Below are 112,950 nucleotides of genomic sequence, written 5' to 3'. Positions count from 1 at the left end.
CAGGCCACACCATCGAGCCTGCCGGAGCCCAACTGTCCGACCTGGACGCCCTCTACAAGCTCGCCACGACCCAAGGCATCACTCTTCCGGCAGAGATCAAGACTGCGAGTTGATGATCTGCAAGCCCTAAGGGTGGTGAGCGTCGGCCAGGGACATGGGAGCGACGCGCGGATCGTCAAGCTGATCGAGGGCGGAAGCGGCAGTGCTCTCACCCTGTACGACAGCGCCGGCCGGACCCATGCCCTGCGGATCGCGGTGCCCGGCCGCCACGCGGCCACGTCGGCCGCTCTCGCGATGGCCGTCGGCCTCGCGCTCGGTGCCGACCCCGGTGAGCTGGGCCGGGGCCTGGAGCAGTACCAGGGCATCGAGCGATCCCTGACCGTCCGGGGCCGCCAAGCCGGCATCACCGTTCTGGACTCACTTGCCCGCCACCCCGCTGAAATCGCCAATGACCTCAAAGCCGCCCGCGCCATCAGCCCCACCGGCCGGATCGTCGCGGTCTACGAGCCCTCGCATTCGTCGCGAACCGGCGCCCAGGCCAAGGCCATCGGCGCACAGCTCGCCGTCGCCGACGAGCTGATCCTCCTGCCGCCATACGGCCGACACCGCGTGGACAATCCCGGCATGCCCACCAGCAGCGACGCCGTCGCGCGCGCGGCCACCATCGCCGGCTTGGACGCCCACGTACACACGATCGAGCTGCCCGGCGACGACCTCGCCGCCGCCGGCGTCGAGCAACTGATCGCCAAACTCGCAGCCCCCGGCGACACCGTCCTCATGATCGGCACTGGCCACGTCGTCCGGCTCGGCGCCCGTCTGCCGTTCACCCTCGGGGCGCCCGGCACACCCGTCCTGCGGGCCCTCTAACCGAACCCCCACAGGCCGACACTGCCATCGACCCATGCCACCAGCGTCGAGAGCGAGCAGCATCATGACCACCCCGCCGTCGCCCCCAGCCGCCATGGACGGCCTGCTCCAGCAGGGCACTGCCCGCGTGCAGCGCGCCTTCCGCGACCTCACCGCCTCGACCATCCACTACTCCGAATACAGCCCGTACCTCATCCCCGGGCTCCTGCAAACAGAGGAGTACGCGACCGCCGTCCTGCGCCTGGTCGCTGACCATCACCAACTGCCTGACGACGTGGCCGAAGCCGTCGCCGAACGCGTGGCCCGCAGCGAGTACCTCGGAGACGTCGGCCGCACCCATCACCTGCTGCTCGGCGAGCAAGCCCTGCTCACCGGCGTCGCCGAACCACAGGTGATTCACCTTCAACTCCAGAGCCTGGAAGCCGCCTTCGACCTACCCGGACTGCGGCTCGGGATTATCCCGGCCTGGGCCCGCCTGACCGTCTACCCAAGCGACGCGTTCTCGATCCACGACGGGTCCCGTGTGGAACTGGAGAGCTACAAGGGACCGGAGACCGTCACCAGCCCGGACCTCGTCACCAGCTTCCAACGAGCGTTCGACAGCCTGGCGCGCTCCGCCGTGTACGGGCAGCCCGCCCGGGAGCTCATCGCCGCAGCAGCAGCCGCCCTGTGACTGAAACGCCCGTGGCCGAGCCAGCGCAGCCCACCCGAACACACACTCGCCTGATCGAGTGAAGCCTCAGGCGACACGCCGCCGACTGTCCGTCGGCCCTGCCAGGATCGTCGCTCCGAGCCCGCCCGAATGCCGGACGGACCGCGCCAAATCTCATGCCCTCAGGAGGTCTTATGCCGTACAGAACGGTGATCGGCGTGCACCTGGTCCTCGTGGAGGACGGCTTGGTGCTGCTCGGGCTGCGCCGCAGCGCCGCCTACGCCGACCAGACCTGGCACCTGCCGGCCGGCCACCTGGAGCGCGGCGAGAGCGTGGCTGAGGGCGCCGCCCGGGAAGCCCGCGAAGAGCTGGGTATCGGCATCGACCCGCAAGAGCTGGAGCTGGTGCAAACCCTGCACGACCTGGACGCCGACGACGGCGCGGGCCGGCTCCAGCTGTTCTTCCGGCCCACCCGGTACACCGGAGAGATCACCAACACCGAGCCGCAGAAGTGCCACGAACTGCGCTGGTGGCCGCTCGGCGCACTGCCGGAGCCGGTGGTCGGCTACACCGTCCAGGCCCTGGACGCGATCGCCCGGGACGAGCCGTTGTCGGCCAGGGGGTTCCAGGCAAGGGGATTCTAGAGGTGAGCGCGGGCACCGTGATGGGACTGCCGGTGGACGTCGAGCTGCTGCTGGACCGGGCCATCGGACCGTGGCACCTGATCGGCGTGCGCTCGCGTGACCGCAGCGGCGCCCCGTCGGTCTGGGAGGTGGGGGACAGGGCCGGGCGCCGCTGGTTCGCCAAGCGCCACTGGAACGACCTGCTCCACCGGCGCGAATGCCGGGCCTACGACGAGTTCGTGCACGCGCTCGGCCCGCGGCGCGCAACCTGGATCGCCGACCGGGACCCGGACGGCCGGCTGATCGTCACCCGCGGCCTGGACGGTCTCCCGCTGCGCCGCGCGGAGTTGAGCCCGCGGCAGACCGTGGAGGTGTTCCGGCAAGCCGGCGTCGTCGCGGCCGGCATGCACGCCCTTACCGCGGAGCCGGACCCGCAGCGGTACGCGCCGCTGTGGGCGCAGCAGCGGGCGAAGGCCCTCGACTCGGCCATGGACCTGGGTCTGTCGGCGCAGGACGTCGGGGTGCTGGCCGCCGCCTCGGCCGAGCCCCCGCCGAGCCTGCCGATGGTGCTGTGTCACGGCGACTTCAGCCCCCGCAACTGGATCATCGGACTGGGTGGTGAACTGCGGCTGTGTGTCATCGATTTCGAGCGGACGGCGATCGAGGAGGCGGCCTGCCACGACCTGATGCGGATCGTCTATCAGGTCACCGCCGGCCGGCCCGCGCTGGCCGAGGCGTTCTTCGACGGGTACGGCCGCCCGCTGACTGCAGCCGAGGAGGCGGCCTGCCGGGCGTGGGCGGCGATCGACTGCCCGTCCGCGTTGAAGTGGGCCACCGACCACCGCGACCCGGAGATCCACGGCTACGCCCGCCGCGCACTTGACCTGCTGCGCAACCAAGTGTGCCCGTCCGCGAGTTCAAGGAGGAGCGCATGAACACCATGACCAGCCGACTGACGGTCGGTGTCGTCGTCCACGACCGCGATCTGGACCGGATCGTCACCGTGCTCTATGGAGCCCGTAGTTGGAGTCCGGAGCCGATCTGGACGCTGCCCGGTGGCAAGGTCGAGCCCGGTGAGAGCGCGGATCGGGCCGCTGTGCGTGAACTCCGCGAGGAGACCGGCCTGGTCGTGGACCTGGCCGACCTGCGCCTGGACCGGGTCCTGCACGTCGCCCAGGGCGGGGACGGCCAAGGCCAGTTCGTCCACCTCCAGTTCGCCACCGACCGCTGGCAGGGCCAGCCAATCAACCGGGAACCGCACAAGCACGAGGACGTCCGCTGGTCCCCGATCGACGCCCTGCCCGCGCCGATGTTCCCCGGCACAACGGCCGCACTCACCGGCTACCTCCACAGCGGCCCGCAGTTCCTCGCCGTGAAGTGGCCCTCGCCCGGACACAGGTAGCGCACCAACACCCACCGTTGCCATCACAACGAACAGGAGCGACCGCGTGAGCACCGCCACCCCCGACGACACCGCCCCCGACAACCCTGAGGCCGACAACCCCGGATCGGAGAGCGAGCAACTGCTGTTCGGCGGCCCGATGCGCTACGACTACGGCTGGGCCAAGCACGAACTGGCCAGCGGTGACGTCACGTTCCTGGCCATCGTCCGGCAGCTGCCCGGCATGCTGCGCCTGGCCGGACGGCTGTCCTGGCGGGCGGACCGCACCGCGCTGATCACCCTGCTGACCGCCGAGCTGCTGCGCGGCCTGGCTGCGGCGGTTGGCCTGCTGGCCACCAACCGGGCGCTGCGCGCGCTGCTGTCGGCCGGCACCGTCCACCACGCGCTGCACACCGCGCTGCCGGCGATCATCGCGGCCGCGACCGTCGCCGGGTTGTCCGCACTGCTGCTGGCCGCCTCCAGCTGGGCGACCGGCCGCCTGGAGCCGGCCGTCTTCGAGCAGGCCACCGCCGACTTCCTGAGTATCGTCAGCCGCACCGAACTGGAGGCCATCGAGGACCCGGACTTCCTGTCCGCCGTAGACTCCGCCCGCTTCGGCGCGCTCTCCGTCCAGCGCCTGGTCGGCCAGGCCACCAGCGTGCTCACCTCCAGCTTCAGCCTCGTCTCCGTCGCCGGCGTGCTGTCCGTCCTGCACCCCGCGCTGCTGCCGATGCTGCTGCTGATCTGCGCGCCGCGCGGCTGGGGAGCCGTGCGCACCGCCCGACGCCGCTACGCCTCGCGCAGGGCCTGGCTGCAGCACTCGCGCGCGGCCTTGCTGCTGGCGGACATGCTGGTCCACCCCTGGTCGGCGGCCGAGCTGCGGGTCCACGCGTCGGGCCCGTTCGTGCTGCGGCACTACGTGGCCATGGCGCACGAGGCCGCGCGCGAGCAGGGACGCCTGGCCGGGGCGAAGGCCCGCACCGACGTACTCACCGCCACGCTGGCCGGCCTGGCGCTGGTGGGGGCGTACGCACTCCTCGGCTTCCTGGTGACTGGCGGCTCGATGCCGCTGGCCGTGGCCGGCACCGCGGTCCTGGCGATCCGCAGCGGATCCGCCAGCATCGGCACCCTGGTGGCCCAGGTCAACAGCCTGTACGAGGACGCGCTGTTCGTGCGGGACCTGGACACGCTGCGCCACGAGGGCGCCAAGCGGGCCATCCCCACCGGCGGCACCGAACTTCCCCAACGCCCCAAGGTCATCCGCGTCGAGGGCGTCTCCTTCACCTACACAGGCCGCGACACCCCCGCCCTCGACAAGGTCTCCCTGGAGATCCCACGGGGCAAGGTGATCGCGCTGGTGGGCGACAACGGCTCCGGCAAGAGCACCCTGGTCAACCTCCTCTCCGGCGTCTACCAACCGCACCAGGGGCGGATCATGTGGGACGACGTCGATACCGCCACCGCCGACCGCGACCAACTGTTCGCCTCGGTCGCGCTGTTCGCGCAGAACTTCCAGCGCTGGCAGTTCACCATGCTGGCCAACCTGCTCCTCGGCCGTCCCGAGCAGGCCATCGGACAGGAACAACTGGACGCCTCCGCCGACTATGCCGACCTGACCGCAGTGATCGGCGACCTGCGGCGCGGCTGGCGGACCCTCGTCTACAAGGGCTTCGAGGGCGGCGTCAACCTGTCCGGCGGGCAGTGGCAGAAAGTCGCCCTCGCCCGCACCCACCTGCGCGTCACCACCCAAGGCCCCGCAGGCCGGCTGCCGCACCTGGTCATCGTGGACGAACCCACCTCCGCCCTCGACGCCCGCGCCGAGGTCGCCGCGTTCGAACGGATCCGGGAGCTCACCGCCCTGGGCGTCACCGTCGTACTCATCACCCACCGCCTGGCCGCCACCGCCAAGGCCGATCACATCTACGTCCTCGACCAGGGCCGACTCATCGAACAGGGCACCCACGAGGAGCTGATGGCCCAGCAGCCCGCCACCCGCTACAGCCAGGCGTACCTGCTTCAGGCCAGCCAGTACGAGATCGGCACCGTCCCGCACCAAGCCGAGGACACCGACCAGCCCGCCAACGCGCTCGCGCCCTGACCACAGGCCACACCCGCCCATCTACCCGGCTCCCCGAAGGACAGCACGATTGACAGCTTCTTCAAGACCGTCATCCGCCGCTGGCCCGCCGGTCGGGAGGCCTACCACTGGCACTTCCTGCCGGACCCCGAGATCACCCGGACCGCATTGTTCGAGCCCTACCGTGAGTTGACCCACCGAGACAGCCTCATCCCCGTCCAGCCCTCCTGGTACCACGCCACAGTGCTGCACTCCGCCCCGGTCGAAGAGGTCGCGCCCGGCGAGATCTCCGCGATCGTCGAGCGCGTCGGCGCGCAGTGCGAGGCTTTCGCCCCGTTGAGCTGCTGCTGGACCGCCCCGGTGTCGGCACGGTCGCGCTGGAGTGCCCGGCCCGGCGCCCCGGCCCGCAGGCTGTGGGAGATCACCTCGCAGGCCACCGCCGAGATCACCACCGACCGGTTCCCGCGCATCCCACCGGTCTACTACCCGCACGTTTCCATCGCCTACGCCAAACCAGGACAGCGACACTCCCGAACTGGGGGCCCGATCAGACCAGTTCGCCTCCGAGATCGGCAAAAGCATCCGGCCCGCGATCCGCGCCCGGGCCACCGTCTCTAGCGTGTGGCTGGTATGGGAACGCCAACGCCCCGACCTCAACAGCTACACCTTCGAGCGCGTCCACCAGCTGCGCCTCGGCCAGTCCTGACCACCGTGGCGCCCGTGCCGCCCGGCACGGGGGCGCCCGCACCGCATGTGAGGGAGAAGTCCACGATGGAGAAGTTCACTCCGAAGTTCCAGGGCGGGCCCTGGCCCGCCGTCGGCCGCGTCCTGCACGTCTACGCCGTTCCGGACCTGCACACCGACCGTCAGCTCGCACGCCTGGTCGACCGACAAGGACCTGCTGGCCGTGCCGGGTCTGTACGCCGTCCCGCCGCTGACCGGCGGCGGCCGCGACGGCGGCAGGCGTGGTGGCCGCATCGTCGGCCTGCGCGCCGCTGGAGCAGGGAGAGTGCGGCTCCCGAACCCAGGAAAGGGAGGGAGCCGCCGGGCTGGGGGTGGTGGCTCAGGTGAAGACGGCCTGGCCGGAACCGGAGGAGTGCCCGGATTCCGTGGCCGTCCAGATCACCCGGGTCACATTGCAGCCGTCGGTGCCGTACCCATAGGTCTGCGCGAAGGTGTTGACGCTGGCCGGCGTGAAGGAGCCACAGTCGGTGTACACGACGAAGTAGACCCGCTCGTCCGTGCGCGCGTGGGAGAGATCGAAGGTGTACTCGAAGTCGCTGCTGTTGAGACCACCGTGAATCATCACGGCTGCGCCCTGGCCGGTGTCGCCCGCCCAGGACCAGCCGTCGGAGATGGCGGCCTGGGAGGTTCCGGCGGCGGCGAGCACGAGTGTGGCCGCTACCGCGGCGGTGGCGCCGATGGTACGAAGACGCATCAGATCCTCTTTCTTCGTCAAGGGGATGAGAACTCGCTGGAGGAGACGGTCAGCAGACGTGGATGACCAGGCCCTTGCAGGTGCTGGCCCTGTTGCGTGTCAGGCGACGGCTGACATCCCGTCGTACCTCAGCTGTCGTGCGGTCTTGGGATTGTCAGCCGATCGTCATGGTGGGGCCGTCCTGGCTGCCGGACTCGGTCGGCCAGATCTGCGCTTCGAAGCCGCCGGTGGAGCAGGTGCCGGACCAGGCGTCGCCGCTGTTCGAGCCGTTGTCCTGCCAGTCGTTCCAGTCGGTGTTGAACCGGTCGCCGCACGAGGACGCGACCCGGACGTAGAAGCGCTCGTCAGTACTGGTACGGGAGGCGTTGACGTCCCAGTGGATCGCAACCTGGTTGCCGTAATCGGTCATGCAGATTCGGTATGGGGCCCCGTAGCGGGAACCCGCCCAGTTGGAGCACCACTGGGTGGGGTCGGCGTGCGCCGAGGTCGCACCCAGGCATGCGAGGGCGGTGGTGGACAGGCCGAGGGCGGCCAGGCTGGTGAGGGAGCGCCGGAGATTCACGGTCAGGCCTCCACGAGGTTGCCGGAGAGGCTGCCGGCGGCGATGGCGCGTCCGGGCTTGCGGGGCTTGAGCATGGTTGCTGTCTCCTGACTGGCGGGTGTTCTGGGCACCGTCCTCGGTGTCGACAAGTGGCTGTCGTCCGGGCGGGCCGCCCTCGTGGCGGCGCGGACAACGTTGCCGTGTCCGAACCGCGTGCACCAAGAACTCCACGCAAGTCCACGCACCGCCCCTAGACTGATCAATGGGGTGTCAGGGGGATGTCGTGAATCGATTTGGGGGGGGGTTTGCCGTGCCTGATGACAGGTCTATGCCACAACCCGACAGGGTCGTTGACCTGCGGGACTTCATCGAGACGCTGGGGCGACTGCGACTGTGGGCCGGGGCGCCGTCCTACCGCACGTTGGCCAAGCGCGCAGGTCCGCTCCTGCCGGTTCCGCAGGTGGTGTCCGCTTCGACGGTGATCGACGTCTTCAAACCCCACCGCCAGCGCCTGGACTTCGACCTGGTCACGGCGATCGTCCGCGCACTGGGCGTGGACGAGCAGGCGGTCGACCGGTGGCGAGCGGCGTGCGTGCGCGTACACGCCCGGGCCAAGGGTGCAGACCCCGGTGGGGTGCTGCGGCAGTTGCCGGCGGACTTGGCGACGTTCACCGGGCGCGGTGGAGAGCTGGCGAGGCTGCTGGATGCCGGTCGGCCGGCTGGTGGTGGGGGCCCGGTGACCGTGGTGGTCTCGGCGATCGAGGGCATGGGCGGGGTCGGCAAGACCCAGTTGGCCGTGCACGCCGCCCACGCGTTGGTCCGGGCCGGGCGCTACGGCGATATGCAGTTGTACGTGAACCTTCGCGGGTTCGACCCCGATCACTCTCCGGCCGACCCGTCGGCTGTCCTGGACGCGCTGCTGCGGCAGTTGGAGGTGCCGGCGCAGCAGATCCCGGCGGGTCTGGAGGAGCGGGCTGCGATGTTCCGGGATCGGATGCACGGCAAGGAGGCGCTGCTGCTGCTCGACAACGCGGCCGGTGAGGAGCAGGTTCGTGACCTGATCCCGGCCAGTTCCACGTGCATGGTGTTGGTCACCAGTCGGCGTGCGCTGGCCGGTTTGGAGGGTGCGTCGCTGCACATGCTGGATGTGTTCGAGCCCGGTGAGGCGGTGGAGTTGCTCGCGCGGATCGCGGGGGTCGAGCGGGTGGGGTTGGAGCCGGAGGCGGCGGCGGAGATCGTCGCGCTGTGCGGGTACCTGCCGTTGGCGGTCTCGCTGGTCGCGGCTCGGCTTCGGTCCCGGCCGGTGTGGAGTCTGGCCGAGTTGGCGGGGCGCCTGCGGGCCGAGGGACTGGACACGATGGCCATCGACGGTCGCAGGCTGCGGCCGGTCCTTGAGGTGTCGTGTCGTGAGCTGCCGGATCAGGCCAGGGGTCTGCTGCGGTTATTGGGTCTGCTGCCCGCCGGCGACTTCACCGCGCCCGCGGCGGCTGCGCTGGCCGGCATTTCGCTGAAGGAGGCCCGGGCGTGTCTGGAGCTGCTTCAGGACGAGAGTCTGCTGCAGAGCGCGGCTTTCGGCCGGTTCCAGTTCCATGACCTGATCCGCCGTTACGCCGGCGAGCTCGCCGAGGCGGAAGTGGCGGCGGGCGAGCGCCGGAGCGCGATGGAACGCCTGCTTACCTGGTACCTGCAGAGCATGAAGGCCGCCGCGCTGCGCATGAACCCCGACAAGTCGACCGACTACCTGGCCGCGGTCCCGCCGTCGGCGAGCGCGCTGTCGTTCGCCGACCGCCCGGAGGCGTTCGGCTGGTGCCGGTTGGAGCACGCGAACATGGTCGCCGTCACCGAGTGGAGTAGCAGCGAGCCCCGAGCGGCGACCTGGCAGCTGCCCAGCCTGCTCTTCTCGTTCCAGACGCAGGCGGGGCACTGGTCCGAGCTGAACAGGGTCCACGACCTCGGGTTGGAGGCGGCCCGGCGCCTCGGCGACGTCCAGGCGCAGCGTCGGATGGTCTTCGGCCTGTACGGGGCGGCCCGCGGACAGCGACGGCTCCCCCAGGCCCGCGTCCTGGCCCGCCAGGCGCTCGACCTCGCGATGGCGGTCGGCGAGCCCCTCGCGATTGCGGTCAGCACGAGTCACTACGCCGACAGCTGCAATCTGACGGACGACCTCGAGTCCGCCGCCACGCTGTACCGGCGGGCGATCCCCGACCTGCGGGCCGCACCGGGGCTCCTCGCGTCCAGCCTGAACAATCTCGGATGCACGCTCCAACGCCTCGGCCGACACTCGGAAGCAACGTCGTGCTTCGAGGAGGCCATCGACACCCTGCACCGCCACCCGAAGCCCTTCGTCCTGGCCAGCGTCCTGGACAGCACGGCGCAGACCCGTGCCGCGCTCGGAGACACCGAAGGAGCCGCCCACCGGTTCCGCGAGGCGATCGAGATGCGCGAACACCTCGGCGACGAACTCGGGCGGGCCACCAGCCTGGACGGCCTGGGCGACGCCCTGGCAGCGGCAGGCCGAACCGCCGAAGCGATCCAGGCCTGGCAGCAGGCCCACACCATCCTCGAACAACGCGGAGACCCGACAGCCGACACCGTACGAGCCAAAACGAACACGGCCTGACAGCACGGCGAGCAACACCGGCTCCAGTGCCGCGAACCCCGGCCGTACCGTCGGCACGTCCGGGCACCGCCTTCGCCAGCCCGTCCGTCCGTCCGCTGCGTGCCAGGGCGTCTCGACACCAGGGAGAACAGGGACCGAGCCAGCCGAAAACGGGCCACCGGCTGCCGGACGGCGCCCTCGTCAAAGCCGAGGGCGGCGGCGGTCTGGTCCGGGAAGAGGTCTCGCCGAGCGTTACGGGCAGGCCAGTGGACGCTACGGGCACAGGGCACCTCCAGCAGACAACCCTTAGCACGTGCGGACAGGCCCGTGATCCACCACCATGGGCGTGGAGGTGGCAGGTCGCCGGTGATGAAACTGCGGGCCCATCAGATCGAGGCGGTCGACGCGATCGTGCGCGGACTCGACCCCCGGGCGAGAGAATCCCGAGAGACGGGTTGCGGGGGCAGGTCGTCGCAGCCTGCGGGACCGGGAAGGTCGCGACCGCCGCTGCGGCTGCCCGCCGACTCGTTCCGCGCCAGGGCCGAGCAGCCGGGCCTCGGCCGCCATGAGCAGACGTCGTTGACGCTCATCGAGGTGCGGGAACAACACGTCGAACTTCAGGGCGAGTTGGTCACGGGCCGATTCGGAGATGCGCATACCACGTCCACGAGCCGCCGACAGGGAAGCAACACGTTGATTCCCTACGGGCCTTAGCCATCAGTGTCCGAGGTGTTCTCGTAGGCCGTGGAGGTTACCCGAAGCCGGCGGCAAACAAGTCCGCTCAGTACGCACCAGCAATTGCCTGGAATCGTCTGATGGGCTACTGAAGGAGGAATGCAGGTGCAAAGTTGAAAGGCACAGGAAAACAGCAGCGTGCTTATTCTAGACCGGCGGTCCAGATAGGGTGACCGCCAGGCCCACCCCAGTGCCGAAGTGTTCCGCTGATTCAGCGGCAGCCACGGGTGCCCCCTCGCTGGAAGTCTGCGACCCCCGGCGGGGAACTCCGCCGGGGGCCAGTTCAGACAGTGATCACCAGTTCGATGCTCAGACGGTATTCCCGCCGGTCCAGCCTCCGGACTCGGTCGCGTAGGAGGCGAAAATCCAGTTGGCCGCCCCGTAAGGACAGTATTCCTGGCCGCTATCCGAGGTCCTCTGGTTCTCGTCGTTGAAGTTCTGGTCGTAGACGGCGTGCCAGGAGCCGCCGCAGTCCGTCTGTACGAGGAAGTACATCCGTTCGTCCGTGCTGCCGTGGGTGTCGCTCCAGCTCCAGCTGATCAACGACGCATTGTCGCTGCTGAGGCACATTTCCACGCTCGCCTTGTAAGTGGTCCCGTACCCCCGACAGCCGTCGGCGTGTGCCGCCGTGGCCCCGAAGCCGATGACGCTCACGCTGGCCAGACCGAGCGCGGCGGCGCTGGTCGCCAGGCGCTTTCCAAGTCGCATGCTGTTCCCCCCATCCTTGCTCCCGCCCGTCGGGAGCCCAGGGAGGAGTCTGTGCGGACGGGGCACCTGTACGCATCGAGTACGACACAAGAAGTGACCGTGATTCCGCTTCGCAGCCGGCTCACAGCATCATCAGCGCCTCCCCTCCCCGCGCTTCGGCCGACTGTCGGTGCCCAATGAACCTGAGCAGCGACCAGTACATCTGCACGCCCCCTCCCATCAGGCCACCTCAGCCCACCAACCGACCACCCACCGTCCCCCAGCCCGCCCAAATAACTGCACATCACAGCCCACAGGCCCGCACATCAACCTTGATCACCGGGCGCGGACAGGATGTCCGCGTCCATGACCTTCGAGTAGATGACCGGCCACTCGTCGGTCTCACACCCGTGCTCCGTCATATCCGGCCACACACCGGTCGCGATGCCGAGGTCGACCGCCCGCAGGACCTCGACCGCGACACCCTGGCGCTCCAGGATGCCGGTACCGAGATCGATCAGCCCCTGGCCGCGGGTCGCAGTGTCCAGCACCAGCTGCCACGGCCTTTCTGCCGGCTTGTGGCTCCCAGTCGAGCAGAACTCGAACGTCTCCGCCCGGCGCGTTCGGCCACCTGCCTGATCCGTCCGCCACCCGTGCCGTCTCGCTCCAGCACAATGGACCGGTAGCTCACGTCGCGACCATCGGCCATGAGCAACCTGACGGGATTGATCCTCAACTGACAGCCAACCGACTCGTCGGTTCCCCGCAGGGCCTCTGCCAGAGGCGAGACCATCTCCGCCAGATCCCATGACGAAGACCTGAAAGCGAACCGGCCGGCGCTGGGCAAGCCGGCCAGGCGGAAGACGATGCCGATGTCCGGCTTCGGGCCGACACCCGTCCTCGCCGCTGCCCTCCTCTCGGGCCAGGTGGTGCCACATCCGCAGGGCAGCGCAGATCGGCTCGCGGGCCGGATGAAGCGACCGCCATCGCAAACGTGATCGAAGCCGCGTGCTCCTCGCCTCACCATCCGCAAGGAGAGCGATTCCGGGCCATCGAGCACGATCGACAGGCTGGTCCGCTCAGTGGCTACCTGGTACTTCTCGCCCGCCGAAACCAGCCGTGACGTAGTCGGGTCGCCGAGCGAAGCTGCAATCCGTTCGGCGATGTCCCGGGTCGCAACCGTGAAGCTCCATGTGCGGCCCGCGCCTACCCCTCCGAGCTCATCATTGTTCTGGCCGTGGCGACTTGAACCGGATTGCGGCGCGCCTGCCTTCGTATCCTTGGCTTCGGTTGCGGACGTGATCGAGGCAGATGACATGGGACCTCCGCTTGCCGGTCAATGGGAGGTCCAAGCATCCAGGGAGATCCACGATTTGGTGCGGCCGCGAAATGCGGGTAGGCGACCCACGACCCACAGTTCGCAGGCCGCCCACCACGTCAGGCCGCTCGGTCGAAGCCAGCCTGGTCGACCACGGGCACCCACGGGTCGGGCTGGTCGAGCCAGTGGATCTCCACCCGGCTGGGCCCGTCGAACGTGTTGTAGCCGCGGCGGCCCTTTGTCACGACAAATCGCCGGATCACCAACCGCAGCAGATCACGGCGAAGCGGGAGATCAGCCTTCTCCCAGGCATCCCGAATCTGCGAGTCCTCGGTAAGGAAGTTGACATCCAGACGCTTCGGCGTCGCTTCGGCTACCCGCTTCTTCGCGTTCTCCAGCACCGCTCGCGCTTCTAGCTGGAGCCTCGGCAGATGCGTGTCGAACGGCGGGTCGAAGAGCCCGGATGCCTGCTGCTCCGCCAACCGCTTGATGCCGGCTTCCGCCGTCTTCAACGCTGCGATGGCGTCCGCGAGTGCAGCCGCGTTCTCCGGCTGCTGCAGGCCTGCCCACCGTTCAGCCGCGATCAACAGCAGCGGATCGTCCGGTGCGGCCACGTTCATCCGGGAGAACCAGGCTTCCGTGACGTATGCCTCAACGCAGTCGCGGTCCACACAAACCGGAGCTGGGCAGTGATCGCCCTGCACCGCCCGCCAACACCGGTAGTTGTTCGAGTCCGCCGCTGCACCGCTGTGGCAGCCGTGGCACTTCACCGCGTCAGTGAGGAGTTTCCGCACAGCCCCCTTGCGCGCGGCTTGGTCGGGTGTCATGAAGGCGAATCCAGCAGCCACCTGCCGGGCCCGGGTCAGGAGATCGTGCGGAATCGGCTCGACCCCATCCGCGAACACGCCGACGCGGTTTCCCTCACTGTCCCGGTATGCCTGAAAGCGCCCCTGCGTCGACTCGTGCCGTCGCGGGGCCACCTGCCAACCCTCGTACACGGGGTTACGAAGGATGCGGCAGATCGCATTCGCCTGCCATCCCCCTCCGCTGGGGCCCGGTATCGGATTCGGACCGGAGTTGAGCCCCTTCGCGACGGCCCGCTGCGAGAATCCGTCAGCAATGCAGCTCACGATGTGCAGCACGATCCGCCACTCCTCGGGGACGTGGTGGAGCTTTCGCGCCTTGTCAGCACGCAGGCCGTACGGCGCCATCTGTGTCCACTTGCCCCGGGCCCGGTCCGCCGCCCTGGCCGACTTGACGTTGTACGAGAGCCGCACGGAGTACTCACGTGCCTGCTCCGCACGGTCGATGATCCACCGTCGGTCCCGCTCGACCGAGCTGTCGAGCCCGTCGTAGTCGAAGATCACCCGGGCCTTGCCGAGGATCGGCCCGATGTCGTCGATGCCCTTACGGGTGAAACGGTCCAGGTATGCGCACCAGAGGGCGGGCACCTCACCGGCCAGAACCGCGGCGAGCGCCTTGTCGAACTCCGGTCGTTCGACGTCGCTCCAGGCGGAGAGGTTGTCCACCCATACGTGGCGGACGCGGTAGCCCTCGCGGGCGGCCCAAGCGCGACCACTGTCTTCCTGGGCCTGGATGGAGGTCAGGTCTCGGGGGTCTTCATGGCGAACCACGCGCGATTTGCGCAGGTAGAGGTCGACGCACGGCAGGTCGGACATCACTCGGCTTCCGTTCGGGGCGGGCCATCATGGCACGCATTTCCGGCTGACAGAGTGTTCCGCCGACCCACACCGGACCGACCAACGTGAGAATGTCCGCGTCCATGACCTTCGAGTAGATGACCGGCCACTCGTCGGTCTCCCACCCGTGCTCCGTCATGTCCGGCCACACACCGGTCGCGATGTCGAGGTCGACCGCCCGCAGGACCTCGACCGCGACGCCCTGGCGCTCCAGGATGCCGGTACTGAGGTCGATCAGTCCCTGGGTGTGGCTCCTCTCGGGAGACCGCTTGAGCGTGCAGTTGATGACGAGGGCACGCAGGTCGCCGTACGTCGCTGTCGTCTCCGTCATGGCCGTATCTCCTTCGCACGCCGCATCCGGCAGGCCGGTCCGCGGCCGGCCCACTCCGTGCCCGCCGTGCCCGCCTTGCCCACTGCCGTCCAGTTCATCAGTTCCGCATTCCCGGCACCGGACGAGCCGGGCGACACGCACGAGAACGATTCCCATGGGTACGCGCATTCGACCGATCGGATGACTTTCACACCCCACGCCGTCAGCACACCGCGCAGAAGGCCCCTGCCGGATTCCGTGTACTTACCATGATGCGCCGTGAGTGCCCTGCAAATCGGGGCTTCCGACTCCAGAAACGGCTGAGTGAATGAGATCAAGGATCCGTGGTCGGCTTCGGGCCTGGGCCACCGTCAGTGTCGCAGTCGCGGTCGTGGCGGGCACAGCTGCCGCCGCACCCGCCGAGAGCCCGCACGGCGGCCTCGGGCCCGACATCACGGCGATCATGAACAAGCCCGCGTACAAGAACGCGCAGTGGGGTCTGCTGGAGACCGACCCCGAGAGCGGGCGGGTCATCCACTCCATGTACCCCGACCAGTTCTTCATGCCGGGTTCGACCATCAAGCTGATCACCATCTCCGGTGCCTGGCACGCACTCGGCCCGGACCACCGCTTCACCACGCCGGTGAACGCGATCGGCCACCTCGACGGATCGACCCTCACCGGGAACCTGGCGCTCGTCGCCCAGGGCGACCTCACCATGGGCGGCCGGACCAAGCCGGACGGGTCGGTCGACTTCACCCCCATCGACCACACCTACGCCGCCGACATCCCGGGCGCCACCCTCACGCCGGAGGACCCGCTCGCCGGCCTCGACCAGATCGCCCAGCAGGTCCACGACTCGGGCATCACCACGGTCAACGGCGATGTCGTCATCGACTCGCGGCTGTTCACGCCCCCGCCGATCACCCCCCAGCCGACGCCCCTGATCATCAACGACAACGTCATCGACCTGCTGAGCACGCCGACCTCCCCCGGCCAGCCCGCCCAGCTGACCTGGCGCCCCCAGGTCGCGCCGTACCAGGTCACCTCCAACGTCCGGACGGTGGCCGCCGGCGGCACCACCGACATCGAGGTCACGACGTCGCCCGACGGCACGGCGATCACGCTCTCCGGCACGATCGCCGCCGACGCCCAGCCCACCCTGAAGATCTCCCAGATCCAGGACCCCAACGCCTTCGGGCGCACCGCCCTGATCGAGGCCCTGGGCCGCGCCGGGGTCACCGTCACCGCCCCGCCGACCGGGCCCAATCCGGACAACAGCACGCTGCCCGCCTCGTACGCCGGCGATCCCCAGGTGGCCGCCTTCGTCTCACCGCCGTACCGCGACTACGCCAAGCTGATCCTGAACGTCAGTCACAACCTCGGTGCCAACCTGGCCCTGTGCAACATGGCCACGAACCGCGGCAGCAAGGACTGCTTCGACGGCTTCCCGGTCATCCACGACTTCCTCGCCAACACGGCGAACGTCGACCCGACCCAGTTCCAGATGGCGGACGGCCGCGGTGACGTTCCGGTCGACCGCGTCACGCCCACCGGGCTCAACCAGCTGCTCACCTACTGGCTGCGCACCCCCGACGCGGACGCGTTCCGCACCTCACTGCCGATCCTCGGCGTGTCCGGCACGGGCGCTCTCTTCTGCACCACCGACTGCCCGGCCAAGGGCAAGGTCTTCGCCAAGCCCGGCACCATCATCGGCGGCGACCTGCTCAACCAGCAGATCGCCATCAACGCGCAGACGTACGCGGGCTACCTGCAGGCGGACGACGGCCACCTCTACACCTTCTTCATCGGCGTCAACGGCGCGGCGGCGCCGGACATCCAGGGGTTCTTCAACACCAACGACGACGTCGACGAGATCGCCGTCCTCCTCCAGCAGGAGGCCTGCGCGGAACGCGGCGCCGGCCGCGCGCAGCACAAGGCCGTCACGCCCGCGAGAAAGCCCCTCGACCTGAGCATTCACCAGTAGGGCCACCGGTACCGGGATCAACCGGCAACGAGGCTCCCAGGCGGTCGGGCGAGATGTGTCTCACGTCTCAACCGGCCGGCCTGGGAGCCTCGTTGCTCGTCCATGTGCGGTGCGGTCCGTCAGTGGCCGCCGGCGTCGATGACCTCGACGTCCGTGATGTTGCGCTCGATCTCCGCGAGCGGCAGCGAGACGCTGAGCGCCCAGTAGTAGACGACGAGCGCAAGCACGATCACGACCGCGATGTCCCACCAGAGCGGCAGGTTCTTCGTCGCGCCGGCGCCGAACTGGCCCTGCCAGGAGATCAGGCCCATCCCGACCAGGTAGACCGGCAGCCACTGGCCGGCCCGGAAGTCCATCCGCGGCGCTCCCGGCAGGTTCTTGGCCTGCGCGTACGCGGCGTAGGAGCCGAGCAGCAGGTAGCCGATCAGGATCGACAGGCCGAGCCGCCAGAGCGTGTTCCAGCCGGCCCAGTAGATCACCAGGCTGGCGATGGCGAAGGCGATCGGCGAGATGATCTCGCCGGCCGGGAGCCGGTACGGGCGGTCGGCGTCCGGCATCCGCTTGCGCAGCACGCCGAAGGCGAGCGGGGCGCCTGCGTACATCAGCACGACGGCGGAGGTGATGAAGCTGACCAGCTGCTGCCAGCTGGGGAACGGCAGGAAGCAGAGCACACCGGCGACGAAGGCGATGAGCAGGCCGAGCCACGGCACCGAGCGCCGGTCGGTGGCCTGCAGGGTGCTGGGGGCGTAGCCGTTGCGGCTCAGGCCGTAGGTGATCCGGGAGCTGGAGGTGATGTAGACCAGGCCGGTGCCGCCGGGCGAGATGATCGCGTCGATGTAGAGCAGCGAGGCCAGCCAGCCCAGCCCGATCAGCGTCGCGAGACCGGCGAACGGGCCGCTGATGCCGGTGTAGCTGAGGTTGCCCCAGCCGTGCGCGAAACTGGCGGCCGGCATCGCTGCGATGAAGACCACCTGGAGCAGGATGTAGATGATGCTGCCGAGCAGTACCGAGCCGAGGACGGCGCGCGGGATGTCCCGGCGCGGGTGGGTGCTCTCCCCCGCCCACTGGATCGCCTGCTCGAACCCGAGCAGCGCGAAGATCACGCCGCTGGTGCTGATCGCCGTCAGCACACCACGCGCGCCGAACGGCGCGAAGCCCTGCGAGGTGAAGTTACTGCCGTGGAACTCCGTGGTCGCGAAGACCAGGATGGTGAGCAGCGGAATCGCGACCTTCCACCAGGTCGCCGCGCTGTTGGTGTGCGCGAGCCAGCGGACGCCGAGGAAGTTGATCGCCACGAAGAGCGCGAGCAGCAGCGCCGCGACGAAGAATCCGGAGGTGGTCAGCGTGCCGTTCTTGTGCTGGAAGCCGTCGGCCCAGGACCAGTGCCGGGCGTAGCCGATCATCGCCTGCACCTCGATCGGGGCGATGGTGGACGCCTGGAGCCAGGTGAACCAGCCGAAGGACATGCCGGTGAAGCCGCCGAAGGCGTAGTGCGGGTAGCGCGCGGTGCCGCCGGCGACCGGGAACATGCCGCCGAGCTCGGCGTGCACCAGCGCCAGCAGCACGATGGCCACCGCGCCGATGCCCCAGGAGAGCAGGGCGGCGGGCCCGGCGGCCGTGACGGCCTTCTCGGCGCCGAACAGCCAGCCGGAGCCGATGATCGCTCCGACCGAGGCCCAGAGCAGGCCGATCAGCCCGACCTCGCGGCGCAGCGCGTGCCGCGGGCCGTTGGGCGGAGAGGTGGACAACGGGTCGGCCGATGCCATGGCGTGGTCTCTTCCAGCTGACGTGGGCCTCGCCGGGCTGACGAGGGGCAACCTGACGCTGCCGTAGATCGGACCGGGCGTCAGTACTCCACGCGGTGACGGACCCGCACCGCCACCCGTCCGGAGGAGCGCCGCTCACGCGGACGGCGGACGGGCGGTGGCAGGCGCACGGCCGGTGGCGGGCTCCTGACGCAGTGCACGGCGAACCGGTACGCGGCGGGGGTCGATCGGGTCCGATCGGCTAGGCTCGTTCGCTGGTGAGCCGGGAAGCCTGGTCGGCATCGAGTGCAGCGTCGACCATGCCCACGTGCCCTGGAGGCCCGATGCCCCCCGCCACCACCCGCGGTGCCACCACCCGCAACGCCACGTCCAGCAGCCCGGGTCCGACCGGAGAGACCGGCAGCACCGCCAACCCCGCCGCACACAAGGCCCGTTCGGCCACCGGCCCCCGGCCGCCCGGCGGCGCTGCCTGGCGGCGCGAGGCACTGCGCACCAACCTCTGGCTGGTCCCGGCCGCCGAGGCGGTGGCCGCCGTCGCGCTGTTCGGGCTGACCATCGCGGTGGACCGGGCCGCGTACGACGGCAGGATCAGGCTCTCCGACTGGCTGCTGAGCGGGACGGCCGATGCGGCGCGGCAGATCCTGACCACGGTCGCCGCCGCGATCATCACGGTCGTGGGACTCGTCTTCTCGATCACCATCGTCGTACTGACCCTCGCCTCAACCCAGTTCGGCCCCCGCATGCTGCGCAACGTGATCCGCGATCGCGGCACCCAGCTGACGCTCGGCACCTTCGTCGCGAGCTTCCTCTACACCGTCCTGGTGCTGGTCGCGGTGAGTCCCGGTGGGCACGGGGACTTCGTCCCGCACCTGTCGATCACCATCACGCTCGGGCTGACCGCGGTCGACCTCGCCGTCCTGGTCTACTTCATCCACCACATCGCCACGCTGATCCAACTCCCCCAGGTGGTGGCCTCGGTGGCGACCGATCTGGCCGGCGCGATCGAGCAGCAGGGCGGCGGCGACAGCGGTCCGCCACCGGGATACGACTGCGGGCCGGACGCCGCCGAACTGCTGCGGCTGATCGACCGGACCGGCGCGGTGATCCCCACGCCCGAGAGCGGATACCTCCAGTACCTCAAGCACGAGCAGCTGATAGCGCTCGCGGCCGAGGCCGACGCGGTGCTCCATCTCCCCTACCGGCCGGGGCACTTCCTGGTCCGCGGCCGGCCGCTGGCGGTGGTCTGGCCGGCCTCCGCGGCGCCCGCGCTGACCGGCCGGCTGGCCCGGCTGCAGGTCACCGGCCCGTACCGGACGCTCACCCAGGACGTCTCCTTCGGCGTCGACCAGCTGGTGGAGATCGCCATCCGGGCGCTCTCCCCCGCCGTCAACGACACCTTCACGGCGCTGACGTGCATCGACTGGCTGAGCGACTGCCTGTGCCGGATCACGCACGGCTGGCACCCGCGCCGGGTGCACCGCGACCGGGCCGGCCGGATCCGGGTGATCGCCGCGCAGCCCGCCTACGACCGGCTGGTGCAGCGGGCTTTCGAGAAGATCCGGCAGTCCTCGGCCGGCATGCCGGCCGTGATGATCCGCCAACTGGAGTCGCTCTGCCGGGTCCTGGAACAGACCGAGCACCCGGGGCGCCGCCAGGTGCTGCTGGACCAGGGGGCGATGATCTGGCGCGGCTGCGAGGAGTCGGTCTCGGAGCCGGCCGACCGGCGGGACGTCCAGGCGCGGTACGCCGCGCTGCTGGACCTCGGTGAGTCGCTCGACACGTCACTCGCCGAGTCGCTCGACGGGCCGTGACGCCGCGCCCGTTCAGGCCGTGCTGTACCAGTCCCAGTCGAGCCCCAGATCCGGCACCTGGCCCTCGCGCGAGGCGATGGTGATCAGCGGGCGGTCCTTCCACACCTGCGGATCGTTCTCGCGCCGGCAGAGCAGCACCCGGGCGTGGTCGGTGTTCGAGACCAGGACCAGCACCGCCTCCTTGCGCAGCGCCTCGAACACCGCCGGGTCCGGATCGGCGAGCGCCGCACGCAGCCGGGCCCGGTCGTCGAGGCGCAACCGGCCGCGGTCGCCGTAACCGAGCGGGCGGGTCTCGGCGGTGGCTCTGGCCTCGCCCCGGGAGAGCGTCATCATCGCCAGCAGGGTCGGGATCCGGCCCGGGTCGGTGACCCCCTCGCCCTGCGCGGCCCGGTAGACGGCGAGGCCGACCAGGGCGCGAACGGCGTCCAGATCGGCCCCGGCGACCCGGGGATCGTGGGAGGCGGACCAGAGCGTCAGCCCGAGCGCCCAGTGCATGGAGACGTCCAACGCGGCGGCGTTTCCCATCAGCGCGGCGTCGACCTCCCACCACCAGCGCGGATCGCCCTGCGACGCCTCGACCTCCGGTTCCAGTTCGTGCACAGCACACCTCACTCCTGGTGTGCGCACCGCGGTTCCTGTCGTGAGCTGTCGTGGTGCGCAACCCCTATCGTGCTGCGCCGCGCCGTGCGGTGTCCGGCAATCCGGCAAACCCACGATTGCGGGCTGCCGGAAGGGCGTTGACCGGTTTCTCAGGTCAGGCTCAGGACGAGCGCGGCATCAGGCTCGGCTCCGCCTCAGCCGGTCTGACCGTAGAGGCGCTCGACGTGCAGCTTCACGAGCAGCCGGCGGTCACGGACCATCACCGAGCGGAACTCGTCCCAGTTTGGGTGCTCGCCGCGGGCCGCGCGGTAGTGGTCGACGAGCTCCTCGACGGCCGCGTCGTCCGGCGCGGCGGCGACCGCCGTGAGTTCGACGGTGCCCTCGGCCACCGCCCAGGTCCAGAAGTCCTCACTCGTCACGTGCAGGCTCGCGCGCGGGTCGCGGGCGAGGTTCCTGGCCTTCGCGCGGTCGGCGGTGGTGGAGACCCGGATCAGGTCGCGCGCCGGGTCGTAGTGGTAGTTCACGTTGGACAGCTGCGGCCGTCCGTCGTGCTTCAGGGTGGCCAGCACCCCGGCGTTGCGGGCAGCGATGAGATCACGGATCGCGGCGTCGTCCGCCATGGTCCCCTCCAGGTCATGGATGGATCTGTCTGGTCTGTCACCGAACTGCTGTGCGCCTTGAACTGCTGCGCGCCTTGCTCTGTTCCCCCGCTCTGTCGCCACAGTAGCGGGCGGGGCGGGGATCGGCGGGCGGGATCGGGCCGGACGGAACGCGTCTCCCGTGGCCGGTGGCAACCATGCCGACCGGAGGCGGCGGCCGGGACTGGAGACGCCTCCCGCGATCGGAGGTGTCTGCACGGAGGACCGCTGCGCTGCCGTGATTCGCATGTGATGTCGGCGATGCGGGGTTGTTATCAGTGTGATGATCCGTCTAGTCTCCGTGCAGCTCGCTTGTAGCGGGCGCCCGAGCGCGGTACGCCGAATCCTGCCCACCGCGTCTTACGGGACCTCGACCACGACCTCGGGGCAGGAGCGGGGGACCCAGGTTCAGTGCCGACTCCCCTCGGCTAGGGGTGAAGCCGCCCAGCGGAGCGATCCGCGACGGCGGCCGGGCCACCTCCCGGTCCGAACCCGACAGCTCACCTCGAAGGCGTGCGGAGAGGTACGTTCCATGGTCTTTTCCGGTTCCGGCCGCCACCGTCGCCCGTCCCAGGCCGACCGCGCCGTCGCCGCCGCGGGCGTGGCGAGCGTCGGCCTCGCCCTGCCGCTGCTGACCGCCGCGAGCGCACACGCCGCCACGCCCACCACCTGGGACGCGGTCGCGCAGTGCGAGACCGGGGGCAACTGGAGCGCCAACGCGGGCGACGGGTTCTACGGCGGCCTGCGGATCACCCAGCGCACCTGGGACGCGAACGGCGGCGACCAGTACGCCTCCGACGCCGACCACGCGAGCCGGGGCCAGCAGATCACGGTCGCCGAGCGGATCCTGGCCGCCGAGGGGCCGAATGCCTGGGGCAGCTGCGCGACGACGGCGGGGCTGGGCCAGACCGGACCGACGACGCCGTCCCCCGCACCGAGCACTCCCACGCCGGGTACGTCCGCGCCGAGCACCCCCGCGCAGACCCCGCCGACTCAGAGCACTCCGACTCAGAGCGCCCCGACCCAGGGTGCTCCCACCCAGAGCGTCCCGACCCAGAGCAGTGCGGCCCCGAGCGCTCCCACCCAGAGCACGGCCGCGCCGAGCACTCCCACCCAGACGCTGACGAACCAGCCGCAGCAGCCCCAGAGCCAGCCGACGACGCCGCCGGCCACCGCGCCCGGCATCACCACGCCGGCTCAGCCGGCCGCCCCGGCCACGACGCCCACCCAGGCGACCACCCCGGCGGCCCCGGGCCTCCAGCCCCCCAGCGCCGCCACCACCACGCCGGCCAACACCACCACGCCGGGTACCCCCGGCACCCCCTCCGCCGGGCCGAGCACCCCCACCGCCGCACCGACGACGCCCCCGGCCACCACCACGCCGGGTACCCCCGGCACCCCCTCCGCCGGGCCGAGCACCCCCACCGCCGCACCGACGACGCCCCCGGCCACCACCACACCGGCCACGCCCAGCACCACCACGCCGGCGGCGCCCACGACCACCCCCGGCACGAGCGCCGTCCCCACCGCGCCGTCCGCCCCGGCCCCGACGCCCAGCGCGCCGACCACCTCACCGGTCCTCTCGCCGAGCATCATGCTCAACGCGTTCAGCGTGTTCGGTCCGGCGACTACCCCCGCGCCCGCCCCGGCGGTGCCGAGCTACCCGGACGCACCCGTCCCCGCGCCGACCACCGCACCGACCGCACCCGCGGCACCGGCACCGGCACCCGCGACCCCAGCGCCCGCGGCCGGTACGCCCGGCGCCTACACCGTCCAGTCCGGCGACAACCTGTACGACATCGCCAGCGCCCACCACGTCGGCAGCTGGCAGCAGCTGTACCAGGACAACCTCGGCACCGTCGGCCAGAACCCCGACCTGATCCTCCCCGGCCAGCAGCTGCACCTCTCCTGACACCGGGCCACACGCGTCGAGGTCGGTCCTTGCCAGGGCCGGCCTCGACGCCAGCGCATCGGACGATCCGTCACAATGGCCCCATGTCCCGACGCACCAACCGCTCGCCCCGGCCCCGCCCCACCACTTCAGGCTCCGGCCCCGGCCTCGTGCCGACCGCCGCCTGCCCGTGCGGCCTGCCCGCGAACTACGGCGACTGCTGCGGCCGGCTGCACCGCGGCGAGGCTCAGGCAGCGACGCCCGAGCAGCTGATGCGCTCGCGGTTCAGCGCCTTCGCCGTCCAGGACGCGCCCTACCTGCTGCGCAGCTGGCACCCGGACACCCGCCCGCCTGCCATCGACTTCTCGCCCGAGCTGCGCTGGGTGCGCCTGGAGATCCTCGGCAGCACCGACGGCGGCCCGTTCCACACCGAGGGCACGGTCGAGTTCCGCGCGCACTACCGCGAGCACGGCGAGCCCGGCGCGTTGCACGAGAACAGCCGCTTCCTGCGCCACGAGGGCGCCTGGGTCTACCTCGACGGCGTCATCAGCGAGGACTGACCGAGACCGCGCGCGCAGAGCGACCGGCCCGGAACCGAGGAGAGACGACGTGGCGCAACTGCCGCTGGACGAGCACATCCGCAGCCTCCCGCACGGCATCCTGTTCACCACCGTCCACTTCACCGACGAGAGCGGCCATCCGGTGCTGCTGAAGTCGGTCTACGACCCGGACGTCTGGCAGTTCGCCGGTGGCAACCTCGAAGCGGGCAGCGACCCGTGGGAGTGCGCGCGGCGGGAGGTGCAGGAGGAGACCGGCCTCGTGCTGCCCGCGCACCCGGTGCCGCCGCTGCTCGCGCTGCTCTTCATCGCCGAGTCGCAGCCGTGGCCGTTCAAGGTCGGCGTGGTCTTCGACGGCGGGTCGCTCTCGCCGGCTCAGCTCGCCGCGATCCGGCTCGACCCGGCCGAGCACACCGACTTCGCGGTCCGCCCGCTCACCGAGTGGCGCACCGAGCTGCGCCCGAACCGGCTCGCACTGGTCGAGGCGGTCGCCGAGGCCCGCCGCACCGGCCGCGCGAGTTACCTCACCCTGCCACTCCCGGCCCCTCGCCAGGGCGACTGACCCCCGCCCGGCGCCCGACCGCTCAGCACCTGCCCGACCGCTCCTGCCCGATCATTCGCGATGCGTCATCCGGAAGGACCCACCGTCATGCAGCTCTCCGCAGCGGACCAGCACCGGCGCGGCACCGTGTTCCGCGAACTCCACGCCGCCCCAGGCGCGTTCGTGATCCCCAACCCGTGGGACGCGGGCAGTGCCCGGCTGCTCGGCGGGCTCGGCTTCCACGCGCTGGCGACCACCAGCGCCGGGCTGGCCTTCTCGCTCGGCCGCGCGGACGGGGCGAACCTGGTCAGCCGGGAGGAGACGCTGGCGAACGCCCGCGAGATCGTCGCCGCCACCGAGCTGCCGGTCGCCGCCGACCTGGAGAACGGCTTCGGCGCGACGACCGAGGAGGTCGCGACGACGATCCGGCTCGCCGCGGCGGCCGGGCTGGTCGGCGGCTCGATCGAGGACGCCACCGGCGACCCGGCCGCGCCGATCCACTCCTTCGACACCGCGGTCGAGCGGATCGAGGCGGCCGTCGCGGCCGCCCGCTCGCTCGACTTCCCGTTCACCGTCACGGCCCGCGCCGAGAACTTCCTGCACGGCCGCCCGGACCTCGACGACACGATCCGGCGCCTGCAGGCCTTCGAGGCGGCCGGTGCCGACGTGCTCTTCGCCCCCGGCCTGCCCGACGCCGACGCGATCCGGACCGTCTGCGCCGCGGTCTCCCGCCCGGTCAACGTGCTGGCCGTCGGCGCCGCCGCCGAGCTGACCGTCACCCAGCTCGCCGAGCTCGGCGTGCGCCGGATCAGCCTGGGCTCCGCGCTCCCCCGCCTCGCCCTGGCCGCGGTCCGGCGGGCGGCCGAGGAGATCCAGGGTAAGGGCGGGTTCTCCTTCACCGCCGAGACCCTGCCGTACGCCGAGGTGAACGGGCTGATGCAGCCGGAGGCGTGATCACCGCCCGCCAGGCCGGCGAGCGGCGCAGTCCGCCAGCCGGGCGAGTCCGCGTTGGCCCATCCCGAACGGCGGTGGAAAGCTCGAAGCACCAGCTTTCCCGTGCCACCCGAGGAGCGCCGCGATGTCCGAGCGAGGATCGTCCCGGGCGGGGGCTGCCGGCCGGGCGCCCGCCGTGGCCGGGCCCGAGCAGCTGCGCAACGTCGTCCTGGTCGGCGTCAGCGGGTCCGGCAAGACCACGCTGACCGAGTCCCTGGCGTTCGCCGCCGGCGCGCTCACCAGGGCGGGCCGGGTGACCGACGGCAGCACGGTCTCCGACCACGAGGAGATCGAGCACCAGCAGCAGCGCTCGGTCCGGCTCTCCCTGGTGCCGATCGAGTGGCAGGGCGTCAAGATCAACCTGCTCGACCCGCCCGGCCACGGCGACTTCGCGGGCGAGCTGCGCGCGGCCCTGCACGCGGCGGACGCCGCCGTCTTCACCGTCTCGGCCACCGACCTCGCCACCGCCGATCCGGTGACCGGGCCGGGCCGCGCGCTCTGGGACGAGTGCGCGGCGGCCGGCCTGCCGAGGGCCATCGCCATCACCCATATGGACGCGGCCAGGGCGGACTTCGACGAGCTGCTGGCCGTCGCCCGGCAGGCGTTCGGCAACGGCCACCCGGACGCCGTGCAGCCGCTGGACCTGCCGGTGCGCAGCAAGGGCCGGCTGAGCGGCACGGTCGAGCTGATCTCCGGCGAGACCCACGGCGAGGCCGGGTCACCGCCGGACACCGGGCCCGCCCGCGAGGGCCTGGTCGAGGCGATCGCGGGCGAGGACGACGAGCTGCTGGAGCGCTACCTGGGCGGCGAGGAGCTCGACCCCGGCACGCTCACCCGCGGCCTGCGCGGCGCGGTGCTGCACGACGCGATCCACCCGGTGCTGCCGATCGCCGAGGACGGCACCGGCGTGCCGGACCTGCTCGACCTGATCGTCTCCTCGTTCCCCGCCCCGACCGACCGCCCGGGTCCGGTCCCGGCGGGCGGGTCCGAGCCGTTGCCCTGCGACCCGGCCGCGCCGTTGGTCGCGCAGGTGGTCCAGAACACCGGCGACCCGTACGTCGGACGGCTCAGCCTGGTCCGGGTCTTCGCCGGCACCCTCCACCCGGACCTGCTGGTGCACGTGGCCGGCGCACCGCCCGAGGCGCCCGATCCGGCGGACGAGCCGGCGCCCGAACCGGTGGACGAGCGGATCGCCGGTCTGACCAGCCCGTTCGGCAAGCAGCAGCGCGCCGTGCCGGAGGCGGTGGCGGGCGACCTGGTCTGCGTCGGCAAGCTGAGCTCGGCCCGGGTCGGCGACACGCTCTCCGACCCGGCCGCACCGACCGTGCTCGCGCCCTGGCCGCTGCCGGAGCCGCTGCTGCCGCTGGCGATCGAGGCCCACAGCCGCAGCGACGAGGACAAGCTCGCGCAGGGCCTGGCCCGGCTGATCGCGCACGACCCGACGGTGCGGCTCGAACAGAACGCCGCCACCCGCCAGTTGGTGCTCTGGTGCACCGGCGAGGCGCACGCGGCGGTGGTGCTCCACCAGCTGGGCACGGTGCACGGGGTCCAGGTCGACCAGGTGCCGTACCGGGTCGCGCTGCGCGAGACCTTCGCCGCACCGGCGACCGGGCACGGGCGGCTGGTCAAGCAGTCCGGCGGGCACGGCCAGTACGCGATCTGCGAGCTGCTGGTCGAGCCGCTGCCGGGCGGCAGCGGCTTCGAGTTCGTCGACAAGGTGGTCGGCGGCTCGGTGCCCCGGCACTTCATCCCGTCGGTCGAGAAGGGCGTGCGCGCGCAGCTGGAGCACGGCGTGGGCGACGGCCACCCGCTCGTCGACGTCCGCGTCACGCTGGTGGACGGCAAGGCGCACTCGGTGGACTCCTCGGACGCCGCGTTCCAGACCGCCGGCGCGCTGGCGCTGCGCGACGCGGCCGGTCAGACCGGCCTGCGGCTGCTCGAACCGGTGGCCCGGGTCGGCGTGCTGGTACCGGACGACTACCTCGGCAGCGTCTTCAGCGACCTGTCCGTCCGCCGCGCCCGGGTGCTCGGCACCGAACCGGCCGGCCCGGGGCGCAGCCTGCTGCACGCCGAGGTGCCGGAGCTCGAACTGACCCGATACGCGGTGGACCTGCGCTCGCTCTCGCACGGCACCGGCTCGTTCACCCGGTCCCCGCTGCGCTACGAGCCGATGCCGCACGCGCTGGCCGAGAAGGCGGCCAAGGCGGAGCAGGACGACGCGCACTGAGGCGCCCCGCCCTGCTCCCCGAGCGGATCAGCGCTCGCCGCCGGCCTCGGCCCAGTACTGCGCGCACTGGCCCACCAGCGCGACCATGTCGGGCGCCGCCGTGTCCGCGGCCAGCTCGCGGTAGTGGGTCGCAATGGTGATCACCATCCGCTCCGGAAGCAGCCAGTCGGCCGCGAAGTCCGGCACCGCGAAGCTGCGGGCCGCCGCCAGCGCGTCCACGCCGTCCGCGTGGCACCGCTCGGCGTGCAGCCGCAGCAGCTCCAGGTACTCGCGCATGAGCCGCGCCTCGGCCACCGTGCAGACCGGTCCGTGGCCCGGCACCACGATCTCCGGCTCCAGGCCGAGCACCAGGTCGAGCGCGGCGATCACACCGGGCAGCGAGGCCCAGGTGACCGGGTGGTGGCCGACGAAGAGGATGTCGCCGGTGAAGACGGTGGCCAGGCTCGGCACGTGCACCATCAGATCGCCCACCGAGTGCGCCGGGCCGACGCCGATCAGCCGCACCTCGGTGCCGTCCGGGCCGCCGACGTGCAGCACCCGCTCGCCGGTGAAGGTCTCCGTCGCCTGCCGCAGCCGCACCCCGGAGAAGTCGAACGGGAACTTGGCCCGGAAGTACGCGCCGAGCGGGGCGTCCGGGTCGCTCTGCCGCAGCAGCGTGGAGACCTGCTCGGGCGAGGGCTCGTGGCAGATCGCGTACGCGGTGGCCGCGGTGGCGATCACCGGCAGCTCCTCGGGCAGCACCTGCAGGCCCCAGCAGTGGTCGCCGTTCGCGTGGGTGAGCGCGGCGGCCTCGATGGTGAGGCCGGGCAGCAGCTGCTCGACCCGGGCCAGCACCCCCTCGGTGAGCGCGGGGGTGTACGGCGTGTCGATCAGCAGCGCCCGGTCGCCGTCCACGATCAGGCCGCAGTTCGCCCAGCCCCAGCGGTCGGTCTCGGCGGGCACGTGGGCCAGCACCCGGGCCGCGCCGTCGGCCGTCAGTTCCCGCAGTTCCCCTCCGGTGAACTCCGCCAACGCCGTCTCGGACTGCTGCATACTCGGGGCTCCCCACCACTTCGACCGTGCGACCTTCGCACCTGCGCGTCGCATGATCGCACACATAGAAGCCCAGCTCAGCCCGCGCCCCCGACTACCCCTGGTCCGTCAGCATGCGCACGGCCTGCTCCCGCATCTCGACCTTGCGCACCTTGCCGGTGACGGTCATCGGAAACGCGTCCACCAGGTGGAGGTAGCGCGGGATCTTGTAGTGCGCGAGCCGCCCGGTGCAGTACGCGCGCAGCGCCTCGACGGTCAGCTCGGGCGCCCCGGGCCGCAGCCGGACCCAGGCCATCAGCTCCTCGCCGTACTTCGCGTCCGGCACCCCGATCACCTGGGCGTCCAGCACGTCGGGGTGGGTGTAGAGGAACTCCTCGACCTCGCGCGGGTAGACGTTCTCGCCGCCGCGGATCACCATGTCCTTGATCCGCCCGGTGATCGCGAGGAACCCGTCCTCGTCCATCACCGCGAGGTCGCCGGTGTGCATCCAGCCGTCCGGGTCGATCGCCTCGGCGGTCTTCGCCGGCTCCTCCCAGTAGCCGAGCATCACCGAGTAGCCGCGGGTGCAGAGCTCGCCGGTCGTGCCGCGCGGCACGGTCGCGCCGCTCGCCGGGTCGATCACCTTGACCTCCAGGTGCGGCCCGACCCGGCCGACCGTGGAGACCCGCTGCTCGAAGCCGTCCTCGGTCCTGGTCTGGGTGGAGACCGGCGAGGTCTCGGTCATGCCGTAGCAGATGGACACGTCGCGCATGTGCATCCGCTCGATCACCTGCTTCATCACCTCGCTCGGGCACGGCGAGCCCGCCATGATGCCGGTGCGCAGCGAGGAGAGGTCGTGCGTGGCGAAGCCCGGGTCGTTCAGTTCGGCGATGAACATGGTCGGCACGCCGTAGAGCGAGGTGCAGCGCTCGGCGGCGACGGCGGCCAGGGTGGCCGCGGGGTCGAAGGTCGGCGCCGGGATCACCATGCAGGCGCCGTGCGAGGTGGCCGCGAGATTGCCCATCACCATGCCGAAGCAGTGGTAGAACGGCACGGGGATGCAGATCCGGTCCTGCTCGGTGTACTCGCACAGCTCGGCGACGAAGTAGCCGTTGTTCAGGATGTTGCGGTGCGAGAGCGTCGCACCCTTCGGGAATCCGGTGGTGCCGGAGGTGTACTGGATGTTGATCGGATCGTCAGGGCGCAGCCCGGCCGCGATCGTCGCGAGCTCCGCCATCGCCTCCGGGCCGGCCGCCCGCTCCCCCGCGGCCAGCAGCTCCGACCAGGACTCCCCGCCGATCAGCAGGACCTCGCGCAGCGCCGGGCAGTCGGGCCGGGCCTCGGCGAGCATCGCCGCGTAGTCGGAGGTCTTGTACGAGGGCATCGCCACCACCGTGCGGGCACCCGAGTGGTTCAGCACGTACACCAGCTCGTGCGTCCGGTAGCCGGGGTTGATGCTGACCAGGATCGCGCCGATCCGCGCGGTCGCGTACTGCAGCAGCACCCACTCCGGGCAGTTCGGCGACCAGATGCCGACCCGCTCCCCGGTGCGGACGCCGAGCGCGAGCAGGCCGTGCGCGAGCACGTCCACCTCGGCGGCGAACTGACGGTACGTCCAGCGCCGTCCGCTCGGCACGTCGACCAGCGCCTCGCGGTCGCCGTGCGCGGCGACCGCGACGTCCAGGTTCGCGCCGATGGTCTCGGTCAGCAGCGGTGTCTCGGTGGGGCCGGCGGTGCGGCTCGGGGCAGCGGTCATCAGGGCTCCTGGTGGCTGGCAGGGACAGGCCACCGCTACCCAAGCGCATCCACGCTCATGCCGGAAGCGTTCATCCCGGCAGCGTCTGAACCACCGCACCTGACCACGGACGCTCTCTACTTCAGCAGCCGGGAGAGCCGCCGGTCGGCCAGCGGCTTGCCGCCGGTCTGGCAGGTCGGGCAGTACTGCAGCGCGGAGTCCGCGAACGAGACCTCGCGGATCGTGTCGCCACAGACCGGGCAGGGCTCGCCGGTGCGGCCGTGCACCCGCAGGCCGCCCTTCTTCTCCGCCTTCAACTCCCCTGCCGCCAGGCCCTGCGAGCGCTGCACCGCGTCGCGCAGCGTGCTCTCGATCGCCGCGTAGAGCGTGTCCAGCTCCGCCTCGGTCAGCTTGGCGGCGAGCTTGAACGGCGACAGCCTGGCGGCGTGCAGCACCTCGTCCGAGTAGGCGTTGCCGATGCCCGCCAGCACGCCCTGGTCCCGCAGCACGCCCTTGAGCTGGCGCCGCTCGCCGTTCAGCAGGCCGGCCAGCACCTCGCGGGTGAAGGCGGGGTCGAGCGGGTCAGGGCCGAGCCGGGCGATCCCGGGCACCTCCAGCGGATCGTGCACGCAGTAGACGGCCAGCCGCTTCTGGTGGCCCGCCTCGGTGAGGTCGAAACCGGTGTCGGAAGGGTCGGCGAGCCGCAGGCGCAGTGCCAGCGGGCCCTTGCTCGGCCGGGGCGGCTCCGGCGGCAGGTTCTGCCGCCAGCGCAGCCAGCCGGCGCGGGCCAGGTGGATCGCGAGGTGCAGGTCACCGGCCGTGATCACGAGGAACTTGCCGCGCCGCCCGACGGCCGTCACGGCCCGCCCCTCCAGCGCGGTGAGCGGCGGATCGTAGGTCTTCAGCACGCTCACGGCCACCGGGTGGATGCGCCCGATCACGCGGTGCAGCAAGTGCTCCGTCAGGAACACGCTGAGCGCTTCGACTTCGGGCAACTCGGGCATACCTCCTATTCTGCCTGGTGGGGGGCCGCTGGTCCGCAGAGACGCGCCATGACAATCTGCTTATATGGACTATCAGCTCGAACTCCAGCGCGCCGTCGATGCGGCCACCCCCGTGCTCGGCACCGGCCGGGTCGCCGACTACATCCCGGCGCTCGGCGCGGCCGACCCGAACTCCTTCGGGCTCGCACTGGCCACCGTGGAGGGCGAGGTGTACGGCGCGGGCGACTGGCAGCAGCCGTTCTCGGTGCAGTCCATCTCCAAGCTGTTCACGCTGGCGCTGGTGCTGGCCACCGGCGGCGAGCCGCTCTGGCACCGGGTCGGCCGCGAGCCGTCCGGCACCCCGTTCAACTCGCTGATCCAGCTGGAGTCGGAGCAGGGCATCCCGCGCAACCCGTTCGTCAACGCGGGCGCCGTCGTGGTCACCGACCGGCTGCTCACGCTGACCGGGAACGCCGGGCACGCCGTCCGCGAGTTCCTGCGCGCCGAGTCGGGCAACCCGCTGCTCGACACGGACCCCGAGGTCGCCGCCTCGGAGGCCACCCACGGCCACCGCAACGCCGCACTCGCCCACTTCATCGCGAGCTACGGCAACCTGGAGAACCCGGTCGAAGCCGTCCTGGACCACTACTACGCGCACTGCGCCATCGCGGCCAGCTGCCAGGACCTCGCGCTCGCCGGGCTCTTCCTGGCCCGCCACGGGATACGCGCGGACGGCAGCCGGCTGCTCTCGCGCAGCGACGCGAAGCGGATCAACGCGGTACTGCTGACCTGCGGGACGTACGACGCGGCCGGCGACTTCGCGTTCCGGGTCGGCCTGCCCGGCAAGAGCGGGGTCGGCGGTGGCATCCTCGCCGTGGTCCCCGGCCGTGGCACGCTCTGCGCCTGGGGGCCCGCGCTGGACCGGGCCGGCAACTCGGTCGGCGCCGTCGCCGCGCTGGACGCCTTCACCACGGCCACCGGCTGGTCGGTCTTCTGACGACACGTCAGCGCCGCCCCGGGCCGTCGACCGGCACGGACCGTGCCGGCCCGGCTACCTTGGGCTCGCCGGGCCGGAACCCCGGCCGAGACCCGAGGAGCGGCTGCCGATGACCCCGACACCCGACAAGGCCCTGACGCCTGACAAGGCGCTGACATCCGACAAGGCATTGACACCCCGCGAGGCACTGCTGACGATCCGCCGGGAGCTCGCCCCGGCGGAGCGGGAGAACCGGTTCATGCCGCTGATCGCCGAGGGCCGGGTGCCGCTCGCGGTACTCGGCGAGCTGGCCGCCCAGCAGCACCGGATCATCCGCAGCGACCGCCGCAGCTTCCTGGTGCTCGCCGCGCGCTGCGCGGACACGCCCGCCGGTACGTACTTCGCGCAGCTGGCCGACGGCGAGTCGCAGGCGCTCACCGCACTCACCGCGTTCGCGGCCGCATGCGGGCTGGACGAGGCGGCGCTGCGCGAGCGCGAACCGCTGCCCGGCTGCCAGGCCTACCCCGGCCAGCTGGCCTGGCAGGCGCTCAACGGCGAGCCGACCGCGATCGTGCTCGCGCTGGCGGCGAACTTCGCCGCCTGGGGCGGCTACTGCGCGATCACGGCGCGTGCGCTGCGGGAGCACTACGGGTTCTCGGACGCCGCCTGCGCGTTCTTCGACTTCTTCGCCGAGCCCGCCCCGGAGCTGGACGAGCAGGCGGTGGCGGTGGTCGCCGCCGGCGGGCTGAGCCCCGAGCAGCTGGCCGAGCAGCTGGCCGAGGGGCGGCGGTACGGGCGGCTGCTCCAGGCTTACGAGCAGCTCTTCTGGAGCACCCTCGCCGATCTGCACCCGGCGGCCCCGGCCGAGGACGACCCCGGACTGGGGCTGGCGTAGCAGGCGCTCCGGCGCCACTGCGGTCGCTCCGCCCTCTCTGGTTGCCTGCTACTGACCGATGGGCGCACGCTGGAGAGGTCGGCGGGTCGGCGGCGAACCGGCCCCGACCGGCCCACAACCCGAGGGAGGCCACTGATGTCCACCATCAACCCGGAGCAGCCGGCCCCGGCCGCCGCCCCGGAGGAGGACGAGATCCCGGAGGAAGGCGTCACCTCCGAGCAGGTCCTGCACGCCCAGGACGAGTCCCGCGCCGAGGGCGAACCCATCGAGGACGCGGAGTAAGCCCCCTTGTCTCGGTCTGGCTGTGTCGGCCCGGACCCCTGTGATCGGAGCACGCGATGAGCACCCTCGAAGAGCAGATCGATGTGGCCGTTCCGGTCCAGGTGGCCTGGGAGCAGCTGCACCGGATCGACCAGTACCCGAAGTTCGTCGACGGCGTGCTGCACGCCCACGCGCACGGCACCCACCGTGCCTGCCTGGACATCGAGGTGGACGGCCACGAGCGGGCGTTCGAGACCGCGATCACCGATCGCGGCGGCAACCAGGTGATGACCTGGCAGACCCTGGACGGCGCCCACCTGCGCGGCGCCTTCGCCCTGCGCCCGCTGGACGCCGGGCACACGCAGGTCCAGGTACGCGTCGAGTACGACCCCGACGCGGTCCGCACCGCGTTCGGCGGCCCGCACGGCTTCGCCCAGTCGAACGCGATCGAGCACACCGTGCGTGAGGACCTGAGCCGGTTCAAGCAGCTGGTCGAGGCGGAGCGCCCGATGCCGGGCGGGCTCGGCCTGTGAGGGCTGTCCGCTCGGCGGACGGAAGAGCGGCGGAAAAGCGATTGACCGGGCCCGGGCGGGCGTTGCGACAATCGGCGCCATGGTCGCCATGTCACCGCAGGGCCCGGTCACCGTTCCGCAGGCCGTCACGGAGCTCGCTGGCGGGCGGCCGCTGCGCGCTGTCTGGCGCAACGAGCTCGGCGGCCTGACCTTCGAGATCACCACCGGGGACACCCGGCGCTTCGCGAAGTGGACACCCGCCGGAAGCGGGATCGACCTGTCGGCGGAGGTGGCCCGGCTGCGCTGGGCGGCCGCGTTCGCCACCGTGCCGCAGGTGCTCGACGAGGGCGCGGACGAGACCGGCCACTGGATCCTCACCGCCGGCCTGCCCGGCCGGATGGCGGTGGACGACCACTGGAAGCGCGATCCCGCCACTGCGGTGCGCGCGATCGGCACCGGGCTGCGCACGCTGCACGACGCCCTGCCAGTCGCCGACTGCCCGTTCAGCTGGTCGGCCGAGGCCCGGGTGGCCTCGGCGCGGGCCCGGGCGGCGGCCGGCCTCACCGATCCGGCCACCTGGCACCCGGACCTGCGCCACCACGGCACGGTCGAGCGCGCGTTGGCCGTGGTGAACGCCGTGCCGCCGGTCGACCGGCTCGTGGTCTGCCATGGCGACGCCTGCGCCCCCAACACGCTGATCGCCGACGACGGCAGCTTCAGCGGGCACGTCGACCTGGGCGCACTCGGCCTCGCCGACCGCTGGGCCGACCTGGCCGTCGCCACCTGGAGCACCACGTGGAACTACGGCCCCGGCTGGGAGCAGCCGCTGCTCGACGCCTACGGAATCGGGCCGGACCCGGAACGGACTGCGTACTACCGGCTGTTGTGGGGGCTGACGTGAAGTCAGGCCGACTCCAGCAGCTCCAGCAGCGCCGCCGCGAACTCCGCCGGCCGCTCGACGTGGACGCTGTGCCCGGCGCCCTCGATCACCACCTCGCGCACGCTGCCGCCGGCCGCCGCGTAGCGGCCGAGGACGGCACGGGTCTGGGCGAGCATCGGCTGGGCCGGCGTGCCCGGCCAGCCGGGGACGGCGCCGATCGCGCCCAGGTGCGCCAGGTCGTAGAGCGAGGTGTCCGAGACGATCACGTCGGCCGCGCCACGGATCCAGAGCACCGGCGGCTTCGGCTCGACCCGTTCCAGATCGTCGATGCGCAGGTACGTGGGCGCCATCGCGTTCAGCACGCCGCGCTCGCCCGGTGCGACGCCCGGCCAGGCCTCGGTCACCCGCACCTCGCCGGGGAAGTTGTCCTCGCCGCACCTGGTGGTGAGCATCGCGGCCAGGTACTCCTCGGTGCCGGGCACCGGGGCGGCGACGTAGGTGCCGGCGAAGACGTTGCGCGGCGAGAACGGTGACGCCTCCCCCCGGTCGCCGGCCGCGAGCCGCTCCGCGAACTCCTGGCTCACCGCGCCGGCGCCCGAGCCGGCGCCGTCCGGCTGGTTGAGCTTGCCGTCCACCCCGTGCGTGCCGCCGAAGCCGTACGGGGAGACCGGGTTGACCAGGGTGACCGAGCGCAGCGAGTCCGGCCGGTCACGCAGCTGCCGGAGCGCCACGCCACCGCCCATGCTCCAGCCGACCAGGTGCACCGGGCCCAGGTCCAGTGCCTCGATCAGCGCCGTCAGGTCGTCGGCGAAGTCGCGCAGGCCCCGGGTCGCATCGACCGGCAGTGCTTCGGTGGCGCCGAAGCCGCGCAGGTCGGGAGCGATCGGGCGGTAGCGCTCGGGCAGGTCGTGCATGGCCCGGTGCCAGAACGCCGAGGACGAGACGTTGCCGTGCAGCAGGACCACCGGCTCGCCCGAACGCCCGGGTATCTCGGCATAGTTGACGGACAGTCGGGCGGTGTCGAGCCGGGAGTGGATGATGCGGTGCAAGGGTGACACTCCTCTAGTTCAGCCAGGCGGAGACCTGCGCGGCCGCCGCTGCGTTCCAGCCCAGTTCCAGGTGGTTGGCGCCGGCGATCAGCGCGGTGCCGGCCACCTTGCCGAAGCCGGTGGTGTCCAGCGCGCTGGCCTCGAAGACCACGCCGTCGCTCGGGCCTCGGTCCTCGTTGAAGATGCCGAGCACGTTCGGGGTGCCGCCGGCCAGCAGGTAGCTGCTGATCGAGGCGGGGACGCCCGCCTGCTGGAGCGGCACCACCAGCGAGCCGGCGTTGATCGCGGCCTGGATGCCGGTGCCGTAGGTGTAGACGCCCTGGCCGCCGTAGTACGTGGTGTACCAGTCCTGTTGGGTCTCGTCCACACCGAAGGTGGCGTCCCAGCGGGCCAGCATCTGGCGCTGACCCGGGTAGTCGTCATAGCCGCCGGTGGGGGTGAAGGAGAACTCGGGGTGCGCGGTGTACGTGCCGTAGCAGGTCATGTCCAGGTGCGGGGAGGGCGCGTTGACCGTGCCGCCGCACTCCGGCCAGATGCTGAAGTCGTGGGCCCAGCCGTGCGCGTACGGGTAGTCGTAGCCGCCGTTCGGGCCGCCGAGGGTGATCAGCTTGCGGACGTCGCCCGCGTAGCCGCGTCCCCAACTCGGCTTCAGCGAGGAGACGTAGGCACGGGCCGACATCTCGCCCTTGCTCCAGCCGATCAGGTCCACCTGGGGGACGCCGAGCTTCGCCCGGATCAGCGCGATCGCGTCGCCGACCTCCTGGGCCTGCATCAGGTTGTCACCCTGCTTCTGCGCGAAGCCGATCGCCAACACCCGGTAGCCCTGCCCGGACAGGTCCTGCATCAGGCCGGTGTCCGGGCAGACGGCCGCGCCGCAGCCGTAGCCGCCGGACTCGCCGGGGTTGGCCCAGGCCCGGTCGGGATTGTCGTTCGCGCCGTGCACCAGCAGCACCGGGACCTGGTGCGAGCCGGTGTTCCAGCCGGGCGCGGAGTAGAGCAGGAAGCGGCCCGAGTACGGCTCCTTGACGCCGCCGAAGAAGGTGAGCCGCTGGCCGTCCTGGTCACCGCGGCCGTCCGGCGGGTACTGCTCCTGGTGGAAGCCGGTGGTGGTGTCCAGGTAGCGCTCGACGTGGTCCCAGCCGTTGGCGACGGTCGGGTAGGTCGCCTCCAGCTTCAGGTAGCCGGGCACGTCGGCCGAGGCCGGCAGCGCCCCCGTGCAGACGCCCGCCAGCGCCAGTACCACCGCCATGATCCAACCGCGTATCCGCATGATGCCTCCCCTGCCCGCGCGGCCCGAGCGGCCCGCGCCCGTCAGGCTAGGCCCGCCCCGGCCGGGCACCCATGTGGGCGGACCACACGCCTGGCCACGGATGGTGTGCGCCGGGGCCCTGGGGCCTGCCGCCGGGAGGCCACCCGGGTGCGGTTCAGAGGCGCTCGGCCGTCACCAAGGTGTTCCGGGAGCTCAAGTACCAGTCCGGCCGGCCGTAGCCCCCGGCGACCACGGCCCGGTCGTGCCAACCGGCCCGCCAGTCGCGCGCGTTCAGCCACTCGACCGGGTCCTCGTCCAGGCCGCCCTGCCAGAGCGCGGCGACGGCGGCCAGCTCCGGCGCCCGGGCCGCCACTGCGTTGCCCTCGGCTGCGGCCTGCTCGCGCTCCCGCCGGCCCGGTCCGTGGGTCAGCGCGAGCCGGCTGCCGGGAGCGGCGAGCGAGCCGACCGTGCCGAGCAGGGCGGCGGCCTCGGCGTCGGAGAAGTAGGCCAGCAGACCCTCCAGCAGCCAGACGCTGCGCCCGGCCGGATCGAAACCGGCACCGGTGAGCACGTCGGTCCAGCCCGGGCGCAGCAGGTCGGTGGCGAGCACGGCGCGCGGGCCGGCGGCGACGGCGCCCTGCTCGGCGAGCACGCGCTCCTTGAAAGCCAGCACCGGCGGCACGTCCAGCTCGAAGATCCGGGTACCGGCCGGCCAGTCCAGCCGGAAGGCGCGGGTGTCCAGGCCCGCCGCCGGGATCACCACCTGCCGGCAGCCCGCACGGGCGGCGGCGAGCAGCTCGTCGTCGAAGAAGCGGGTGCGCACCGCGAGGTAGCGGGCCATCTCGGTCAGGCCGGCCGACGGCGTGCCGGCCGGGCGCTCGGGCTCCCCGGCGTGGGCGGCGGCGACGAAGGCGGCCGCGTAGGGGTCGTCGAAGAGGCGGTCAGGGCGGCTGCTCTCGGCGGCACGGGCCCTGGCCACGCCGATCGCGGTCCGGCCTACGCCTTCGGGGATCTGATGGGTACTCATATCGGGCATGCTACGTGGCGGTAAACCGCTGCGCGGCACCGCCGTTGCAGGGGAACCCGCTGCACGGCAACGCCGTCGGGCGCGCCCCTGGGGGAAGGGGCGCGCCCGACGGCGTTCAGCGATCGCAACGCTCAGACGTCGCAGCGTTCAGCGGCGGACGGTCAGTGGCCGCCCTCGTCAACGACCTCGATCGTGCCGATGTTGTGCTCGATCTCCTCCGTCGGCAGTGCGACGGCGCGGGCCCAGTAGTAGATACCGAGCGAGAAGACCGCGACGACGACCATGTCCCACCAGAGCGGGATGTCGTTCAGGCCGCCGAAGCCGCCGAGCTTGGAGATGATGCCGAGGCCGACCAGGTAGACCGGCAGCCACTGCGCGGCCTTGAAGTTCATCTTCGGCGCGTCCGGCAGGTTCTTCGTGATCGCGTAGGCCGCGTAGGAACCGAGCAGGGCGTAGCCGAGGACGATCGCGACGCCCAGGCGCCACAGGGTCTCCCAGCCGGACCAGTAGATGATCAGACCGGCGATCACGAAGGCAGCCGGGGAGATGATCTCGGCGGCCGGCAGCACGTACGGGCGCTCCCGGTTCGGCAGCCGCTTGCGGAAGACACCGAGCGCCAGGGGGGCACCCGCGTACATCAGCACGCTGGCGGAGGAGATGAAGCCGACCAGTGCCTGCCAGCTCGGGAACGGCAGGAAGCAGATCACACCGGTGACGAAGGCCATGATCAGGCCGAACCACGGCACGCCGCGGCTCTCGGTCTTCTCGAAGAGCTTCGGCGTGTAACCGTTGCGGCTCAGGCCGTAGGAGATCCGGGAGGTCGAGGTGGTGTAGATCAGGCCGGTGCCTCCGGGGGAGATCACCGCGTCGATGCGCAGGATGAGCGCCAGCCAGCCGAGGCCGACGATGGTCGCAAGGCCCGCGAACGGACCCTCGATGCCCTGGTAGGCCAGGTTAGCCCAGCCGTGGACGATGGAGCTGCCCGGCAGCGCGCCGATGTAGACGACCTGGAGCAGGGTGTAGATCAGGGTGCCGATCATGACCGACCCGATGACGGCGCGGGGGATGTCCTTCTTCGGGTTCTTGCTCTCACCGGAGAGCTGGATCGCCTGCTCGAAGCCGAGCAGCGAGAAGATGATGCCGCTGCCGCTGATCGCGCCGAGCACACCCTTGACGCCGTACGGCAGGAAGCCGTGCGAGGTGAAGTTCGACGGGTGGAAGTTGGTCAGCGCCAGGACGAAGATCACGAACAGCGGGACGGCGACCTTCCACCAGGTGGCGATGCTGTTGGTGCGGGCCAGCAGGCGGACGCCGAGGAAGTTGACGGCCACGAAGACGGCCATCAGCACGACCGCGGTGACGAAACCGGTGACGGTCAGTGTGCCGTCGGTGTGCTGGAGGTGACCGAAGAAGCTGAAGTACTTCTTCCAGTAGGCCGCGTAGCCGATCATGGCTTCGACCTCGATCGGCGCCACGGTGGCCGCCTGGAGCCAGGAGAACCAGCCGAACGACATGCCGGCCAGGCCGCCGAAGGCGTAGTGCGGGTAGCGCGCCGTACCACCCGAGACCGGGAAGAGCCCGCCGAGCTCAGCGTGGACCAGTGCGAGCAAGACGATCGCGACGGCCCCGATCCCCCACGATATGACCGCCGCCGGACCGGCGACCATGACCGCGTTCTTGGCTCCGAAGAGCCAGCCGGAACCGATGATCGAACCGACCGAGGCCCAGAGGAGGCCGATGAGTCCGATATCGCGCCGGAGCTTGGCACCACCGACGGACGACGAACCTATTTTGTCAACAACTGCCATGTGTGGGGACCCTCTTCAAAGATGGCGGAGTGAGAGTGCGGTGAACGCTAGCGGTCGATTAGGTATCTGCAAAGACCCCAGGACCGAATAGTTATGTTCTTCCGAAGGCTTTAGCATTGAAATTCGGAAGCCGCGCCTCCGGCGCGCCACCCCGGATCACCGCAGGTCAGAACCATCAAGGCAGTTGGCCACTTACACCCCCGCCAAGTCCGTACCAATATTTGAGCTTCATTTGAGCTTTTGGGCCGAAGGTCGCATTATGCTCCCCCGGAGTTGTCATAGCCTTGATTGACCCTGCATAGTGATGCAGCGCGACCGCCGACCGGACGGCGCCCCACGAATTCGGGCCGCCGAAATGCCGAGGCCACCCCGGGCGACAATCGTCCGGGGCGGCCCAGTGATCGGCCGACAGGCCGTCAGGCTGGCTGAGGTGCCGTCAACTGCCCTCCGACACAAGAGTGATGCCCTGCTGCTGGTCCGCCAACACAGTCGGGATCGGAATCAGTCCGGAGAAGGTCAGCCGCATCAGCGTCGCCTCCACCTGGGCCGGGCCGGGCGCGGTCGAGACGAAGCCGGGCTTGCCGCTGTTGCGCCACGCGTGCCACTGGCCGTCGCAGGTGGCCTGGGCGCTCCCGACGCCCGAGGTGGTCTGACCGCTCTTGAGGTTGCTGCTGACCAGCGTGCCCGCCGAGGAGCAGACGTACTGACCGGTCAGCGTGACCGTGCCGTCCGGGGTGACGGTGCCGGTCGGATCGATGGTCACGGCGGCGCCGCCGGCCGCGTCGGCGAGGCCGAGCGGTGCAGCGACGGAGAGAAGAAGGGCGCCCACGGCGCCGGCCAGCACAATACGGAGTCGCACGACTACCTCCAGTGACGGTGTTCGCGCATAGAGCTATCGCTTCCCGGGGGCGAAGCCCCGCATTCTCACCCGTTCGGCGGCGAGTCCCGGGTCCGCGACCGGAGCCCCTTGCCCGAGCCGGGCGGCCTGGGGCAGGCTCGGGCCGAGGGGCACGACGGCGTGCCCCCGCCGCCGAGCGTTGAAGGAAGACCACCGATGACGAGCCCTCAGATCCCCCAGAGCGTTGTCCCACCGCTCTTCGCCGGGCTCTGCGACGATGCGGCGATCTTCCCGCCTGGCGAACTCCCCCTGCCGCAGGCGGTTCCCGCCCACCTCGCGCACCGCACGGCCTGGTACGCGGAGCTGGTCGGCCCGTTCCTCTGCCCCGCCTCGAAGATCCAGGTGCTCGGGGAGCAGCTGGCCGAGCACCTGCCGCAGCACCCCGCCCCCCAGCACCCCGCCCCGCACCACCCCACCTCGCAGCACCCGGCCGACGGCGGCCTCGCGGTCGGCCTGATCGTCCCCGACGGCAGCAAGGGCCTCGAAGCCGCCCTGCGCGCCGTGCAGGCCGAGCCGCGCCTGCGGCTCGGTGGCCTGGAGGTGCTCGCCGACGGTGGCGGGGTGGACGCCGAGGGCGTGCGGGCCACCCGCGAGGCGCTGGACAAGCTGCTGCCCGAGTACGCGGCGCCCGGGATCCCGGTCGCGGTCGAGGTCGCCCGCGGCGACAACCTGCTCTTCGCGCTGGACGAGCTGGAGGGCACGCCGTACCGGGCGAAGTTCCGCACCGGGGGCATCGTGGCGGGCATGTTCCCCGGCGAGCTGGAGGTCGCCTCCTTCCTGTACGCGTGCGCGGCCCGCCGCCTGCCGTTCAAGTGCACGGCCGGCCTGCACCACGCGGTGCGGCACCAGGACCAGGAGACCGGCTTCGAGCACCACGGCTTCCTGAACGTGCTGCTGGCCACCCACGCGGCGCTCGGCGGCGCCGAGCACGGCGAGCTCGCGGCGGTGCTGGGTCAGACCGCCGGCGAGGTGCTCGCCGGCGGCCTGACCGGGCTGAGCGAGCAGGAGGTGAGCGCGGCCCGGGCGGCCTTCACCGGGTTCGGCACCTGCAGCGTCGCCGAGCCGCTGGCCGACCTGCTCGCGCTGGAGCTGATCTCGCTGCCGTAGCGGCCTCTCCACGGCGGCAGGTTTTTTCTCCTCCGTCACACCCCTTACCTCGGCGGCTACCACCCAGTAGCCTCGCCGCGTCATCCGCGCGCCGCCATCCGGGCGGCCCGCGGGTGCCCCGGGAGGGTGTTCATGAGTTCGATCAAGCTCCGCCGCCGGATCCGCCCGCTGCTCAGCGCCGCCGTGCTCGGCGCGACCCTGGTCGGCATCTGCGCCGGCCCCGCCTCGGCCAGTGCGCCCGCGCCGGGTGGGCGGTACTACCTCGCGCTCGGCGACTCGCTGGCCGCCGGCTACCAGACCCTGCCGGGCGGCGGCAGCGAGGTCGGCCACGGGTACGCGCAGGACCTCGCGACCACCCTGGCGGCCCGCGCCCAGCGGGACGGCGGCCACCCGTTCTCGTTCACCGATCTGGGCTGCCCCGGTGAGACCAGCGGTTCGATGATCACCGGCGGCTGCCCCTACCCGCACCCGTACGGCGGTGCCCAGTTGGACGCCGCCGTCGCCTACCTGACCGCCCACCACCACGACCACGTCCTCGTGACGCTCGACATCGGCGCGAACGACGTGGACGGCTGCGCGGCCGGCGGCAGTCTGAACGCCGCCTGCGCGATCACCGGCATCGCCACCGCCGGCCGCGATCTCGGCTTCATCCTGGGCAAGTTGAAGGCGGCGGCCGGCCCGAACACCAAGATCGTCGGGATGAACCTGTACGACCCGTTCCTCGCCGCCTGGGTCACCGGCGACCAGGGCAAGGTGCTGGCCGGTCTCTCGCTGCCGCTGGCGGGCGCGCTCAACACGACGCTGGAGACGGTCGACGCCGCGTTCGGGGTGCCGACCGCCGACGTGGCGTGCACCTTCGCCACCGACGACTTCACCCAGCAGGTCCCGTTCAACGGCACGAAGGTGCCCAAGGACGTGGCCCGGATCCTGAGCTGGACCAACATGGCGCGCGGTGACATCCACGCCAACGACCTGGGCTACCAGGAGATGGCGGACGCCTTCCTGTCGAAGATCTGACCCGCCCGCCGGTCTTACGGCCTGTCGGGGCCGGTCCGGGTCAGTCCACGTGCCGCCCCCGGTTGCGCAGCGCGCGGCCGGGGAGCGCGCCGGTGGGGCGGGTGTCGCGCAGCACCGCGGTGCCGCCGACGTAGACGTGCTGGATCCCGGTCGCGGGCCGCCGGGGCTGCTCGAAGGTGGCCGCGTCGCCGACCGTCCCGGGGTCGAAGAGCACCAGGTCGGCGTGGTAGCCGGGACGGATCAGCCCACGCCCGGCCAGCCGCAGCCGGCGGGCCGGTCGGCCGGTCATCCGGTGCACCGCCTGCTCCAGCGTGAGCACTCCCAAGTCCCGTGCGTAGTGGCCGAGATACCGGGCGAAGGTGCCCCAGGCGCGCGGGTGCGGGCGCGCCCCGACCAGCAGCCCGTCGCTGCCGACGGTGTGCGCCGGGTGGCGCATGATGGCGCGGACGTTCTCCTCGTGGCCGACGTGCTGCAGGATCGTGCTGCCCAACTCGTCGGCGCGCAGCAGCTCGAAGAAGAGCTCGGTCCCGGAAGTGCCGCGCTCGGCGGCGAGTTCGGCCACCGTGCGGCCGACCATCGCCGAGAGCGCGGGCGAACGCACCCCGGATATCTGCACGGTGGCCCAGTCCGCCGTCACCCCGTGGCAGCCGTCGCTGCCGGTCTCCTCCAGCTCGCGGCGGACCCGCTCCCGCGCGGCTGGATCGGCGAGCCGGGCGAGCGTCGCCGCCGGACCGCCCTCGGCAGCCCAACTCGGCAGCAGCGCGGCCAGCGTGGTGGAGCCCGGAAGGTAGGGGTAGCTGTCCAGGCTGAGGTCACAGCCCTCGGCGATCGCGGCGTCCAGCAGCGCGAGCAACTCGTCGGCGCGGCCCCGGTTGACGCCGAAGTTCATGGTGGCGTGCGCCAGGTGGAGCGGGCAGCCGGAGCGTCGGGAGATCTCCACCATCTCGGCGTACCCGGCCAGCGCACCCGCGCCGTAGGAGCGCTGGTGCGGCGAGTGGTAGCCGCCGTGCGCGGCCACCACCGCGCAGAGCGCGGCGAGTTCGGCGGTGTCGGCGTACATCCCCGGCGTGTAGCTCAGCCCGCTGGACAGGCCGACCGCGCCCTCGCGCAGTCCCTCGGCGAGGAGTTCGGACATCCGGCGCAGTTCGGCGGCATCGGGCGCCCGGCGCTCCCAGCCGAGCACCAGGGCGCGCAGCGTGCCGTGCGGGACCAGGTAGCAGGCGTTCACCGCGATGCCGCCGTCCAGCCGGTCCAGGTACTGGCCGACCGTGCGCCAGTTCCAGTCGAAGCCGGCCGGATCGCCGTTCCAGCCCGCGAGTTGACGGCGCAGCACCGGCAGCGTCGCCTCGTCCACCGGCGCGTAGGAGAGCCCGTCCTGGCCGAGCACCTCACAGGTGACGCCCTGGGTGACCCGGGACGGGTGGGCCGGGTCGACCAGCAGCTGCAGGTCGGAGTGCGCGTGCATGTCGATGAAGCCGGGCGCGAGCACCAGGCCGTCCGCGTCGATCACCCGCGCGGCGCTCAGGCCGGTCCCGGTCCCTAGTGCCGCGATCCGGCCCTCGCGCACCAGCACGTCGGCGCGGTAGCGGTCGGCGCCGGTGCCGTCGATCACGGTGGCGTCGCGGAACAGTACGGTGGCCCCGCGCGGGTGCGGGGCAGGCGCCAACGACCGTGAGGCGCCCATCAGAAGAACGTCCGCACCAGGTCCACCACTCGCGGCTCGGCGGCCGAGGCGTCGTCCAGCACCGGGATCAGCGTCCACTTGTCGAAGGCGGTGCAGGGGTGCGAGAGGCCGAGCCTGACCACCTCGCCGAGCTCGGCCTCGCAGTCGCGCAGGAACGCGTGCTGGTCGTTGACCGCCGTCACGGTGCCGGTCACGGGTCGCAGCCCGGTGCTCGTCCGGACGGCCTGCGGGACCGGCAGGCCCAGGTCGTACGGGAAGTCGCGCTTGCCGCCGTCCAGCAGTGCCAGGCCGGGCTCGGGGTGCGAGGCGACCCGGGCCCAGCCGTGCATCGCGGCGCGCAGCGGTTCGCCGGCGCCCCGGGAGAGCGGCGAGATGCCCTCGTAGAAGCCGTCGTCGTGCACCAGGTAGGCGCCGGAGCGCAGCAGCACGGCGGTGCCGGGGCAGCTCGCGGTGAGTGGCGTGAGCAGGTCGGTGACCTGGTCGAAGTAGGCGCTGCCACCGGCCGAGACCACCGGTTCGTCGGTCTGGCCCAGCAGGCCCTCGGCGTACAGCGCGGTGTGCAGTTCGGCGAGCCGGCGCAGGTAGTGCTCGACGGCGGCCAGGCCGGTGTCGCTCGCGTCCTTGGCGAGCGCGGCCTCGTAGCCGGCGGTTCCGGTCAGCCGCAGCACCGGGGAGGCGTGCGCGGCGCGGGCGGCGGCCAGCGCGGTCGGCAGGTCGCGGGCACCGGTGCGCCCGCCGTCGCCGCCGAGTTCGACCTGCACGTCCAGCGGGCGGCTCGCGCCGGCCGCGCGCAGCGCCTCGTCCATCAGCCGCACGCTCTGCGCCGAGTCCACCCAGCAGCTCACCTCGAAGAGCGGGTCGGCCGCCAGCTCTGCCGCGAGCCAGCCGAGCTGCCCCGGGTCGAGCAGCGCGTTGGCGACCACCACCCGGCGCACCCCGAACGCCCGGGCGACCCGCAGCTGCGCGAAGTTGGCGAGCGTGATGCCCCAGGAGCCGGCCGAGAGCTGGGCCTGCCAGAGCGCGGGGGCCATGGTCGTCTTGCCGTGCGGCGCGAGCCGGACACCGGCCTTGGCGCACCAGTCGGCCATCGCCCGGTCGTTGTGCGCGAGGGCGGCGGCGTCCAGCGTGAGCAGCGGGGTGCCGAGTTCGCCCAGGGTCGGGCCGGTGGCCAGGTACTCCGACACGGTCAGGCCCCAGGCGGCCGGCGGCACCGCCTTGAACCGCCAGTCCAACCGCTCCTGCGCGAGGTCCGCCACACGCTGTGCGTCGATTCCGGACTCTGCCGACCTGGTCACTGCTCCACCTCCGGGCGCGAAGTCGCACCGTTTCCGGGCGCGAAGTTGCACCTTACGCAGTCACCTTTGCGCATGTCACCGCTGCCGTTCTAGCATCCGCTGATCATGAGCGAGAAGATCGAGATCCGTACCGAGGGCGCACCGGCCCCGGCCTGGCTGTTCTCCCAGGGCGTGCGCAAGGGCCCGATCGTCCAGGTCTCCGGGCAGGGCCCGCAGGACCCGGCGACCGGCGCCTACCTGTACCCGGGCGACGTCAAGGCGCAGACCCGGCGCACGCTGGAGAACGTCAAGGCGATCGTCGAGGCCGCCGGGGCCTCGGTGGACGACGTGGTGATGTTCCGGGTCTACCTGACCACGCGTGAGCACTTCGCGGCGATGAACGAGGCCTACGCCGAGTTCATCGAGGCGAACGTGCCGGCCGGCGGCGTGAAGCCGTGCCGGACCACGGTCTTCGTCGAACTGCCGCACGAGGTGATGCTGGTGGAGATCGACGCGCAGGCCGTCGTGGGCTGACCGGCGCCCGCACCGAAACGGTTCGCTGCGGGGTGCCCGGCAGGCCGGGCACCCCGCACGAACGCTAGGGCCTGTCGTCAGGCCCGCAGCAGCACCCTGGCCCGGGCGGGCACCCTGGGCGGCGGGACCGTACCGGCCGGCACGGCGGTGACCGGGGCGCCGTGGACGGCCGGCGCGCCGTGGGCGAGCGCGCTGCCGTGGGCGACCGGGCGCAGCCCCGTCAGCCGGCGCTTCGGCATCAGGTTGGGCGTCACCCGGCGCGGTGCACCGCCTGGCTTCGGCACCCGCCCGCCCTGGTGGGCGAGCTGCTGCAGCCGCGCCTGGAGCTGGAGGTGCCCCCAGGTCACCAGGCAGGGCTGGGCCGGCGGCGGCGCCATCATCAGATAGTCGGACAGAAATTCCCGCTCGGCCGGGCTGAGCTTGCGCGACCGCCCGGACGCCCGGTCCCGCGCCACCACGACTGTTCGGGCACTCATGTACGTGTACGAATCTCGGCAGACGTCCACCCGCACATGCGCGGAACTGCGCCCGAGCCGCTCCACCGTCAGCCGCACCAGCAAGGGGTCGGGGCGGTGGTGCAACTGCTGCAGATAGTCGATCTCGTGCCGGGCGATCAGGAATCCGGCCGGGAAAAGCGATTCACGGGCGGCCTGCGCGTGGTGGTGGAAGAGATCGTAGATTCCCTCCTGGATGTAGCCGACCAGCCGGGCGTTGTTGATGTGCCCGTTCTCGTCGACGTCGCTCCACCGGGTCGGGCAGTGCAGCACGTGGGCGTTGTGGTGCTTCGTCGCGCCGTGGTGCGCTGCCGGGCCGTGGTGCACCGTCGTGCCGTGGTGCGTCGTCATGCCGCCTCCTCAGGCCTGCGTCGGGCGGTCGGCGGCAACGGTCAGCGCCGGATCGGCGCTGAGGCCCGCTCCGGCCAGCGCGCGCTGCAGCCGGGCGTGGTAGCCGGCGTCGGCGGCCAGCATCCGGCGGCTGGTCCAGCCCTCCTCGGCGGCCTCGGCCGCGGTCCGGACGACCAGCGCGTCCAGCGCGCCATCGACCGCGCGGCAGAGTTCGGCGACGGCGGAGATGCGGCCGGTGATGTTTCCGGCCCCGGCCCGGACGGGGAAGTCGGCAAGCGCGTTCACCGCGAGCTGGAGGCTGTCGGCGGTGACCGCGCGGCTTTCCGGCTGGCAATTGTCGTGCACGGTGTCTCCCGGGAAATAGCGGATGGGCAGGGACGAGCGGCCCCGGATTCCGCCGGAGCCGCCCTCGGACGCAGCGAGCACGACGCTAGCCCAGCCCAAGGGCCCTATTCACCGTTTATGCACAGGAACGGGGTACGACCCCACGTCCGGAGTACGCAGAATTCACCGTGACCAGTCACGTGACCAGCCAATCGGCGGCACCCCTGCGCACAATTTGCACGTATTACCGGACGCCGTACGGGAATTAGACCGACTGGCCGTCGGCCGCCGGCAGCTCCTTGCCCAGGCAGATGCTCTGCGGGTGGTCCCGGTAGACGCCGAACTTGGTGATCGGCAGATATCCCTCGGACTCGTACAGCGCGACCGCCTCGGGCTGCTCGGTGCCGGTCTCCAGCACCAGCCGGCGGCGCCCGGCGGCGACGGCGGCCACCTCCAGGTGGCGCAGCAGGGTGCGGGCCAGACCGCGGCCGCGGGCCGCCGGCAGCACGAACATCCGCTTGAGCTCGGCATCGCCGTCACGCAGGAACGCGCTGGAGCTGTCCTTCACCCGCCAGCCGCCGCACGCGACCGGCTCGTCGTCCAGGTAGGCGACCACGAAGATGCCGTGCGGCTCGACGAAGTGCTCGGCGTGCATCTCGGTGGTGTCGATGTCGCCGTAACGGCGGACGTACTCCTGCTGGACCTCGGCGGTGAGCAGCTCGGCGTGCGGGTGGTCGTAGCCCGTGGTGCGCAGTTCCATGGACGCCAAGCATACGGCGGCCCGATCATCTGGTGATCGGGCCGCCGTATGCCCTGAATCAGGCTTCGCCGCGCTCAGGCTTCGTCGTACTCAGGCGGAGCGGGCCTCGAAACGGGCCAGCAGCTCGTCCTTGCCGAACATCTGCGCCGTCTCGAACGCCGAGGGCCGACCCGCCTTCGGGTCCGCGCCGCCGGCCAGCAGCGCGTCGAGCGCCTCGTCGTTCCCCTTGAACACGGTGCCGGCCAGCGGAGTCTGGCCGCGGTCGTTCACCCGGTCCGGGTCCGCGCCGCGCTCCAGCAGCAGCCGGACGGCCGCCGCGTGGCCGTGGTAGGCAGCCAGCATCAGCAGCGTGTCACCGCGGTCGTTGCTCAGGTTCACCGGGGCGCCGGCGGCCAGGAAGGCGGCCAGCGCGGCAGCGTCGCCGCACCGGGCGGCGTCGAAGATGCGGCCCGCCAGCTCGATCAGCTCGGCCTCGGCGGGCTCACCGGCGGCGGACGGCTGGGACTCGTGGGTCTCGTGGGACTCGGCCATTGCGGCCCTTTCCGAACGGAGGGTCAGGTGCCCTCGCACGGTAACGGGCGGCCGGGCCGGTGAGCCAGCGTCCGTCCAGCATCCGGCCGCCCGGCAGCTGACCAGCCGGCATCCGGCCGCCAGGCACCCACGCGGTCGGCACCGCCGGACGACACATCAGGAGCACGGTTACGCCTCCGTTCGAGCGAATTCCGCAAAGTGTGCTGACGCCCCTCTGGCCCCACCAGTCACAGCAGCCACAAGGCTGCCCCTCAGCGAAAAGGCCGGAAAACGGGGACGGGCACCGCCCCGCACCGCCCGGACCGCACCGGCGACGCCACCTCCGGCCTGCGGCTTCGGCCGAAGTCCACCCATTTGCCAAGTTCCATCATCTATTACTTTTTGTCAGGATTAGGGCACTCTCCGTGACACTGTCCCCCTGTATGGCCTCGCGGAACGCCCTCGCCGATGCCATCGCACGGCAGTGGTCCCCTGTCCCCGCCTCACCGAGGAGCAGACCCCGTGATCCTGTCCATCTCCGGCATCGTCCTGTTCGGCACCATCGCGTTCCTCTTCTTCCGCCGGGACGGGCTCAAGGTCTCGCACGCCTTGGTCTGCGCCCTGTTCGGCTTCTACCTGGCGGGCACCGCGATCGCACCGAGCATCCAGGCCGGCGGCGCGAGCCTGGCGAACCTGCTCGGCGGCATCAAGTTCTGAGCGCACCCGGAGCACGGCCCGGGTGCGGATCCCACCGCCCCGGGCCGTCCGCCGTGTCCGCGCCGACCGAAACACAGCCCTCACTCTCACCACCCTCACCGCCCTCACCCTCACCGCTCTCACCCCCACCCCTCCCGCCCGTCCCAGCAGCCCGGGGAGTGCCCTTGTCCCGCTACCGCCATCTGACCCGCGGACGCGACCAGCTGGTTCGCGGCCGCGAGCTCGCCCGCACCGCCGGAGACCACGCCGCCGACATGTTCGCGCCGCTCACCCTGATCGGCCGCGGCCTGCGCCGGCACGCCGACTGGACCAGGTCCCGCTGGGCCGCCACGCCCAAGGAGCGCCGCGGCCCGACCCTGCTGCTCACCGCCGCCGCGTTGGCCGGAGTCGTGCTGCTGCCGCACGGCCCGCTCTTCGCGATCACCGCGCTGGTGGCCAGCGCCGCGTGGACCGGCCGTGATCCGAAGCCCGCCCCTGAGCCGGTGCCGGACCCCGCCGACGTCAAGCTGCCCTCGCTGTACGCCGCGCTCACGCCCTACCTGGCCGCACCCGAGGACCCCTGCCCGCTCTACGGGCCCGAGGGCCGTTACCAGGACGCGTTCACCGGCTGGCAGTTCGACGCCGAGGGCCGGATCGCCGCACTGGAGATCGGCTACCCTGCGTACTTCACCGACACCGAGCCGGCCGCCCGGGCCCGGATCGAGCAGGTGGTGCAGGGCAAGGCCGGCCGTTCGAGGGAGTACCGCTTCGACTGGGACGAGGAGTGCAACCGTCTCCAGGTCACCGCGCTCGCCCCGCTCCCGGTCGACGTGCCCGCCCAGCACTGGGTGACGGCCCCCGGCGAGATCGTGCTCGGCTTCACCGACAGCCTCGCCACCCAGCGGATGATCCCGGTCAGCCAGGACGGCGGCGCGGGCCACCAGCCGCCGGTGATCTGGCGCACCGGCCCGCGCTCGGCCGAGCCGCACCTGCTGGCGCTCGGCTCCGCCGGCTCCGGCACCTCGACGCTGCTGCGCACGGTCGCGCTCCAGGCCCTGGTGCACGGCGACCTGCTGGTGATTGACGGCGCGGGCACCGGCGAGCACGCCTGCCTGGTCAACCGGCCCGGCGTGCACACGGTCGAGACCAGCCTGCACGGCGCGCTCGCCGCGCTGGACTGGGCCGCCCAGGAGACCGAGCGCCGGCTGGCCGCGCTGAACGCCGCCCGCTACCGCGGCGAACCGGCACCGGCCGACGTCACCCGTCCGCTCTGGCTGCTGCTCGACCACCCCACCGAGCTCTCCGAGCTCGCCCAGGCCGAGGGCCGCCCCGACCCCCAGGAGCTGCTGGAGGTCCCGCTGCGGCACGGCCGGGCCGCCCGGGTGACCGTGGTGGTGGCCGAGGCGCTGGAGGCGGCCGACCGGCTCTCCCCCACCGTGCGCGGCATCGCCCGGGCCCGGGTGGTGCTGGGCGCGCACACCCCGTACGACCTCCAGGTCGGACTCGGCGTCCCGCTCGACCTGGCGCCCGCCGCGCAGACCCCGCCAGGACGTGGCTACGCCAGGATCGGCAACCACCCGGCGGCGCGGCTCCAGGTCCCGGCCACCGTCGACCCGCTCGACGAGGAGGCGCCGCCCCGGCTGCGCGACGCGGTGATCGCGCTGCTCCCGCACCGGGACACCCGGACGGAGGCGGCCGCCCCGCCGGTTGCGCCGCCGATGCCCGAGCGGTTGCCACAGGTTCCGGCCGGCACCGAGGAGTCGCCGACCGCCCGGGTCGAGCTCCACAAGGACCGTGCCGGACGCGGCGCGGCCCAGATGTGACGCACCCCACAGGCCGCCGCACCGCCCGCGGCAGCCCGGATGAGCTGTGCGAATGGCCAATTCCATCGGCCCACCAGTACGCTCCCGAGGGCCGCCGCGCTCCGCACTCCGGAAAGAAAGCCGAATCGGTCACCGAGTGCGAAATTACTCGCACTCAGGGTGATATCTCTGTCCAGATGTGACAAATCGGACGGAGATGGGTACAAACAGGGGCGGCACGACAGACGACGCATGTCCCCGGACGGGAATCTTCGTCGACGGCCGAGCGTTGACCGAACGACGAAGACAGCGACCCCAACTAGTCCTGTGGGCCATAAGCCCTGGAGGCACGATTCATGAGCGAGCGAGCTCTCCGCGGCACGCGACTCGGCGCCACTAGCTACGAGACCGACCGTGGCATTGACCTGGCCCCGCGCCAGACCGTCGAGTACGCATGTCAGAACGGACACCGGTTCGAGGTGCCCTTCTCCGTCGAGGCGGAGATCCCCTCGGTATGGGAGTGCCGTTTCTGCGGCACCGAAGCAGTCCTGCTCGACGGCGACGAGCCGGAGGAGAAGAAGACCAAGCCGACCCGAACCCATTGGGACATGCTGATGGAGCGCCGGACCCGGGAGGAGCTGGAGGAGGTGCTGGCCGAGCGGCTGGCCGTGCTCCGCTCCGGCGGGATGAACCTCGCGGTACACCCGCGGGACACCCGTAAGAGTGCCTGACCTGAAGAAGTAGGCGGGCAAAAGCAGTACAGAACGTGTGTGGGGCCCGATCCGCAAGGATCGGGCCCCACACGTTTTACCCGGCGCCCTTACCGCGAGAGCGGCGGGCGGTTCTCGTCGTCAGGCGTCCAGGGCTGCCGCGGCTCGGCCGGATCCACCACCTCGCCCGGGATCACCTTGCCGTCCGGGCGGTGGATCCGCAGCTGCTCCTGCAGGCGCAGCGCGTCCGCGAGCGGGTCACCGCCGGCCGGGGTGACGCGCAGCGCCCGGCTCGCGACCCGGCGCCCCAGCACCCGCCAGAGTGCCCGGGTCGGCGGGAAGAGCAGCGTCAGGCCGACCAGGTCGGAGAGGAAGCCCGGCAGGATCAGCAGCAGCCCGGCCAGCACGGTGAGGCTGGTGCCGGTCTCGGCGGCGCCGGCCGGCGGCATGGTGCCCTGCTCGAACGAGGCAGAAGCCGCGCGGAACGCCTTCAGCCCGGCCCGCTTGATCAGCCGGCCACCGAGCACGGCGCCGAGCACCAGGAGCAGGAGCACCAGGAGCCAGCCGATCCGGTCGGCCACCTGGACGACCAGCCAGATCTCCAGCACCAGCCAGGCGGCGATCAGCAGTGGCAGCACCCGGCGCAGCAGACTGCGGCGACCGGTCGGCCGGCCGTTCGCGGCGCCGGGTGCTCGGGTCGGGTCAACGTGCTGGCTCACGGTCTGAATCACTCCATCGGCAGCGCCCGCGCGCACCGCTGAGCTGGTCCCGAGCGGTCAGGGCGCCACCGTGGACAACGGTTGAGCCTGCTCGGGTGTTCCGCCCTGCCGGCGGCGACGGCGACCGGCGAGCACCGCACCGCCGCAGGCCAGCAGCCCGAGGATGGAGAGCGTCCACTCCGGAGCGGCGCCCACCTTGTCGGCGAGCGTCTTGCCGTCCCGCAGCGGGACGTCCGCGCTCAGCGCGGCGGCGGTCAGCTCGGCGGTGTGCTGCTGGACCTTGCCGTCCGGGCCGATCACCGCGCTGATCCCGCTGGTCGCCGCGATCAGCACGGCCCGGCCGTGCTCGACCGCGCGCAGCCGCGACATCGCGAGCTGCTGGTCGGGCTGGCCGCTCTCGGCGTACGTCGCGTTGTTGGTCTGCACGACGATCACCCGGCCGCCGTCGTTGACGGTGTCCCGGACGATCTCGTCGTACGCGACCTCGAAGCAGATCACGTCGCCGATCCGGGCCGGGCCGAGCTGCATCACGCCGGTGCCCTTGCCCGGGTAGAAGTCGCGCGCGACCCGCTGCAGGCGGGTGATCACCTTCATCAGCACCGAGCGGAACGGCACGTACTCGCCGAACGGCACGGGGTGCTGCTTGGTGTAGTGGGCGCCGGGGCCGGTGCCCGGGTCCCAGACGATGCCCTCGTTCTGCACGTGCTGGTTGTCCGGGCCGTCCACCAGCGCGCCGACCAGGGTGGGCACGCCGATCGCCTTCACCGCCTGGTCGATCCGCTGGTAGGCCAGCGGATCGCTGTACGGGTCCATGTCGGAGGAGTTCTCCGGCCAGATCACCAGGTCGGGCTGGGGCGCCTGACCGGTCTTGATCGCGGCGGCCAGGCGCTCGGTCTCGGTGGCGTGGTTGTCGAGCACCATCATCGGCCGGCCCAGGAAGTCCATGCCGGGCTGCGCGACGTTGCCCTGGATCAGCGCGACCTTGACGGTCTGGTCCCCGGCCGTCGGCACCGGGACGGCGTAGCCGCTGACGGCGACCAGCAGCGCGCACGCGCCGGCCAGCACCGGGACGGCCAACCGGCGCGCGGCCGGCCGGGTGTCGGCGGCCTGCGGGGCTGGGGCGAACGTGACGGCGATCGCCTCGGAGTCGGCGACGTCGGAAGCATCGCTGACGTCGGCAGCATCGACGGTCGCAGCGGTCGTGGCGGTCGCTGCGGTCAGGGTGGCCACGGTCACCGCCGGCCTGCGGCGCACCGCGGCGACACCGGTGACCACCGCGTACGCCAGCAGCGCCCCGGTCAGCGCGACCGCGAAGGTGACCAGCGGCGCGCCGCCCCAGGCGGCCAGCGGGGTGAACGGGCTCGCCGTGTTGGCGAAGGCGAGCCGCCCCCACGGGAAGCCGCCGAACGGCAGCCGGTCGCGCGCCCACTCCTGCGCGACCCAGAGGCAGGCCGCCCAGAACGGCCAGCCGCGCAGCCGCGAGGTGACCGCGAGCCCGGCACCGAGCGCCCAGACGAAGAGCGCCTCGGCCACCGACAGGCCGACCCAGGCGTCGGAGCCGACCACCCGGATCCAGTCCAGCAGCCAGAGGAAGAACGGGAACCCGAACGCGAAACCGGTCCACGCGCCCTGGCGCGCCGTGCGACCGCGGGTCAGCAGCGACAGCGCGGCGACCGCGACGATCGACAGCGGCCACAGGCCGTACGGCGGGAACGACGCCGCGAGCAGCAGGCCGGCGCCGGCGGCCAGCGCCGAGCGGCGCCAGCCGACCCGCACCCGGGCCGCCAGCCGGGCGAGCCGCCCGGCCTGGCGAGCCGGCTGCCCGAGTGGCGCGGCAGCGGCGTCGTCCGGCGGGCCTTCCGGCTCCGAGGGTCCACCGGCTCGGGGGGCCGCGTCGAGGGGCAATGCCACCTGAGCACCAATCTCTCTGGCTGGCTCCCGCCGTCGGTTCAGCACCGCGGCGGGCAGTCGGATATCCGACGACGGTACCGTGCGGGGCCGTCGTCCGGTAGTCACGTGCGATGAGAATCCGCAGCTCAGGCCGCGTGTCGAGCCTCGAAGACGGTGCGGCCGCGGACCACCGTGCGCAGGCACTCGGGCAGCGCGCTGCCCGGGGTCAGATCGGGCAGGCCGGGCGTGCCGGAGCGCGGGTCGGTCGACCAGCCGGCCACCCGGGAGTCGGGGGCCTGGACGACCAGCTCACCGGTCCGCCAGAGCGCGTAGGTGGCCGGCGCGCCGGGGACCAGGACGCCCTCGTGGTCGTGGCCCAGCGCCCGCCAGCCGCCGCGGGTGTGCGCGGCGAACGCGGCGCGCACCGAGATCCGGTGCTCGGGCGTGCGGTGGAACGCCGCGGCGCGCACGGTGCCCCACGGGTCGAGCGGGGTGACCGGCGCGTCCGAGCCGAAGGCGACCGGCACACCGGAGCGCAGCAGCGCGGCGAACGGGTTGAGGCCGGCGGCCCGCTCGGCGCCCAGCCGCGCGGCGTACATGCCGTCCGGGCCGCCCCAGGCGGCGTCGAACGCGGGCTGCACGGAGGCGGTCAGGCCGAGCTCGGCGAAGGCCGCGACGGCCTTGTCGTCCAGCGCCTCGGCGTGCTCGACGCGGTGCCGCAGCGCCTTGACGGCGGCCGGGCCGAGCCGGTCCACGGCGGCGCGCACGCCGGCGAGCACCGCGGTGAGGGCGGCGTCGCCGATCGCGTGGAAGCCCGCCTGGAGGCCGGCCTCGGTGCAGGCGACCACGTGCGCGGCGACCTGCTCGGCCGTCAGGTAGGCGGCGCCGCTCTGCTGCGGGTCGTCGGCCGGGGCGTCCTGGTACGGGGTGTGCAGGCAGGCGGTGTGCGAGCCGAACGAGCCGTCCACGAAGAGGTCGCCGCCCGCGCCGACCGCGCCGAGCCGGCGCGCGGTCTCGACGCCGCCGCGCTCGCTCAGCTCGCCCCAGTAGCCGTAGACCTCGGGGCCCGGCTGCTCGGCGGCGAGCGCGAGCAGCGCGGCCAGGTCCTGCTCGGAGGAGATCTCGGGGCCGGCGCACTCGTGCAGCGCGGCGATGCCGAGCGAGGCGGCCCGGCGCAGCGTGGCGAGCTGGGCGTGCCGGCGCTGCTCCTCGGTCAGCCCGGCGAGCGCGGCCCGGCGCACCGCGTGGTGCGCGTCCCGGGTGAGCGGGCCGCTCGGGTGGTGGCCGGGCAGCTCGGCCAGCGCGGGGGTGAGCGCGCGCAGCGCGCTGGTGGCGAGCGCCGAGTGCACGTCGGTGCGGGAGAGGTAGAGCGCGGCGCCGCCGGCGGCCGCGTCGAGCTCGGCCAGCGTGGGCGGGCGGCCCTCGGGCCAGCGGGTCTCGTCCCAGCCGTGGCCGATCAGCACGCCGCCGGTGGAGCGCGCGTGGCCGGCGATCCGGGCCAGCGCCTGGTCGAGCGAGGTGCAGTCGGAGAGGTCGAGGCCGGTCAGCGCCAAGCCGGTGGCGGTGGCGTGCACGTGGGCGTCCACGAACGCCGGGGTGACCAGCGCACCGGCCAGATCGACCACCTCGTCGGCGACGGCGGCGTAGGCGTCGGCGGCGCCCTCGCTGCCCACCCAGGCGATCTGCTCGCCCTCGATCAGCATCGCGGTGGCGAAGGGGTCGGCCGGGCTGTAGATGTCGCCGCCGCGCAGCAGCACGGTGCGGGAGGTGGTGCGTTCGGTCATGAACCCAAGTCTGCACCCCTGGCGTCCACCCACCGGACACCGGCCCGGGCTAGAGCTTGGGCGGGCGGGCCTCGTACGGCGTGGAGAGGACCACCGTGGTCCGGGTGGAGACGCCGGCCGCGGTGCGGATCCTGGCCAGCAGGTCCTCCAGGTCGCCGGGGGCGCCGACCCGGACCTTGAGGATGTAGTTCTCGTCACCCGCCACGCTGTGGCAGGCCTCGATCTCCGGCAGCGGCGCGAGCCGCTCCGGCACGTCGTCAGGAGCGCTCGGATCGAACGGTTTGACCGAGATGAAGGCGGTCAGCGCGAGGTCCACCGCGTCCGGATCGATGATCGCCGAGTAGCCGCGGATCACACCGCGCTGCTCCAGCCGGCGGACCCGCTGGTGGACGGCCGACGTGGACAGGCCGGTGGCTTTGCCCAGGTCGGTGTAGCTCATCCGGCCGTCCTGGACGAGCAGCTGGACAATGCGCTGGTCTAGATCCTCCACAAGGCGCAAACCTACAGGAGCGCCGGGCGCGTCCCGGACGGGCTGCTCCGGCGGCGCCGTTGGCACATGCCCGGGGAATGTGGCGAAGGCCACACTCCCGTGCATCACCCTGCGTCGACCTGCAGGGTTATGACGGCCCGTCGGCGGGAAGGGCTGGTCATGGCCCTGGCCGTGTTGGCCCGGCCCGATCCAAGGGGGATCACATGCCTACAGCTGAGCAGCGCGCCTTCGGCCCCGAAAGCACCCTCACCTCGCTCGACGGGCTCCCGCACGCAGGTGCCCCGCTCGACCCTGACGGACCCGAGGACGGCGCCGACGGCGAGGATCCGGGCCCGGGTCTCGCCCTCGCGCCGGGTGACCCCGGCGAGCCCGAGACCTGGGAGATCGTCCGCCTGACCTGCCCGGAGTGCCAGCGCCCGATCGCCCTGCTGGGCGACGAGGAGCAGCTGCCGCAGCACGCGGTGCTGCGGACCGCCTGGCACCCGTTCTCCCCCGCACTCTGCCCCGGCTCGGGGCTGCCGGCCGACGAGCTGGACGAGTGCGAGCCGCAGCACGAGGACCAGGCCGCCGCGCTCGCCGCGCTGCTCGGTCTGCCCGCCGAACTGGACTGGCGCACCCAGCCGTTCTCGCACGCGGCGCGGCCGTCCTCGGTACCCGCGCAGTCGGCGCTGATCCCGGCCCAGCCGATGCCGGTGCGGCACGCGGCCCCGGCTCGGCGCCGGGTTCCGGCCCAGGGCCACCTGGTCAGGCGCTGAGCCGCCTGGTCGGGCACTGAGCCGACGGGTCGGACCGGGCGGTCGCGCAACCGGCCGGGCCGACCCGTCGGATCGTCAGATCCTCAGGCGGCCACCCGCGTTCAGCCGCGGGTCAGGTGGCGCCCGATGACCAGGCGCTGGATCTGGTTGGTGCCCTCGACGATCTGCAGCACCTTGGCCTCGCGCAGGTACCGCTCGGCCGGGAAGTCCTGGGTGTACCCGTAGCCGCCGAGCACCTGGACCGCGTCCGTGGTGACCCGCATCGCGGTGTCGGTGCAGAACAGCTTCGCCATCGCCGCCTCCTTGGAGAAGGCGACCCCGGCGTCGCGCTTGCGCGCGGCGGCGAGGTAGAGCGCGCGGCCGGCCTCGATCTGGGTGGCCATGTCGGCGAGCATGAAGGACAGGCCCTGGAAGTCGGCGATCGGCCGGCCGAACTGCTGACGGGTCTGCGCGTACTCGACCGCCAGGTCGAGCGCGGCCTGGGCGACGCCGATCGCGCAGGCGGCGATGCCGAGCCGGCCGGAGTCGAGCGCGGCGAGCGCGATCTGGAAGCCCTGCCCCTCCTCGCCGATCAGCCGGTCGGCGCCGACCCGCACGCCGTCGAAGTGCAGCTGGGCGGTGGGCGAGCTGTTCATGCCCATCTTGTGCTCCGGCGGGGCGGCCGAGAGCTGCGCGGCGTCGCCGGGGACGAGCAGGCAGCTTATGCCCCGCGCGCCGTCCACTCCGGTGCGCACGATCGCGCTGTAGAAGTCGGCGCGGCCGCCGTGCGTGATCCAGGCCTTGGTGCCGCGGATCACGTACTCCTCGCCCTCGCGGTCGGCGCGGGTGCGCAGCGCGGCCGCGTCCGAGCCGGACTGCGGCTCGGAGAGGCAGTACGCGCCGAGCTGGCCGCCGCCGAGCATGCCGGGCAGGTACTTCTGCCGCTGCTCCTCGCTGCCGAAACCGGCCAGCGCGTGGCACGAGAGGGTGTGCACGCTCACGCCGAGGCCGACCGCGAGCCAGCCCGCCGCGAGCTCCTCCAGCACCTGCAGGTAGACCTCGTACGGCTGCCCGCCGCCGCCGTAGGCCTCGGCGTACGGGAGCGACAGCAGGCCGGCCTCGCCCAGGGTCGCGAAGACGTCGCGCGGGAACCGGGCGGCGGCCTCGTCCTCGGCGGCCCGCGGGGTCAGCTCGCGCTGGACCAGGTCACGGGTGAGGGCGAGCAGTTCGCGCGCCTCGTCGCTGGGCAGCTGACGCTCCACGGGCTTGGCGGGTGCGGCGTTCATGAGGGTGGGTCGCCTCCTCGTTGAGGCCCCGGGGTGCTGGGGCGGCGCTGGGGGGAGCTGGTGGACGTCCGGGTACCGGGTCGCGGTGAACGGGCGTTCACATGGATCTGGCGATGCGAGTATGCCCGATCCGGGCCCGTCCGTCACGATCCCGCCTGACACCGGGCGCAGCCTTCGCACGGCTGTGACCTGGGACGCCGTACCGGCCCGTAGAGTTGCCGCATGGACCACGCCGGCGGCCTGCCCGCCCTCGCCGCGCAGTTGCGGGCCCTGGCCCCCTCCTGCGGCCCGGTGCGGCTGGTCGCCGTGGACGGCCACGCAGGCTCGGGAAAGACCACGTTCGCCGGTCGGCTGAGTGAGGTACTCGGCGGCGCACCGGTCCTGCACCTGGACGACCTGGCGACGCACCAGGAGTTCTTCGAGTGGGACGGCCGGCTGCGCGAGCAGGTGCTCGCACCGCTGGCCCGGGGCGAGCGGGCCCGGTACGGCGTCTACGACTGGGAGCTGAGGCGCTTTGCGGGGGCGCGCGAGCTGGCGCCCGCGCCGGTGATCCTGATCGAGGGCGTCGGGGCCGGGCGACGGGCCGTGCGCCCCTGGCTCGCCGCGCTGATCTGGATGGAGCTGCCGCTCGCGGACGCCCGACTGCGCGGCCTGGAGCGGGACGGTCCGGCGCTCGCCGAGTTCTGGGAGCACTGGTCGGCGGCCGAGGCGGCGCACTTCGCGGCGGACCCGAGCCGGCCGTTCGCCCAGCTCAAGGTGGACGGGCGCACCGGTGAGCCGCTCGCCGACCGGCTCACCGCGCCCGCCGGTGCGACGCCGCCCCGGCAGGCGGCTAAGCGGCCGCTTGACCAGGCTACGGAGAGCTACTAAGTTCGCTCTCGCCGGGATTAGTTGATCCCGCAACCAGATTCGGCACCTCCGGCTCGTTCCCCCGTGAGCCGGAGGTGCCGTTCTGCTTCCCGCAGACCGGCCCCCGCGCTCGCCGATCAGCCGTCGGTATACCAACGGTCAACGCGCGCAGCCGATTTGAACTCGCGCGGGCCCCTTCCGGATCAGCGCGGCGCCGGTACGATTCCTCACAGGCGCATATGCGTCCCGGGTGCGCGGCGTGACCCGCCATCGACCGGGCCTCGGTGCACACCACGGGGGGCGTGAGTGAACACTGTTGACAATTCCGGCGGCACCGGCCCATACGGACCGGCCGACCGGGCATGGCTGCGTGCCATGGACGCCTACACGGCCGGCGCGTACGCCAGAGCCGAGGAGGAGTTCCGCACCGCGGTCCGGCTGGACCCGGGCATGGCCGACGCCTGGCTCGGCCTGCACGCACTGCGCTGCGACACCTCGGGCGCGCTGCTCGCGATGCACCGGCACAAGAAACGTTTCGGCGAGCAGCGCCGCCGCCACCAGCGGCCGCTCAGCTCCTGGTACTGGCTCGGCTGGTGGGTCCAGCCGGTGCTGGAGGACGGCCGCGACCTCTCCCTCGCCCATGCCTCGCACTGGCTGGACGGCCGCCACCTGCACGAGCTCGACCGCGCGCTCGCGCAGTGCCCGCCGGTCGAACAGGACCGCTCGGTCCGGTTCCTGCACGCCTGCCGCTCGTACCTGCTCAAGGACTGGGAGCAGCTGATCCGGGACACCGACCAGCTGCTCGACGACACACTGCTCGGCATCGAGTCCGGCCTGTTCGGCGGCATGGCCCGGGTCCGGCTGGACATGTGCGCACAGGCCCAGACGCCGCTGGCCGCCTCGCTGGCCCGCTGCCGCTCCGAGCAGCCGCAGCGCAAGGAACTGCGCTACTGGCTGGGCCGGGCCTACGAGGGCGCCGGGCGCAGCGCGGCCGCGCTGCCGCTGTACCGGGCGGTGCACCGGGCCGACCCGGCGTTCATGGACACCGCCGCCCGGCTGGCCGCGATCGCCGCCGAGGACGGGCTGGGGCTGCTGGAGGAGCTGCCCGGGTTCGGGGCGGGCGAAGGGCTGGGGCTCGGGCTCGGATTCGGCCTGGGGGCCGGCGAGACGCTGATCGAGGGGCTGGGCGACGCGCTCGGCAGCGGGCTCGGCGAGGGGCTGGGCGACGGGCTCGGCGACGGCCTTGGTGAGGAGCTCGGCAGCGGGCTCGGCAGCGGCCTGGGTGAGAGGCTGGGCGAGGAGGTGACCGCCGGCGGCGAGGAGGGCGGCTACCCGCAGCCGCCGGGCGCCGGCCTGAACCAGTTCGCCGACCGCTCCGGCCTGGCCGAGCGCCGCGGCGAGGGGGCCGGCGCCGGTGAGTCGGCCGAGGGCGACGGAGCAGGTGCGGGCGCGAGCTCGGGTGCGGGCACGGGTGCAGGTGCCGGCCCAGGTACCAGTGCAGGCCCAGGTACCAGTACAGGCGAGAGCAGCGTGCCGCCGTCCGGCTCGGTACCGCGGGCGACCGGCGCACAGGCGCCGGCCGGTCCGGCTCGACCGAGCGGGCCCCCGGCGGCCGGGCGGCCGGAGACCGGCCGGCGGACCCCCGCGGCGCAGGCGGCCGAGGACCGGCACCGGTTGGACGCCGCCTTGGCGGAGCTGGAGCAGATGGTCGGCCTGGACCCGGTGAAGCGCCAGGTCCGCGCGCTCTCCGCGCAGTTGCGGATGGCCGGGCTCCGCGCCGACCAGGGCCTGCCGGTGCAGCCGCCGAAGCGGCACTTCGTCTTCTCGGGCCCGTCCGGCACCGGCAAGACCACGGTGGCGCGGATCCTCGGCCGGGTCTTCCACGCGCTCGGCCTGCTCTCCGGCGAGCACCTGGTGGAGGCCCAGCGGGCCGACCTGGTCGGCGAGTTCCTCGGCCAGACCGCGGTGAAGGCGAACGAGCTGATCGACTCCGCGCTGGACGGCGTGCTCTTCATCGACGAGGCGTACAGCCTGGCCAACTCCGGCTACAGCAAGGGCGACGCGTACGGCGACGAGGCGCTGCAGGTGCTACTGAAGCGGGCCGAGGACAACCGGGACCGGCTGGTGGTGATCCTGGCCGGCTACCCCGAGGGGATGAACCGGCTGCTGGCCACCAACCCCGGGCTCAACTCCCGCTTCACCACCCGGGTGGACTTCCCGAGCTATCGCCCGGCCGAACTCACCGCGATCGGCAGCGCGCTGGCCGCCCGGGACGGCGACGGCTGGGACGAGGACGCGGCGGACGAGCTGGCCAGCATCTGCGCGCACGTGGTCGGCGAGGGCTGGATAGACGAGCTGGGCAACGGGCGGTTCATCAGGACGCTCTACGAGAAGTCCTGCGCGTACCGCGACCTGCGGCTCTCGATGGCCCGCGACCTGCCCGGCCGGGAGGACCTGGTGACACTGAGGCTGCCGGACCTGGTGCAGGCGTACGGCGAACTGATCGACGGCCGGGGGTAGTCCGCCCGGCCGTCGAACAGAACGCCGTCGAACAGAACGCCGTCGATCAGCACGACCCGCGGATCAGCGCAGCCGGCGGATCAGGCCGCCGCAGGGCGGTGGTCCGGGTCGTGCATCTCGCCGACCAGCTCCTCCAGCACGTCCTCCAGCGTGACCAGCCCGACCGTGCGCCCGTCCGCCGTGGTGACGGCGGCGAGGTGCGCGGCGGCCCGGCGCATCGCGGTGAGCGCGTCGTCCAGCGGCATCCGCTCCCCCACCACGGTGACCGGGCGCCAGAGCCGGACCGGGACGGCGGCGTCCGGGTCCTCGACCTCCAGCACGTCCTTGACGTGCAGGTAGCCGAGGATCGCGCCGCCGCCGTCCACCACCGGGAAGCGCGAGAAGCCGGTGGCCACCGCCAGCTGCTCGACGTGCCGGGCGGTCGCCGAGGTGCCCACGGTGACCAGCTGTTCCAGCGGCAGCAGCACCTCGGCGACCGGCCGGCGGCCCAGCTCCAGCGCGTCCTCCAGGCGCTCCTGCTCGGCGGCCGCGAGCAGGCCGGCCGCGCGCGACTCGGCGAGGATCCAGAGCAGTTGCTCGGCGGTGTAGACCGAGGCGACCTCGTCCTTCGGCTCCACCCTGAACAGCCGCAGCACCCCGTTCGCGAACGCGTTCAGCAGCCGGATCACCGGGCCGAGCACCCGGGCCAGCCGGGCCAGCGGCGGGCCGAGCCAGAGCGCGGCGCGCTCCGGCGCGGTGAGCGCGACGTTCTTCGGCACCATCTCGCCGATCACCATGTGCAGGAAGACCACCAGGGCGAGCGCCAGCGCGTACGCGATCGGGTGGACCAGCCCGTCAGGGATGCCGATCGCGTGGAACGGCCCCTCCAGCAGGTGCGCGATGGTCGGCTCGGCGAGCGCGCCGAGCAGCAGCGAGCAGACCGTGATGCCCAGTTGGGCGGCGGCCAGCATCGCGGAGACGTTGCTCAGCGCGTGCAGCACGGTGCGGGCCCGGCGGTTGCCCGCCTCGGCCAGCGGTTCGACCTGGCTGCGGCGCACCGAGATCACCGCGAACTCGGCGCCGACGAAGAAGGCGTTCCCGAGCAGCAGCAGGAGTGCCGCGAAGAGTTGCAGGGCGATCATCCGAGCTCACCGTTCTTCTCGCTGCGGTGCTCCAGCCGGACCCGACTGGTCCGGTGCCGGTCCACCTCCTGCACGGTCAGCGTCCAGCCGGGCAGTTCGGCCTGCTCGCCGGGCGCGGGGATCTTGCCGAGCAGGTCGGCGAGCAGCCCGCCGAGCGTCTCGTACGGCCCGTGCGGGGCGTTCAGCCCGATCGACTCCAGCTGGTCGAGCCGGGCGCGGCCATCGGCCAGCCAGGCCGGGCGGCCGTCGGCCCCGGGCAGCGCGATCAGCTCGGGGGCGGCGCCGGGGTCGTGCTCGTCGCGGACCTCGCCGACGATCTCCTCGACGATGTCCTCGATGGTGACCACGCCGGCGGTGCCGCCGTACTCGTCGATCACGATGGCCATCGGCTGGCGGCGCCGCAGCTGGTCGAGCAGCCGTTCGGCGGGCAGCGTCTCGGGCACCAGCAGCGGCGCGCCGGCCAGCCGGCCGACCGTCACCTCGGTGCGGCGCTCGGGGCGCACGCCGAGTGCGTCCTTGAGCGTGACGGTGCCGGTGACCTCGTCCAGGCTGTGCCGGTAGACCGGGAACCGGGAGAAGCCGGTGGCCCGGGTCAGGTTGACCACGTCCGCGGCGGTGGCGTCCTGGTGCAGCGCGGCGACGTCCACCCGGGGCGTCATCACGCTCTCGGCGGTCAGTTCGGCCAAGCCCAGGGTGCGCACGAAGAGCAGCGCGGCGTCCTCCTCTATCGCGCCGGCCTTCGCCGAGTGCTGGGCCAGGAAGACCAGTTCACCCGGCGTGTGGGCGTGCGCCAGCTCCTCGGTCGGCTCCAGCCCGAGCGCCCGGACCAGCCGGTTCGCCGAACCGTTCAGCCAGCGGATCAGCGGCCGGCAGGCGGCGGTGAACGCGCGCTGCGGACCGGTGACCGCGCGGGCCACCGCGAGCGGGCGGGAGATCGCCCAGTTCTTCGGGACCAGCTCGCCGATCACCATCTGCAGCACAGTGGCCAGCACCATGCCGACCAGCACCGCGACACCGGTCGCGGCGGAGGACGGCACGCCGGCGGCCTCGGCGACCGGCCCGAGCAGCGTGGAGAGCGCCGGTTCGGCGAGCATGCCGACCACCAGCGAGGTGACGGTGATGCCGAGCTGGGCGCCGGAGAGTTCGAAGGAGAGCGAGCGCAGGGCCTTGGCGACCCCGGCCGCGCGCCGGTCGCCGGACGAGGCGGCCCGCTCGACGGTCCCCCGGTCGACGGTCACGAGGGAGAACTCGGCGGCCACGAAGAGGCCGTTCGCGAGGATGAGCAGCACGGCCGCGGCGAGCAGCAGCCAGGCGGTGATCACAGCGCCGCCTGCTCTCCGGACGACAGGAGAAAGGCGGCGGGGGTACTACCGGACGGATCGTCCATCGAGGGGAGGTGTCACTCCTCAGGTCGGGGGCGGGTGGCGGGCAGGCTTTGCCCCGCCTTTACCAGCGTAGACGATACCTGTTCGATTGCCCGCCGCCACATGAGCCCTGGTGGAGCGCCGCACTGCGTCACACGGCCGGTGGAGCTGACGTGCGGTACTGACGTGCGGTACTGACGTGCGGTGCTCAGGCCGTCGCGGGCTCGCTGGCAGCGCCGCGCGCCTCGGCCAGGTCGCGCAGTTCGATGGCCGCCCGGACGGCCTGCTCGCGGCCGCCGCCCGGCTGGATCCCGACCGCGGCGAGCGAGGTGCCGTCGGTGAGGTCCAGCGTCACCCACGGGTCGCCCTGGCGCAGGTTCACCCGCACGATCTCGGCCCACTGCAGCCGCCGGGTGCGGACGAAGTTCACCACGGTGACCCCGTCCGCGTCGGCGAGCACCTTCGGGCGGGCCAGCATCAGGCCCACCCCGGCGAAGACCAGGCCCAGGCAGGTGAGCGTGATCCGGTCGTTCAGCTGCCAACTGGGCGGGAGCACCAGCGCCATGGTGACGAAGACCACCACCAGCAGCCCGCTGATCGGCAGCAGCACCAGCCGGTTGCGGCGCGGCGCCCAGGTCAGCGGCAGGGTGGGCAGGTCAGTGGCAGGCATGGCGGCGGTGCTCCCGGGGACGGCAGGCTCAGAGGCGGCAGGCGTGGATGTTGGTGACCAGGATGGCCCGGGCACCGATCGACCACAGGTCGTCCATGATGCGCTGGGCCTCCTTGCGGAGCACCATCGAGCGGACCGCGACCCAGCCCTCGGTGTGCAGCGGGGAGACGGTCGGCGACTCCAGACCCGGGGTCAGTGCGACCGCCTCGCCGACCTTCTCGGCGCGGATGTCGTAGTCCATCAGCACGTAGCGGCGGGCCACCAGGACGCCCTGGAGGCGGCGCAGGAACTGGTCGACACCCGCGTCCTCGCCGGCGCCGTTGGGGCGGATCACCACGGCGTCGGAGATCAGGATCGGGTCGCCGAAGACCTCCAGGCCGGCGTTGCGCAGGCTGGTGCCGGTCTCCACCACGTCGGCGATCACGTCGGCGACGCCGAGCTGCACCGCGGTCTCGACCGCGCCGTCCAGCTTGGTGACGGTCGCCTGCACGCCGTGCTCGGCCAGGTGCTGCTCGACCAGGCCGGTGTACGAGGTCGCGATGCGCAGGCCCTGCAGGCCCTGGACGTCCTTCGGCGAGCCGACCGGGCCGGCGAACCGGAAGGTCGAGCCGCCGAAGCCGAGCGCGAGCACCTCCTCGGCACCCGCGGCCGAGTCCAGCAGCAGGTCGCGGCCGGTGATCCCGATGTCGAGACGGCCGGAGCCGACGTACACCGCGATGTCGCGCGGGCGCAGGAAGAAGAACTCGACCTGGTTCTCGGGGTCGACCAGGACCAGTTCCTTCGGGTCCTTGCGCTGGCGGTAGCCGGCCTCATGGAGCATCTCCGCCGCGGGACCCGAGAGCGAACCCTTGTTGGGGAGGGCGATGCGCAGCATGAGAGGAAGATCCTTCGCTTGGGGCGTGGACGTGCGGAGTGTTGGTGAGGGGCGGATCAGAGGTACGCGTAGACGTCGTCGAGCGTCAGGCCGCGGGCGACCATCATCACCTGAAGGTGGTAGAGCAGCTGCGAGATCTCCTCGGCGGTCTGCTCCTTGGTCTGGAACTCGGCGGCCATCCAGACCTCGGCGGCCTCTTCGACGACCTTCTTACCGATGCTATGGACGCCCTGCTGGACGAGCTGCGCGGTACGGGAGGTCGCGGGGTCGCCGGTGGCGGCCTTCTGCTGGAGCTCGGTGAAGAGCTCCTCGAATGTCTTGGAAGCCATGATGGGACTCACCTTACGGGGTCTCGCGCGCCACGTGCGAAGCGTCCCGGACCGTGGACACCGTGCTGGACACGATGACCGTGGTGGTCCGGGACGCGACACGCGGCTCCGGGCCGCGCCTGGTTCAGCTCAGTGCTCAGCTCAGCGCGCGCAGCGTGGCGGCGGTGGCGACGGCCGCGGTGACCGCCTCGTGGCCCTTGTCCTCGGCCGAGCCGGGCAGGCCCGCCCGGTCCAACGCCTGCTGGTCGTTGTCGCAGGTCAGCACGCCGAAGCCGACCGGCACGCCGGTGTCCACGCTGACCTGGGTGAGGCCGACGGTGGCCGCCTGGCAGACGTAGTCGAAGTGCGGGGTGCCGCCGCGGATGACCACGCCCAGCGCGATCACCGCGTCGTACCCGCGCTCGGCCAACCGCTTCGCGGCGACCGGGAGTTCGAAGGTGCCCGGCACCCGCAGCACGGTCGCGTCGGTGATCCCGAGCTCCTTCAGGGCGCGCTGGGCGCCGTCCAGCAGACCGTCCATCACCTGGGTGTGCCACTGCGCGGCGACGACCGCGACCTTCAGGTCCTGGGCATTGTCGACGGTCAGTTCGGGGGCTCCGTGGCCGGCCACGATCGTTCTCCTCTGGCTGTGCTGGATGGGGACTGGGGGTGCGATGGTGCAGCTGAAACGGTTCAGCCGACGCTCAGCCGACGAGCCACGGCAGGTCGTGGCCCATCCGGTCGCGCTTGGTCAGCAGGTAGGCGAGGTTGTGCTCGCCGGCCTCGACCGGGATCGGCTCGCGGCCCTTGACCTTGAGGCCGTGGTCGGTGAGCGCGGCGAGCTTCTCGGGGTTGTTCGTCAGCAGGGTCAGCGAGCGGACGCCGAGGTCGGTCAGCATCTGGGCGCCGATGCTGTACTCGCGGGCGTCGGCCGGCAGGCCGAGGTCGAGGTTGGCGTCCACCGTGTCGCGGCCCTGCTCCTGGAGCTGGTAGGCGCGCAGCTTGTGCGCCAGGCCGATGCCACGGCCCTCGTGGCCGCGCAGGTAGAGCACCACGCCGCGGCCGGAGGCGGCCACCTTGGCCAGCGACTCCTGGAGCTGCGGGCCGCAGTCGCAGCGCAGCGAGCCGAAGACGTCCCCGGTCAGGCACTCGGAGTGGACCCGGACCAGCACGTCCTCGCCGTCCGGCAGCCGGCCGTCCGCGTCCAGGCCGCCGGCCACCAGAGCGAGGTGCTCGGTGCCGTCGAGGGTGCCGCGGTAGCCGACCGCGGTGAACTGGCCGAACGCGGTGGGCAGCGTGGTGACCGCGGCGCGGTCCACGTGCAGTTCGGTGCGGCGGCGGTAGGCGATCAGGTCCTCGATCGAGATGATCGCCAGGCCGTGCTCGCGGGCGAAGACGACCAGCTCGGGCAGCCGGGCCATGGTGCCGTCGTCGTTGACCACCTCGCAGATCGCGGCGGCCGGCGGCAGCCCGGCCAGCCGGGCCAGGTCCACCCCGGCCTCGGTGTGGCCCGGGCGCACCAGCACGCCGCCGTCCATCGCGCGCAGCGGGAAGACGTGTCCGGGGCGGGTGAAGTCCCGCGCGGTGCTGGACGGTTCACCGAGTAGCCGGACGGTCAGGGCGCGATCGACGGCGGAGATGCCGGTCGCCTCGACGTCCCGGGCGTCCACCGAGACGGTGTACGCGGTGCCCTTGCGGTCCTCGTTGACCCGGGTCATCGGGGGCAGTTCGAGGCGGTCGGCGTCGGCCTGGGTGACCGGGACGCAGATCACGCCGGAGGTGTACCGGATGGTGAAGGCGAGTAGCTCGGGCGTGGCGGCCGAGGCGGCGAAGATGAGGTCGCCCTCGTTCTCGCGGTTCTCGTCGTCCACCACGATCACGGCCCGACCGGCCGCGATGTCGGCGATGGCGCGCTCGACCGGGTCGAGCGTGAGGTCACTGTTGATGCTCATGCCGAGGCTCCCTGCAGGGTCGGGGCGGTAACCGGACGGGTGGTGCGACTGCGCAGCCACCAGGCGCGCAGGCCGGCCAGCACCAGCACGAAGTAGATGCTGTAGGTCAGGCCGGAGAAGGCGTAGCCGTTGTTGAAGGCGAGCGGGACGCCGACGACGTCCACCGCGATCCAGGCGATCCAGAACTCCACCCAGCCGCGGGCCTGGGCGACCATCGCGGCGAGCGTGCCGGTGAAGATGTACGCGTCGGACCACGGGCTCCAGGACATCCAGGAGTAGTGGGTGAAGAGCATGGCCAGCCCGACGGTCGCCAGCGCCGTGCCGGCGACGAGCACCGCGCGCTCGGTCCAGCTCGCGAAGCGCACCTCGACCTCACCGGTGCCGCGGCGGCCGCGCTGCCACTGGATCCAGCCCCAGACCGCGGTCACGATGACGATCAGCTGCTTGCCCGCCAGGCCCGACAGGTGGCCCGACGCGAAGGCGCCGAACAGCACCACGCCGGAGAGGAGTTGGGCCGGCCAGCTGAGCACCGAGCGGCGCCAGCCGAGCGCGAGCGCACCCAGACCGATCAGGTTGCCGATCATGTCGGTCCACTTCACGTGCTCGCCGAATATGGAGAAGGCGATGCCGTTGAGCCAGTTCACGACGCGTCCTCAGCGGGGTTCGAAGCGGGGGTCGAGGTCGGGAGCGCGGAGCTCGGGATCGGGAGCGCGGCGAGTCCGGGGATCTCCCGGGACTCCAGCAGTCGCTCGACGTACTTGGCCAGCACGTCCACCTCGAGGTTGACCGGCTCGCCGACCGCCTTGGCGCCGAGCGTGGTGAGGGCGAGCGTGGCCGGGATCAGGCTGACCGTGAAGCTGTCCGCGGCGGCCTCGACCACGGTGAGGCTGATGCCGTCTACGGTGATCGAGCCCTTGTCCACCAGGTAGCGGGAGATGCCCTTCGGAAGGCTGAAGCGCAGTACCTCCCAGCGCGGCAGACCGTCCGAGTCGAGCTCGCCAGGGCTGCGCGAGAGCAGCGTGCCGGTCGCGTCCACATGACCCTGGACCAGGTGGCCGCCGAGCCGGGCGCCGAGCGCCATCGCGCGCTCCAGGTTGACCCGGGAGCCGGCGTGCAGCACCCCGAGGCTGGACCGGTGCAGCGTCTCGGCCATCACGTCGGCGCTGAACTCGCCCGTCCCGGAAGCCAGTTCCTCGGGGGTGTCGACCACGGTGAGACAGACGCCGTTGACCGCGATGGAGTCGCCGTGCCGGGCTCCGGTGCTCGCCAGTGGGCCGCGCAGGCGGATGCGCGAAGAGTCGCCGAACTCCTCGATGGAGACGACCTCGCCGAGCTCTTCGATGATGCCGGTGAACACCCGAGTCCTCCTCGCGCTGGGGCGCGGACTCCGGGGCGGCACATCATGGGAAGACTCGGCGGAAGAGAGACGGGTGCACCGGGCTCTACCGGTACCGGGATGCGTCGGAAGGGTCGCGGGCGCTCTGCATCCGTCACCGGAGAGAGGCCTGCCGGACACCGTCCGCCACACCTGATCACGGCTCCCCCGGGAGGGTGTGCCGTGGCACTGCTCTGATCCGTCGCGCACGCCTCCCATCCGGACTTTAACCGTCGGTCCAGGAGTTTCACCTGGTCAACCGGCCGCTGGCTGCGGACGGGTCGCGGACTGTAACCGCCGGTTCGGATTTTCACCGACCCCGGAGTGCGCTGAACGTCATTGCTTGTTGCTTGCTTGCGTTACTACTGCCGCCATTCTGCCATGATCCGCAACCCGGTAGGGAGAGGGTGTCGCTGTGGTCTGGTTCACTCCCCCGCCGGGAATGCCCGCGAGTCCGCCGCCGACCTGCGGCAACACGCGGCGCGGCCGGGGCGATCGGCAGCCGACGGGACCGGCAGTGCGTCAGGTCGCGGGCCGCGCCGGGCAACGGGCCGCCGCGCGGCGGGCGTCAGCCCACCCGGCGGCGGGCTGACGGCCACGGGCCCGGAGGCTCGTGGCCGTCAACCGTCCGTTATCGGCTCGGATTCATGGGATCGGGGTGGACCGGTTCTACCTACCCACCCCGCCCGGCCGGGCGTTCGGCCCGAACGGCAGGCCCGGACCCGACGGCAGGCGGCGACCGGGCGGGCGACCGGCATCACCGACGGCAGCAGCGGTGGCACCGGTAGGAGCGGCAGCAGCGGCAGGAGCGGTGGGACGGCGGCCGGGTGCGGCCGGGACGGCCCCGGGGCGGGGTGGCGCGTCCGGCCGGCGGGCGACGACCGGCGCCGGGCCCTGCCCCTGGCCCGAGCCGGGGCCAGGGACCGAGCCGGGGCCAGGGCCGGGGACCGAGCCGGAACTGAACGGGATCGAGGACTCCAACAGCTCGTGCGGCGCCCGCAGCAGTTGGGCGGCCGAGCTGCCCAGCCCGCTGATCCCCGGGAGGTACCAGGTGGTCGGCCGACTCGGATCGGACGGGCCCGTAGGCGGCTGCTCAGGCACGCGGCCGGACCTCGACGTTCTCCAGCACGCCGATCGCGTCCGGGATCAGCACCGCCGCCGAGTAGTAGGCGCTCACCAGGTAGGAGATGATCGCCTTCTCGTCGATGCCCATGAAGCGGACGTTGAGCCCCGGCTCGTACTCGTCCGGGATGCCGGTCTGGAACAGGCCGACCACACCCTCGTTGTCCTCACCGGTACGCACCGCGATGATCGAGGAGGTCTGCTGGTCGCTGACCGGGATCTTGCCGCACGGCAGCAGCGGGACGCCGCGCCAGGCCGGCAGGTGGTGGCCGGCCACCTCGACGCTGCCGAAGTAGATGCCGCGCTTGCTGCACTCCTTGCCGAAGGCGGCGATCGAGCGCGGGTGCGCGAACAGGTACTGCGTGTTGCGCCGCATGCTGATCAGGTCGTCCAGGTCGTCCGGGGTGGGCGGGCCGGAGTGGGTCTGGATCCGCTGGTTGTAGTCGGCGTTGTGCAGCAGCCCGAAGTCCCGGTTGTTGACCAGCTCGTACTCCTGGCGCTCGCGCAGCGCCTCGATGGTCAGCCGCAACTGCTGCTCGATCTGGTTCATCGGCTGGTTGTAGAGGTCGGCGACCCGGCTGTGCACCCGCAGCACGGTCTGCGCGACGCTCAACTCGTACTCACGCGGCGCAAGTTCGTAGTCCACGAAGGTGCCGGGCAGCTCGTACTCACCCTCGTGACCGGCCGCCAGCTCGATCGCCCGCTCGCCATGCCGGCTCTGCGGCTGCTGAGCGTCGGCGATGTACTGCATGATCCGGTCGCGCAGTTCCTGCGAACGGTCCACCAGGCTCTGGAAGGCCGGCCAGGGCAGCACCATCACGGTGCCGGCGGTCACCGCCTTCACGCTGTACGGCCAGTTCGCGTCGGCGGCGGTGAGCGCCTCGTCACCGATGTGGTCGCCGTCCGCCAGCGAGCCGATCACCGCGGTCTCACCGTACTTGCCGGTGCCGATCTTGTTGACCTTGCCGTGCGCGATCAGGAAGACCTCGTTGATCGGCGTGCCGGCCTCGATCAGGGACTCCCCCGCGACGACATCGCGCTGGGTGAACCGGCCGGCCAGCTCCTCCAGCAGCGCGTCGTCCTCGAAGTCGCGCAGCACCGGGACCTCGCGCAGCGTCGGCGCCAGCACCCGGACGTCGGCGCCGGTGCGCACGAAGCTCACCCGGCCGCGGCCGACCGCGTAGCTGAGCCGGCGGTTGACCCGGTAGGTGCCGCCGGAGACCTGCACCCAGGGCAGCATCTTCTGCACCCAGCGGGAGCTGATCCCCTGCATCTGCGGTGCGGACTTGGTGGTCGTCGCCAGGTTCCGCGCCGCCGCGGTACTCAGGCTGAGCTGCTGCTGCTCGGTTGCGTTCGGCGTCGGGGCCGGACCCGCCTCGATCGTCATCGACTGTCTCACCTTCGTCATCTGCGCTGATCTTCATCTGGACTGATCTGCTGGGCCGTTCGGGACGCCGTCGAGCCGCAGACAGCACTCGGCACCCGCCGTAGGCGGTGGGACGGCCATGGGGGGCAGGACGGCACAGCCACGTTCAGCAGTCAGATGTAATCGCACCGTGTACGTCGCCACAACGGAAACACGGGACACACTGGGGTGCGCCGGTATCGGCGCGCTGATCTTCACACCCCGCACGCCGGGGACAGGCGTACGAACGGGCGGGGCACCGCCGGGATCACCCCGGCTGACGTCGGGTCAGTGGCGGTGGATCAGCGCGACGTTGACCCCCGGCTCCGCCAACCAGCCGACTTCCGAGTCGAGTTCGGCGGGGACGGGAAGCCCGCGCGGCCGACGCGGCCCGCGCGGCACAACGCCGGTCCAGAGCGTCACGACGGGCTGCCGGGCGGCGGGGCCGACCGGCCGGACTACCGACCTGCGACAACGAGTACGACTACGACTCCGTCACGCCTGTCACACCCGCGGCCGGCAGGCCGGCCGGGGAGTTGGCCGGCAGGCCGAGCGAGCTCGCGGACGAGGAGTCGGACGAGGCCGCCGAGGAGGCCGCGGACGAGGCGGAGGAAGCCGATTCGGTCGCGGTCGAGCCGGCGGTGGCCGTCGCACTGCCGGATGAACTCGTGCTTGTCGTAGGCGAGTTGGAACTGGCAGAGCCGGTGGCGGTGGCCGACCCCGAGGCGGACGGGCCGGTGGAGCCGCCGGCCGAGGCACTCGGTGTGCCGGAGGAGGTCGCAGTGCCGGCCGCGTTGCTCGGTGCGCCGATCGGCGCGGGTGTGCCGCGGTCCGTCGTGCCGGTGCCGCCGACCGGGCGGGTGAACCAGTTCCCGGTGGTCTGGTCCACCATCACCAGGTGCGTCACCGGCGCGGCGGCCGGCTGCACGGTGACCACCTGCTGCGGCTGGAAGCCCGGCCAGGAGTCGCCGCTGAACTGCGGCGGCGAGCTGTCCACGACCGGCGGCAGCAGCGGGTTGCCGCAGGCGCAGCGAGCGCGCGGGACGCCGTGATCGTCCACCAGCACCGCGCTGCCGGCCTGCAGGACGGACTGGAAGCTGGTCGCCACGCCGTTGGCGAAGCCGTGGTTGGTCACCCGGGTGTCCACCCGCAGCACGGCGGACGTGAGCGAGTGCAGGTAGGTCGGGATGCCGGCCGGCTGGATGCCCTCGACGGCCGCCCAGGCCCGGCCCTTGTCGACGTGCGTGGTGAGGAACTCGGCGAGCTGGTCGACGTTGCAGCTGCCGTTCCGCTCGGTGCCGCCGTAGAGGCCGACGGCCGCACCGTCGACGGTCTGCGCAGCGTTCGCCGGGGCGCCAGGCGAGCCGGCTGCGCTCTGCACGGTCGGGGAGGTCCCGGCGGCCGACGGGGTGCCCGAGGTGGTGACGGCCGCCGAGGGGGTGAACGGGTCCTGGCCGGGCGCCGCGGCGGCCTGCAGGGTCACCTTGGGTGCTGCGGCGGTGCTGCTGCCACTCGGAGACGACTTCGGCTGCCGCTCCACCAGCAGCACCGCGACCCCCGCCGCCAGTACCAGCACCACGCCGGCCGCGACCAGCGACCGGCGCCGGCGCCACCACGGCTGCCGGGGCCCGGGGCTGACCATGGTCCGCGGCGGACCTGGCGGACCGGGCGGGACGGGCGGACCGGGCGGGACGGGCGGACCGGGCGGGACGACTTCGGTGGGCGTGGGCGTGGGTGTGGGTGTGGGTGTGGGCGTGGGCGGCACGGTCGGCGGGCTCGCGCTCGCCGGTCCCGGCGGCGGCGCGGCGGGCTCGGTCGGGGTGGGCTCCGGCGCGGCCGGCTCCGTCGGGGTGGGCATCGCCGGCATCGAGGGCGGTCCGGACGGCGGGCCGGACGGGGGCCCGGACGGCGGACCCGAGGGAGGCCCAGACGGCGGACCCGACGGTGGCCCCGACGGAGGCCCGGACGGTGGCCGCGATCCCCCGGAACCGGCCAGCGGGCCTGCCGGTGGGCCGGACGGCGGCTCGGACGGCGGCTCGGTCCCCGGGTCCTGGTCTGACGGCGTCTCGTCGTGCACGGCCCATTCTCTGCGCGCGCCGCGGCGCACCCGCAACCGGTGCTGCGGTGAACGGCTCATCCCGTACCAGCGCCGGGTCAGCGCGGCCCGCGGTGGCTCACGGCTGCACGAAGACCGCCGTCGCCCAGACCGGCGGCGCGAGCGGCACCCGCCGCCCGGCCGTCCGCAGTGCGAGTACGAACGCCGCGCAGGTCCGGTACCGGGCGTCCGGCTCCTTCGCCAGCGCGCGGGCCAGCACGCCGTCCACCGCGTCCCCGTGCCCGGTGCCCGGCGGCGGGTCGTACAGGTGCGCGGAGAGCACGCCCGCCTGGTCGTCACGGACGAACGGCGGGTGCCCGGTCAGCATCTCCTGCACCACGCAGGCCAGCGAGTACACGTCGCACCGCCCGTCCAGCGGCCGACCGGCCACCTGTTCGGGCGCTGCGTAGTCCGGCGTGCCGACGAACATGCCGATCCGGGTGATGCCGGAGCGGGTCAGCGACTTCTTGGTCAGGCCGAAGTCGGTCAGGTAGATGTGCTCGGGGTGCTCGCTGTCGGTGCCCTCGGCGACCAGGATGTTGCCGGGCTTGACGTCGCGGTGCACCAGTTCGTGCGCGTGCGCGGCGTCCAGGGCGGATGCCACCTGTCCGGCGATCCGGGCCACTCTGGCCACTGGCAACCGGCCCTCGCGGGCCAGCAGCGCGCTCAGGTCGCGCCCCTCGACGAAGCGCATCGCGATGAACAGCACGCCCTCGGCCTCGCCCGCCTCGTAGACCGGGATGATGTGCGGGTGGTCGATCCGGGCCGCCAGCCGCGACTCGCGCTCGAACCGGCGGCGCAGGTCCTCGTCGCCGGCCCACCAGGGCGCCAGCACCTTGACGGCGACCGTCCGGCCGAGCCGCAGGTCCTCGGCCCGGTAGACCACGGCCATCCCGCCGCGCCCGACCTCGTCCTGCAGCTGGTAGCCCGCGATCCGGCGGCCGGCCAGGTCACCGGGCGCGGTGGCCATCACGCACCGCCGCCGTCACGGCCGTCGCCGTCGCCGTCGGGGCCGGGTGGTCGGGCGGTCACGGCGTACGGTTGCAGCCGCGCGCCGTCGCAGTAGTACCAGCGCCGTTCGGCGAGGTCCAGCAGCCAGGCGTTCGGTCCGTCCAGCACCGCGCCCAGCCGCAGCTCGGCTGCTCGCTGCTGGAAGTCGGCCAGCGTGGCCCGGCCGTCGGCGAGCTCGTCGAGCAGCCGCCGGTAGGTCCCCAGCGCCGCCTCCAGCCGGGCCAGCAGCGGGCGGGGGTCCTCGCCGACCGTGACCGGCGCGCCCGGTGGGGTCCGCGGCAGCGCGAGCAGCAGCCGGCCGTCCACCCAGCTGGTCCAGCCGTTCGCGCAGACCACCCGGGCCCAGTTGCCGAACAGCTCGGCCAGCCGGACCGGGAGCAGCCCGTCCAGCGGCGCGGTCGGGCGCTGCGGATCCGGCGCCGCCCAGCTCGGCAGGCCGCCGGGCGGCACGATGTGGGTCGCCTCGAAGGGCGCCGGCCCGGCGGCGGCCCCGGCCTGCGCGGCGTCCGGCCGTCCGGCGTCCGGTCGCACGGCCGCCGGCCGCGTGGGCTCGGGCCGTACGGCGTCCGGCCGCATGGGCTCGGGCCGTGCCGGGTCGGGCCGTGCGGGTTCCGGGGCCGGCCGGGTCGCCACCGCTCACCGCCGCCGCATCACGGCCGGCTCGTGCCGCCGCAGCAGCCGCATGACCAGCAGGCCGAACAGCACCGAGAGCGCCACCATCATCCCCATGTCCAGCAGCCAGACCCCGGCGCTGTGCCGGAAGAGCGGGTCCGCGGTCAGCGTGCCGGGCACGATCGTGTGCAGGTCCAGGGTGGCGGCCATCGCCGCGAGCGCCCAGCGCGACGGCACCAGCCAGGAGAGTTGGTTGAGCCCGATCACGCCGTTCAGCTTGAGCACCGCACCGCAGAAGACCACCTGCACGATCGCCAGCAGCACCAGCAGCGGCATCGTCACCTCCTCCTTCTTCACGAGGGCGGAGATCAGCAGGCCGAGCATCATCGCGGTGAACGCCAGCAGCGCCGTGGCCAGCGTGATCTCGACCAGCGGCGGCATCAGCACCCCGCTGCCGCCGTTGGGTCTGAGCTTCACCCCGGCCAGGCCCACCAGCGTGAGCACGATCGCCTGCAGCACCGTCACGGTGCCGAGCACGACCACTTTCGAGCAGAGATAGGCGGATCTGGACAGCCCGACGGCGCGTTCGCGCTGGTAGATCACCCGCTCCTTGACCAGCTCGCGCACCGCGTTCGCCGCGCCGGTGAGCACCGCGCCGACGCAGAGCAGCAGCAGCGCGTTCATCGCCGTGCTCTGGGTCAGCGCGCCGCCGGCCAGCGCCCGGGCCATCGCGCCCATCACGAACGGCAGCGCGATCATGATCGCCAGGAAGGTCCGGTCGGCGGCCAGCGCGGTCGAGTAGCGGCGCACCAGCGTGCCGAGCTGGGAGCGCCAGCGCTGCGGCCGGGGCGTCGGCAGCACCGGGCGTTCGACCAGCCGCGGCGGCAGGCCGAACCGGGCCGGGCTCACCGGCCCCGGCCGCTCGCGCACCGGCGTGTTCAGCGGCGTGCCGAGCGGGGCGTCCGGCCGGTCGGGCGGCGCGTTCACCGGGAGGTTCAGCGGGGCGTTCATCGGCGCGATGTAGCGCCGGTAGGCGGGCGAGGAGCGGAACTGGCCCGCCCAGTCGCGGTCCTCCTCGGCCTCGAACGCCTCGAACGCCTCCGGCCACTGCTGGTAGCCGAAGTACTCCAGGCTCTCCTCCGGCGGCCCGTAGTAGGCCGTCCGTCCACCGGGGGCGAGCAGCAGCAACCGGTCGCAGAGGTCGAGGCTGAGCACGCTGTGGGTGACCACCACGACGGTCCGTCCGTCGTCGGCCAGAGCGCGCAGCATCTGCATCACCGAGCGGTCCATGCCCGGGTCCAGACCCGAGGTGGGCTCGTCGAGGAAGAGCAGCGAGGGCTTGGTGAGCAGCTCCAGCGCGACGCTGACCCGCTTGCGCTGGCCGCCGGAGAGGCTGGAGATCACCAGATCGGCCCGTTTGAGCAGGCCGAGTTCGGTCATCACCTCGTCGATCCGGGCGTTCCGCTCGGCCGCCGCGGTGTCCCCGGGGAACCGCAGCTCGGCCGCGTAGCCGAGCGCGCGGCGGACGGTCAGCTGGGTGTGCAGGATGTCCTCCTGCGGCACCAGGCCGATCCGGTGGCGCAGTTCGGCGTAGTCGCGGTAGAGGTCGCGGCCGTCGTAGCGGACCGTGCCGCGGTCGGCGGGCCGCAGTCCGGTCAGCGCGTTGAGCAGTGTGGACTTGCCGGAGCCGCTCGGGCCGGCGACCGCGAGCAGGCTCTTCTGGCCGACCGGGAAGCTGATCTCGTCCAGCAGCCGGCGTTCGCCGCCGTCCTCACGGGAGGCGACGGTGACCACCAGGTCCTCGACGTCCAGCGTGACGTCACCGGTGTCGACGAACTCCTGGAGCTCGCCGCCGACCAGGCAGAAGATCGAGTGGCCGATATCGACCAGATCACCCGGGCCGATCCGCGCGCGGAGCACCGGCTGGCCGTTGACGAACGTGCCGTTGTGGCTGCCGAGGTCCTCGATCTCGAACCGGCCGTCCGGGCCGCGGCGCAGCTCGGCGTGGTGGCGGGAGACCTCGAGGTCGTCGACGACCAGGTCGTTGTCGGCGGAGCGGCCGATCCGCACGGTCCGGGCCGGCAGCGAGTAGATGCTGCTCGGCGGCCGCAGCGAACCGGTGAGGGCGGTGAGCGCGGTCGGCTGCGGGGCGCGCAGCGTGGGCCGCAGCCGGGCCGGCGGGCGCGGCTCCGGTTCTGACTCTGCCCCTGACTCCGCGGGCGGCTCCGGCGACGGGGGCGGCGGGGTCGGGGGTGGCGGGGTCGGGAGCACCAGGTGCAGCGCGAACTGTGGACCGTCGCCCGCGCTGCCGAAGCGGACCACGTTGTCGGCGCCGATGTCGAGGTGGCCGAGCCGGTGGCCGGCGTCGTCGTACGTGCCGTTGGTGCTGCCCAGGTCGTCCAGCATCCAGTGGCCGTCGTCGACGTGCAGGACGGCGTGGTGCCAGGAGACCCGGGGATCGTCGACCTGGATCTCGCTGACCGGATCGCGGCCGACGTGGTACTCGCAACCCGGGGTCAGGACCGTCGAGTCGCCTTCGGACTGCAGAACCAGCTGCGGCGCGGTGGGCGCGACCTGTCGCTCTCCCATACCACGACCTTAGCCCGCGCTCCGGTGAGCAGCGATCGGTGCCGGCGGTGGTGGGGGCGGCGGTGCGGGCGGGGGCGACGGAGACGGCGGGGGTGCCGGGGGTGCCGGGCCGGCGGTGCTGCCGGGGGGCGTGCTGCCCGGCGCGGGAGCCGGGGGCGTACTTCCCGGCGCGGGAGCCGGGCCGGGCTCCGGGGCCGGGCCGGGCTCCGGCGTGCCGCGCGGGGTCGGGCCGAGCGGGATCGTGAAGCGGACCTCGAACCCCCGTGAAGCGTGCGGGGCGGCGTGCAACTCACCGCCGTGGACCCGGACGCGCTCGCGCATGCCGATCAGCCCGTGGCCGCCGCCGGACGCCTTCGGATACGGATGCGGCGGCCGGCCCGGCGGCGGTCCGGAGTCGGTGATCCGGCCGGTCAGCCCGTGCTCGCGGTAGTCCAGCGCGAGGTGCACGCGGGTGGGGCCGGCGTGCTTGAGCACGTTGGTCAGCGCCTCCTGGACGATCCGGTACGCGCACAGGTCCACGCCGGGCGGGAGGGGGCGCGCGGTGCCGGTGATCCGGACCTGGGCGCGCAGGCCGGCCGCCTCGACCCGGTCCACCAGCTCGCCGAGCCGGGCCAGCCCCGGCTGTGGGCAGGCCGCGCCCACCGTCCGGACGGGCCGGTCCACGCCGTCCGTACTGCCCGTACTGCCCGGGGTGCCCGAGCCGCCGCGGCTGACGCCCGTACCGCGTGCACCGCCTGCGGCCGTGTCGTCGGCGGCGTCGCCACCCGCACCGGCACCGGCGGGCGGGTCGGCGAGCGGCAGTCGCAGCACGCCGAGCAGGCCGCGCATCTCCTCCAGCGTCTCGCGGCTGGTCTCGGCGATCGTGCGCAGCGCGGTCCGGGCGGTCGGCGGATCGCTGAGGAAGACGTACTCGGCCAGCCCCGCCTGGACCGAGATCACCGAGAGGTGGTGGGCCACCACGTCGTGCAGCTCGCGCGCGATCCGCAACCGCTCCTCGGTGACCGCGTGGTCGGCGTGCGTCGCCTGCTGGCGGGCCAGCTGCCCGGCCAGCTCGGCGAGTTGCCGGTTCCTCCGGTCGAGCCGGCGGGTCTGGCGGCCGGCCCAGGCGAACACCGGCGGGATCGCCACCGCCTGCGCGACCACCGACTTCATGTCGCTGCCGGGGCTCACCAGCCCCGCCAGGATCCAGATCCCGGAGGTGCCGGCCCAGCCGAGCACGACGATCCACGCGCCCCGCTCGGCGACCAGTGTGTAGAAGGAGAGGAGCGCCGCGTGGGTGCCCAGCACCGGCCAGAAGCCGGCCAGCACCAGCCAGACCCAGAAGACCTCGGAGACCACCAGCACGCCCAGCGGGTACCGGTGGCGGACCAGCAGCGGGAGGTTGATCGCACCGAGCAGCAGGTAGCCGTGCCCGTCCAGCGGACGCCACGGGTGCTGCACCGGCGCCCGGCCGAGCAACACGCTTACCACCGTCACCGCCACTGCGATGCCGACATCGGTCATCCACGGGCGCCAGGCCGCCCGGAAGCCTCCGAACCGCGTTCCCACCCCGGTACCCCTCGCTCGGCTGATCCCCGGCTGCACCCTAATTCGTTGACCGGCATTCAACGAATCCTGAGAGACGGCATCAGTCGATCAGGGTCAGTTTGCCGGAGTCGGTCGATCGCCCGAGGTCAGCGGCTCGCGGGTCACCAGTTGTTGGCATCGGCCGGCGGGTAGCGGGTCATCATTTGTTGACATCAGCCGGCGGGCCGGGGCCACCGGTATGTTGACATCGGCCGACCGGTCGGTCCCCGTTCGCTGACATCGGCCAGCGGCCAGCGGCTCGCGGTCAGCCGGTCAGCCGGCCAGTCGGTCAGTCGGTCAGTCGGTCAGTCGGTCAGCGATGATCCGGGCGCACGCCATCGCCTCGTACCGACCGGTGTCCACCTCGACGTCGTAGCGCATGCCGCGGTGCACCAGCTCCGCCTGGGCGCGCGCCATCCCCGGCACCCGGTCGCCGCGCGCGATCTCCCGCCCCGCCGCCAGCTCCGGATCGCATCTCACCCCGACCCAGCAGACGGCGATTCCGTCCAGGGCCCGTTGCCAGCGCTGCTGGGAGACCGCCCCGCTCAGGAACACCTCGTCGACGACGATCCGGGCACCGGCGCGGACCATCGCCGCGATCCCCTCGATCCACGCCGCCTCCAGCGCCCGGAACGCCGCCCCGACCACCACCTCGCCGTCCGGCGCGATGTCGAGCCCGCCGGCGCCCGAGCGCAACGCGGCCGGCAGCGCGCCGACCAGCGTGTCGACGCCGAAAGTCAGCCAGGGATCCGGCAGCAGCACCGACTGCAGGCACCGCGCGAGCCCGGACTTGCCCGAGCTGGAACCACCGTTGAGCATGATCAGTTGCGTCGCCACCGCGCCACCGTACGGGCCGGACGGTCCCCGGCCAAGCGGAATTCCGCAGGCCGCCGCAGGCCGTGTCCGAGGCCCCGCCCACATCGGCCCGAACGACTCCCGAACCCAATGCCTCTCATCGTTCTGACGTGTCATCAGAAGTCGGCAGAAGAACACCCTTTCGGGCGATACCGCACAGGTGCTCGATTCGGCAGAGTGGAGTTCCCTGAAGGACCGCGGAGGTGATCCGATGCCAGACGACCCTCGGACGAGTACCGCCACCACAGCCGCAACTCCCGCCACCGACCCGACCGGGGCGCCGGGAGCCCCACCCGCCACCACACCCGCCGTGCCGACCGTCGAGCAGGTGCTGGCGCGCATGCGGGCACTGGCGCCCGGCTTTCCGCCGGGCGACGGAGTGGGGGTCTTCCACCGGATGTACCTCACCGTCACCGAGCTGGTCCAAGCCCGGCTCGGCGTCGCGTACTTCGCGGACCCGGCCGCGATGGCCGTGCTGGACGCGCTCTTCGCCGGGCGCTACCTCGCCGCGGTGGACGCCGCCGCGGCGGGCCGGCGGCCGGCGGCCTGCTGGCGCCCGCTCTTCGAGCTGCGCCACCACCCCGGGATCCACCCCCTGCAGTTCGCGCTCGCCGGGATGAACGCGCACATCGAGCACGATCTGCCGCTCGCGGTGCTCGACACGGCCCGGCGGCTCGGACGCGATCCACTCTCCTTCGAGGCCGACTACCACCGGATCAACGACCTGCTGGCCCTGGTGGAGGCCCAGGTCCGCGAGCAGCTGCTGCCGGAGCCGGCCCCGCTGCGGGCCACCGAGCCGCTGCAGCACGTGCTCAGCGTCTGGAGCATCGACCAGGCCCGCCAGGCCGCCTGGGCCACCGTGCTGGCACTGCGCGGCCTGCGCGACGTCCCGATCGCCTACGACGCGCTGGCAGCCACCCTGGACGCCTCGGTCGGCATGGTCAGCCGCGCGCTGCTCACCCCCGTGGGCGACTGACGTCTCGATGACCACCGGACCTCACACTCCTGACGAGAAATCATCAAGCCGGTGCCGTCCGCATATTGACGCACAGCATTGGTCTCTACCAATGTGGGGGTGCCGCGGCCCGCCCCCACACCGTCCGGCGGCGTGACCCCGCGCTGCCCCTTGCCGAGGAGGACCCGCCCATGAGGCGTGTCACCCTGCCCACCGTCACCGTAGCCACCGCCCTGCTGGCCGGTGCCGTGCTGCCACTCTCACTCTCGGCGGTGGCGGCCCACGCCGACTCCGGCACGTCCGGCGCCGGCGGCGTCTCCGGCCTGGTCGCCGTCCTGACCGAACCGCAGAGCTGGCAGAACGGCTTCGAGGCCGACTACACCGTCACCAACAACACGAACCAGACGGTCAACTCCTGGTCACTGACCTTCGACCTGCCCGCCGGTGAGACCGCCGGCAGTGCCTGGAACGGGACGCTGACCCAGAGCGGCACCCACTACACCGTCACCTCGCCGAGCTGGGCCGCGCCGCTCGCGCCGGGCGCCACCGCCGCCGTGGTCGGGATGGACGTGTCCACCACCGGCACGCAGGTGCTGCCCGCCAACTGCCTGATCAACAACCAGCCGTGCACCGGCGTGCCGTCCGACACCACGCCGCCCACCGTCCCGGCCGGCCTGCGGGTCTCCGGCGCCGGCCCGGACGCCGTCACGCTCGCCTGGAACGCCTCCAGCGACAACGTCGGCGTGGTCGGCTACCGGCTCTACGAGGGCTCGACGGCGGTCGCGACGACGACCACCGCGACCACCGCCACCGTCACCGGCCTGCTCGCCGGCAGCAGCCACACCTTCACCGTCACGGCGTACGACGCGGCCGGGAACGAGTCGGCGAAGTCCGCCCCGGTCACCGGCGTGGCCGGCAGCGGCAGCTCGCCCGGCGTGGCCGCGCCGTTCGTCGATCTGGGCGCCTGGCCCACCCCGAACCTGGCCCAGATCGCCGCCACCACCGGTCTGAAGCAGCTCTCACTCGGCTTCATCGTCAACGGCACCAGCGCCTGCACCGCGAGCTGGTTCAACGCCTTCGACCCGGGCACCGGCTGGGACAAGGCCGACTTCGACGCGGTCCGGGCAGCCGGCGGCGACATCCGCCCGTCCTTCGGCGGCGCGAACGGCACCGAGCTGGCCCAGTCCTGCACCGATGTGCCGAGCCTGACCGCGCAGTACCAGAAGGTGGTCGACGCCTACGGCCTGGACCGGATCGACTTCGACATCGAGGGCTCCGCGGTCTCCGACCACGCCTCGGTGGACCGTCGCTCGGCCGCGATCGCCGCCGTCCAGTCCGCCCAGCGGGCCAAGGGCCGCGACCTCAAGGTCAGCCTGACGCTGCCGGTGCTGCCCAGCGGGCTGACCGCGGACGGCGTCTACATCCTGCAGTCGGCGAAGGCCGCCGGCGTCACCGTGGACGTGGTCAACGTGATGGCGATGGACTTCGGCGACACCGAGGCCCCCAACCCGGCCGGCCAGATGGGCACGTACGCGATCCAGTCGGCGCAGTCCACCCGGGCCCAGATCGCCCAGGTCTGGCCGAACCTGAGCACGGCGCAGACCTGGGCGATGGTCGGCGTCACCCCGATGCTGGGCCAGAACGACAACTCCGACGAGGTCTTCGGCCTCACGGACGCCCAGCAGCTGCTCACCTTCAGCAAGCAGAACCACCTGGGCGAGCTCTCCTTCTGGGAGGTCACCCGCGACGGCAACGCCTGCACCGGCAGCCTCTTCAAGTGCACCAACATCCAGCAGACCCCGTACGAGTTCTCCAAGATGTGGGCCGGATACACCGGCTGAACAGCACGTCAGCCCCTGTTCCGGGCGCCGTGCGGCGCCCGGAACAGGGGCTGACGTGGGGCTTCTGTCAGGCCCAGCTGGAGTGCAGCGGCTTGCCCTCTGCGTAGCCGGCCGCGCTCTGGATCCCGACGATCGCCTTCTCGTGGAACTCCTCCAGGCTGCTCGCGCCCGCGTAGGTGCAGGAGCTGCGAACGCCCGCGATCACCGAGTCGATCAGGTCCTCGACACCCGGGCGGGCCGGGTCGAGGAACATCCGCGAGGTGGAGATGCCCTCCTCGAAGAGCGCCTTGCGGGCCCGGTCGTAGCCGGACTCCTCGGCCGTGCGGTTGAGCACCGCGCGGGCCGAGGCCATGCCGAAGCTCTCCTTGTACTGCCGGCCGTCGGCGGCCGTCTGCAGGTCGCCCGGCGACTCGTAGGTGCCGGCGAACCAGGAGCCGATCATCACGTTGGACGCACCGGCGGCCAGCGCCATCGCCACATCGCGCGGGTGGCGCACGCCGCCGTCCGCCCAGACGTGCTTGCCGAGCCTGCGCGCCTCCGCGGCGCACTCCAGCACGGCGGAGAACTGCGGGCGGCCCACGCCGGTCATCATCCGGGTCGTGCACATCGCGCCCGGGCCGACCCCGACCTTCAGGATGTCCGCGCCGGCCTCGACCAGGTCGCGCACACCGACCGCCGAGACCACGTTGCCGGCCACGATCGGGATCACCGGGTCCAGCCCGCGCACTGCGCGCAGCGCGCTGATCATGCTCTCCTGGTGACCGTGCGCGGTGTCCACCACCAGCACGTCGGCGCCGGCCTCGATCAGCGCCTTGGCCTTGCCCGCCACATCGCCGTTGATCCCGACGGTGGCCGCGATCCGCAGCTTCCCGTTCGCGTCCACGGCCGGGGTGTAGAGCGTGGCGCGCAGCGCGCCCTTGCGGGTCAGGATCCCGACCAGCTGGCCCTCACCATCGACCACCGGCGCCACCTTGCGGTGCCCCTCGTTGAGCCGCTCGAACGCGGCCCGCGGGTCGATCCCCTCGTCCAGCAGCAGCAGGTCGCGCGACATCACCTGCGACAGACTGGTGAACCGGTCCACCCCCTGGCAGTCCGACTCGGCCACCACGCCGACCGGCTTACCCCCCTCGACCACCACCAGCGCCCCGTGCGCACGCTTCGGCAGCAGCGCCAGCGCGTCCGCAACGGTCGCGTTCGGCGTGAGCGTGACAGGCGTGTCGAAGACCAGGTGGCGCTGCTTCACCCACCCGATCACATCGGCGATCACCTCGGTCGGAATGTCCTGCGGGATCGCCACCAGCCCACCCCGCCGAGCCACCGTCTCGGCCATCCGCCGCCCGGCGATCGCCGTCATGTTGGCGACCACCAGCGGGATCGTGGTCCCGGTGCCATCGTTCGAGGAGAGGTCGACACCCTGCCGGGAGCCCACGGCGGAGCGGCTGGGGACCATGAAGACGTCGTCGTACGTGAGGTCGTACGCGGGCTTGAGGTCGTTCAGGAAGCGCATGAATGGGGCTCTCTGGCTGGGAGAAAGGTACACCTCGGGTGCTTATACGGCTCAGCCGCAGGGCACCCTCGGGCGCCCCGCACCCAACCGTCGAGTCTCGTCGATCCCCGGCCCGAAAGCCAGTTCACACGCGAACCTTGAAGATCCACACAACGAAGATCAACCATATGGCGACATGGCTTGTGGAAAGACACAAACAGGAAGGACGGACGGTGCGGCGGATTCCAGCGAACCGCCCCCTGCCAACCGCCGCCACGCGGCACCTGGATCGCTACTTCTACACCGACGACACAGGCGCCGAACATAACGGACGGTGGGCTGGTATCCCAGGCGAGCGTAGAGTGCTGCAGCTCGCGGGTTCCCGTGGTCGTCGACTCCCAATCCGATGAGGCGTGCGCCTCGTTCGGCGGCAAGCTGTTCGGCGTGGCGGATCAGGGCGCTGCCTATCCCGCGGGACTGCAACGCGTCGACGACGTGCAAACCGTTGATCTCCGGGCAGCCCGCTATCACGGCTCGTACTTCTGGTGCCGCGCAGCCATCCCAACGGACCTCGCAGGTTCCAGCCGGCCGGGCGTCCTGCCAGGCCACCAGGAACGTGCTGGTTCCCGCGACCTGTCGAGCGAACCGCTGAGCGTGGTAGGAGATGGCGCTCGAGGAGGGCAGACGCTCTTCCAACGCATCCAGGTCTTCTTGCCGGCAGGCCGTGATGTGCATGGGCTCATGATGCTGTCCCGTCCGGCGCCGAGGCGAGGCATTTGCCGGGCGGTTCGGTCGGAGCTGTCCGGACTGACTCTGCCGTGTCGGAAGTCGGAAAAGGCCGTCAGGCTCGGACTGTGGGAACAGGCTGGAGTCCACCGCCTCCAGTTGGAAGACTGTGCGGATGGACAATCCGACGAGCCTGCGGCCCAACACGACGCATGACTGGGCGATCGCCGTGGACGGCGACCATCTCGAACGCATCCGCCGGGATCCGGCCACGTTCGCCCCTGGCGGCATGCAGCACCTGGTCCTTGAGGTCATCGCCTATGCGGCCGACGAGGCAGAGGCCAACAACGGCGGCCGGTGCGTCGTCACCTTCCACCGCGATGGCTCGGTGTCCGTGTCCGACGACGGCCGCGGTACCGCCACTCGTGTCGATGACCGTGGCCACGTCGTCAAGAAGCCGGTCATGTCGACGAAGGATCTGCGGTTCTTCGACTCTCCTGACGTGCAGCTACTTCCCGACGGGCAGCCACGTCGTGGCATCTCCGTCGTCGCAGCACTGAGCGAGTGGCTCGTCCACACCAACCGCCGCCGCAACGGCGCCTGGACGCAGCGATACGAACACGGCGTGCCGGTCACCGACCTGGTGCCCATCCCCGGCAGCGACGCCACCGGGACGACGGTTCACTTCCGCCTGGACGGGACTGAACAGGCCGACGGTGCGCCCGCAGGCATCGATCCGGTGCAACTGGCTGCGCCGTGGCGGGAACTTTCAGTAGAGGTCCGTCACGAGGCCGACTGAGCATCCCGCGGCGCGAGCGTCGACGGGGGCTGCCACACACCCGGCCCGATCATGTGACGACCGGCCGCGCGGTGGCCGTGTACGGACCGTGGGCGACGGTCAGGACGGGGACGATGACGCAGCGGCCGAGGCCGAGCCTGAGACTGAAGCTGAGGCCGCCGAGGCGGACGCAGAAGCGGAGGTGCACACCGACGCCGTCGGCGAGGAGGACCCCGGCTTCTTGAAGCCGGCGTCGGTGAGCTCCTTCTGACCCTCCGGCGACTCGACGTAGGCGACGAAGGCCGCCGCACCGGTCGCGTTGGGGGCGTGGGCGAGCGTGGCGATCGGGTAGTCGTTGATCGCGCAGGACGCCTCGGGGAAGTTGATGCCGTCGACCTTGCCAGCGGCGCCCTTGACGTCCGTCTGGTACACGAGCCCGGCATCAGCCTCCTTCAGCTCCACCTTGGTGAGCGTCGAGGTGACGTCCTGCTCGTAGCTCACGGGCGTGACCGTGACGTGGCCCGCCGCCAGCGCCGTCTGGGCGGCCGCGCCGCAGGGCACGGTCTTGGCGCAGAGCACCACCTTCAGCGAGGGGTTCGACAGGTTCTGGAGCGTCGAGACGTGCATCGGGTTGCCAGGCTCGACCGCGATCTCCAGCTCGTTGCTGACGAAGGTGACCGGTGCCCCCGCCACACCGCCCTTCTCGGTGACCGTCTTCATGGTCGCCGGACTCGCCGCAGCGAACACGTCCGCCGGCGCGCCGCTGTTGATCCCGGCGGCAAGCGTGTCGCTGCCGCCGAAGTTGAAGACCACCTTGGAACCCGGATGCGCACCCTCGAACATCGTGCCGAGCTGGGTGAAGGTGTTCTTCAGCGAAGCGGCGGCGAAGACCGTGACCGTGCCGGTGACGGAGGCCGACGCCGATGCCGACGACCCGGACGAGCCGCTCGAACTACTGGAGGAGCAGGCGCTGAGCGCCAGGAGAGCGGCGGCTACGGCGCCGGCAGTGGCGGTGGCGGAGCGGGTCACGGCGGGTCTCCTGTCCGAGGGGCGGTCAGGGCCGAGCATAGGGTGACCGGTGCCAGGCAGCGGTGGAGGTGCGGCTGGCATTAGCCCGGAGGAACGAACCTATGCCCTCGCAAACGAGAGGAAGCCCCCTCTCGCGCTCGCAACTGCAAGCCGCAGGGCACTCTCCCAGGAAAATGCCACTGGAACACGCAAAGGCAGCAGGTGCGCTTCGCGGATCCCGCGGGCGTCGTCCTCCTCCTCCTGCGACTGTCAGTCGGCGAAGTCCTGGGTCATCCACACCGTTCCCGAGGAATCGCGCAGCAGCTCGATGCCGATGTGGTGGAACGCCGGGTTGAGGATGTTGCGGCGGTGGCCGTCGTTCGGCGGCTGCTCGGCGAGCATGCTGTTGGTGAGCCCGACGGCCATGCCGGCTATGGCAGCAGTGGTCCCGGCGACAGGGCCGCCCTCGCCGATGTTCTCGCCGGATGTCGTCCACTGCACGCCGGCGGCGTTCTCACGGTCGCCGAAAGCGGGCTCGCCCGGGCACTGGTGCTGCAGCCCGCAGCCCCCGGCCATGGTGTGGTTGTGGGCGTCCGCGCTGGTCTGCAGGCCGGCGAGCATCTGCAGCGGTGCGACTCCCTGAGCGTCTCGTGCCTGATTGATGACGGCCAGCACCTGGGCAGCCGCCGCGTCCAGGTCGGAGCCGGGTGCGCCAGGGGCGCCGACGGCGGCGGTGGAGCTCGGCGCGGGAGCGGGAGCAGTGCCGGCGACCGTGACAGAGCTCGGCGCGGGAACGGGAGCTGTGCCGGCGACCATGACAGAGCCGGGCACGGGAACAGGAGCGGTGCCGGCGACCATGACAGAGCCGGGCACGGGAACAGGGCCGGACGGGGCCTGGGAGGCAGCGGCGGTCTGCGAGTCGGCCGGCATGGGCGCGCTGGACGGTGCGCTGGTGGTGGGACGGTTCACCGGTGTCGTGCCGGCGGACGCGCTGGGCAGCCGGGCGGGTCCGGTGGTCTGCGCAGCCGGGACCGCCGAGGCGACCGGAACCGGAGCCCCGGCCGGCGAGCCGGACGCGGCGACCGTCAGGGCGTCGGTCGCCGACGGTGGCTCTGGAGCCGAGAGCGGCTTGCCGACCGGGGCTCCGGAGGACAGGGCCATGCAGCCGATCACCGCCGTCGCCGCCGTCGCGACTGCGGCGAGCAGTGGCTTGGCGCCGGGCACCGTCCGCCTCGCCCGGTGCCGACCGTTGCCGACCCGGCGATGGGCCGCACCGCCAGGCCTGCGTGCGGCCGGACTCGGGTCGTACCAGTCTGCCGGGCCGTCGCCGCCCCAAGGCTGCGCAACGGGCTCGGTGCCGGTGGTGAACTGCGTCATCTGCTCTCCTGCTATCGGCGGGCCCCCTGTGACAGGAGACCCCCGGGAGGTCGGCGGATAACGGAAAACCGGGAACAGGCTTTCGCACCGGGGTTCACAGCGGTTGCCGCTGCGCCGCGGGCACAGCCGGGACACCACGGACCTGCGGGTGGCAGCGCTCAGGAGACGTTGAGCGCGGTGTCGTCGAGCACGAAGCTGACCCGCGAGGAGCCGGCGGCCTCGACACCGGTGAAGGTGAGCGTCACCGTCTGGCCGGCGAAGGCCGAGAGGTCCAGGGTCTTCCGCTTGTAGCCGTTGGCCGAGTCCCGGTCGGAGTAGGTCGCCAGGGTGGTCGAGTCGGCCGCCACGGTCAGGGTATCGGCGGTGCTCTTCGGGTGGGCGCTGTTGACGTGCAGCCAGAAACCGAGACTCGCCTTGCAGCCTGCCGGGATGGTCACCCGCTGTGAGACGGTGTCGGTGTGAGGGGTGAGGTAGCCGTCCAACCAGGCGTCCCAGGTGCCGGAGTGGGGCGCCTCCCCACCGGAGTTGTCGATCACGAACTGACTGGCCTGCCAGGGCGAGACGGTGCCGGCCTCGAAGCCGGGGTCGGCCAGCAGTTGGGCCGGGGTGCAGCCGCCGGCCGGCGGCTTGGGGCTGGAGCCGGTGGTGGGAGCGGCGCTTGAAGTGGGGATCGCGGTCCGTATCCCGGTGGACGTCACAGTGGGCATCGCAGTCGGCATCGCAGTGGGGCCCGCAGTGGGGCCCGTGGTGGTGCTGGGGACGCCGGTCGGCATCACGGCGGACGTCGGCGTCCCGGTCGGCATCACGGTGGCCGATGCCGATGCCGATGCCGTCGGTGTGGCGGTGGCCGTCGAGCCGGCCTGCTGGCAGCCGAGGTTGCCGAGCGAGGCCGCGAGGCGCTGGGTGAGGAAGTCGAAGAGGGTCTGCCCGTCCTGCGGGGAGGCGGCCACGGAGGTGAACGGCCTGTCCAGGTTGATGCGTTGAGCGCCGACCGTGGCGAGGCTGATGCAGTAGGCGGCCGGGTCGCCGTTGGCGGTGGCACCGAGCGCGGGCTGGTCGACGCCGGCGCGGTAGAGGTTGGTCTTGTTCGGGCTCTGCTGGTTGTTCTCGGTGACCATCGGGTCGTTGAGCGGGACGACGGCGATGGGGGCCGCCTGGAACTTGGCCGCCTGCAGTTCGTTGAGTGCGAGCGAGGTGACCATGCTGCCGGGGTCGGCGAGGTCCGGGGCCCGCCACGGGGTGCAGCCCAGAGCCGGGTCCTCGAAGTTGTCGAGCAGCAGGTTGTCGCTGCCGTTCAGCAGCGCGGCCGGCTGCATCATCGCGCCGCCTCCGAGGGCGGCGGCGTTCTGCGCCGTCCTCTGGGCGATCGTGCCCTGCGTGGTGGCCAGGTACTCGGTGGTGACGTTGTCACTCTGGTCCTGGTCGACCAGGCCGAAGTCGCGGGTGGTCAGGCAGGGTCGGCCGTCCTTGCCGGTGCCCAGGGGCGGGACGGTGAGCCTGCCGGCGCCTTCGGCGGTGTTGGCCGCGGTGAAGAAGGCGGGGGCGTTGCAGTAGGCGAACTGGCCGAACGGCTGGCCACCCTGAACGCCGCCCACGCAGCTTCCGGCGGCGGTCTGGCCGGCCAGGGCGAGCGTGTTGCCGTTGTAGCCGAACCAGATGCCGACCACGGCGTCGGCCGGCAGGGTCGGCACGACGGGGGCGGCCGCCGGGGTGCTCCCCTTGTCGATGACCAGCGGATTGTAGACCGAGATGGTTCCGGTGGCCGGGTCGATCACGGTGGCCTGGACGAAGGCCGACTGGTTGGCGTTCGACTCGTGGCAGGCGCCTTGGGCCGGATCGGTGGCCGTCAACCTGTAGGGCGTGGCCAGGCCCTGGGCGGTGAGCGGGTTGGCCGGAACCCGCAGGGTGCAGTTCGGGTTGGGCTGGGCCGGCGGGACGGCCGGCGGCGTGGTGGCGGCGAAGGACACGCCGAGCAGGGCGACGCCCGCGGTTATGACGCCGGCGAGACCGAGGCTGAGCGTGGTCACCCGACGGCTTCGGGCACGGGAGCGATGGCGGGTTGATGCTGGGGACACGGGAGATCCTCTGCAGAAGGTGTCATGACGGTGGGACACGTCCATGAAGGCGGCGGCCGGTCGCTGACGGGTGCTCAAAGGCGCGCAGACGTCAGCTTCGAGACCGCAGGAGGAGTTCGGGCTCTCGACATGGAGCGGAGCGGACGCCGATGTGATCGATCGTAGGAGGCCGTCCGGGGAGGAGCGGGAGGCCTCCCGACAGGCCGACGGTAGGCCGGGGTTGCCGTGGGGGCGGGTCAGTCGCCCAGGACCAGGTTTCCGCCGTCGACCCTGACCGCGACCGTGGGCAGCCCGGACATGGCCGGTCCCCCGGCGACAGAGCCGTCGGCAATCTTGAAGGTGCTGCCGTGGCAGGGGCACTTGATGACTCCGTCGGAGACGCTGGAGACAGTGCAGCCCTTGTGCGTACAGACCGCGCTGAACGCCTTGTACTGCCCCGCGGTCGCCTGGGTGACGACCACCTTGGCGGCGGAGAAGACAGCGCCACCGCCGACCGGGACGTCCATCGCCTTGCCGAGCACGGTGGGGCCGCCGGACATCGACGGGTCGGCCGTACCGTTGGCGGCAGCACTGCCGGGCGAGGGAGAGCCGGCGGCGGCGGAGCCGGCCGTGGGAACGCCGCCGGCGCCCATGGCGGTGGTGGGATCGGGGGCGTCGCCGGCACCCGTCGAGCCGGATCCGTCTGACGCGGACGACGAACAGCCGCACAGGGCCAGCGCCGCGGCGCCGCCGATGCCGGCGGTGCCGCAGAGCATGGCACGGCGGGAGGGGGTGGACTGCCGCGCTTCGGCGGCCGTGTTCTCGGACATGGGGATCGCTTTCTCGAAGTTGTTCGGTCGGCTCGGTGCCGTCGACGTGGTCCTCAGTCGTTCTGGTCGCCCGCAGGCTGCGGCGCCACGCTGCTGCCGCCGGACACGGGCGCGGGCGCCTTGCTTGGCGGCATCGGCGGCGCGGTCAGCATGGCCTGCAGGTAGAGGCCCGTCGCGACGACCATGACAGTGGCGATGAAGCGCCAGCGGACGTTCCTCCGGGCGGGCCGGCTGAGCAGATGGTGCAGCAGGCTGCCGGTCCGCCGGGACCGCGAGCGGGAGGAGCTGCGGCCACGACGGGCCCGTCGCCGGCTCATCGGCGCCTCATGGCGGCCGGTGCCGAGGGCCGCGCCGGCGGACGGGTGCGGTCGGGGCGCTCGATGCGGCCGGGGCGCTCGATGCGGCCGATCCGGTCGCGGTAGCCGAGCAGTTGGCTGGGCATGTCGAACGCGACGGCGGCCACCAGCTGGCTGCCCCGCGGGGTGTCGCGGTGATAGGCGGCCACGAAGTTCTCGGAGCGCAGCGACCCTTCGACGATCTCCATCCGGTCTCCCAGTGCGGGCATCCCGACCGCCTGCAGACGCCTACCGTGCTGCTCGGACCAGAATCGCGGGACCGGGGTGAATATCGCGGCCTGAGCGGGGCCCTGGAGCAGGGCGTCGGCGGCATGCTGGCCCATCTCGACCGCGTGGATCAGGTGTTCCACCCGCCGGGGCGTGGTGTCGAACCGCGCGTTGGGCCATCGAGCCACATCGCCCGCCGCCACCACGCCGGGGATCGGCCGGCCGGTCACGTCCACGGCGTGGCAGGTCTCGTCGCAGAGCACGCCGTCGGAGATGTCCAGTCCGCTGCCGTCCAGCCACTCGGTCCGGGGCACGCTGCCCAGTCCCAGCACGACGAAGTCGGCGTCGATCACCTCGCCGTCGTCCAGCCGCAGGCACAGTCCGGCGCCGGTGTCGGTCCACTCGCTGATCCGTGTGCTGAGCCGGACGTCGACCCCGGCCCGGGCTTGGATGCGCCCGACCACCTCGCCGAGCTTGCCGCCCAGAACCCGGCGCAGCAGCGGCGCGCTGTGCACGACCAGGGTCACGTCCATGCCGTGTTCCCGGGCGGTGCAGGCGAGTTCGCAGCCGACGAAGCCGCCACCGAGGATCACCACGTGGTGAGCGTGCGCCTCCTGCATGGCCTGCTGGACGGCGACCGCGTCGGCTATGGTGCGGACCGTGCGGACCCGGTCGCTGACGACGGGAGTCTCGGGCAGCCGCCTGGCGTCGACGCCGGTGGCGATCACCAGCCCGTCGTAGGGGAGCCGTTCGCCGCCGCGGAGCTTCAGGGTCTTCTTCCCGGTGTCCAGCGCGAGCAGGTGGGTGCCGAGCAGCCAGTGCGCGTCCAGGGACTCGTCGGCCCGGAAGGTGAGATCGTCCTCGCCCAGCTCGCCGGCCAGGAACTGCTTGGACAGCGGCGGTCGGCTGTAGGGCCGGCGCGCCTCCTCACCGACCAGGACCAGTTCGCCGTCGAAACCCCGCTCGCGCAGTCGGCTCGCGGCACTGAGTCCGGCCAGGCCGCCCCCGGCGACCACGATCCGCCGGTAGCCGTCCCGCCGGTAGCCGCCCCGGCTCGCCGCGGCGCCGCGCGAACGGCGCGCCGGGCCGGGCCGCGAACCGCCGCGGATGGCGATGGCCTGCATCGGGCAGCAGCGGACAGCTTGGCGGGCCTGGGCCGCGAACTTCGCCGGCACGGTACCGGTGTAGTGCAGCGAACCGCCCTCGGAGATCCGGAAGACCTCGGGTGCCTCCTGCTGGCAGATGCCGTAGATGTGGCAGCGGTTGTTGTCCACGCTGACCTTCACCGGCTCGTCCTCGTCGACGAGCTTGGGGAGGAACTCCTCGGGGGTGTAGTCCAGCCAGCGCTCCATGTCCGCCCCGGCTTCGGGCTCGGGGGCGGGGTCAAGCCCGAAGCCGACGCCGATGCCGAGACCGGGCTCAAGGCCGAGGTGGGCTTCGGGTGCGGGTTCGGGGGCTGCCCCGGGTTCGTACGCGGGCATCGGGTACATGGGCGTCTCGTACGCGGGGACCGGGTACATGGGAACCGGGCCGACCTCGTGGTGGGACTCGGCCCACCAGGGCGACGGCCCGGCGGGAGGGATGGCGGCGGGCGCGGGCTGGCAGGCGTCGAGCACGCCCTGCGGCTGCCACCGCTCCCACTGCTGTGCGGTCTGCTGCACGGCCCACGGTTCCTGCGCGGCCCAAGGTTCCTGGGCAGGCCATGGCTCCTGGGCCTGGAAGGTCTGCGGCGGCCGTTGTGCCTGCTGACGCTGCTCGTCCTGCGGGCACCATGCTTCGTTCGACCAATTGGCCGGGATCGTCATCGGGTGGAGTCCACATCGCTTGAGAAGAGCCCCTGGCAGGGCTTTTGACGGATCGTAGGGTTGCCTCGGGGCGAAAGTCCGGGCCGGCGGGAGTCGCTAACCAAGCCATAAGGTTGTGCTGAGCCGCCGGATGTCCACCGGATGTCCGCCGGATCAGCGGACCACGCGGGCGAGCACGAACCAGGCCGCCTGCCCCGGGCGCGGCGGCCTGTGGCCATCTCACGGCCTCTCTTGGCGGAGCCTGGAGGTGGAAGGGAGTGCCCGGATCAGGAAGGCCAGCAGGCAGGCCAGGGCGCCTGCCGCGACCCCGATCGCGACGGCGTTGACGTGGCGCGGCTCCGGATGAACGGTGAAGACGTGCAGCCAGATCAACCCGAATGCGAGGTAGCCGAGTTGGTGGAACCTCAGCCATTTCGCGTAGCCCAGGCGCTGCTGCAGCCACACCGAGTATCCGACCGCGATGGCCAGTTCGGTGCCCAGGATGCCGAAACCGATCGTAGGGTCGTCGCGCGACGGGAATCCCGCAGCACAGGAGCAGCTCATCAACACCTAAGCCTGCGTTGACCCGAGGACGACGGACGGACCGGGTGAGCGGGACCTCAAGCGGTGTTCAGGGGGTCGTGCGGTGGGGCCTCTCGGCCCTGACCGGCTCCTGCGACCGATCACGTCGGCGGTCGTGGAGGGTGTGCACCTGCGTGCGCAGCAGCAGGGCGAGCGGAACCAGGAAGGACACAGCCACCATCGAGGTCGCCACCAGCGCGACCATGGCCAGGGTGGCTCTCACTGCGGGGACACCAGCTTCACTCCGACGCCGCGGACGGTGTGCAGGTAGCGGGGCAGGGAGGCTCGTTCGCCCAACTTGCGGCGCAGGCAGGACAGGTGCACGTCGACCGTCTGCTCGTCCACGTACGGCTCGCGCCACACCTCGTCGAGGAGCTCGCGCTTGGAGATGACGCGACCGCGGTTGCGGGCCAGGAACGCCAGCAGGTCGAACTCACGGCGGGTCAACCTCAGCTCCCGGTCGGCGAGATGAACGGTTCGCGCCATCGGGTCGATCCGCAGCTCGCCGGTGACCAACGGCGTGTTGCCGCTGCCCAACGCGCTGACGTCGCCCGCCTCGGGGGCTCCGGTGCGGGCCGCGCTGCGGCGCAGCACCGCCGCCAGCCGGGCGACGAGCTGACCGCCCGAGAACGGCTTGACCAGGTAGTCGTCGGCGCCCGCGTTGAGCAGCTTGATGATCTCCCGATCGTCGTCGCGGGCGGTGGCCACCACCACAGGGACCTGGGACAGGCCACGGATCATCCGCAGGGCGTCGGCGCCGTCCAGGTCGGGCAGGCCCAGATCGAGCACCACCGCATCCGGTGGCCGCTGGGTGATCTCCCGCAGGGCGCCGAACCCGTCGGGAGAACTGCGCACCAGAAGTCCGTGCGTGGTGAGGATCTCTATCAAGGACGTTCGGATCGTGGGGTCGTCTTCGACGACGAGGACGGACGTCATGGCGCACACCGTAGCGGACTCGTCGGCCGGGTCCACGGGCGGTGAGCTGGGGTTTAGGGCTTCCTTAACGGATTCTGTGCTCGGGGGCCCGGGCGTCGCGCCGCCCGTAGGATCGCTGCTCCCGACGTAGCGGCCTGCCTTGTCCGGCACCGGGTCTGACATGACGTCGGGGACCGCATCAGCGATCACGTAACGCCCTGAATCCGCTCGGACCAGCACCCAGACCCCGACCCGTGAACGGACGACGACCGTGAGCCTCGACCACGCCGCGCGCAAGGCCGTTTCCATCAAACGCGCCGCACCGTCGGAAGGCAGGCCCGCGCGGGTCGGCACCGACGAGGCACGAGTGGCCGAGGCCCGCCGACGGGACCAGACCGTGGAATCGTCCCGGCGTGAGCTCATCTCGTGGCTCTCGCACGACCTGCGCGCGCCGCTGGCCGGGCTTCGCGCGATGGCCGAGGCGCTGGAGGACGGAGTCGCCGAGGACCCGCATCGCTACTACGGCCAGATACGCACCGAAGTGCACCGCCTCACCCGCATGGTCGACGACCTTGTCGAGCTCTCCGGCCTCCGGAGCAGCACTTTGGACCTCTCGCCCTCCCGGGTCTCGATTGACGACCTGGTCGGCGACGCCATCGCCGGCGCAGCCCCCCTCGCCCGCGAGCGCGGCGTGCAGCTACGGGACGTGCACGTCGAACCGGCCCCCGTCCACGTGGACGACCGGCAGATCGCAAGGGTGTTGGCCAACCTGCTGACCAACGCCATCCGGCACACCCCGGCCGAAGGCGTGGTGGCGGTCGCCGCCCATCAGGAGGCATGCGGCGTGGTGCTCTCCGTCACCGACGAGTGCGGCGGCATACCGGAGCAGGAACTGGCCAAGGTGTTCGACACCGGATGGCGGGGCGGCGGTAGCCGAACTGCGGGATCCTCCCGTTCCGCCGGCGTCCTGAACACCGGCGGCGCGGTGGCCGGCCCGCACTTCGGCGCCGGTGCCGGCCTGGGGCTGGGCCTGGCGATCGTCCGGGGAATCGTGGAGGCACATGCCGGGCGAGCCGGCGTGCGCAACGTCAGCGGCGGTTGTTGCTTCGAGATCGTCCTGCCGGCCGCCGGAGCCAACGCACAGCGGTCCGGCGAACCGCCCGCACGGCACCGACGCACGGCACCCGTCTGGAGCACCGACGGCTAGCCACGGAATCCGAACCACTCCCCGGTCCCCCGGACCCCCTCGTCACGTACTCGCCCGGCGTCCGAGCCGACGAGCGGTGCGCAGATCATGGCCGTGTCACCCGTGGTCGCTCCGGGAGTGACAGTGGTGACGAAAGCTTGGCGACCGCGTGGGCGACGACCTCGCGGGCCTCGTCCTGGTGGGCGTGCCAGTGGGGCTGGTAGGTGCCGGTGGGGGCGGGGGCGGCGCCGCCGGTGTAGACGGTCAGGGCGCGTTCGCCGGGGCGGATCAGGCCCTGTTCGACGGCGGCGAGTGTGCCGGCCAGGGCGTAGAGGCCGGCACGCTCGCGGGGTGTGCCGTCGGGGTCGAGGCCGACGGCGACGCCGGCGTCCTGGAGCAGGGCGATGGCATGCGGTTCCAGTTGGAGGTAGCGGCTGTTGGTGAGGGCGCGCACGGTGCCGCGGCTGTAGGCGCACAACTCCCGCATGCGCCGCACGAGGTCCTCGGTGAGGGTCTGCCGGAACAGTGTGGGTTCGAGCACCGGGACCTCGCCGCCCTCGCCGACCTCGCCGGAGTGCCCGTCCAGGGCCCGGACGAACGGGGCGACCGCCTGCTGCTGGACGCCGAGGAATCGGGGCACGTGGACGGGCTGCGTGCGCTGGAGCTCGCGCAGCCCGGCGTAGTAGCCGAGTGGCCCGTATCCGCTGGACAGGGCCTGGACGTGCCAGTCCCACTGCCGGCCCAGCTCGTGTGCAGCGTCGCGCAGAAGGTAGGCGCGCAGCTTGTTCGCCTCGTCCTGGTCGGTCGGGGCAGGCGTGACCGGGACGCCCAGGGTCTCGGCGCAGGCCGCCAGGATGGCCTTGATCCGGCGCTCGGGTGCGTCGACCTCGACGAACTGCACGGCGTCCGACTCGGCGAGCCGGGGCACGATGCGGCGGCGGGAGGCCGGCGGGTGGAGGATCACCGCGCGCAGGCCGACGTGGGCGGCGTAGGCGGCCAGGGCGTTGGCGGTGTTCCCCGAACTCTGGGCGAGGACGAGCGGCTGCTCCTGCCCCAGGCAGCGGGAGACGGCCAGGCAGACCAGCCAGGACTTGAAGGTGCCGGTGGTGTTGCCCGTCGACAGGTCCAGCACGTCGACGAGAACGCCGCCCTGGGGTGGTAGCTGGACGATGCGTCCGCTCTCCTGGAGGCTCGCCCGGCGGATCCGCTCGGGGTCGGCCGACAGGTGCGCGGCGTACCGCCGCACGACGTCGTCCTGTGTGAAGATCTCCACGGCCTGATCCTGTGTCGTGGTCCGGCACGCTCGCGGTGGTCCTGCGCCGCCGACGTTCCCGGGGCGCACCCCGGTCGTCGCGGTCCATTTAACCGGCGGTCCCACCTCGCCTCGGCATCCGACACCCGAAACTCACCTGCACGAGTGACCGTTGGCCCGGCGGACACCTCGTCGGCTGGTTCCGCCTTCACCATGGGGGCGGAATTCAGGTCGGTATCCGGGCGGCCTCGGAGCGGAAGTGAGCGTGCGACGCATGGACGACACGGGCCTGGACCGGATCGCGCAGTTCGCGCGGCAGGAGATCGGCCCCTACCTGGCCGCCCATCCGGAGGACCGCTACCCCCTGCCCCTGGTGCGACGACTGGCCCAGTTGGGCGCCTTCGGGGCGGCCGTGCCGACGCAGTACGGCGGAGGCGACTGGAGCCGACGCGACATCGCCCTCATCGGATACGAACTGGGCCGCGGCTGGCAGCCGTTGGCCGGTCTGGTCGGCACCCACCTCAAGCTGTGCCGGCAGGTCGCGGAGCACGGCACCCCACAGCAGCGCGAACGGTGGCTCGGCGCGATGGCCCGGGGCGAGAGCGTCTTCGCCCGCGCCTACCACGAGCAGGGCATCGGCCACCCGGCCCAGTTGCACACCCGCGCCACCCGGCGCGGCCTGATCGCCCTGCTCAACGGACGCAAAAGCTGGGTGACCAACGCGCGCAACGCCGACCGGGTGCTGGCGATCGCCCGTGGCGACAACGCCACCGTGGGCGTCCTCGTGGACCCGACCCGCCCCGGGGTGACAGTCGGACCGGAGCTGCCCAGGCCCGGCATGCTCGGCGTCTCGCTCGCCGAAATCACGTTCGACGACTACGAGTTCGACCCCGAGGAGGACGTGCTCGGCGGCTGGGAGCACGACCTGACCGCCTCGCTGCTCGCCCACGACGTGACCAGCTACACGGCCCGGGCCGTGGGCTCGGCCGACGCCGTCCTCGAACACGCCGTGCGCTTCGTGCGCGACGGCCTGGCCCACCGGCCGGCCGACGTCCAGGGCGCCATCCGCCTGCGGACGGGCGAGCTGGCGGCCAAGGTCGCGGTGATGCGGACGGTCTGGCTCGCCCTGCTCGATCCGCGGCCCGCTGCGGACGGGCCGTGGCCCGAGATGCCCGACGCGCCGATGACCGCCGCGGTGGCCAAGGTCTTCTGCACCGCAACCCTCCTGGACGTGGTGCGGGAGGCAGCCACGCTCTGCGGCGGGGCCGGGTACGCCGCTGCCGACCAAGGCCTGGGACGGCACTACCGCGACGCGCTGGCTCTGCCGATCATCGGAGCCCCCAACGACGTCCTGCTGTCCCGGATCGGCGAACGAGAGCTCGGCCCGGTCGCGGCCAACGCGCGAGCCACGCCCGTGTGATCGCGCCGCACCCGGCGCCGGTGCCGGGGTCAGCCGAACGCGACGACCATCTTGCCGAGTGCCCGGCCGGCTTCCATGACCCGGTGGGCTTCGACGACCTCGTCGAAGCCGAAGATCCGGGTGGGCCGCGCCTTCAGCACGCCGGCCCCGACCTGGGCGTAGATCGCGTCCAGTGGCACGTCGGCGAGTGGGAAGGCCGCGGTCCCGAGGACGAAGGCGCTGCCGAAGAAGCTCAGCTGGACGCCGCTGGGCAGGTCGGCGATCGGGTCGAAGTCCGCGACCGGGGCGAACCCGCCGAGGAAGCCGACCTGGCAGACGCGCCCGCGCGGGCGGACCACGGCCAGCGAGTCGCGCAGCACGCTGTTGCCGACCACGTCGAGCAGCGCGTCGACCTCCAGGCCGCGTCGCCGGGCCTCGACTGCCAGGTGGCCGTCGTCGATCAGCACGTCGCCCGCACCGATCTCCTTGAGCAGGTCCGCGTGCGCCGGGTTGCGGGTGGTGGCGATCACGCTCGCACCGTGCTGGGCCGCGAGATTGACGGCGGCCTGCCCCAGCGAGGAGGTCGCTCCCCGCACCAGGACCGTCTCGCCTGCCCGTAGCGCGAGGTTGCCGTGCAGGGCGCTCCAGGCCGTGGCATACACCTCGGGCACCGCGGCCAGCTCGGCCCAGGGCAGCCGCGAGCGGACGGCCACGACGTTGGTGGCCGGCACCGTCACCAGTTCCGCATAACTGCCGTTGCGGGTCCGGCCCATGCCGCCGAGGATCGCCACAACCACCGCCCCGGACGGGAGTTGACCGGACGGATCATCCTCGACCAGGCCGACGCACTCGATCCCGGGCACCGCCGCCACCTCGCCCCAGGCTCCGCTGCGCATGTACGCCTCGGCATGGTTGAGGCCGAACGCCTTGACCCGGATGAGGACTTCGCCCTGCGCGGCGACCGGGTCGGGCAGTTCGGCGGCGGTGAGCACCTCGGGGCCGCCGTGGGCGGAGATGACGATGGCCTTCATGGTCGACTTCCGATCTCGTTCTTGAGTAGTCATTCAAGTATTGGCCCGACGAAAGGGCCACCGCGCACGGTGGCCCGCTTTCCCTACCCTCTACCGAACCTGACGTATCGTCAGGCGAGCGCAATGAAGGCGTTGTCGACGATCGCCCGCAGCACCGCCCCGTCGGGGTTCGCCTTCCCCACGACCATCAGCCCCTGGCAGGTCGCGACCAGCAGCTTCGCACTGCCCGCCGCGTCGAGCGAGGCACGCACCTCGCCGCGCCGGACGGCGTTCTCCAGCGCGTGCGTCATGCAGCGCTCGAGCCGGGCGAGGTGCCCGCGTACGACCGCCGCCGCCTCGTCGTCCTCCGCGGCCTTCTCGATCGCGGTGTTGACCAGCAGGCAACCCTGCCGCCCCTCGGGACCGAGCAGATCCCGCACCAGCCCGTCGAAGTAGGCCCGGACCTCGGGCAGCGAAGCGCCGGCCGCCTCGAGTTCACCAAGCTTCTGCGGGACGACCAGCTTCGAGTAACGCTCCAGGGACTTCACGAACAGCGCGTGCTTGCCCCCCGGAAAGGCGCTGTAGATGCTCCCGGGCTTCACCCCGGTCGCCTTCACCAGATCCTCGATGGACGTGGCCCGGTACCCGCGCTCCCAGAACCGCAGCATCGCCTGATTGAGGACGGTGTCGGGCTCGAACTCGCGCGGTCTCGGCATGGGGAGAACATACTTGAATGGTCACTCAAGAACAAGGGTTACCCGCGAGGCTGGACCAGAGCTCGGCCGACGAGCGCCCGGTGTGGTGCGCTTCCCAGTGAACCTCAGCCCGAGGAGCCACCGGCAGCACATTGCGGCGCTCGACCTCCGATGCGTCAGCGGGGCCGGTTAGGGTACGGCGGTGATCACCGACGAGAATCCCCCGAACGCGCTCGCCGGCCGCCGCCGAGGTGGCCCAGGCATGGTGCCGCCTTGTGCGGCCGAACCGGCGAGGGTGATGGCGGATGCGTAGCCTCGACCTACACCCGATCTTTCGGAACAACCGCGACATCGAGCTGGCCATGCGCCAGTTCCTCTTCGCTGCCGCCCAGTCGGGCGACCCTGTTGCCGAGATCATCCCCGGGAAGGGCTCAGGACAGCTGATGCGGCGGGTGCTGGCGTTTCTGAACCAGAAGCACATCCGCAAGCTGTACCTGCGAAGCGAGTTGGACCCGAAGAACCCTGGGCGGGTGCTGGTCCACTTCAGGGAGCTGTGAGCGGAGACGCCGGGCTAGGCCAGGCGCGCCACGGCCAGGGCCAGCGCGCGGTCGAGCGCCGCGGCGGCGTCGCACGGCACGTCGGGGCGGACGCCGGTGCCCTCCCAGTTGGTGCCGGAGACCGGGTTGACCGCGCGGGCGACGGGCACGCTGAGCTCCAGGTGCGGGTGCACGGTCCAGCCCTCGCGGGGGTGCGCGCCGCCCCGGGTGGCCTCGCCGATGACGGCGGCGCGGCCGAGCTGCTGCAGGTCGTAGGCGAGCTCCTCGCCGGCGGAGAAGGTGTTCGCGCTGGTCAGCACGGAGAGCGGCTTGCTGCCGCCGAAGCGGGCACCGGGCACGAACGGGGGCGTCCAGGACTGCTCGGCCACCTCTCCCTGCCGCGAGAGCATGGTGTTGAGGTGGGTGCGGCCGTCGAGCAGGTAGCCGCAGATGAAGGCCACCGTGTTCGGGTCGCCACCGGTGTTGCGGCGCAGGTCCAGGATGAGGGCGCGGGCGGGGGCCACCAGTGAGAGCGCTGCGGCCAGCGGCTGCGCCGCCCAGTCCAGCGGGAACATCTTGGGTGCGATCTCCAGGACCGCGACGCCGCCGTCGAGGAGTTCCACGCGCGGAACACCGCCCAGGGAGGCGTCGAACTCCCGTCGCATCGCGGCGAGTGCCGCCGCGCCCTGTTCCGGCGGCACCGGCACGGCGTGGTACTTGAGGCCCAGGTGCAGGTCGCCGTTGACGGACCGCAGGTCCGCGGTGACGGCGTCGGCCAACTCCTGGGCGGATTCGGTTCGGTAGGAGCCCTCGGCACTCCGGCGCCGCACCAGGGAGGCCAGTTGGCGGGCGGCATCGGGGAAGACGTAGTTCTCGCCGACCAGGTCGGCGATCGACTCGACGACAGCAGCGGTGTCCAAGGCAGGTAGCGATGTGGTGGAGGTCATGGGAGGGAGTAGACCAGCGGCTTGCCAAAGCGTCAACCGTACTTAACGCTTGATCTGGTGAGCCACCAACCGGACGAAGACGTCCAGCGGATCAGCACGCCGCTGCAGCACAGCGCACTCGCCCACCCCCTGCGCCAGCGCCTGCTCTTCGCCCTGAGCGGCCGGCCGTCGACGATCAGCCGGCTCGCCGCGCAGCTGGGAGTGAACAAGGGCAGCGTCTCCCACCACCTCAGAGTGCTGGGCGAGGCAGGGCTGGTCCAGGAGGCCGGAACGCGCCGGGTGCGCGGCGGCACCGAGAAGTACTACCGGCGCACCGCCGAACGGCTCCTCGTCGCCGAACCGCAGGCCGAGGGGACGGCCGCGCTGTTCGGCGCCATCGCCCAGGAGTTGGACCGCTCACCCACCGACCACCTGCTGGCACTGCGCCACCTCCGGCTCAGCCCGGCCAAGGCAGCGCGGCTCGCCAAGGCACTGGCCGCACTGGTCAACGAGACGGAGGAGGACCCGGAGGGCGAGCCGGTGCACGGCCTCCTGGTGACGCTCTACCAGCAGGCCGGAGCGTAGGAACGACCGGTGACCAGTGACCGGTGACCAGTGACCGTCCGGTGTCGTACTCCTCCTGTTCGAGGGTTCAACCCCAATCGAACGTCCGGTCTTCATATGATCACTGAGTTATGGTCAGGTACTCGTCCTGACCAGGCACTTCGTCATGCTGACAACAGGGGGTCATCATCGTGTCCAGACAGCTCCGGTGTGCCATATCCGCCCTCGCGCTCGCCACGGCTCTCGGCATCACCACCGCCCCCGCCCACGCCGCCACCGGCTATCCCGATGCCCCCTGCGGCACGGTGACCACCGCCGACAGCATGCTCGCCGCCCAGCTCAGCCACACCCTCACCGGCGCCCTCGCCGGTGCGATGACCGCCGACCGCGTCTCCTGCGCACGGACCATCCTCGCCACAACGCAAGCCCAGGGGCTGCCCACGACGGCCGCCGTGATCGCCCTGGACACCGCGATCACGGCGTCCAGGCTGGACCCGGCCCTGGTGAACGGCAGCAGCGCGGGCCTCTACCAGCAGGCGGACGGGGTCGGCACGCAGGCGCAGCGACTTGACCCCGCGTGGTCCACCGGCGCCTTCCTGAACGCCATGCTCACGACCTACCCGAACAACCTGTGGCAGACGGTCCACGTCGGCGACGTCTGCGCCGTGGTGCAGAACTACCCCTTCCCCACCGACTGCTACGCGCAGGCGCCGGACGCCCAGCAGATCGTCAACGCCCTCACGGCCGCGGCCGGCTGCACCGCCGCCACCCCGTCCCCCTCGACGCACCCGAACACGGTGCATCTGGTGGACGTCACACCGGACGGTTGCCTGCGCGACACCGAGGGTGACTACTCGGCGGGACAGTGGAGCGGCTGGAGCGGCCTGTCCGCCGGCGGCATCAAGCAGGTCACCAGTGCTCCGGCCGGCTCGACCAGCCGGATCTTCGCGTTGGGCAGCGACAACCAGGTGTACGAGAGGGACGCCGACTACGGCACCGGCCAGTGGTCCGCCTGGTTCCAGCCCGCGGGCAGCGCCACCTTCACCTCGATCTCCGCATCGTCTTCGGGCAGCATGGTCCACCTGGCCGCCATCGGAACCGACGGGCAGTTGTACAACGACGACGAGACGTACCCGAGCGGAGGCTTCACGGGCTGGCACTCGCACGGGGGCACCAACCTGAAGCGGGTGACCAGTGCGTCGACCGCCAACAACGTGAACCACATCTTCGTGGTCGATGCCGGCAACCAACTGCAAGAGCTGGACGCGGACTACGCCCACGGCGTGTGGGGTGGCCTGAGCCCGGCCGCCACTCCCCTCTCCTCCCAGGACGTCTCCGCCGCGGCCTGGGGTGACACCGTCCACCTCGACGCCGTGGGAACGGACGGCATCCTCTACAACAACGAGGGCGACTACGACCACGGGAGCTGGGCCGGCTGGTCACCCTTCAGTGGCGCCACCGGCACCACCGGCCTCACGCGCGTCTCCAGCGCCACATCCAGCGTGACCGACGTGAACCACATCTTCGCGATCACCAGCAGCAACCGCTTGATCGAAATTGACGGCGACTACAACACCCACAGCTGGAACACCTGGGCCGAGCCCGCCGGCGGCACCGACTCGATCGGCGTCACCGCCGACTTCACCAGCTGAGCCACATCACACACCCAGGAGGACAGACCATGGCCGACAGCGACGTCGAGCCGGCCGAACAGCCGGGTTACGGAGCCTGGTGGACGGGGCTCGGGACGTGGGGGGCCGTCGCCCTGATCGTCTTCGGGGGAGTCGCGGCCGTGTGGGTCTCTTTCCGGCTGCCCGGCACCCCGGAGGAGCTGGCGTCCGGCTACTACCAGGCCGCCAGGGTCGTCGCCATCGGGCTGGTGACGGTGGGCTGCACCTTGCTGGGCCGCCGCCGCGCCCGGGCCGCAGCCATCGATGACGCGAGCGAGCAGGAACGCGGCTGACGCCACCGGCCGGCGAGCACCGTCGCCGGATCAGCCACGGACAGCGGGACGACGGACGGCGGACGGCGACGTGTGATCGTGCGGCCTCAGGCGAAGGTGCGGCGCAGGAGTGCCGTCAGTCGTTCCGGGTCGGCCGGGTGGATCCGGCCCGCGAGGTAGCCGTCCGGGCGGATCAGGAAGACCTCGCCGTCGCGTGGGGCGTAGGCGTCCGCGAAGGCGCCGGCGCCGTCCTGGACGCGGGGCGGGCGCAGCCCCGGTGGGCGCGCGTCGTCGGGGACGCCGGCGGCGAGCAGCAGGTAGGCGTCGAGCAGGCCGTGAGCGGCGCGGTCGGCTGCGGCGGCGCAGTCCTGGAGCCGTTCGGCGCCGGCGCCGGAGGCGTGGTCCGGCCCTGCGTACAGCAGGAGCGTGTGCCTGGGGCTGCGGAGCAGGTCGAAGAGCCGTTGGGGGTATTCGGCGAGGTCGCGGACCAGGCCGCGGCAGTCCGGTGCCCGCTCTCCCGGAGCGGGGCCGGGGCCAGGGCCGGAGCCAGCGCCGGGGCCGTCCGTTGCCCGGCCCGCCGAGGTCACCGGTTCGACCAGCGGGCTGTCCCGGTAGCCCACGAGCAGTTGGGCCTCGCGCAGCAGGAGCGTGTCCGTGCTGTCGGCCTCGAATCCGGCGCGGGCGTGGCGGACCGTGCGGCCGACGACCTCCTCGCCCACCGGGTGGCGTTCGGCGTCGTAGCTGTCGAGCAGGTCGGCGGCGGCGACGCCCCGGACCGTCAGGGCCAGCTTCCAGGCGAGGTTGTAGGCGTCCTGGACCCCGGTGTTCATGCCCTGGGCGCCGGTGGGCGGGTGGATGTGCGCGGCGTCCCCGGCGACGAAGAGGCGGCCGTTGCGGTAGCGGTCCACCAGCCGGTGGCTGATCCGGAAGGTGGACGACCACCGCAGGGTGGAGGCGGTCGTGGGCTCCGGGGACAGGCGGTCGAGCACGGCCTGGATCTGCGCCAGGTCCGGTCCGCGGCCGCTCCTCAGCCCGTGCGCCACTCCGTCTCCGGAGCCCGCGTCGGCGTCGGCGTCCTGACCGAGGGTCAGTTCCGGTGGGACCACCATGGACATCCGGTACCGGCGCTCCCCCGGCAGGGGGATGCAGACGAGCAGATCGTCCACCGCGCCGTTCTCGTCCAGGTGGGTCGACCGTACGGCGTAGCCGGCGGGCAGCTCCCAGTCGACCTCGACGTCCCCGAGCATGTACTGCTCGGGAGAGGCATCACCCTCGAAGGTGAGCCCGGCAGCCTTGCGGACCACACTGTGCGCACCGTCGCAGCCCACGAGGTACCAAGCGCGCACCTGCTCGATCCTGCCGTCGCTCGCGAGCGTGGCCTCGACCGCGTCCGGGTGCTGCTCCACCTTTTCGAGCCTGGTCCCGCGCTCCACCACCGTTCCGAAGCGTGCCAGGTGCTCGGTGAGCAACCGCTCGGTGGTGTACTGCGGGAGCGCGGCGAAGCCGTACGGGACCTCGGACGGCAGCCGCAGCTCCAGCCGCGGCCCGGCTTTGCCGTTGGCGAAGGTCAGCTGGCCGAGCAGCGGCACGGCCTCGTCCAGCGCCTCGCGGACCAGGCCCATCGCGTCCCAGACCTCCAATGTGCGCGGCTGGACGCCGACCGCCTTGGCGTACGGCAACGGCGCGGGCAGCGCGTCGACGATCCGGCACTCGACGCCGTGACGCCGCAGTTCGGCCGCCGCGGTGAGGCCTACCGGACCCGCCCCGACCACGAGGACATCGATATCGACGTCGATATCGACACGGGCATCGGCCATGATCAGGCTCCTCGCGCTCAGTACTCGCCCTTGATCACGAAGTAGGAGCCGCGGATCTCGCCGGCCAGCTTCGACTTCTGGCGCGCGAACTTGAACGTCGACGCCAGCTCCTCGGGCACGTCCATGCCTTGCGAGAGCTTGAACCCCACCGCGCGCTTCGCTCCGTCCTCGATGCCGTACATCACGTTGACCGACAGCCCGGACTCGTAGAACACGTAAGCCATCCGGAATCCGCCCACCTCGAAGGAGGTCGCCTCGAGCGGGCGGGAGGAGATGACGATGCCGCGCTCCTCGGAAAGGATGCGGGCCACCGAGTCGATCACCTCCAGCGCCTCGCTCGCGGGCCGAACGGTGAAGACGTGGTCGTACTTGTTCTTGTAGTAGCGCGCCTCGTTGGCACGCAATCCCGCCAGCGCCTCCACGACGGGAGACGACTCCAGGCCGACGGTGGACACGTTCACGAAGTCGACGGTGTACGGCATGAGTCCTCCTGATGAGGGTGGCCGGTGGTGGGCCACCGGTGCCGGATCTCCCGGCGACGTGTTCACGCTACGACCCGCGCCGCCGCCCGGCTTCTCGTTTCCTGATCGATCGGGCAACAGCGCTCCACGGTCCAGTCCCGTCCCGTCTCCGGAGAGCAAGCGCGAGCGCCGGCTGAGGTCTCAGGGCGCAGGGGGCGGGCCGATCTCGAACTGCGGCGGTTGCAGGCCGGCGATGCAACCGGTGTCCGGGGCAGCGGGGTTGTCGAAGAACGAGGCGACGATGGACTGGGCGCACGGTGAGGCGGCGAAGGCGACGTGTGCGACGTAGGGGATGGTGACGGTGGTCGCGTTGGGCAGCGTGCGTGCGACGTAGGCCCCGTTCGATGCCCCGGTCTGGGCGTCGAAGCCGGCCGACATGGCAAGGGTCGGGATGTCGCTGCGCGTGACGTCCCGGACCGAGGGCGGCGCCTTGGGGACGTCCCAGGCGCGACAGTCCTCCGCCAGGAACGGCAGCTGCGGCGCCTGCGCGAGAACGGACCGTGGGAACGACGGGAACGCGCGCCGTCCCGCCCGGAGCACTGCGGACGGGTCCTCGTACGGCACCCATTCGCTGCAGAACACGCCGTAGGCGAGCCCGTGGCCGATCCTCCCGATCGCCTGCGGACTGAGCTTCCCGCCTGCCCACTGCTCGGCGATCCGCTGCGGATTCCCATGGGCGAGTTCGTCGATGGAGCGGGGCACGCCCGGGGCCACGTGGGTGGCGGAAGTCAGCCAGTTCACCAGCGTGCCGCCGTCCAGCACGACCTTGACCGGCTCGTCGCGCGAGGGGACCTTGACGTAGGTGGTGACCGGATCAGCCTCGAGCCTGCGGACCAGGTCGGTGAACGTGTTCGCCAGATCCGGATACCGCTGCGCGCAGGCGGGCTGTTGGGCGCAGGTGCTGAACAGGCTGTCGAAGCCCTGCTTCGCACTGCTCCAGGTCATCGCGGGACCGGCCAGGGAGGGCGGCAGGATCCCGTCGATACCGACCGAGCGGATCCCTGCCGGGTGCTCGCGCAGGTAGATGAGCGCGAGGTCGGTGCCGTACGAGATCCCGTACACGTTCCACTGCGGGATGCCCAGCGCGACCCGCAGGTCCGCGTAGTCGGCGGCGCTCTCGGTGCCGTTGTAGGCGCTCAGGTCGACGCCGCGGTCGGCGAGCTCGTTCCGGCACGCTCGGGTCGCCTTGACGTGCAGGCGCCCGGTGGACGGCGCGTCGTAGACGAGGCCGACGGCGCGGGCGTTGAAGCGGTCGATGACCGGGCAGGTGAGCTGCGGATCGGCCGTGTAGGTCCCGCGCTGGGACATGAAGACCACGTCGCGATCGCGGTTCAGGCCGCCGTCGACGGCCAGCTGCGCCTCACCGATCGCGTCGTCACCGGGACCGCCGGCAAACCACACGATCGGGTCGGGTGCCGGCTCGGTCGAGAGCGCCGGCACGATGGCGACCGCGAGGGTGATGGTCCGTCTGCTGTGCTGTGCGCGGTTCTCGGGCACGGTGAGCGTCCCGCAGCGCGCGTCCTTCAGCGCGGGGACCGGGTCGGGCGTGCGGGGGCAGGGTCCGGGTACGAAGGTGGCCGATCCGGTCGTCCGCTCGACCGTCCCGAGCGGAGCTGCCGTCGCGGGCAGCGCAGTTGTCCCGAGCGGCCGCGCGTGCGCCGGCGCGCCGAGCAGACCGGCGAGGACCATGCCGCCCACTGCAACCCCGGCGAGCCGAACCGGTAACCCCAAGGCCGCGCGACGTCGGCGGACTGACGAACTCAACATTCCGGTCTCCTGGTCAGGGCGTGATCGTGAACGGCTTCGGCCTGAGTCCGGCGACGCACTCGGTGTCGACGGCGGTCGGGTCGGCGAGGAAGGAGGCGAGGACGCGCTGCGTGCAGCTCGACTGCGGGGTCACCCAGTGGCCGATTCCGGGAATCCGCACCACGGTCGCGTTGGGAAGCGTCCGGGCCGCGTACCGTCCCCAGCGCGCCCCGGTCTTGGCGTCGAAGGTGCCGGAGATGACCAGGGTGGGGACGCTGCTGCGGGTCGCCACGCGCTGGGAGGCCGTGCGGTCCGGGACGTTCCACGTCTCGCAGACCTCGCTCTGGTACGGGAGTTGCGGCGCCTGGGCGAGGACCGAGTCCGGATATCCCGGGAACGCCCGACGTCCCGCGGCCAGCAGGTCGGCGGCCGACGTCCCCGGCACCCACTCGCTGCACGCCACGCTCTCCGTCAGGCCGTAGGCGAAGTCGCCGACGACGGGGTTCGAGCCGGCCGCGCGGGCTGCCGCGAAGCGGTGCGGATCGCCGTGGGCGAGCTCGTCGATCGCAGCTGGCACGTCAGCCGACGGGACCGCGTTGCCGACCAGGAGGTTCACCAGCGCGCCACCGTCGAGGACGACCTTCACTGCCTGCCCGCCGCCCGGCGGCGCCGCGCGCAGGGTCAGCGGATCGGCCTCCAGCCTGCGCACCTGCTGCGCCAGGGTACGGGCGAGATCCGGATACCGGCGCTCGCAGGCCGGCTGGTCGCGGCAGGCACCGAGAATCGCGTTGATCCCCTCCTGGGCGCTGCTCCAGGTCCACGGGAGGCTCACGATCTGCGGGGGTACGACCGAATCGATCGTCACCGTTCGGATCCCCTCGGGATGCTCGCGCAGGTACGTGAGCGCGAGGTCGGTGCCGTAGGAGTACCCGTACACGTTCCACCGCTCGATCCCCAGCGCCGTGCGCAGATCGGCGAAGTCGGCGGCGTTCTGCGAGGTGTTGTAGGCGCTCAGGTCGATCCCGCCGGCCGCGAGGCGCCGGCGGCAGTCCCCCATCGCGCGGACCAGCAGTCGCTTCGTCGACACGGCGTCGTAGCGCAGCCCCACCGCGCGGGCGTAGAACCGGTCCACCTCCGGACAGGCGAGGTTGGGCTGCGCATGGAGCGTCCCCCGCTGGGCCATGATGATCAGGTCGCGGTCCCGGTTCAGCCCGGCGTCGACGAGGAACTGCGCGTCATCGATCGCATCGCTTCCAGGCCCGCCGGTCAGGTGGACGACGGGATCCGGGGCCGGCGTCGAGGACACGGCCGGGATGATCGCCACCGCCAGTCTGATGGTCGGACCGTCAGGCCGGGCGCGGTTCTCGCGAACCACCAACGAGCCGCACCGCGCGTCGGCCAGCGCCGGAATCGGCTGCGAGGTCCTCGGGCACGCGCCAGGCTCGAAACGCGGCGATCCCGCCGATCGCGCGCTCAGCGCGGGCGCCGCGGGCGCCTCGCTCACCCCGCTCACCCCGCTCACCCCGCTCACCGCTGCGGCCTCGCTCGCAGGTGCGCCGGCCAGCAGGGCGAAGCAGCACGCCACCACGGCTGCGGCTCCGCCGAGCACGCGGCGCGATCCCGCCGCAGTCCGGCCGGCTCCGCCGCCCACCGAGGCGGACGGAACCCCACGGCCGCGAGTTCTCTGCCTTCCCATGCGCAATCCGTCCCTCAGTCGAACGTCCGGCCGAGGAGCCGAACCACGCCGTGCATACGAACCACAGCGTGCCTGCCCGGCAGCCGGACCGCGCGAGATGCTACGCCGGACAGGGACCGGCAGGGCATGACCCAGGGCCTGTCCGGGCCCTAGGGCCTGTCGTCAAACCCCCTTCTGCTCGGCGACGCCATGCACGCACTCTCGCCGCACCGGGCACAGGCCCAAGTACGTCCAGTACGAGGGCCCGTGCCCGGCACGCCGAATGGGGGCACCTCCCGGCCGAAGGCTGGGGGAACGCACCTGACGCCGCCAAGCCGCCCTGCGGGCGACGAAGGGGATTTGACGACAGGCCCTGGGCGCAGCAGGCGGTGAATCTCGGTTGCCCGGCATCGACTTGCCGGACGATGATCCCTGCATGTCCGACACCACCCACGCGGGTTCCGTATGGCGGCCCTATCCCAAGGTCCCTGCCAGGCAGCGGCTCGCCGGCTCCGGGAGCCGGGAGTGGGTCGCGGTGGAGAAGGTGCACGGGGCGCACTTCGCGGTGGTCTGCGACGGCTCCGGGGTTCGTCCGGCGAAGCGGCGTGAGCTGCTGGGCGACGATGCGCTGGACGGCTTCTTCGGCGTGAGCAGGGTGTGGCCGATGCTCTCGGTGGCGGCGGCTCGTTTCGCCTCGGCCGTGCGCAGCAGCTGGGGCGACGATGCCGTGGTGACGGTCTACGGCGAACTTGCCGGCGGCTGCTACCCGCATCCGGGCGTTCCCGCCGCTCCCGGAGTCGAGCCGGTACAGACCGGCGTGTGGTACGCGCCGGGCCTCCAGTGGCTACTGTTCGACGCCTCGGTCGAGCGGGCCGACGGCCGGTGGTGGATCTCCGACCGTACGCTCCGTGAAGCCGCGACCACCGCCGGGCTCCGCTGCGTTCCGGCCCTCGGGTACGGCGCTCTGAACAGGCTTCAGGAGCTGCCCAGTGCCTTCCCCACCAGGGTCCCGGCCCTCCTCGGACTCCCGGAGCTGCCGGACAACCTCGCCGAGGGCTACGTCCTGAAGCCGGCCGGCGCATGGCAGGAGGCCGATCCCGCACGC

Annotated in this window: 101 protein-coding genes, 2 pseudogenes and 2 riboswitches (1 of these 105 cut by a window edge); of the genes and pseudogenes, 38 read left to right on the top strand and 65 right to left on the bottom strand. The window is 72.1% G+C overall.

The annotated features are described in order from the left end of the window. Positions 1-135 precede the first annotated feature (135 nt). From AC060L_RS22510 to AC060L_RS22485, 6 genes are all read left to right on the top strand, one after another. Positions 136-867, top strand: coding sequence for a glutamate ligase domain-containing protein (locus AC060L_RS22510; RefSeq protein ID WP_483800654.1), 732 nt, complete (start codon positions 136-138; stop codon positions 865-867). 64 nt (positions 868-931) lie between these two features. Beyond that, positions 932-1,540, top strand: coding sequence for a DUF5753 domain-containing protein (locus tag AC060L_RS22505; RefSeq protein ID WP_483800653.1), 609 nt, complete (start codon positions 932-934; stop codon positions 1,538-1,540). A gap of 173 nt (positions 1,541-1,713) precedes the next feature. Further along, a complete protein-coding gene (locus AC060L_RS22500) occupies positions 1,714-2,163 on the top strand; it encodes an NUDIX hydrolase (protein ID WP_483800652.1) in 450 nt (149 codons plus the stop codon). A 2-nt stretch (positions 2,164-2,165) separates the two neighbouring features. Continuing rightward, positions 2,166-3,077 carry a phosphotransferase enzyme family protein gene (locus AC060L_RS22495; RefSeq protein ID WP_483800651.1) on the top strand — a complete coding sequence of 304 codons (912 nt, stop codon included), beginning with the start codon at positions 2,166-2,168 and terminating at the stop codon, positions 3,075-3,077. Continuing rightward, positions 3,074-3,544, top strand: coding sequence for an NUDIX domain-containing protein (locus AC060L_RS22490; RefSeq protein ID WP_483800650.1), 471 nt, complete (start codon positions 3,074-3,076; stop codon positions 3,542-3,544). The genes AC060L_RS22495 and AC060L_RS22490 overlap by 4 nt, the downstream gene beginning before the upstream one ends. A gap of 46 nt (positions 3,545-3,590) precedes the next feature. Continuing rightward, positions 3,591-5,621 (top strand): ATP-binding cassette domain-containing protein, encoded by a 2,031-nt coding sequence (locus AC060L_RS22485; protein ID WP_483800649.1) that lies wholly within the window; start codon positions 3,591-3,593, stop codon positions 5,619-5,621. A gap of 158 nt (positions 5,622-5,779) precedes the next feature. Here the strand turns inward: AC060L_RS22485 and AC060L_RS22480 are convergent, their stop codons facing one another. From AC060L_RS22480 to AC060L_RS22470, 3 genes are all read right to left on the bottom strand, one after another. Next, entirely contained in the window at positions 5,780-6,070 is a 291-nt protein-coding gene (locus AC060L_RS22480) for a hypothetical protein (protein WP_483800648.1), read from the bottom strand. A 593-nt stretch (positions 6,071-6,663) separates the two neighbouring features. Continuing rightward, positions 6,664-7,038 carry a hypothetical protein gene (locus tag AC060L_RS22475; protein ID WP_483800647.1) on the bottom strand — a complete coding sequence of 125 codons (375 nt, stop codon included), beginning with the start codon at positions 7,036-7,038 and terminating at the stop codon, positions 6,664-6,666. A gap of 154 nt (positions 7,039-7,192) precedes the next feature. Then, positions 7,193-7,600: a hypothetical protein gene (locus tag AC060L_RS22470; protein ID WP_483800646.1), complete on the bottom strand. Its 408-nt coding sequence runs from the start codon at positions 7,598-7,600 to the stop codon at positions 7,193-7,195. Positions 7,601-7,907: 307 nt separating this feature from the next. Between AC060L_RS22470 and AC060L_RS22465 the strand changes: the two genes are divergently transcribed. Beyond that, positions 7,908-10,199, top strand: a complete 2,292-nt coding sequence (locus AC060L_RS22465) for a tetratricopeptide repeat protein (RefSeq protein ID WP_483800645.1) — start codon at positions 7,908-7,910, stop codon at positions 10,197-10,199. A 1,023-nt stretch (positions 10,200-11,222) separates the two neighbouring features. On the opposite strand, the gene AC060L_RS22460 is transcribed toward AC060L_RS22465, so the two are convergent. The 5 genes and pseudogenes from AC060L_RS22460 to AC060L_RS22440 all read right to left on the bottom strand — a co-directional run. After that, complete coding sequence (locus tag AC060L_RS22460) at positions 11,223-11,621, bottom strand: hypothetical protein (RefSeq protein WP_483800644.1); 399 nt, start codon at positions 11,619-11,621, stop codon at positions 11,223-11,225. A gap of 305 nt (positions 11,622-11,926) precedes the next feature. Then, a complete protein-coding gene (locus AC060L_RS22455) occupies positions 11,927-12,151 on the bottom strand; it encodes a hypothetical protein (protein WP_483800643.1) in 225 nt (74 codons plus the stop codon). Further along, on the bottom strand, positions 12,118-12,918 hold the full coding sequence (locus AC060L_RS22450) for a hypothetical protein (RefSeq protein ID WP_483800642.1): 801 nt from the start codon (positions 12,916-12,918) through the stop codon (positions 12,118-12,120). Before AC060L_RS22450 ends, AC060L_RS22455 begins: the two co-directional genes overlap by 34 nt. A 119-nt stretch (positions 12,919-13,037) precedes the next feature. Continuing rightward, complete coding sequence (locus tag AC060L_RS22445; protein WP_483800641.1) at positions 13,038-14,597, bottom strand: recombinase family protein; 1,560 nt, start codon at positions 14,595-14,597, stop codon at positions 13,038-13,040. A 61-nt stretch (positions 14,598-14,658) separates the two neighbouring features. Continuing rightward, a pseudogene (locus AC060L_RS22440) lies at positions 14,659-14,949 on the bottom strand (flavodoxin family protein); the annotation flags it as partial. Positions 14,950-15,319: 370 nt separating this feature from the next. On the opposite strand from AC060L_RS22440, the gene dacB reads away from it, so the two are divergent. Then, positions 15,320-16,915, top strand: a complete 1,596-nt coding sequence (dacB, locus tag AC060L_RS22435) for a D-alanyl-D-alanine carboxypeptidase/D-alanyl-D-alanine endopeptidase (protein WP_483800640.1) — start codon at positions 15,320-15,322, stop codon at positions 16,913-16,915. A 119-nt stretch (positions 16,916-17,034) separates the two neighbouring features. Here the strand turns inward: dacB and AC060L_RS22430 are convergent, their stop codons facing one another. Further along, a complete protein-coding gene (locus AC060L_RS22430; RefSeq protein ID WP_483800639.1) occupies positions 17,035-18,681 on the bottom strand; it encodes an APC family permease in 1,647 nt (548 codons plus the stop codon). 323 nt (positions 18,682-19,004) lie between these two features. Here AC060L_RS22430 and AC060L_RS22425 point away from each other — a divergent pair, with 323 nt between their 5' ends. Beyond that, a complete protein-coding gene (locus AC060L_RS22425) occupies positions 19,005-20,492 on the top strand; it encodes a DUF2254 domain-containing protein (RefSeq protein WP_483800638.1) in 1,488 nt (495 codons plus the stop codon). Positions 20,493-20,504: 12 nt separating this feature from the next. On the opposite strand, the gene AC060L_RS22420 is transcribed toward AC060L_RS22425, so the two are convergent. Continuing rightward, a complete protein-coding gene (locus AC060L_RS22420) occupies positions 20,505-21,092 on the bottom strand; it encodes a hypothetical protein (RefSeq protein WP_483800637.1) in 588 nt (195 codons plus the stop codon). 194 nt (positions 21,093-21,286) lie between these two features. Beyond that, entirely contained in the window at positions 21,287-21,712 is a 426-nt protein-coding gene (locus AC060L_RS22415; RefSeq protein ID WP_483800636.1) for a PPOX class F420-dependent oxidoreductase, read from the bottom strand. A gap of 374 nt (positions 21,713-22,086) precedes the next feature. Continuing rightward, positions 22,087-22,258, top strand: a riboswitch (cyclic di-AMP (ydaO/yuaA leader). Positions 22,259-22,262: 4 nt separating this feature from the next. Between AC060L_RS22415 and AC060L_RS22410 the strand changes: the two genes are divergently transcribed. From AC060L_RS22410 to AC060L_RS22390, 5 genes are all read left to right on the top strand, one after another. Continuing rightward, a complete protein-coding gene (locus tag AC060L_RS22410; RefSeq protein WP_483800635.1) occupies positions 22,263-23,642 on the top strand; it encodes a transglycosylase family protein in 1,380 nt (459 codons plus the stop codon). A gap of 83 nt (positions 23,643-23,725) precedes the next feature. After that, positions 23,726-24,181, top strand: a complete 456-nt coding sequence (locus tag AC060L_RS22405) for a YchJ family protein (RefSeq protein WP_483800634.1) — start codon at positions 23,726-23,728, stop codon at positions 24,179-24,181. A gap of 49 nt (positions 24,182-24,230) precedes the next feature. Continuing rightward, the gene (locus tag AC060L_RS22400; RefSeq protein WP_483800633.1) at positions 24,231-24,740 is read left to right on the top strand and encodes an NUDIX domain-containing protein; all 510 of its coding nucleotides are present in this window, start codon (positions 24,231-24,233) and stop codon (positions 24,738-24,740) included. 87 nt (positions 24,741-24,827) lie between these two features. Then, entirely contained in the window at positions 24,828-25,673 is an 846-nt protein-coding gene (locus tag AC060L_RS22395) for an isocitrate lyase/PEP mutase family protein (RefSeq protein ID WP_483800632.1), read from the top strand. Positions 25,674-25,797: 124 nt separating this feature from the next. Then, entirely contained in the window at positions 25,798-27,939 is a 2,142-nt protein-coding gene (locus AC060L_RS22390) for an elongation factor G-like protein EF-G2 (protein ID WP_483800631.1), read from the top strand. A gap of 27 nt (positions 27,940-27,966) precedes the next feature. Here the strand turns inward: AC060L_RS22390 and AC060L_RS22385 are convergent, their stop codons facing one another. The 3 genes from AC060L_RS22385 to AC060L_RS22375 form a co-directional block, all read right to left on the bottom strand. Beyond that, positions 27,967-28,971, bottom strand: a complete 1,005-nt coding sequence (locus AC060L_RS22385; protein WP_483800630.1) for an MBL fold metallo-hydrolase — start codon at positions 28,969-28,971, stop codon at positions 27,967-27,969. A 94-nt stretch (positions 28,972-29,065) separates the two neighbouring features. Next, complete coding sequence (locus AC060L_RS22380) at positions 29,066-30,706, bottom strand: AMP-binding protein (protein ID WP_483800629.1); 1,641 nt, start codon at positions 30,704-30,706, stop codon at positions 29,066-29,068. Between the two features lie 116 nt (positions 30,707-30,822). Beyond that, positions 30,823-31,689, bottom strand: a complete 867-nt coding sequence (locus AC060L_RS22375; protein WP_483800628.1) for an Fpg/Nei family DNA glycosylase — start codon at positions 31,687-31,689, stop codon at positions 30,823-30,825. A gap of 64 nt (positions 31,690-31,753) precedes the next feature. Here AC060L_RS22375 and AC060L_RS22370 point away from each other — a divergent pair, with 64 nt between their 5' ends. The 5 genes from AC060L_RS22370 to AC060L_RS22350 all read left to right on the top strand — a co-directional run bounded on the left by AC060L_RS22370 (position 31,754) and on the right by AC060L_RS22350 (position 35,213). Then, entirely contained in the window at positions 31,754-32,665 is a 912-nt protein-coding gene (locus AC060L_RS22370) for a glutaminase (protein ID WP_483800627.1), read from the top strand. Between the two features lie 109 nt (positions 32,666-32,774). Continuing rightward, entirely contained in the window at positions 32,775-33,539 is a 765-nt protein-coding gene (locus tag AC060L_RS22365; RefSeq protein WP_483800626.1) for a thiaminase II/PqqC family protein, read from the top strand. Between the two features lie 135 nt (positions 33,540-33,674). Next, positions 33,675-33,821 (top strand): hypothetical protein, encoded by a 147-nt coding sequence (locus AC060L_RS22360; protein ID WP_483800625.1) that lies wholly within the window; start codon positions 33,675-33,677, stop codon positions 33,819-33,821. Positions 33,822-33,877: 56 nt separating this feature from the next. Beyond that, positions 33,878-34,333: an SRPBCC family protein gene (locus AC060L_RS22355; protein WP_483800624.1), complete on the top strand. Its 456-nt coding sequence runs from the start codon at positions 33,878-33,880 to the stop codon at positions 34,331-34,333. A 79-nt stretch (positions 34,334-34,412) separates the two neighbouring features. After that, the gene (locus tag AC060L_RS22350) at positions 34,413-35,213 is read left to right on the top strand and encodes a phosphotransferase (protein ID WP_483800623.1); all 801 of its coding nucleotides are present in this window, start codon (positions 34,413-34,415) and stop codon (positions 35,211-35,213) included. A 2-nt stretch (positions 35,214-35,215) separates the two neighbouring features. On the opposite strand, the gene AC060L_RS22345 is transcribed toward AC060L_RS22350, so the two are convergent. The 5 genes from AC060L_RS22345 to AC060L_RS22325 form a co-directional block, all read right to left on the bottom strand. Next, positions 35,216-36,241 (bottom strand): alpha/beta fold hydrolase, encoded by a 1,026-nt coding sequence (locus tag AC060L_RS22345; RefSeq protein WP_483800622.1) that lies wholly within the window; start codon positions 36,239-36,241, stop codon positions 35,216-35,218. A 13-nt stretch (positions 36,242-36,254) separates the two neighbouring features. Beyond that, the gene (locus tag AC060L_RS22340; RefSeq protein ID WP_483800621.1) at positions 36,255-37,511 is read right to left on the bottom strand and encodes an esterase/lipase family protein; all 1,257 of its coding nucleotides are present in this window, start codon (positions 37,509-37,511) and stop codon (positions 36,255-36,257) included. A gap of 154 nt (positions 37,512-37,665) precedes the next feature. Beyond that, positions 37,666-38,517 carry an SAM-dependent methyltransferase gene (locus AC060L_RS22335; RefSeq protein WP_483800620.1) on the bottom strand — a complete coding sequence of 284 codons (852 nt, stop codon included), beginning with the start codon at positions 38,515-38,517 and terminating at the stop codon, positions 37,666-37,668. A 161-nt stretch (positions 38,518-38,678) separates the two neighbouring features. Beyond that, positions 38,679-40,325: an APC family permease gene (locus tag AC060L_RS22330; protein WP_483800619.1), complete on the bottom strand. Its 1,647-nt coding sequence runs from the start codon at positions 40,323-40,325 to the stop codon at positions 38,679-38,681. A 436-nt stretch (positions 40,326-40,761) separates the two neighbouring features. Next, positions 40,762-41,184 carry a DUF6299 family protein gene (locus AC060L_RS22325; protein WP_483800618.1) on the bottom strand — a complete coding sequence of 141 codons (423 nt, stop codon included), beginning with the start codon at positions 41,182-41,184 and terminating at the stop codon, positions 40,762-40,764. Between the two features lie 195 nt (positions 41,185-41,379). Here AC060L_RS22325 and AC060L_RS22320 point away from each other — a divergent pair, with 195 nt between their 5' ends. Together AC060L_RS22320 and AC060L_RS22315 are read left to right on the top strand one after the other, a co-directional pair. Further along, positions 41,380-42,330: a hypothetical protein gene (locus AC060L_RS22320; protein WP_483800617.1), complete on the top strand. Its 951-nt coding sequence runs from the start codon at positions 41,380-41,382 to the stop codon at positions 42,328-42,330. Between the two features lie 132 nt (positions 42,331-42,462). Beyond that, positions 42,463-43,347 (top strand): SGNH/GDSL hydrolase family protein, encoded by an 885-nt coding sequence (locus tag AC060L_RS22315; RefSeq protein ID WP_483800616.1) that lies wholly within the window; start codon positions 42,463-42,465, stop codon positions 43,345-43,347. Between the two features lie 40 nt (positions 43,348-43,387). On the opposite strand, the gene AC060L_RS22310 is transcribed toward AC060L_RS22315, so the two are convergent. Together AC060L_RS22310 and AC060L_RS22305 are read right to left on the bottom strand one after the other, a co-directional pair. Then, the gene (locus AC060L_RS22310) at positions 43,388-45,031 is read right to left on the bottom strand and encodes an N-acyl-D-amino-acid deacylase family protein (protein WP_483800615.1); all 1,644 of its coding nucleotides are present in this window, start codon (positions 45,029-45,031) and stop codon (positions 43,388-43,390) included. Next, entirely contained in the window at positions 45,031-46,326 is a 1,296-nt protein-coding gene (locus AC060L_RS22305; protein ID WP_483800614.1) for a type III PLP-dependent enzyme domain-containing protein, read from the bottom strand. Before AC060L_RS22305 ends, AC060L_RS22310 begins: the two co-directional genes overlap by 1 nt. 105 nt (positions 46,327-46,431) lie before the next feature. Here AC060L_RS22305 and AC060L_RS22300 point away from each other — a divergent pair, with 105 nt between their 5' ends. Continuing rightward, the gene (locus AC060L_RS22300) at positions 46,432-46,839 is read left to right on the top strand and encodes a RidA family protein (RefSeq protein ID WP_483800613.1); all 408 of its coding nucleotides are present in this window, start codon (positions 46,432-46,434) and stop codon (positions 46,837-46,839) included. A gap of 77 nt (positions 46,840-46,916) precedes the next feature. Here the strand turns inward: AC060L_RS22300 and AC060L_RS22295 are convergent, their stop codons facing one another. The 4 genes from AC060L_RS22295 to AC060L_RS22280 all read right to left on the bottom strand — a co-directional run bounded on the left by AC060L_RS22295 (position 46,917) and on the right by AC060L_RS22280 (position 49,299). After that, complete coding sequence (locus tag AC060L_RS22295; protein ID WP_483800612.1) at positions 46,917-47,684, bottom strand: acyl-CoA thioesterase; 768 nt, start codon at positions 47,682-47,684, stop codon at positions 46,917-46,919. A gap of 9 nt (positions 47,685-47,693) precedes the next feature. Continuing rightward, positions 47,694-48,029 (bottom strand): hypothetical protein, encoded by a 336-nt coding sequence (locus tag AC060L_RS22290; RefSeq protein ID WP_483800611.1) that lies wholly within the window; start codon positions 48,027-48,029, stop codon positions 47,694-47,696. Between the two features lie 244 nt (positions 48,030-48,273). Beyond that, a complete protein-coding gene (locus tag AC060L_RS22285) occupies positions 48,274-48,768 on the bottom strand; it encodes a GNAT family N-acetyltransferase (RefSeq protein ID WP_483800610.1) in 495 nt (164 codons plus the stop codon). Positions 48,769-48,858: 90 nt separating this feature from the next. After that, a complete protein-coding gene (locus AC060L_RS22280; protein WP_483800609.1) occupies positions 48,859-49,299 on the bottom strand; it encodes an ankyrin repeat domain-containing protein in 441 nt (146 codons plus the stop codon). A 501-nt stretch (positions 49,300-49,800) separates the two neighbouring features. Here AC060L_RS22280 and AC060L_RS22275 point away from each other — a divergent pair. The 3 genes from AC060L_RS22275 to AC060L_RS22265 all read left to right on the top strand — a co-directional run bounded on the left by AC060L_RS22275 (position 49,801) and on the right by AC060L_RS22265 (position 52,507). Beyond that, positions 49,801-49,995, top strand: coding sequence for a hypothetical protein (locus AC060L_RS22275; protein ID WP_035840595.1), 195 nt, complete (start codon positions 49,801-49,803; stop codon positions 49,993-49,995). A gap of 158 nt (positions 49,996-50,153) precedes the next feature. Then, entirely contained in the window at positions 50,154-51,797 is a 1,644-nt protein-coding gene (locus AC060L_RS22270; RefSeq protein ID WP_483800608.1) for a P-loop NTPase family protein, read from the top strand. A gap of 335 nt (positions 51,798-52,132) precedes the next feature. After that, complete coding sequence (locus tag AC060L_RS22265; protein ID WP_101384134.1) at positions 52,133-52,507, top strand: RNA polymerase-binding protein RbpA; 375 nt, start codon at positions 52,133-52,135, stop codon at positions 52,505-52,507. 89 nt (positions 52,508-52,596) lie between these two features. On the opposite strand, the gene fxsA is transcribed toward AC060L_RS22265, so the two are convergent. The 4 genes from fxsA to AC060L_RS22245 form a co-directional block, all read right to left on the bottom strand. Further along, positions 52,597-53,205, bottom strand: a complete 609-nt coding sequence (gene fxsA, locus AC060L_RS22260) for an FxsA family membrane protein (protein WP_483800607.1) — start codon at positions 53,203-53,205, stop codon at positions 52,597-52,599. A gap of 57 nt (positions 53,206-53,262) precedes the next feature. Then, positions 53,263-55,110, bottom strand: a complete 1,848-nt coding sequence (gene lnt, locus AC060L_RS22255; protein WP_483800659.1) for an apolipoprotein N-acyltransferase — start codon at positions 55,108-55,110, stop codon at positions 53,263-53,265. Positions 55,111-55,241: 131 nt separating this feature from the next. Further along, entirely contained in the window at positions 55,242-56,879 is a 1,638-nt protein-coding gene (locus tag AC060L_RS22250) for an amidohydrolase (protein ID WP_483800606.1), read from the bottom strand. A gap of 49 nt (positions 56,880-56,928) precedes the next feature. Continuing rightward, positions 56,929-57,369, bottom strand: coding sequence for an Lrp/AsnC family transcriptional regulator (locus tag AC060L_RS22245; RefSeq protein ID WP_483800605.1), 441 nt, complete (start codon positions 57,367-57,369; stop codon positions 56,929-56,931). A gap of 203 nt (positions 57,370-57,572) precedes the next feature. On the opposite strand from AC060L_RS22245, the gene AC060L_RS22240 reads away from it, so the two are divergent. Further along, positions 57,573-58,124, top strand: coding sequence for a hypothetical protein (locus AC060L_RS22240; RefSeq protein WP_483800604.1), 552 nt, complete (start codon positions 57,573-57,575; stop codon positions 58,122-58,124). A 101-nt stretch (positions 58,125-58,225) separates the two neighbouring features. Here AC060L_RS22240 and AC060L_RS22235 read toward each other — a convergent pair whose 3' ends face one another. Further along, positions 58,226-59,389 carry an acyl-CoA dehydrogenase family protein gene (locus AC060L_RS22235; protein WP_483800603.1) on the bottom strand — a complete coding sequence of 388 codons (1,164 nt, stop codon included), beginning with the start codon at positions 59,387-59,389 and terminating at the stop codon, positions 58,226-58,228. 222 nt (positions 59,390-59,611) lie between these two features. Here AC060L_RS22235 and AC060L_RS22230 point away from each other — a divergent pair, with 222 nt between their 5' ends. Together AC060L_RS22230 and AC060L_RS22225 are read left to right on the top strand one after the other, a co-directional pair. Continuing rightward, the gene (locus AC060L_RS22230; RefSeq protein WP_483800602.1) at positions 59,612-60,259 is read left to right on the top strand and encodes a uridine kinase family protein; all 648 of its coding nucleotides are present in this window, start codon (positions 59,612-59,614) and stop codon (positions 60,257-60,259) included. 354 nt (positions 60,260-60,613) lie between these two features. Then, positions 60,614-62,758 (top strand): AAA family ATPase, encoded by a 2,145-nt coding sequence (locus AC060L_RS22225; protein WP_483800658.1) that lies wholly within the window; start codon positions 60,614-60,616, stop codon positions 62,756-62,758. An 80-nt stretch (positions 62,759-62,838) separates the two neighbouring features. On the opposite strand, the gene AC060L_RS22220 is transcribed toward AC060L_RS22225, so the two are convergent. From AC060L_RS22220 to cpt, 16 genes are all read right to left on the bottom strand, one after another. Then, a complete protein-coding gene (locus AC060L_RS22220) occupies positions 62,839-63,879 on the bottom strand; it encodes a hemolysin family protein (protein WP_483800601.1) in 1,041 nt (346 codons plus the stop codon). Continuing rightward, positions 63,876-65,201 (bottom strand): hemolysin family protein, encoded by a 1,326-nt coding sequence (locus AC060L_RS22215; RefSeq protein ID WP_483800600.1) that lies wholly within the window; start codon positions 65,199-65,201, stop codon positions 63,876-63,878. Before AC060L_RS22215 ends, AC060L_RS22220 begins: the two co-directional genes overlap by 4 nt. A 250-nt stretch (positions 65,202-65,451) precedes the next feature. Then, positions 65,452-65,913: a PH domain-containing protein gene (locus AC060L_RS22210; protein ID WP_483800599.1), complete on the bottom strand. Its 462-nt coding sequence runs from the start codon at positions 65,911-65,913 to the stop codon at positions 65,452-65,454. A 28-nt stretch (positions 65,914-65,941) separates the two neighbouring features. Next, positions 65,942-66,787, bottom strand: a complete 846-nt coding sequence (hisG, locus tag AC060L_RS22205; RefSeq protein ID WP_483800598.1) for an ATP phosphoribosyltransferase — start codon at positions 66,785-66,787, stop codon at positions 65,942-65,944. A 56-nt stretch (positions 66,788-66,843) separates the two neighbouring features. Continuing rightward, positions 66,844-67,116 carry a phosphoribosyl-ATP diphosphatase gene (locus tag AC060L_RS22200; RefSeq protein WP_483800597.1) on the bottom strand — a complete coding sequence of 91 codons (273 nt, stop codon included), beginning with the start codon at positions 67,114-67,116 and terminating at the stop codon, positions 66,844-66,846. Positions 67,117-67,252: 136 nt separating this feature from the next. Then, a complete protein-coding gene (gene ribH / locus AC060L_RS22195) occupies positions 67,253-67,726 on the bottom strand; it encodes a 6,7-dimethyl-8-ribityllumazine synthase (RefSeq protein WP_483800596.1) in 474 nt (157 codons plus the stop codon). Between the two features lie 73 nt (positions 67,727-67,799). Further along, positions 67,800-69,047, bottom strand: coding sequence for a bifunctional 3,4-dihydroxy-2-butanone-4-phosphate synthase/GTP cyclohydrolase II (locus AC060L_RS22190; protein WP_483800595.1), 1,248 nt, complete (start codon positions 69,045-69,047; stop codon positions 67,800-67,802). Continuing rightward, a complete protein-coding gene (locus tag AC060L_RS22185) occupies positions 69,044-69,691 on the bottom strand; it encodes a nicotinamide mononucleotide transporter family protein (RefSeq protein WP_483800594.1) in 648 nt (215 codons plus the stop codon). Before AC060L_RS22185 ends, AC060L_RS22190 begins: the two co-directional genes overlap by 4 nt. Then, a complete protein-coding gene (locus tag AC060L_RS22180; protein WP_483800593.1) occupies positions 69,688-70,404 on the bottom strand; it encodes a riboflavin synthase in 717 nt (238 codons plus the stop codon). The genes AC060L_RS22185 and AC060L_RS22180 overlap by 4 nt, the downstream gene beginning before the upstream one ends. A gap of 221 nt (positions 70,405-70,625) precedes the next feature. After that, positions 70,626-70,753: riboswitch (FMN riboswitch) on the bottom strand. A 762-nt stretch (positions 70,754-71,515) separates the two neighbouring features. After that, entirely contained in the window at positions 71,516-72,931 is a 1,416-nt protein-coding gene (locus AC060L_RS22175; RefSeq protein ID WP_483800657.1) for a family 2B encapsulin nanocompartment shell protein, read from the bottom strand. A gap of 502 nt (positions 72,932-73,433) precedes the next feature. Then, a complete protein-coding gene (locus AC060L_RS22170) occupies positions 73,434-74,807 on the bottom strand; it encodes a DUF6777 domain-containing protein (protein WP_483800592.1) in 1,374 nt (457 codons plus the stop codon). 316 nt (positions 74,808-75,123) lie between these two features. Next, positions 75,124-76,014 carry a serine/threonine-protein kinase gene (locus AC060L_RS22165; protein ID WP_483800591.1) on the bottom strand — a complete coding sequence of 297 codons (891 nt, stop codon included), beginning with the start codon at positions 76,012-76,014 and terminating at the stop codon, positions 75,124-75,126. After that, entirely contained in the window at positions 76,014-76,586 is a 573-nt protein-coding gene (locus AC060L_RS22160; RefSeq protein ID WP_483800590.1) for a hypothetical protein, read from the bottom strand. The genes AC060L_RS22165 and AC060L_RS22160 overlap by 1 nt, the downstream gene beginning before the upstream one ends. A 105-nt stretch (positions 76,587-76,691) precedes the next feature. Beyond that, the gene (locus AC060L_RS22155; RefSeq protein WP_483800589.1) at positions 76,692-79,256 is read right to left on the bottom strand and encodes an FHA domain-containing protein; all 2,565 of its coding nucleotides are present in this window, start codon (positions 79,254-79,256) and stop codon (positions 76,692-76,694) included. Between the two features lie 9 nt (positions 79,257-79,265). Beyond that, on the bottom strand, positions 79,266-80,759 hold the full coding sequence (locus AC060L_RS22150; protein WP_483800588.1) for a sensor histidine kinase: 1,494 nt from the start codon (positions 80,757-80,759) through the stop codon (positions 79,266-79,268). 360 nt (positions 80,760-81,119) lie between these two features. Next, positions 81,120-81,647 (bottom strand): chloramphenicol phosphotransferase CPT, encoded by a 528-nt coding sequence (cpt, locus tag AC060L_RS22145; RefSeq protein WP_483800656.1) that lies wholly within the window; start codon positions 81,645-81,647, stop codon positions 81,120-81,122. Between the two features lie 241 nt (positions 81,648-81,888). Here cpt and AC060L_RS22140 point away from each other — a divergent pair, with 241 nt between their 5' ends. Both AC060L_RS22140 and AC060L_RS22135 read left to right on the top strand, forming a co-directional pair. Then, complete coding sequence (locus AC060L_RS22140) at positions 81,889-82,653, top strand: DUF5995 family protein (RefSeq protein ID WP_483800587.1); 765 nt, start codon at positions 81,889-81,891, stop codon at positions 82,651-82,653. 170 nt (positions 82,654-82,823) lie between these two features. After that, positions 82,824-84,473: a glycoside hydrolase family 18 protein gene (locus tag AC060L_RS22135; RefSeq protein ID WP_483800586.1), complete on the top strand. Its 1,650-nt coding sequence runs from the start codon at positions 82,824-82,826 to the stop codon at positions 84,471-84,473. A 67-nt stretch (positions 84,474-84,540) separates the two neighbouring features. Here AC060L_RS22135 and AC060L_RS22130 read toward each other — a convergent pair whose 3' ends face one another. After that, positions 84,541-85,980: a GuaB1 family IMP dehydrogenase-related protein gene (locus AC060L_RS22130; protein ID WP_483800585.1), complete on the bottom strand. Its 1,440-nt coding sequence runs from the start codon at positions 85,978-85,980 to the stop codon at positions 84,541-84,543. A gap of 159 nt (positions 85,981-86,139) precedes the next feature. Then, positions 86,140-86,694 carry a GNAT family N-acetyltransferase gene (locus AC060L_RS22125; RefSeq protein ID WP_483800584.1) on the bottom strand — a complete coding sequence of 185 codons (555 nt, stop codon included), beginning with the start codon at positions 86,692-86,694 and terminating at the stop codon, positions 86,140-86,142. 166 nt (positions 86,695-86,860) lie between these two features. Between AC060L_RS22125 and AC060L_RS22120 the strand changes: the two genes are divergently transcribed. After that, positions 86,861-87,484, top strand: a complete 624-nt coding sequence (locus AC060L_RS22120; protein WP_483800583.1) for an ATP-binding protein — start codon at positions 86,861-86,863, stop codon at positions 87,482-87,484. Between the two features lie 99 nt (positions 87,485-87,583). Here the strand turns inward: AC060L_RS22120 and modA are convergent, their stop codons facing one another. The 9 genes from modA to AC060L_RS22075 all read right to left on the bottom strand — a co-directional run bounded on the left by modA (position 87,584) and on the right by AC060L_RS22075 (position 96,597). Next, positions 87,584-88,492 carry a molybdate ABC transporter substrate-binding protein gene (gene modA / locus AC060L_RS22115; RefSeq protein ID WP_483800582.1) on the bottom strand — a complete coding sequence of 303 codons (909 nt, stop codon included), beginning with the start codon at positions 88,490-88,492 and terminating at the stop codon, positions 87,584-87,586. A gap of 249 nt (positions 88,493-88,741) precedes the next feature. After that, on the bottom strand, positions 88,742-89,848 hold the full coding sequence (locus tag AC060L_RS22110) for a CAP domain-containing protein (RefSeq protein WP_483800581.1): 1,107 nt from the start codon (positions 89,846-89,848) through the stop codon (positions 88,742-88,744). Between the two features lie 158 nt (positions 89,849-90,006). After that, a complete protein-coding gene (locus AC060L_RS22105; protein WP_483800580.1) occupies positions 90,007-91,875 on the bottom strand; it encodes a hypothetical protein in 1,869 nt (622 codons plus the stop codon). A gap of 284 nt (positions 91,876-92,159) precedes the next feature. Continuing rightward, complete coding sequence (locus AC060L_RS22100) at positions 92,160-92,732, bottom strand: Rieske (2Fe-2S) protein (protein ID WP_483800579.1); 573 nt, start codon at positions 92,730-92,732, stop codon at positions 92,160-92,162. Positions 92,733-92,785: 53 nt separating this feature from the next. Next, positions 92,786-93,049, bottom strand: a complete 264-nt coding sequence (locus tag AC060L_RS22095) for a hypothetical protein (RefSeq protein WP_483800578.1) — start codon at positions 93,047-93,049, stop codon at positions 92,786-92,788. Next, on the bottom strand, positions 93,046-95,100 hold the full coding sequence (locus AC060L_RS22090; RefSeq protein WP_483800577.1) for an FAD-dependent oxidoreductase: 2,055 nt from the start codon (positions 95,098-95,100) through the stop codon (positions 93,046-93,048). The genes AC060L_RS22095 and AC060L_RS22090 overlap by 4 nt, the downstream gene beginning before the upstream one ends. A gap of 219 nt (positions 95,101-95,319) precedes the next feature. Next, positions 95,320-95,646, bottom strand: a complete 327-nt coding sequence (locus AC060L_RS22085; protein ID WP_483800576.1) for a hypothetical protein — start codon at positions 95,644-95,646, stop codon at positions 95,320-95,322. A gap of 64 nt (positions 95,647-95,710) precedes the next feature. Further along, the gene (locus tag AC060L_RS22080; protein ID WP_483800575.1) at positions 95,711-95,884 is read right to left on the bottom strand and encodes a hypothetical protein; all 174 of its coding nucleotides are present in this window, start codon (positions 95,882-95,884) and stop codon (positions 95,711-95,713) included. Beyond that, positions 95,881-96,597: a response regulator transcription factor gene (locus tag AC060L_RS22075; protein ID WP_483800574.1), complete on the bottom strand. Its 717-nt coding sequence runs from the start codon at positions 96,595-96,597 to the stop codon at positions 95,881-95,883. Before AC060L_RS22075 ends, AC060L_RS22080 begins: the two co-directional genes overlap by 4 nt. 340 nt (positions 96,598-96,937) lie before the next feature. Here AC060L_RS22075 and AC060L_RS22070 point away from each other — a divergent pair. Then, positions 96,938-97,711: pseudogene (locus AC060L_RS22070) on the top strand (sensor histidine kinase); the annotation flags it as partial. 157 nt (positions 97,712-97,868) lie between these two features. Here the strand turns inward: AC060L_RS22070 and AC060L_RS22065 are convergent. Then, the gene (locus AC060L_RS22065) at positions 97,869-99,035 is read right to left on the bottom strand and encodes a pyridoxal-phosphate dependent enzyme (protein ID WP_483800573.1); all 1,167 of its coding nucleotides are present in this window, start codon (positions 99,033-99,035) and stop codon (positions 97,869-97,871) included. A gap of 253 nt (positions 99,036-99,288) precedes the next feature. On the opposite strand from AC060L_RS22065, the gene AC060L_RS22060 reads away from it, so the two are divergent. Further along, positions 99,289-100,434 carry an acyl-CoA dehydrogenase family protein gene (locus AC060L_RS22060; RefSeq protein WP_483800572.1) on the top strand — a complete coding sequence of 382 codons (1,146 nt, stop codon included), beginning with the start codon at positions 99,289-99,291 and terminating at the stop codon, positions 100,432-100,434. 29 nt (positions 100,435-100,463) lie between these two features. On the opposite strand, the gene AC060L_RS22055 is transcribed toward AC060L_RS22060, so the two are convergent. Both AC060L_RS22055 and AC060L_RS22050 read right to left on the bottom strand, forming a co-directional pair. Beyond that, positions 100,464-101,444: a zinc-binding dehydrogenase gene (locus tag AC060L_RS22055; RefSeq protein ID WP_483800571.1), complete on the bottom strand. Its 981-nt coding sequence runs from the start codon at positions 101,442-101,444 to the stop codon at positions 100,464-100,466. A 110-nt stretch (positions 101,445-101,554) separates the two neighbouring features. Then, complete coding sequence (locus tag AC060L_RS22050) at positions 101,555-102,139, bottom strand: TetR/AcrR family transcriptional regulator (RefSeq protein ID WP_483800570.1); 585 nt, start codon at positions 102,137-102,139, stop codon at positions 101,555-101,557. Between the two features lie 284 nt (positions 102,140-102,423). Between AC060L_RS22050 and AC060L_RS22045 the strand changes: the two genes are divergently transcribed. Next, positions 102,424-102,675, top strand: a complete 252-nt coding sequence (locus AC060L_RS22045; protein WP_483800569.1) for a Smr/MutS family protein — start codon at positions 102,424-102,426, stop codon at positions 102,673-102,675. Between the two features lie 14 nt (positions 102,676-102,689). Here AC060L_RS22045 and AC060L_RS22040 read toward each other — a convergent pair whose 3' ends face one another. Continuing rightward, positions 102,690-103,601 carry a S41 family peptidase gene (locus tag AC060L_RS22040; RefSeq protein ID WP_483800568.1) on the bottom strand — a complete coding sequence of 304 codons (912 nt, stop codon included), beginning with the start codon at positions 103,599-103,601 and terminating at the stop codon, positions 102,690-102,692. A gap of 57 nt (positions 103,602-103,658) precedes the next feature. Between AC060L_RS22040 and AC060L_RS22035 the strand changes: the two genes are divergently transcribed. The 3 genes from AC060L_RS22035 to AC060L_RS22025 all read left to right on the top strand — a co-directional run bounded on the left by AC060L_RS22035 (position 103,659) and on the right by AC060L_RS22025 (position 106,107). Next, on the top strand, positions 103,659-104,165 hold the full coding sequence (locus AC060L_RS22035) for an ArsR/SmtB family transcription factor (RefSeq protein WP_483800567.1): 507 nt from the start codon (positions 103,659-103,661) through the stop codon (positions 104,163-104,165). Positions 104,166-104,335: 170 nt separating this feature from the next. Beyond that, the gene (locus AC060L_RS22030) at positions 104,336-105,796 is read left to right on the top strand and encodes an outer membrane protein assembly factor BamB family protein (RefSeq protein WP_483800566.1); all 1,461 of its coding nucleotides are present in this window, start codon (positions 104,336-104,338) and stop codon (positions 105,794-105,796) included. 29 nt (positions 105,797-105,825) lie between these two features. Next, a complete protein-coding gene (locus AC060L_RS22025; protein WP_483800565.1) occupies positions 105,826-106,107 on the top strand; it encodes a hypothetical protein in 282 nt (93 codons plus the stop codon). Positions 106,108-106,193: 86 nt separating this feature from the next. Here the strand turns inward: AC060L_RS22025 and AC060L_RS22020 are convergent, their stop codons facing one another. The 4 genes from AC060L_RS22020 to AC060L_RS22005 form a co-directional block, all read right to left on the bottom strand. Further along, complete coding sequence (locus AC060L_RS22020) at positions 106,194-107,903, bottom strand: FAD-dependent monooxygenase (protein WP_483800564.1); 1,710 nt, start codon at positions 107,901-107,903, stop codon at positions 106,194-106,196. Positions 107,904-107,920: 17 nt separating this feature from the next. Beyond that, positions 107,921-108,385 (bottom strand): hypothetical protein, encoded by a 465-nt coding sequence (locus AC060L_RS22015; protein ID WP_483800563.1) that lies wholly within the window; start codon positions 108,383-108,385, stop codon positions 107,921-107,923. A 180-nt stretch (positions 108,386-108,565) separates the two neighbouring features. After that, a complete protein-coding gene (locus AC060L_RS22010) occupies positions 108,566-110,113 on the bottom strand; it encodes an alpha/beta fold hydrolase (protein ID WP_483800562.1) in 1,548 nt (515 codons plus the stop codon). A 91-nt stretch (positions 110,114-110,204) separates the two neighbouring features. Continuing rightward, entirely contained in the window at positions 110,205-111,476 is a 1,272-nt protein-coding gene (locus AC060L_RS22005; RefSeq protein ID WP_483800561.1) for an alpha/beta fold hydrolase, read from the bottom strand. An 805-nt stretch (positions 111,477-112,281) separates the two neighbouring features. Between AC060L_RS22005 and AC060L_RS22000 the strand changes: the two genes are divergently transcribed. Continuing rightward, a protein-coding gene (locus AC060L_RS22000; protein WP_483800560.1) for an RNA ligase family protein crosses the window boundary here: on the top strand, positions 112,282-112,950 show its 5' portion. It continues 360 nt past the right edge of the window; the window shows 669 of its 1,029 coding nt (coding positions 1-669); the start codon lies at positions 112,282-112,284; its stop codon lies off the right edge, out of view.

Source organism: Kitasatospora sp. NEAU-69, from assembly GCF_057158765.1.
This window is presented reverse-complemented; position numbering and strand designations above follow the sequence as displayed.

Bases quoted from the DNA above. Each gene is read 5' to 3' on its own strand.
- AC060L_RS22505 (WP_483800653.1), top strand. From the start codon at position 932: ATGACCACCCCGCCGTCGCCCCCAGCCGCCATGGACGGCCTGCTCCAG.
- AC060L_RS22500 (WP_483800652.1), top strand. From the start codon at position 1,714: ATGCCGTACAGAACGGTGATCGGCGTGCACCTGGTCCTCGTGGAGGAC.
- AC060L_RS22490 (WP_483800650.1), top strand. From the start codon at position 3,074: ATGAACACCATGACCAGCCGACTGACGGTCGGTGTCGTCGTCCACGAC.
- AC060L_RS22480 (WP_483800648.1), bottom strand. From the start codon at position 6,070: ATGCGCGGGAACCGGTCGGTGGTGATCTCGGCGGTGGCCTGCGAGGTG.
- AC060L_RS22475 (WP_483800647.1), bottom strand. From the start codon at position 7,038: ATGCGTCTTCGTACCATCGGCGCCACCGCCGCGGTAGCGGCCACACTC.
- AC060L_RS22465 (WP_483800645.1), top strand. From the start codon at position 7,908: ATGCCACAACCCGACAGGGTCGTTGACCTGCGGGACTTCATCGAGACG.
- AC060L_RS22460 (WP_483800644.1), bottom strand. From the start codon at position 11,621: ATGCGACTTGGAAAGCGCCTGGCGACCAGCGCCGCCGCGCTCGGTCTG.
- AC060L_RS22450 (WP_483800642.1), bottom strand. From the start codon at position 12,918: ATGTCATCTGCCTCGATCACGTCCGCAACCGAAGCCAAGGATACGAAG.
- AC060L_RS22445 (WP_483800641.1), bottom strand. From the start codon at position 14,597: ATGTCCGACCTGCCGTGCGTCGACCTCTACCTGCGCAAATCGCGCGTG.
- AC060L_RS22430 (WP_483800639.1), bottom strand. From the start codon at position 18,681: ATGGCATCGGCCGACCCGTTGTCCACCTCTCCGCCCAACGGCCCGCGG.
- AC060L_RS22425 (WP_483800638.1), top strand. From the start codon at position 19,005: ATGCCCCCCGCCACCACCCGCGGTGCCACCACCCGCAACGCCACGTCC.
- AC060L_RS22415 (WP_483800636.1), bottom strand. From the start codon at position 21,712: ATGGCGGACGACGCCGCGATCCGTGATCTCATCGCTGCCCGCAACGCC.
- AC060L_RS22410 (WP_483800635.1), top strand. From the start codon at position 22,263: ATGGTCTTTTCCGGTTCCGGCCGCCACCGTCGCCCGTCCCAGGCCGAC.
- AC060L_RS22405 (WP_483800634.1), top strand. From the start codon at position 23,726: ATGTCCCGACGCACCAACCGCTCGCCCCGGCCCCGCCCCACCACTTCA.
- AC060L_RS22395 (WP_483800632.1), top strand. From the start codon at position 24,828: ATGCAGCTCTCCGCAGCGGACCAGCACCGGCGCGGCACCGTGTTCCGC.
- AC060L_RS22390 (WP_483800631.1), top strand. From the start codon at position 25,798: ATGTCCGAGCGAGGATCGTCCCGGGCGGGGGCTGCCGGCCGGGCGCCC.
- AC060L_RS22385 (WP_483800630.1), bottom strand. From the start codon at position 28,971: ATGCAGCAGTCCGAGACGGCGTTGGCGGAGTTCACCGGAGGGGAACTG.
- AC060L_RS22380 (WP_483800629.1), bottom strand. From the start codon at position 30,706: ATGACCGCTGCCCCGAGCCGCACCGCCGGCCCCACCGAGACACCGCTG.
- AC060L_RS22375 (WP_483800628.1), bottom strand. From the start codon at position 31,689: ATGCCCGAGTTGCCCGAAGTCGAAGCGCTCAGCGTGTTCCTGACGGAG.
- AC060L_RS22370 (WP_483800627.1), top strand. From the start codon at position 31,754: ATGGACTATCAGCTCGAACTCCAGCGCGCCGTCGATGCGGCCACCCCC.
- AC060L_RS22365 (WP_483800626.1), top strand. From the start codon at position 32,775: ATGACCCCGACACCCGACAAGGCCCTGACGCCTGACAAGGCGCTGACA.
- AC060L_RS22360 (WP_483800625.1), top strand. From the start codon at position 33,675: ATGTCCACCATCAACCCGGAGCAGCCGGCCCCGGCCGCCGCCCCGGAG.
- AC060L_RS22355 (WP_483800624.1), top strand. From the start codon at position 33,878: ATGAGCACCCTCGAAGAGCAGATCGATGTGGCCGTTCCGGTCCAGGTG.
- AC060L_RS22350 (WP_483800623.1), top strand. From the start codon at position 34,413: ATGGTCGCCATGTCACCGCAGGGCCCGGTCACCGTTCCGCAGGCCGTC.
- AC060L_RS22340 (WP_483800621.1), bottom strand. From the start codon at position 37,511: ATGCGGATACGCGGTTGGATCATGGCGGTGGTACTGGCGCTGGCGGGC.
- AC060L_RS22335 (WP_483800620.1), bottom strand. From the start codon at position 38,517: ATGAGTACCCATCAGATCCCCGAAGGCGTAGGCCGGACCGCGATCGGC.
- AC060L_RS22330 (WP_483800619.1), bottom strand. From the start codon at position 40,325: ATGGCAGTTGTTGACAAAATAGGTTCGTCGTCCGTCGGTGGTGCCAAG.
- AC060L_RS22320 (WP_483800617.1), top strand. From the start codon at position 41,380: ATGACGAGCCCTCAGATCCCCCAGAGCGTTGTCCCACCGCTCTTCGCC.
- AC060L_RS22315 (WP_483800616.1), top strand. From the start codon at position 42,463: ATGAGTTCGATCAAGCTCCGCCGCCGGATCCGCCCGCTGCTCAGCGCC.
- AC060L_RS22310 (WP_483800615.1), bottom strand. From the start codon at position 45,031: ATGGGCGCCTCACGGTCGTTGGCGCCTGCCCCGCACCCGCGCGGGGCC.
- AC060L_RS22300 (WP_483800613.1), top strand. From the start codon at position 46,432: ATGAGCGAGAAGATCGAGATCCGTACCGAGGGCGCACCGGCCCCGGCC.
- AC060L_RS22295 (WP_483800612.1), bottom strand. From the start codon at position 47,684: ATGACGACGCACCACGGCACGACGGTGCACCACGGCCCGGCAGCGCAC.
- AC060L_RS22285 (WP_483800610.1), bottom strand. From the start codon at position 48,768: ATGGAACTGCGCACCACGGGCTACGACCACCCGCACGCCGAGCTGCTC.
- AC060L_RS22280 (WP_483800609.1), bottom strand. From the start codon at position 49,299: ATGGCCGAGTCCCACGAGACCCACGAGTCCCAGCCGTCCGCCGCCGGT.
- AC060L_RS22265 (WP_101384134.1), top strand. From the start codon at position 52,133: ATGAGCGAGCGAGCTCTCCGCGGCACGCGACTCGGCGCCACTAGCTAC.
- AC060L_RS22250 (WP_483800606.1), bottom strand. From the start codon at position 56,879: ATGACCGAACGCACCACCTCCCGCACCGTGCTGCTGCGCGGCGGCGAC.
- AC060L_RS22240 (WP_483800604.1), top strand. From the start codon at position 57,573: ATGCCTACAGCTGAGCAGCGCGCCTTCGGCCCCGAAAGCACCCTCACC.
- AC060L_RS22235 (WP_483800603.1), bottom strand. From the start codon at position 59,389: ATGAACGCCGCACCCGCCAAGCCCGTGGAGCGTCAGCTGCCCAGCGAC.
- AC060L_RS22230 (WP_483800602.1), top strand. From the start codon at position 59,612: ATGGACCACGCCGGCGGCCTGCCCGCCCTCGCCGCGCAGTTGCGGGCC.
- AC060L_RS22225 (WP_483800658.1), top strand. From the start codon at position 60,614: ATGGACGCCTACACGGCCGGCGCGTACGCCAGAGCCGAGGAGGAGTTC.
- AC060L_RS22220 (WP_483800601.1), bottom strand. From the start codon at position 63,879: ATGATCGCCCTGCAACTCTTCGCGGCACTCCTGCTGCTGCTCGGGAAC.
- AC060L_RS22210 (WP_483800599.1), bottom strand. From the start codon at position 65,913: ATGCCTGCCACTGACCTGCCCACCCTGCCGCTGACCTGGGCGCCGCGC.
- hisG (WP_483800598.1), bottom strand. From the start codon at position 66,787: ATGCTGCGCATCGCCCTCCCCAACAAGGGTTCGCTCTCGGGTCCCGCG.
- AC060L_RS22200 (WP_483800597.1), bottom strand. From the start codon at position 67,116: ATGGCTTCCAAGACATTCGAGGAGCTCTTCACCGAGCTCCAGCAGAAG.
- AC060L_RS22190 (WP_483800595.1), bottom strand. From the start codon at position 69,047: ATGAGCATCAACAGTGACCTCACGCTCGACCCGGTCGAGCGCGCCATC.
- AC060L_RS22175 (WP_483800657.1), bottom strand. From the start codon at position 72,931: ATGACGATCGAGGCGGGTCCGGCCCCGACGCCGAACGCAACCGAGCAG.
- AC060L_RS22170 (WP_483800592.1), bottom strand. From the start codon at position 74,807: ATGCCCACCCCGACGGAGCCGGCCGCGCCGGAGCCCACCCCGACCGAG.
- AC060L_RS22165 (WP_483800591.1), bottom strand. From the start codon at position 76,014: ATGGCCACCGCGCCCGGTGACCTGGCCGGCCGCCGGATCGCGGGCTAC.
- AC060L_RS22155 (WP_483800589.1), bottom strand. From the start codon at position 79,256: ATGGGAGAGCGACAGGTCGCGCCCACCGCGCCGCAGCTGGTTCTGCAG.
- AC060L_RS22150 (WP_483800588.1), bottom strand. From the start codon at position 80,759: ATGACCGATGTCGGCATCGCAGTGGCGGTGACGGTGGTAAGCGTGTTG.
- AC060L_RS22140 (WP_483800587.1), top strand. From the start codon at position 81,889: ATGCCAGACGACCCTCGGACGAGTACCGCCACCACAGCCGCAACTCCC.
- AC060L_RS22135 (WP_483800586.1), top strand. From the start codon at position 82,824: ATGAGGCGTGTCACCCTGCCCACCGTCACCGTAGCCACCGCCCTGCTG.
- AC060L_RS22130 (WP_483800585.1), bottom strand. From the start codon at position 85,980: ATGCGCTTCCTGAACGACCTCAAGCCCGCGTACGACCTCACGTACGAC.
- AC060L_RS22125 (WP_483800584.1), bottom strand. From the start codon at position 86,694: ATGCACATCACGGCCTGCCGGCAAGAAGACCTGGATGCGTTGGAAGAG.
- AC060L_RS22120 (WP_483800583.1), top strand. From the start codon at position 86,861: ATGGACAATCCGACGAGCCTGCGGCCCAACACGACGCATGACTGGGCG.
- AC060L_RS22110 (WP_483800581.1), bottom strand. From the start codon at position 89,848: ATGACGCAGTTCACCACCGGCACCGAGCCCGTTGCGCAGCCTTGGGGC.
- AC060L_RS22100 (WP_483800579.1), bottom strand. From the start codon at position 92,732: ATGTCCGAGAACACGGCCGCCGAAGCGCGGCAGTCCACCCCCTCCCGC.
- AC060L_RS22095 (WP_483800578.1), bottom strand. From the start codon at position 93,049: ATGAGCCGGCGACGGGCCCGTCGTGGCCGCAGCTCCTCCCGCTCGCGG.
- AC060L_RS22090 (WP_483800577.1), bottom strand. From the start codon at position 95,100: ATGACGATCCCGGCCAATTGGTCGAACGAAGCATGGTGCCCGCAGGAC.
- AC060L_RS22075 (WP_483800574.1), bottom strand. From the start codon at position 96,597: ATGACGTCCGTCCTCGTCGTCGAAGACGACCCCACGATCCGAACGTCC.
- AC060L_RS22060 (WP_483800572.1), top strand. From the start codon at position 99,289: ATGGACGACACGGGCCTGGACCGGATCGCGCAGTTCGCGCGGCAGGAG.
- AC060L_RS22055 (WP_483800571.1), bottom strand. From the start codon at position 101,444: ATGAAGGCCATCGTCATCTCCGCCCACGGCGGCCCCGAGGTGCTCACC.
- AC060L_RS22050 (WP_483800570.1), bottom strand. From the start codon at position 102,139: ATGCCGAGACCGCGCGAGTTCGAGCCCGACACCGTCCTCAATCAGGCG.
- AC060L_RS22045 (WP_483800569.1), top strand. From the start codon at position 102,424: ATGCGTAGCCTCGACCTACACCCGATCTTTCGGAACAACCGCGACATC.
- AC060L_RS22040 (WP_483800568.1), bottom strand. From the start codon at position 103,601: ATGACCTCCACCACATCGCTACCTGCCTTGGACACCGCTGCTGTCGTC.
- AC060L_RS22025 (WP_483800565.1), top strand. From the start codon at position 105,826: ATGGCCGACAGCGACGTCGAGCCGGCCGAACAGCCGGGTTACGGAGCC.
- AC060L_RS22020 (WP_483800564.1), bottom strand. From the start codon at position 107,903: ATGGCCGATGCCCGTGTCGATATCGACGTCGATATCGATGTCCTCGTG.
- AC060L_RS22015 (WP_483800563.1), bottom strand. From the start codon at position 108,385: ATGCCGTACACCGTCGACTTCGTGAACGTGTCCACCGTCGGCCTGGAG.
- AC060L_RS22010 (WP_483800562.1), bottom strand. From the start codon at position 110,113: ATGGTCCTCGCCGGTCTGCTCGGCGCGCCGGCGCACGCGCGGCCGCTC.